The organism is Cellulomonas sp. P1_G12_2, assembly GCF_056405535.1.
Window position 1 is genome coordinate 343,300 of record NZ_JBFUBX010000004.1, and the last position, 103,579, is coordinate 446,878.

At 72.5% G+C, this 103,579-nt stretch carries 87 protein-coding genes and 1 riboswitch (1 of these 88 cut by a window edge); of the genes, 51 read left to right on the forward strand and 36 right to left on the reverse strand.

The features are described 5' to 3' along the window. Nucleotides 1-290, reverse strand: the beginning of a protein-coding gene (locus AC1DXT_RS15590; protein WP_477062203.1) for a formylglycine-generating enzyme family protein. The gene continues 640 nt to the left of window position 1, outside the view; only the first 290 of its 930 coding nucleotides appear in the window; its start codon is at nucleotides 288-290; the stop codon falls past the left edge of the window. A 362-nt stretch (nucleotides 291-652) separates the two neighbouring features. Between AC1DXT_RS15590 and AC1DXT_RS15595 the strand changes: the two genes are divergently transcribed. Continuing rightward, the gene (locus tag AC1DXT_RS15595) at nucleotides 653-3,088 is read left to right on the forward strand and encodes a flippase-like domain-containing protein (RefSeq protein ID WP_477062204.1); all 2,436 of its coding nucleotides are present in this window, start codon (nucleotides 653-655) and stop codon (nucleotides 3,086-3,088) included. 10 nt (nucleotides 3,089-3,098) lie between these two features. On the opposite strand, the gene AC1DXT_RS15600 is transcribed toward AC1DXT_RS15595, so the two are convergent. The 3 genes from AC1DXT_RS15600 to AC1DXT_RS15610 all read right to left on the reverse strand — a co-directional run bounded on the left by AC1DXT_RS15600 (nucleotide 3,099) and on the right by AC1DXT_RS15610 (nucleotide 8,090). Further along, nucleotides 3,099-5,465, reverse strand: a complete 2,367-nt coding sequence (locus AC1DXT_RS15600) for an arylsulfatase (protein WP_477062205.1) — start codon at nucleotides 5,463-5,465, stop codon at nucleotides 3,099-3,101. Nucleotides 5,466-5,529: 64 nt separating this feature from the next. Then, nucleotides 5,530-5,757 (reverse strand): hypothetical protein, encoded by a 228-nt coding sequence (locus tag AC1DXT_RS15605; RefSeq protein ID WP_477062206.1) that lies wholly within the window; start codon nucleotides 5,755-5,757, stop codon nucleotides 5,530-5,532. 50 nt (nucleotides 5,758-5,807) lie between these two features. Continuing rightward, nucleotides 5,808-8,090 (reverse strand): winged helix-turn-helix domain-containing protein, encoded by a 2,283-nt coding sequence (locus AC1DXT_RS15610; RefSeq protein ID WP_477062207.1) that lies wholly within the window; start codon nucleotides 8,088-8,090, stop codon nucleotides 5,808-5,810. A gap of 290 nt (nucleotides 8,091-8,380) precedes the next feature. On the opposite strand from AC1DXT_RS15610, the gene AC1DXT_RS15615 reads away from it, so the two are divergent. The 4 genes from AC1DXT_RS15615 (at nucleotide 8,381) to AC1DXT_RS15630 (ending at nucleotide 10,583) form a co-directional block, all read left to right on the forward strand. Beyond that, a complete protein-coding gene (locus tag AC1DXT_RS15615) occupies nucleotides 8,381-8,836 on the forward strand; it encodes a DUF6325 family protein (RefSeq protein ID WP_477062208.1) in 456 nt (151 codons plus the stop codon). 1 nt (nucleotide 8,837) lies between these two features. Then, nucleotides 8,838-9,002 (forward strand): hypothetical protein, encoded by a 165-nt coding sequence (locus AC1DXT_RS15620; protein WP_477062209.1) that lies wholly within the window; start codon nucleotides 8,838-8,840, stop codon nucleotides 9,000-9,002. Nucleotides 9,003-9,103: 101 nt separating this feature from the next. Continuing rightward, nucleotides 9,104-9,532, forward strand: coding sequence for a DUF1622 domain-containing protein (locus AC1DXT_RS15625; RefSeq protein ID WP_477062210.1), 429 nt, complete (start codon nucleotides 9,104-9,106; stop codon nucleotides 9,530-9,532). A gap of 178 nt (nucleotides 9,533-9,710) precedes the next feature. Continuing rightward, nucleotides 9,711-10,583, forward strand: coding sequence for a universal stress protein (locus tag AC1DXT_RS15630; protein ID WP_477062211.1), 873 nt, complete (start codon nucleotides 9,711-9,713; stop codon nucleotides 10,581-10,583). An 18-nt stretch (nucleotides 10,584-10,601) separates the two neighbouring features. On the opposite strand, the gene AC1DXT_RS15635 is transcribed toward AC1DXT_RS15630, so the two are convergent. Next, nucleotides 10,602-11,453, reverse strand: a complete 852-nt coding sequence (locus tag AC1DXT_RS15635; protein WP_477062212.1) for a universal stress protein — start codon at nucleotides 11,451-11,453, stop codon at nucleotides 10,602-10,604. 218 nt (nucleotides 11,454-11,671) lie between these two features. Between AC1DXT_RS15635 and AC1DXT_RS15640 the strand changes: the two genes are divergently transcribed. Together AC1DXT_RS15640 and AC1DXT_RS15645 are read left to right on the forward strand one after the other, a co-directional pair. Continuing rightward, the gene (locus AC1DXT_RS15640; RefSeq protein ID WP_477062213.1) at nucleotides 11,672-11,953 is read left to right on the forward strand and encodes a dsRBD fold-containing protein; all 282 of its coding nucleotides are present in this window, start codon (nucleotides 11,672-11,674) and stop codon (nucleotides 11,951-11,953) included. 88 nt (nucleotides 11,954-12,041) lie between these two features. Then, entirely contained in the window at nucleotides 12,042-12,662 is a 621-nt protein-coding gene (locus tag AC1DXT_RS15645; RefSeq protein WP_477062214.1) for a GNAT family N-acetyltransferase, read from the forward strand. 22 nt (nucleotides 12,663-12,684) lie between these two features. Here the strand turns inward: AC1DXT_RS15645 and AC1DXT_RS15650 are convergent, their stop codons facing one another. Next, entirely contained in the window at nucleotides 12,685-13,230 is a 546-nt protein-coding gene (locus AC1DXT_RS15650) for a pyridoxamine 5'-phosphate oxidase family protein (RefSeq protein WP_477062215.1), read from the reverse strand. A 123-nt stretch (nucleotides 13,231-13,353) separates the two neighbouring features. Between AC1DXT_RS15650 and AC1DXT_RS15655 the strand changes: the two genes are divergently transcribed. Beyond that, a complete protein-coding gene (locus tag AC1DXT_RS15655) occupies nucleotides 13,354-14,430 on the forward strand; it encodes a DNA polymerase IV (protein WP_477062216.1) in 1,077 nt (358 codons plus the stop codon). 25 nt (nucleotides 14,431-14,455) lie between these two features. Here AC1DXT_RS15655 and AC1DXT_RS15660 read toward each other — a convergent pair whose 3' ends face one another. Continuing rightward, nucleotides 14,456-17,155 (reverse strand): glycoside hydrolase family 3 C-terminal domain-containing protein, encoded by a 2,700-nt coding sequence (locus AC1DXT_RS15660; protein WP_477062217.1) that lies wholly within the window; start codon nucleotides 17,153-17,155, stop codon nucleotides 14,456-14,458. A gap of 187 nt (nucleotides 17,156-17,342) precedes the next feature. On the opposite strand from AC1DXT_RS15660, the gene AC1DXT_RS15665 reads away from it, so the two are divergent. After that, nucleotides 17,343-18,212, forward strand: a complete 870-nt coding sequence (locus AC1DXT_RS15665) for a helix-turn-helix domain-containing protein (RefSeq protein ID WP_477062218.1) — start codon at nucleotides 17,343-17,345, stop codon at nucleotides 18,210-18,212. A gap of 7 nt (nucleotides 18,213-18,219) precedes the next feature. Here AC1DXT_RS15665 and AC1DXT_RS15670 read toward each other — a convergent pair whose 3' ends face one another. Then, on the reverse strand, nucleotides 18,220-18,459 hold the full coding sequence (locus AC1DXT_RS15670) for a helix-turn-helix domain-containing protein (RefSeq protein WP_477062219.1): 240 nt from the start codon (nucleotides 18,457-18,459) through the stop codon (nucleotides 18,220-18,222). Nucleotides 18,460-18,763: 304 nt separating this feature from the next. Here AC1DXT_RS15670 and AC1DXT_RS15675 point away from each other — a divergent pair, with 304 nt between their 5' ends. From AC1DXT_RS15675 to AC1DXT_RS15725, 11 genes are all read left to right on the forward strand, one after another. Then, entirely contained in the window at nucleotides 18,764-19,696 is a 933-nt protein-coding gene (locus AC1DXT_RS15675; protein WP_477062220.1) for an ANTAR domain-containing protein, read from the forward strand. A gap of 53 nt (nucleotides 19,697-19,749) precedes the next feature. Then, nucleotides 19,750-20,139, forward strand: a complete 390-nt coding sequence (locus tag AC1DXT_RS15680) for an ArsR/SmtB family transcription factor (protein ID WP_477062221.1) — start codon at nucleotides 19,750-19,752, stop codon at nucleotides 20,137-20,139. Next, complete coding sequence (locus AC1DXT_RS15685) at nucleotides 20,136-21,848, forward strand: SulP family inorganic anion transporter (protein ID WP_477062297.1); 1,713 nt, start codon at nucleotides 20,136-20,138, stop codon at nucleotides 21,846-21,848. The genes AC1DXT_RS15680 and AC1DXT_RS15685 overlap by 4 nt, the downstream gene beginning before the upstream one ends. A 39-nt stretch (nucleotides 21,849-21,887) precedes the next feature. Beyond that, nucleotides 21,888-23,153 carry an RNA polymerase factor sigma-54 gene (locus AC1DXT_RS15690; RefSeq protein ID WP_477062222.1) on the forward strand — a complete coding sequence of 422 codons (1,266 nt, stop codon included), beginning with the start codon at nucleotides 21,888-21,890 and terminating at the stop codon, nucleotides 23,151-23,153. 203 nt (nucleotides 23,154-23,356) lie between these two features. After that, nucleotides 23,357-23,992, forward strand: a complete 636-nt coding sequence (locus tag AC1DXT_RS15695) for a hypothetical protein (protein WP_477062223.1) — start codon at nucleotides 23,357-23,359, stop codon at nucleotides 23,990-23,992. A gap of 10 nt (nucleotides 23,993-24,002) precedes the next feature. Then, nucleotides 24,003-25,001 carry a hypothetical protein gene (locus tag AC1DXT_RS15700; protein ID WP_477062224.1) on the forward strand — a complete coding sequence of 333 codons (999 nt, stop codon included), beginning with the start codon at nucleotides 24,003-24,005 and terminating at the stop codon, nucleotides 24,999-25,001. After that, nucleotides 24,998-26,362, forward strand: a complete 1,365-nt coding sequence (locus AC1DXT_RS15705; RefSeq protein WP_477062225.1) for a hypothetical protein — start codon at nucleotides 24,998-25,000, stop codon at nucleotides 26,360-26,362. Before AC1DXT_RS15700 ends, AC1DXT_RS15705 begins: the two co-directional genes overlap by 4 nt. 10 nt (nucleotides 26,363-26,372) lie before the next feature. Further along, nucleotides 26,373-27,899 (forward strand): hypothetical protein, encoded by a 1,527-nt coding sequence (locus AC1DXT_RS15710; protein WP_477062226.1) that lies wholly within the window; start codon nucleotides 26,373-26,375, stop codon nucleotides 27,897-27,899. Nucleotides 27,900-27,910: 11 nt separating this feature from the next. Continuing rightward, nucleotides 27,911-28,969 carry a hypothetical protein gene (locus tag AC1DXT_RS15715; protein ID WP_477062227.1) on the forward strand — a complete coding sequence of 353 codons (1,059 nt, stop codon included), beginning with the start codon at nucleotides 27,911-27,913 and terminating at the stop codon, nucleotides 28,967-28,969. Continuing rightward, a complete protein-coding gene (locus tag AC1DXT_RS15720) occupies nucleotides 28,966-29,724 on the forward strand; it encodes an amidohydrolase family protein (RefSeq protein ID WP_477062228.1) in 759 nt (252 codons plus the stop codon). The genes AC1DXT_RS15715 and AC1DXT_RS15720 overlap by 4 nt, the downstream gene beginning before the upstream one ends. Nucleotides 29,725-29,741: 17 nt before the next feature. Then, a complete protein-coding gene (locus tag AC1DXT_RS15725; protein WP_477062229.1) occupies nucleotides 29,742-30,377 on the forward strand; it encodes a hypothetical protein in 636 nt (211 codons plus the stop codon). On the opposite strand, the gene AC1DXT_RS15730 is transcribed toward AC1DXT_RS15725, so the two are convergent. The 3 genes from AC1DXT_RS15730 to AC1DXT_RS15740 form a co-directional block, all read right to left on the reverse strand. Next, the gene (locus AC1DXT_RS15730; protein WP_477062230.1) at nucleotides 30,332-31,708 is read right to left on the reverse strand and encodes a sigma 54-interacting transcriptional regulator; all 1,377 of its coding nucleotides are present in this window, start codon (nucleotides 31,706-31,708) and stop codon (nucleotides 30,332-30,334) included. The genes AC1DXT_RS15725 and AC1DXT_RS15730 overlap by 46 nt on opposite strands. A gap of 257 nt (nucleotides 31,709-31,965) precedes the next feature. Beyond that, nucleotides 31,966-33,528: a glycoside hydrolase family 32 protein gene (locus tag AC1DXT_RS15735; protein WP_477062231.1), complete on the reverse strand. Its 1,563-nt coding sequence runs from the start codon at nucleotides 33,526-33,528 to the stop codon at nucleotides 31,966-31,968. 23 nt (nucleotides 33,529-33,551) lie between these two features. Next, nucleotides 33,552-35,306, reverse strand: coding sequence for a glycoside hydrolase family 68 protein (locus AC1DXT_RS15740; protein WP_477062232.1), 1,755 nt, complete (start codon nucleotides 35,304-35,306; stop codon nucleotides 33,552-33,554). A 535-nt stretch (nucleotides 35,307-35,841) separates the two neighbouring features. Here AC1DXT_RS15740 and AC1DXT_RS15745 point away from each other — a divergent pair. The 7 genes from AC1DXT_RS15745 to AC1DXT_RS15775 all read left to right on the forward strand — a co-directional run bounded on the left by AC1DXT_RS15745 (nucleotide 35,842) and on the right by AC1DXT_RS15775 (nucleotide 44,423). Then, a complete protein-coding gene (locus AC1DXT_RS15745) occupies nucleotides 35,842-36,816 on the forward strand; it encodes a choice-of-anchor L domain-containing protein (RefSeq protein WP_477062233.1) in 975 nt (324 codons plus the stop codon). A 165-nt stretch (nucleotides 36,817-36,981) separates the two neighbouring features. After that, entirely contained in the window at nucleotides 36,982-38,034 is a 1,053-nt protein-coding gene (locus tag AC1DXT_RS15750; protein ID WP_477062234.1) for a LacI family DNA-binding transcriptional regulator, read from the forward strand. Between the two features lie 205 nt (nucleotides 38,035-38,239). Beyond that, on the forward strand, nucleotides 38,240-39,406 hold the full coding sequence (locus tag AC1DXT_RS15755) for a sugar ABC transporter substrate-binding protein (protein WP_477062235.1): 1,167 nt from the start codon (nucleotides 38,240-38,242) through the stop codon (nucleotides 39,404-39,406). Between the two features lie 58 nt (nucleotides 39,407-39,464). After that, entirely contained in the window at nucleotides 39,465-40,415 is a 951-nt protein-coding gene (locus tag AC1DXT_RS15760) for a carbohydrate ABC transporter permease (RefSeq protein WP_477062236.1), read from the forward strand. Nucleotides 40,416-40,418: 3 nt separating this feature from the next. Further along, nucleotides 40,419-41,333, forward strand: a complete 915-nt coding sequence (locus tag AC1DXT_RS15765; protein WP_477062237.1) for a carbohydrate ABC transporter permease — start codon at nucleotides 40,419-40,421, stop codon at nucleotides 41,331-41,333. Nucleotides 41,334-41,381: 48 nt separating this feature from the next. Next, nucleotides 41,382-42,353 carry a family 43 glycosylhydrolase gene (locus AC1DXT_RS15770; RefSeq protein WP_477062238.1) on the forward strand — a complete coding sequence of 324 codons (972 nt, stop codon included), beginning with the start codon at nucleotides 41,382-41,384 and terminating at the stop codon, nucleotides 42,351-42,353. Nucleotides 42,354-42,389: 36 nt separating this feature from the next. After that, entirely contained in the window at nucleotides 42,390-44,423 is a 2,034-nt protein-coding gene (locus AC1DXT_RS15775; protein WP_477062239.1) for a glycoside hydrolase family 32 protein, read from the forward strand. Between the two features lie 3 nt (nucleotides 44,424-44,426). On the opposite strand, the gene AC1DXT_RS15780 is transcribed toward AC1DXT_RS15775, so the two are convergent. The 5 genes from AC1DXT_RS15780 to AC1DXT_RS15800 form a co-directional block, all read right to left on the reverse strand. Continuing rightward, a complete protein-coding gene (locus tag AC1DXT_RS15780) occupies nucleotides 44,427-46,100 on the reverse strand; it encodes a cation:proton antiporter domain-containing protein (RefSeq protein WP_477062240.1) in 1,674 nt (557 codons plus the stop codon). Between the two features lie 78 nt (nucleotides 46,101-46,178). Beyond that, the gene (locus tag AC1DXT_RS15785; RefSeq protein ID WP_477062241.1) at nucleotides 46,179-48,212 is read right to left on the reverse strand and encodes a thioredoxin domain-containing protein; all 2,034 of its coding nucleotides are present in this window, start codon (nucleotides 48,210-48,212) and stop codon (nucleotides 46,179-46,181) included. Between the two features lie 15 nt (nucleotides 48,213-48,227). Further along, a complete protein-coding gene (locus AC1DXT_RS15790; RefSeq protein ID WP_477062242.1) occupies nucleotides 48,228-49,334 on the reverse strand; it encodes a hypothetical protein in 1,107 nt (368 codons plus the stop codon). A gap of 181 nt (nucleotides 49,335-49,515) precedes the next feature. Beyond that, complete coding sequence (locus tag AC1DXT_RS15795; RefSeq protein WP_477062243.1) at nucleotides 49,516-50,031, reverse strand: tetratricopeptide repeat protein; 516 nt, start codon at nucleotides 50,029-50,031, stop codon at nucleotides 49,516-49,518. Between the two features lie 20 nt (nucleotides 50,032-50,051). After that, nucleotides 50,052-50,630, reverse strand: coding sequence for a CGNR zinc finger domain-containing protein (locus tag AC1DXT_RS15800; protein ID WP_477062244.1), 579 nt, complete (start codon nucleotides 50,628-50,630; stop codon nucleotides 50,052-50,054). Nucleotides 50,631-50,711: 81 nt separating this feature from the next. Here AC1DXT_RS15800 and AC1DXT_RS15805 point away from each other — a divergent pair, with 81 nt between their 5' ends. The 9 genes from AC1DXT_RS15805 to AC1DXT_RS15845 all read left to right on the forward strand — a co-directional run bounded on the left by AC1DXT_RS15805 (nucleotide 50,712) and on the right by AC1DXT_RS15845 (nucleotide 60,933). Then, on the forward strand, nucleotides 50,712-51,680 hold the full coding sequence (locus AC1DXT_RS15805; RefSeq protein ID WP_477062245.1) for an EamA family transporter: 969 nt from the start codon (nucleotides 50,712-50,714) through the stop codon (nucleotides 51,678-51,680). A 294-nt stretch (nucleotides 51,681-51,974) separates the two neighbouring features. Beyond that, nucleotides 51,975-52,484, forward strand: a complete 510-nt coding sequence (locus AC1DXT_RS15810) for a cupin domain-containing protein (RefSeq protein ID WP_477062246.1) — start codon at nucleotides 51,975-51,977, stop codon at nucleotides 52,482-52,484. Next, on the forward strand, nucleotides 52,481-52,930 hold the full coding sequence (locus tag AC1DXT_RS15815; RefSeq protein WP_477062247.1) for a rhodanese-like domain-containing protein: 450 nt from the start codon (nucleotides 52,481-52,483) through the stop codon (nucleotides 52,928-52,930). Before AC1DXT_RS15810 ends, AC1DXT_RS15815 begins: the two co-directional genes overlap by 4 nt. Nucleotides 52,931-53,002: 72 nt before the next feature. Next, entirely contained in the window at nucleotides 53,003-54,784 is a 1,782-nt protein-coding gene (gene ggt, locus AC1DXT_RS15820) for a gamma-glutamyltransferase (protein ID WP_477062248.1), read from the forward strand. 391 nt (nucleotides 54,785-55,175) lie between these two features. Further along, nucleotides 55,176-56,699 carry a glycosyltransferase gene (locus tag AC1DXT_RS15825; RefSeq protein WP_477062249.1) on the forward strand — a complete coding sequence of 508 codons (1,524 nt, stop codon included), beginning with the start codon at nucleotides 55,176-55,178 and terminating at the stop codon, nucleotides 56,697-56,699. Further along, nucleotides 56,692-58,236, forward strand: coding sequence for a glycoside hydrolase family 26 protein (locus AC1DXT_RS15830; RefSeq protein WP_477062250.1), 1,545 nt, complete (start codon nucleotides 56,692-56,694; stop codon nucleotides 58,234-58,236). Before AC1DXT_RS15825 ends, AC1DXT_RS15830 begins: the two co-directional genes overlap by 8 nt. After that, nucleotides 58,236-59,624, forward strand: a complete 1,389-nt coding sequence (locus AC1DXT_RS15835) for a UDP-glucose dehydrogenase family protein (RefSeq protein ID WP_477062251.1) — start codon at nucleotides 58,236-58,238, stop codon at nucleotides 59,622-59,624. The genes AC1DXT_RS15830 and AC1DXT_RS15835 overlap by 1 nt, the downstream gene beginning before the upstream one ends. Before the next feature lie 200 nt (nucleotides 59,625-59,824). Further along, complete coding sequence (locus AC1DXT_RS15840; protein WP_477062252.1) at nucleotides 59,825-60,394, forward strand: NADPH-dependent FMN reductase; 570 nt, start codon at nucleotides 59,825-59,827, stop codon at nucleotides 60,392-60,394. Further along, on the forward strand, nucleotides 60,391-60,933 hold the full coding sequence (locus AC1DXT_RS15845) for a flavin reductase family protein (protein WP_477062253.1): 543 nt from the start codon (nucleotides 60,391-60,393) through the stop codon (nucleotides 60,931-60,933). Before AC1DXT_RS15840 ends, AC1DXT_RS15845 begins: the two co-directional genes overlap by 4 nt. Before the next feature lie 47 nt (nucleotides 60,934-60,980). On the opposite strand, the gene AC1DXT_RS15850 is transcribed toward AC1DXT_RS15845, so the two are convergent. From AC1DXT_RS15850 to AC1DXT_RS15915, 14 genes are all read right to left on the reverse strand, one after another. Beyond that, nucleotides 60,981-62,084, reverse strand: a complete 1,104-nt coding sequence (locus AC1DXT_RS15850) for an LLM class flavin-dependent oxidoreductase (RefSeq protein WP_477062254.1) — start codon at nucleotides 62,082-62,084, stop codon at nucleotides 60,981-60,983. A gap of 23 nt (nucleotides 62,085-62,107) precedes the next feature. Continuing rightward, nucleotides 62,108-63,274, reverse strand: coding sequence for an LLM class flavin-dependent oxidoreductase (locus AC1DXT_RS15855; RefSeq protein ID WP_477062255.1), 1,167 nt, complete (start codon nucleotides 63,272-63,274; stop codon nucleotides 62,108-62,110). A gap of 20 nt (nucleotides 63,275-63,294) precedes the next feature. After that, nucleotides 63,295-64,434 carry an FAD-dependent oxidoreductase gene (locus AC1DXT_RS15860; RefSeq protein WP_477062256.1) on the reverse strand — a complete coding sequence of 380 codons (1,140 nt, stop codon included), beginning with the start codon at nucleotides 64,432-64,434 and terminating at the stop codon, nucleotides 63,295-63,297. Between the two features lie 95 nt (nucleotides 64,435-64,529). Continuing rightward, nucleotides 64,530-65,534: an ABC transporter substrate-binding protein gene (locus AC1DXT_RS15865; protein WP_477062257.1), complete on the reverse strand. Its 1,005-nt coding sequence runs from the start codon at nucleotides 65,532-65,534 to the stop codon at nucleotides 64,530-64,532. Between the two features lie 26 nt (nucleotides 65,535-65,560). Continuing rightward, nucleotides 65,561-66,325: an amino acid ABC transporter ATP-binding protein gene (locus tag AC1DXT_RS15870; protein ID WP_477062258.1), complete on the reverse strand. Its 765-nt coding sequence runs from the start codon at nucleotides 66,323-66,325 to the stop codon at nucleotides 65,561-65,563. Then, on the reverse strand, nucleotides 66,322-67,365 hold the full coding sequence (locus AC1DXT_RS15875) for an amino acid ABC transporter permease (protein WP_477062259.1): 1,044 nt from the start codon (nucleotides 67,363-67,365) through the stop codon (nucleotides 66,322-66,324). The genes AC1DXT_RS15870 and AC1DXT_RS15875 overlap by 4 nt, the downstream gene beginning before the upstream one ends. Beyond that, nucleotides 67,362-67,931 (reverse strand): GNAT family N-acetyltransferase, encoded by a 570-nt coding sequence (locus AC1DXT_RS15880; protein ID WP_477062260.1) that lies wholly within the window; start codon nucleotides 67,929-67,931, stop codon nucleotides 67,362-67,364. The genes AC1DXT_RS15875 and AC1DXT_RS15880 overlap by 4 nt, the downstream gene beginning before the upstream one ends. After that, a complete protein-coding gene (locus AC1DXT_RS15885; RefSeq protein WP_477062261.1) occupies nucleotides 67,928-68,749 on the reverse strand; it encodes a DUF1684 domain-containing protein in 822 nt (273 codons plus the stop codon). Before AC1DXT_RS15885 ends, AC1DXT_RS15880 begins: the two co-directional genes overlap by 4 nt. Beyond that, nucleotides 68,746-70,371, reverse strand: a complete 1,626-nt coding sequence (locus AC1DXT_RS15890; RefSeq protein ID WP_477062262.1) for a dipeptide ABC transporter ATP-binding protein — start codon at nucleotides 70,369-70,371, stop codon at nucleotides 68,746-68,748. Before AC1DXT_RS15890 ends, AC1DXT_RS15885 begins: the two co-directional genes overlap by 4 nt. Further along, a complete protein-coding gene (locus AC1DXT_RS15895) occupies nucleotides 70,368-71,258 on the reverse strand; it encodes an ABC transporter permease (RefSeq protein WP_477062263.1) in 891 nt (296 codons plus the stop codon). Before AC1DXT_RS15895 ends, AC1DXT_RS15890 begins: the two co-directional genes overlap by 4 nt. 18 nt (nucleotides 71,259-71,276) lie before the next feature. After that, entirely contained in the window at nucleotides 71,277-72,224 is a 948-nt protein-coding gene (locus AC1DXT_RS15900; RefSeq protein ID WP_477062264.1) for an ABC transporter permease, read from the reverse strand. Next, nucleotides 72,221-73,861, reverse strand: coding sequence for an ABC transporter substrate-binding protein (locus AC1DXT_RS15905; protein ID WP_477062265.1), 1,641 nt, complete (start codon nucleotides 73,859-73,861; stop codon nucleotides 72,221-72,223). The genes AC1DXT_RS15900 and AC1DXT_RS15905 overlap by 4 nt, the downstream gene beginning before the upstream one ends. Nucleotides 73,862-73,895: 34 nt before the next feature. Beyond that, on the reverse strand, nucleotides 73,896-75,275 hold the full coding sequence (locus AC1DXT_RS15910) for an NtaA/DmoA family FMN-dependent monooxygenase (RefSeq protein ID WP_477062266.1): 1,380 nt from the start codon (nucleotides 75,273-75,275) through the stop codon (nucleotides 73,896-73,898). Further along, nucleotides 75,275-76,429, reverse strand: coding sequence for an LLM class flavin-dependent oxidoreductase (locus AC1DXT_RS15915; RefSeq protein ID WP_477062267.1), 1,155 nt, complete (start codon nucleotides 76,427-76,429; stop codon nucleotides 75,275-75,277). The genes AC1DXT_RS15910 and AC1DXT_RS15915 overlap by 1 nt, the downstream gene beginning before the upstream one ends. Before the next feature lie 261 nt (nucleotides 76,430-76,690). Continuing rightward, a riboswitch (SAM riboswitch) is annotated at nucleotides 76,691-76,811 on the reverse strand. 130 nt (nucleotides 76,812-76,941) lie between these two features. Here AC1DXT_RS15915 and AC1DXT_RS15920 point away from each other — a divergent pair. From AC1DXT_RS15920 to AC1DXT_RS15935, 4 genes are all read left to right on the forward strand, one after another. Then, nucleotides 76,942-77,433, forward strand: coding sequence for a GNAT family N-acetyltransferase (locus tag AC1DXT_RS15920; protein WP_477062268.1), 492 nt, complete (start codon nucleotides 76,942-76,944; stop codon nucleotides 77,431-77,433). Nucleotides 77,434-77,820: 387 nt separating this feature from the next. Next, nucleotides 77,821-78,936: an ABC transporter substrate-binding protein gene (locus AC1DXT_RS15925; RefSeq protein ID WP_477062269.1), complete on the forward strand. Its 1,116-nt coding sequence runs from the start codon at nucleotides 77,821-77,823 to the stop codon at nucleotides 78,934-78,936. 62 nt (nucleotides 78,937-78,998) lie between these two features. Continuing rightward, nucleotides 78,999-79,724: an ABC transporter ATP-binding protein gene (locus tag AC1DXT_RS15930; protein WP_477062298.1), complete on the forward strand. Its 726-nt coding sequence runs from the start codon at nucleotides 78,999-79,001 to the stop codon at nucleotides 79,722-79,724. Further along, the gene (locus tag AC1DXT_RS15935; protein WP_477062270.1) at nucleotides 79,714-80,613 is read left to right on the forward strand and encodes an ABC transporter permease; all 900 of its coding nucleotides are present in this window, start codon (nucleotides 79,714-79,716) and stop codon (nucleotides 80,611-80,613) included. The genes AC1DXT_RS15930 and AC1DXT_RS15935 overlap by 11 nt, the downstream gene beginning before the upstream one ends. On the opposite strand, the gene AC1DXT_RS15940 is transcribed toward AC1DXT_RS15935, so the two are convergent. The 4 genes from AC1DXT_RS15940 to AC1DXT_RS15955 form a co-directional block, all read right to left on the reverse strand. Further along, the gene (locus AC1DXT_RS15940; protein WP_477062271.1) at nucleotides 80,614-81,747 is read right to left on the reverse strand and encodes an alpha/beta hydrolase; all 1,134 of its coding nucleotides are present in this window, start codon (nucleotides 81,745-81,747) and stop codon (nucleotides 80,614-80,616) included. A 118-nt stretch (nucleotides 81,748-81,865) separates the two neighbouring features. Then, nucleotides 81,866-82,048 carry a hypothetical protein gene (locus AC1DXT_RS15945; protein WP_477062272.1) on the reverse strand — a complete coding sequence of 61 codons (183 nt, stop codon included), beginning with the start codon at nucleotides 82,046-82,048 and terminating at the stop codon, nucleotides 81,866-81,868. A 40-nt stretch (nucleotides 82,049-82,088) separates the two neighbouring features. Next, the gene (locus AC1DXT_RS15950) at nucleotides 82,089-82,889 is read right to left on the reverse strand and encodes an SDR family oxidoreductase (protein ID WP_477062299.1); all 801 of its coding nucleotides are present in this window, start codon (nucleotides 82,887-82,889) and stop codon (nucleotides 82,089-82,091) included. Nucleotides 82,890-83,086: 197 nt separating this feature from the next. Beyond that, nucleotides 83,087-83,350, reverse strand: a complete 264-nt coding sequence (locus AC1DXT_RS15955) for a GlsB/YeaQ/YmgE family stress response membrane protein (RefSeq protein ID WP_146845046.1) — start codon at nucleotides 83,348-83,350, stop codon at nucleotides 83,087-83,089. Between the two features lie 257 nt (nucleotides 83,351-83,607). Here AC1DXT_RS15955 and AC1DXT_RS15960 point away from each other — a divergent pair, with 257 nt between their 5' ends. The 7 genes from AC1DXT_RS15960 (at nucleotide 83,608) to AC1DXT_RS15990 (ending at nucleotide 90,053) form a co-directional block, all read left to right on the forward strand. Beyond that, nucleotides 83,608-83,748: a hypothetical protein gene (locus AC1DXT_RS15960; RefSeq protein WP_477062273.1), complete on the forward strand. Its 141-nt coding sequence runs from the start codon at nucleotides 83,608-83,610 to the stop codon at nucleotides 83,746-83,748. 93 nt (nucleotides 83,749-83,841) lie between these two features. Continuing rightward, the gene (locus tag AC1DXT_RS15965) at nucleotides 83,842-84,657 is read left to right on the forward strand and encodes a class I SAM-dependent methyltransferase (protein ID WP_477062274.1); all 816 of its coding nucleotides are present in this window, start codon (nucleotides 83,842-83,844) and stop codon (nucleotides 84,655-84,657) included. 59 nt (nucleotides 84,658-84,716) lie between these two features. Further along, entirely contained in the window at nucleotides 84,717-85,637 is a 921-nt protein-coding gene (locus AC1DXT_RS15970) for a S1C family serine protease (protein ID WP_477062275.1), read from the forward strand. 30 nt (nucleotides 85,638-85,667) lie between these two features. Continuing rightward, a complete protein-coding gene (locus AC1DXT_RS15975; RefSeq protein WP_477062276.1) occupies nucleotides 85,668-86,912 on the forward strand; it encodes a YibE/F family protein in 1,245 nt (414 codons plus the stop codon). An 86-nt stretch (nucleotides 86,913-86,998) separates the two neighbouring features. Next, nucleotides 86,999-87,739 carry an SDR family oxidoreductase gene (locus AC1DXT_RS15980; protein ID WP_477062277.1) on the forward strand — a complete coding sequence of 247 codons (741 nt, stop codon included), beginning with the start codon at nucleotides 86,999-87,001 and terminating at the stop codon, nucleotides 87,737-87,739. A 16-nt stretch (nucleotides 87,740-87,755) separates the two neighbouring features. Beyond that, nucleotides 87,756-88,682 (forward strand): RNA polymerase sigma-70 factor, encoded by a 927-nt coding sequence (locus AC1DXT_RS15985; protein WP_477062278.1) that lies wholly within the window; start codon nucleotides 87,756-87,758, stop codon nucleotides 88,680-88,682. 48 nt (nucleotides 88,683-88,730) lie between these two features. Further along, on the forward strand, nucleotides 88,731-90,053 hold the full coding sequence (locus AC1DXT_RS15990; protein ID WP_477062279.1) for an NAD(P)/FAD-dependent oxidoreductase: 1,323 nt from the start codon (nucleotides 88,731-88,733) through the stop codon (nucleotides 90,051-90,053). 93 nt (nucleotides 90,054-90,146) lie between these two features. On the opposite strand, the gene AC1DXT_RS15995 is transcribed toward AC1DXT_RS15990, so the two are convergent. Both AC1DXT_RS15995 and AC1DXT_RS16000 read right to left on the reverse strand, forming a co-directional pair. Beyond that, on the reverse strand, nucleotides 90,147-91,289 hold the full coding sequence (locus AC1DXT_RS15995) for a sensor histidine kinase (protein ID WP_477062280.1): 1,143 nt from the start codon (nucleotides 91,287-91,289) through the stop codon (nucleotides 90,147-90,149). Next, nucleotides 91,261-91,932, reverse strand: a complete 672-nt coding sequence (locus AC1DXT_RS16000; protein ID WP_477062281.1) for a response regulator transcription factor — start codon at nucleotides 91,930-91,932, stop codon at nucleotides 91,261-91,263. The genes AC1DXT_RS15995 and AC1DXT_RS16000 overlap by 29 nt, the downstream gene beginning before the upstream one ends. Before the next feature lie 254 nt (nucleotides 91,933-92,186). On the opposite strand from AC1DXT_RS16000, the gene AC1DXT_RS16005 reads away from it, so the two are divergent. The 4 genes from AC1DXT_RS16005 to AC1DXT_RS16020 form a co-directional block, all read left to right on the forward strand. Further along, a complete protein-coding gene (locus AC1DXT_RS16005; protein ID WP_477062282.1) occupies nucleotides 92,187-98,792 on the forward strand; it encodes an SdrD B-like domain-containing protein in 6,606 nt (2,201 codons plus the stop codon). A gap of 31 nt (nucleotides 98,793-98,823) precedes the next feature. After that, the gene (locus AC1DXT_RS16010; protein ID WP_477062283.1) at nucleotides 98,824-100,137 is read left to right on the forward strand and encodes a multicopper oxidase domain-containing protein; all 1,314 of its coding nucleotides are present in this window, start codon (nucleotides 98,824-98,826) and stop codon (nucleotides 100,135-100,137) included. 5 nt (nucleotides 100,138-100,142) lie between these two features. Then, nucleotides 100,143-101,456 (forward strand): multicopper oxidase domain-containing protein, encoded by a 1,314-nt coding sequence (locus tag AC1DXT_RS16015; RefSeq protein WP_477062284.1) that lies wholly within the window; start codon nucleotides 100,143-100,145, stop codon nucleotides 101,454-101,456. A 23-nt stretch (nucleotides 101,457-101,479) separates the two neighbouring features. Then, the coding region (locus AC1DXT_RS16020; RefSeq protein ID WP_477062285.1) for a multicopper oxidase domain-containing protein at nucleotides 101,480-103,579 on the forward strand (2,100 nt) is incomplete at its 3' end.

Consider the following 103,579-nt stretch of genomic DNA (forward strand, 5'->3'; position numbering starts at 1 on the left):
GTCCACCAGCTGTAGGGGTCGTCCAGGCTGACCGGCTGCGACGGCTGCACGAACACGCTCGAGGCCGGGACGAGCAGCTCAGGCAGCGCGCCGGGATAGTCCGCGGGGTCGGGTCTCCGCTCGGCGACGGTCACGTGGCCGGTGTGCTTCACGAACCGTGCGAAGTCACCGTTGGTGACGGTGTGCTGGTCCATCCAGAAGCCGTCGACCGTGACGCGGTGGGTCGGCGCCTCCTCCGGATAGTGGTCGTCGGAGCCCATGAGGAACGTCCCGCCCGGGATCCAGACCATCCCGGGCGACGGCGCGGTCCCCGGCGCACTGGTCTGGTCGGTCCGACGTGCGATCGTGCGAATGGTGCGACCACCGTCGGCCACGGCGCCTCCCGCGCTGTCGGATCGGGTCGATCTCCTCGGCGCTCGCGATGCGCTCCTCCATGCTGGCCACGCACGTCGGCGCCGGGCTCACCCATCCAGGTGCTCACCCGGGTGATCGGTCCGCACCTCCGTCGTCGGCCGTCCTCGGACCACGAACATCCGCGCCCGCGTGTCCGGCGAAGACTCGACTGCCACGCCGCGGGCGCCAGTAGCCTCGTGGAAGACCTGCCGGGCATCGGCCGCGCCGACTCAGGTCAGTCGTCACGCCAGGAGGCTCGATGGCCGTCAGCACGGACCAGGCTCGCGAAGGCGGGTTGGTCCGCATCTGGTCGTCCGCGGCCGACGCCCCACGGTTACGTCGTCCGACGGACGTCATCCTGCTCGTCGCCTCGGTCCTCGCCCTCGGGTTGCTCGCCCTGGCGGCGCCGGGGCCGACCGGAGCCGACGACGCGCTCGACACGGTGCTCGCTCGTCTGGAACCACTGTTCGGCTGGCTGTGGAGCATCGTCTACGCCGTCCTCACCCTCTGGGCCATGGGCGTCGTCCTGCTCGCCGCCGTGAGCCGAGGACGGCGCCGGCTGTTGCTCGACCAGGTGACCGCCGCTGCGCTGGCCTTCGGTGCTGCGCTCGGGGTCGGTGCACTCGCCGGGACGGACGCGTTCACGATCGTCCAGGGTCTGGTGTCGTCCGGCCCCCCGGTCGTCTACGTCGCCACCCGGGTCGCGATGGTCACCGCCGTCGTCGTCACCGCCTCGCCGCACCTCGCCCGACCCTGGAGGTACGCGAGCCGTGTCGTCCTCGGCCTGGGTGCCGTGGCCGCGATCGGCCTGGGTGCGACCAACCTCATCGGGGCGAGCGCCGCCATCGCGGTCGGGATCGCCGCGGCCGCCGTCGCGCACCTGGTCATGGGGTCTCCCCAGGGACGGCTGACCGACGCCCAGGTCCTGGTCGCGCTGGCAGACGTCGGCGTGCCCGCCTCCGAGGTGATGGCGGCCCCTGGACGGGTCGCCGCGGAGAACCTGCTCGTCGCGCGCACCGCTCCCGGCGCGAACCTCCTGGTCAAGGTCTACGGGCGGGACGCCTGGGACAGCCAGGTCGTGGGATCGCTGTGGGCCGCCATGACGCGTCGGGGGGAACGCGCACACGTGTGGGGCACGCGCAGGTCCCGCGTCGAGCACGAAGCCCTGTACACGATGCTGGCCGCGCAGGCGGGTGTGCCGACGCTCGACATCGTCGCGGTCGGCCTGGCGGACCAGGGCGACGCCTTGCTGGTGACGAGCACCCCCCGCGCCCCCCTGAGCCTCCTCGACGCCGACGAGGTGGACGACCAGCTGCTCGGCAGCATGTGGCGTGCGGTGGCGGCGCTGAACGACGCCGGGATCGCCCATCGACGGATCGAGAGAAGCAGCGTCGTCCTCCGCGCCGACGGCTCGGTCGCCCTCGCGGACTTCGACGCCRCTGCCCACACCTCCGACGAGGGCGACCTCCACAGCGACCAGGCCCGGCTCCTGGTCGTCACGGCGATCACGGTCGGCCCCGCCCGAGCCCTCGCCGCGGCGGTCGAGGCCCTGGGCTCCGAGGGCCTCGCAGCGGTGCTGCCCTACGTGCAGCCCGCGGCTCTCGGCAGCCGGACACGGGCCGACGTGCGTGCAGCGACCTGGACGCTCGACGAGCTGCGTGCGGCGGCGGTCGCCGCCACGGGTGTCGAGGAGCCGCCGCTGCAACAGCTGCGCCGGGTGACGCCGAGGTCGATCGGGACACTTCTCCTCGTCGGGCTCGTGGTCTACGTGCTCGTCACGCTGCTCGCCGGCGTCGACCTCGCCAGCGTCGCGGCAGCGCTCGCCTCGGCGGACTGGGCCTGGCTGGTCGCCGCTCTGGTCCTCTCCCCGTGCATCCAGATGGCGCTCGCCGGCGCGACCCTGGGAGCGGCGAACGCGCGGCTGCGCTACGTCCCGGTGCTCATGCTGCAGTACGCCATCCAGTTCATCTCCCTCGTGCTGCCCGCGACCGCCGCCCGGTTGACCCTCGAGGTCCGCTTCTTCCAGAAGTTCGGGATCCCCGCAGCGACCGCCCTCGCGTTCGGCCTCATCGACAGCGTCAGCGGGTTCGTCGTGCAGGTCGCGCTGATCCTGTTGATCCTCGTCAGCGGCCTGCCCGGCTTCACGTCAGCCCTCTCGTCGGGGTCGAGCGCGGCGAGCTCCGACTCGAGCAGTCCCTCGCTGATCGTCGCGATGGTGGTCCTGATCCTGGCCGGCGTCGTGGTCACCCTGGCCGTCCCCCGGCTGCGTCACAGCCTCACCGCGATGGTCCCCCGCGCCCGCGCCGCGCTCGTCGGCCAGGCGCGTTCGGCGCGCTCCGCGCTCGGGGTGCTCCGCAAGCCCGCGAACGTGTCCGCGATGCTCGGAGGCAACCTCGTCGCGCAGCTCCTGCAGGCCGGGGTCCTCGCCCTGTGCCTGCAGGCGTTCGGCAAGACGGCGTCGTTCTCACAGCTGATCCTCGTCATCACCGCCGTGGCCCTGTTCTCCGGCCTCATGCCCGTCCCCGGAGGCATGGGGGTCGCCGAGCTCGGCCTGACGGTCGGGCTGCAGGCCGTCGGGATCCCCAGCGACATCGCCGTCTCGACGGCCATCACCTACCGGCTCGTGACGTTCTACCTGCCACCGATCTGGGGGGCGGCCGCGATGCGGTGGCTGCACCGGAACGACTACGCGTGAACGGCGATGGCTACTGGCGCGCCATGGCGATCCGCAGCCGCTCCTCCGGGTCGATGAAGTGGTCGTGGTCGTCGTCGCCGAGGTCGATCTGGACCCAGCGGATCTTGCCGGTGAACCGGCTGGTGGCGGCGGTGTAGTCAGGACTCACGGTGGTCCCCGACTCGTAGCCGATGTCGGTCGTCTCGTCGGCCGAGAAGATCATGGGCTGCGTCATCGCGACCCGGCCCCTGCCGACGACCGCGCCGTCGTGGAACAGGGTGACCTCGCCGCCCTTGGCCAGCCCGCCGCCGTCGTAGGCGAACTCCGCGCGGACCTGGTGCGTGCCGGCCGGGATGGGGACGTCGGCACCGACCGAGAACGCGTGGATGCCCAGGACGTTGTAGAAGAACGTCAGACGGCCGTCCTTGGCGTAGACGCTCCAGCCGCCGAAGCGACCGCCCTGGGCGATGATGACGCCGCGCGCTCCGACCGCCGGCACATCGATCTCGGCGGTCACGGCGAACGACTTGTTCTTGATGCTGACGACGCTGTTCTCCGACAGACGTCCCATGCCGGCGAAGAACTGCTGCGAGGTGCCGTGGATCAGGGTCGGTCGCCCCGCCATGGAGGGGTCGAGGCGCTCACCGGTGCGGTCGTCCAGCGGGAGCACGCCGTACTTGGTGGCCTCGATCAGCCACAGTCGCTGCAGCGTGGCAAGCATGTCTGGGTGCTCCGCGACCAGGTCATGGGTCTGGCTGAAGTCGGTGCTGCCGTCGTACAGCTCCCAGACGTCGTCGTCGAAGGCCGCGAGGTTCCCGCCGACCAGGACCCACGGGGTCTTGTGCTTGGTGACGGCGCTCCAGCCACGGTGGTAGATGCCGCGGTTGCCGAACATCTCGAAGTACTGGAGGTCGTGCCGCTCCGGGGCGTCGGGCGCGTTGAACGTGTAGAGCATCGAGGTGCCCTCGATCGGGGACTGCTGCACGCCGTTCACCATCGTCGGCTCCGGCAGGCCCGCGGCCTGCAGGACGGTCGGCGCGATGTCGATGACGTGCGTGAACTGCGACCGCAGGCCGCCCGCCTCGGTGATCCCCTTCGGCCAGTGCACCACGGTCCCGTTGCGCGTGCCGCCCCAGTGCGAGGCGACCTGCTTGGTCCACTGCAGCGGTGAGTTCATCGCCCATGCCCACCCCACCGCGTAGTGGTTGTAGGAGGTGGGCGAGCCGAGCTCGTCGATCTTGCTCACCAGGAACTCGGGGGTCTCGATCGCCGCCATGCCGTTGAAGTTGGCCATCTCGTTGAACGCGCCGTTGAGGGTGCCCTCAGCCGATGCCCCGTTGTCGCCGACGATGTAGTAGACGAGCGTCTCGTCGAGCACCCCCAGGTCCTCGATCGCGTCGATGAGCCGGCCGACGTGGTGGTCCACGTGCTCGAGGAACCCGGCGTACACCTCCATCTGACGGGCGAGCACCGGCTTGAGCTCGTCAGGCATGTCGTCCCAGGCGGGGATCTCCGCGTGCCGTGCCGTGAGCTCGGTGCCCTCGGGGATGATGCCGAGCTCCAGCTGGCGGGCGAAGGTCCGCTCGCGTTGCACGTCCCACCCGTCGTCGAACCGGCCGCGATACTTCTCGATCCACTCCGGTGGGACGTGGTGCGGTGCGTGCGTCGCGCCCGGGGCGAAGTAGACGAAGAACGGACGGTCCGGCATGAGGGCCTTCTGCTGCCGCACCCAGCCGATCGCGTGGTCCGCCAGGTCCTCGGTGAGGTGATACCCCTCCTCCGGGGTGGCCGGAGGCTCGACCGGCGTGGTGCCGGAGTACAGCGCGGGGTCCCACTGGTTGTTCTCCCCACCGATGAACCCGTAGAACGTCTCGAACCCGCCGCCCCCGGAGGGCCAGGCGTCGAACGGCCCCATCGGGGAGGATTGCCACACGGGCACCTCGTGGCACTTGCCGAACTGCGCGGTCGAGTAGCCGTTGAGCTTCAACGTCATGGCGAGCGGCGCCTTGGTGTTCGGCCGCAGCGAGCTGTTCCCCGGCGCTGACGTGGCGGTCTCGGTGATGCTGCCCATCCCGACCGAGTGGTGGTTCCGTCCCGTGAGCATGGCCTGCCGGGTGGGGGCGCACAGCGCCGTGGTGTGGAACCGGTTGTACCTCAGCCCGCCCGCAGCCAGGCGCTCGGCCGTCGGCGTCGCGCACGGGCCGCCGAACGCGCTCGACGCGCCGAAGCCGACGTCGTCGAGCAGCACGATCAGGACGTTGGGGGCGCCCTCGGGTGGCAGCAGCGGCTCGATGGGGGGGAACGACGTGTCCGGGTCCTTCGCGTCGTAGGTGGTCAGCCCTGGCGCGGGCCTGTCAGGGATGGGCAGCATGGTCCGCGCGTGGCGATCAGCACTCATGACGCTCCTCCTGCTCCGTCGGCCGAGCCCCACCCATGCTGTGCGGGACCCGGCGGGGCGTGCCTCACCCGGGTGACCAGTCACCCGGGTGATCCGCCGGCGTCGTGGTGAACGAGAGCACCTCGAGGCCGAGGTCGAAGAGCTGGTGCAGGACGCCCTGCAGCTGGGCCTGGTCGGTCAGCTCTCCGACGAGCGTCGTCCGGCCGTCCGCGGCCCTCAGGCTCATGCCGTCGAGAGCATCGCTGAAGCGTCCGTCGAGCTCCCCCGCCAGGACGATCGTGCACTGGACCATCCGCGGATTCTTCGCGCACCCTCCGCCGGTGTGATCACCCAGCCCCTGGCTCACCCGGGTGGTACGGCGAGCTGCTCCGTCTCCAGCTGGTGGTCGAGCTCGTCCAGGCGCGCGATCGCCGCATCGCGCGACGTGACACCAAGCTTGCGGTAGGCCGCCTTGAGATGGGTCTTGACGGTGTTGTAGGAGATGTAGAGCTGATCGGCGATCTCCCGTTGCCGGAGACCCTCGCCGGCGAGCCTCAGTACGACGACCTCGCGATCGGAGAGCTCCTCCCCGAAGTCGGCGGCGTGATGCACCGGTGTGGCCATGTGGTCGCGCAACGTCGCCGCGCGCGACACGAGCCCGCCCGGGTCCGGCAGCCGATCGAGGATCTCCTGTGCCTTCTGCACGGACTCGCGGGCCTCCGGGCCATGACCCAAGGACCATTGCGACGTGGCCAGCAGAAGGTGGGCGTTCGCCAGCCAGGCGTTGCGTGGCATCGCGTCGAGGATGTCGATGGCCGCGCGGATGTGGACCGAGGCACCCCGGGGGTCGCCCTCGCGGCGTGCGCGCTCGCCTCTGGCCAGCAGCAGGGTCGCGCCGGGCGGCGAGCGATCGGCTCCAGCAGCCTGCAGGACTGCGACCATCCGGTCGAGCAGCGGGTCCGCGTGGCTCTCGGTCCCCAGCATCGACTCCGCCAGCCCGAGGTTGCCGACCGCGAACGCCAGCATGATGGGGTTCGCGTCCGAGATCTCGCTGAGGGCGAGGCGCAACATGTCCACCGCCTCCGACGTCCTGCCCTGCAGGTACAGCGCCTGCCCGACGCAGGACACCGCGATGCCGTGCCAACCAGGGTTCGGCGCACCGGCGACCGCGCGCCGCCCTGCCGCCTCCGCCTTGCCGGCGTCGTTCACGCCCACGGTGCTCTCGAGGAAGTCGACGCGGAAGCCGAGCGGCAGGCCCCCGGCGTCCAGCTTCTCGAGGGCACCCGTCCGGGCGACGCTGAGCCACTCCATGGCATCGTCGATGTTGTTCGACAAGCTCGCGACGAGCGCCCGGACGAAGGCGAGCTCGGGGTCCTGCCGTGCCTCGGGCCACGACAGCGCGGCGAGCCACCGCCGCATGTGCGCACTGCGCCCGGTGGCCGACATCGGCTGGGTCTGGTCCGCGACGAGGCGGGAGGCCAAGGGAACGTCACGGGCTGCGATGGCGTGGTCCGTGGCCGACTCGAGGTCTCCCGCGGCCTCAAGCCACGCGGCCGCGCGGGCGTGCAGCTCCGGGACGAGGGGCCCGGACGTCCGCGTGAGCTCCACCCGGAGCGCCTCGCTGAACAGCTGGTGCGTCTGGTACCACTCCCCGGCGCTGTCGACGGAGATGAACAGGTTGGCACGTTCGAGCTCCGCCAGCAGCGCCCCCGAGCCGGACCTGAGCGTCACCGCGTCGCACAGCGGACCGCAGAGCCGTCCGAGGATCGATACCTGGAGCAAGAACTCGCGCGTGGACGGGTCGACCCGTTCGAGCACGTCGCGCGCCAGGTAGTCGACGACGTGCCGGCTCGCGCCGGTGAAGTGCTCGATGAACGACGAGCGGTCATGCTCGGGCATCAGCAGCGAGGCGAGCCGGACCGGGGCCGGCCACCCCCCGGTCCGTTCCGCGAGCCGACGCTCATCGTCTGCGGTCAGTCCGGTGACCCCGATCCCGTCGAAGAACTGCGAGAGCTCGGCGTCGTCGAAGCGCAGATCGTCCGCCCTCAGCTCGACCAGGTCCCCCGACGCGCGCAGCGTCGGCACCCCGAGCGCAGGGTCCGACCGGGTCGACACGACGAGCTGGACGCGGCCCGGACGGTACCTGAGGAACTCCCCGAGCTGCGCGCTGATCTCCGGCGTCTCGGCGCGGTGATAGTCGTCCAGCACGAGGACCAGGTCGGGCCCGGCGTCCGCGAGCTCGTCGAACAGCAGCGGAAGCGCGACGTCGACGATCTCACCCGGGCGCGGCCCGACGCCGGCCAGCGACGCGCGCCCGACCCGCGGCTCCACGGTGGCCAGGGCAGCGACGACGTGGCTCCAGAACCGGGCCGGATCGCTGTCGCCACCGTCGAGCGTCACCCACGCGAACATGCCCGGCGGCCCCGCGGACACCCACTCGGTCAGCAAGGTGGTCTTGCCGTACCCGGCCGGCGCGGAGACCAGGGTCAGGCTCCCGTGACGTCCGGCGCGCAGGGCCTCGAGCAGCTGCGGCCGGCTCACCGAGCCGTGCGGCGGGCGAGGCGGGGCGAGCTTGGCCCGGACGAGACCGCCGCCCGGAGACCGCTGCGCGCTCACCGTCCGGTCGGGACCGTGTCGCTGCTCCATCGCCTCCCCCGAGTCGCCTGATTCGCACCCTAGCGTCCTGTCTGGGTGCCTTTGGGGTTCGTGGCCCGAATGATGCTCACCCGGGTGATTGGCGCCGGGGGTGATCCCCGCGCCCGCTCGGGGGCACGACGATCACGACGAGCCTCACCGCCATCTGTGGGACCTGTTCCGCGACCCCGACATCGGCGGGGCGTCAAGGCCCTCTGGGACGTGCGGTCAGGCCTGGTCCACCCAGCTCACGACGCCGGCACTCGCGTCCTGAGCACCCCGCGAGAAGGAAGTCGATCCACATGACCGAGCCATCGCTGGACACGCTGGGACCCGTCGACTACATCGTCGTGGAGTTCCCGGCCGGAGCAAGCAACTTCACCGGAGAGATGGTTGACGAGCTCGTCACCCTCGTCGACGCCGGCACGATCCGCGTGATCGACGTGCTCATCCTCACCAAGAACGAGGACGGCTCGGTCGACGCGATGGAGCTGTCCGACGTCCCCCAGCTCGGAGAGCTCCAGAAGATCGAGGCCGAGCTGGCCGAGCTCCTCGCAGCAGACGACGTCGAGAACCTGGCCGCGGCCATGGATCCCGGGAGCACGGCCGGCGTGCTCATCTGGGAGAACCTCTGGGCCGCACCGTTCGCGTCCGCGGCCCGTCGCTCGGGCGGTCAGCTCATCGCTGACGGCCGCATCCCGATCCAAGCGATCATCGCCTCGATCGAGGCCGACGACGCGCTCGCCCAGGAGGTCTGACATGCCGCTCCGTCCCGCTCGCATCGGCAGGGTCGGCGTCATCGGCCACCCCGTCGCCAAGACTGCCGTCGTCGCCAAGGCCGTCACGCCCGGACCCGCACCCGTCGCGAAGACCGCCGTGGTCGCCGCAGCCGTCACGCCCGGACGCCGGCGCCGCCGCATCTAGCCCGCCCGATCGCCGTGACCCGTCGAGAGGAGTGACGCGCGTGAGCGATCACCGCGGGTTGTGGCGACCCACGTCGATGTCCTGCACCAGGCGATGACGGCATGACGTTCTCCGAAGTGATGGAGCAGGTGGCTCGGGCCTTCGAGGGTCTCGGTGCGGTGATCCTCGTGCTCGGGTTCGTGTGGTCGCTGTGGCTGGCCGTCTCGGCCTGGCGCCGGACGACCAGCGGTCAGACCGGGTTCGTCACGCTGCGACAGTCCTTCGGTGCCGCGCTCCTGCTCGCTCTCGAGGTGCTGGTGGCTGCCGACCTCATCCGCACGGTCGCCGTCGCGCCCACGCTGGAGAACGTCGTGGTCCTGGGCCTGATCGTCCTGATCCGCACCGTCCTCAGCTTCTCGCTGGAGGTCGAGATCGACGGCGTCCTGCCCTGGCGACGAGCGCTCGTCTCGGGTCCCACCCGCATGGCCGAGGCCGCTCGGCGCTCCCGCAACACCCCCGACCTCACCGCGCCGGACGCCGCTCGAGAGTGAACCGCCGCACCCGCGCCACCGAGTCCGGGTGGTCGTGCTCGCGCCGCGGGACGAAGACGGCCGCGGGGCCGGTCGTCGCCTCGCAGCACCACCCGTAGTCGGGACCTCGGACCCTACGAGCGGGACGCGCGACCGTCGCAGGGTGAGGGAGAAGGCACCGATCTGTCGGAGGTGCGCGATGAGCCGAGCGATCGTGGTGGGGTACGACGGGTCCGCGCACGCCGCGGACGCGGTGGAGTGGGCTGCACGGCAAGCCGCACGTGAACGGCTGCCGCTGCGGATCGTCTTCGTCGCACGGACCGTCGTGGACGGGTACGTCGTGAGCGACCGCCCGCTGGACCTGTCCGCCCAGGTAGGCGGTCAGGTGCTCGCGGACGCGACAGAGCGGGCCCACGCGGTCGCCCCGGACCTCGAGGTGACCACGCAGGTCGACGAGCGCGAGAGCGTGGCCGCCGCGCTCACGGAGGAGAGCGAGCGCGCGCACCTGCTGGTCGTCGGGTCACGAGGCCGCGGGGGCCTCGCGGGACTGCTGCTCGGGTCCGTGAGCGTCACCGTCGTGGCCCATGCGCACTGCCCCGTCGTCGTGGTCCGCCGCCATGCCGAGGCGGCCACCCCCTCGACGCCCCGGCCGGTCGTGGTCGGCGTGGACGGCTCCTCCACGAGCGCGCAGGCCGTGGACGTCGCGTTCGACCAGGCGTCCCGTCGCGGCGCGCAGCTCGTCGCCGTGCACGCGTGGGAGCTGCCCTCGGTCATCGGGCCTGTCCCACCCTGGATGCCGGAGGAGGTCGAGGAGCTCCGTGTCGCGGAGAGGGTCGTCCTCTCCGAGAGCCTCGCGGGACACGCGGAGCGGTATCCGGACGTGGAGGTCCGCGCGGTGGTGCGCCGCGGCGCACCCGCCTCCGTCGTCCTCACCGCGGCCGACGACGCCGAGCTGCTCGTCGTCGGGTCCCGGGGGCGGGGCGGGTTCCGCGGCCTGCTGCTCGGCTCCGTCAGCCAGACGGTGCTGCACCACGCGACGTGCCCCGTGATGGTCGTCCACCCGACCGGCTGAACGCGTGGGGCTCGGTGGTCACCGGCCGAGCTGCAGCCGTCCCGCGTCTCGCGGCAGCACGGCGACCGGACAGTCGGCGTGATGCAGCACGGCCTGGCTCACGGAGCCGAGCAGCAGCCCGGCGAACCCTCCGCGGCCGCGGGAGCCGACGACGACGAGACGCGCCGAGTGGCTCTCGGCGATCAGCGCCTGGCGAGCGTCACCCTCCTGCACCACGCGTTCGACTGTCACGCCGTGGGCGTCGGGACGCCGCAGGGCTGCGTCGACCAGGTCCATGTCGGCCGCAGGAGCTCCGTCCGACGGCACGACCGTGACCACCCGCAGCGTGGCTCCGTGCGCGGCCGCGTAGGCGAGCGCGAGCTCCGCCGCGGGCATGGCGCCGCCGCTGCCGTCGACCCCGACGACGACGGGCCCGGCCGGCGCGGTCCGCCCACGAAGGACGAGGACCGGGCAGCGTCCGTGCGTGACGAGGGCGACCGCGACCGAGCCGACGAGCAGCCCGGTGAACCCGCCGAGCCCCCGGTCCCCGACGACCACGAGGGCTGCGTCCACGCTCGCGCGCAGGAGGACAGGTGCAGGCGCTCCCGTCACCACGCGGCCGGTGACAGCGACGTCGGGTGCGGCGCGCCGAGCCAGCTCCACCGCCTCCGCCACGATGCGGTCGGCCTCGTGTCGGAGCCCGGAGCCACCCGACCCACCGACGAGCGCCCCCTCGGGCACCCGCAGCTCGGGCCAGACGAACGCGTGGACGACCTCGAGCCGGCACCCGAGGACGTGCGCCTCGGCGGCAGCCGTCCCGACCGCCCTCAGTGCGCAGTCCGATCCGTCCACGCCCACGACGATCGTCGGCGTCGGGTCTGGTGCTGCCACGGCCGCCACCACCTCTCGAGGCGTTCCCGCACGCCAGGCGTGCGCGCTGTCGCACCGATCGTCGACCCGGGACCGCGGCGGGCGGTAGAGCCGTTCGGCCCTGGGCGCGCCGAGCGGGGACCTTGTGCCCTACGCCCCGGGCGGCGTGCCGACGGACGCTGAGAGGGAGGACGCCCGCCGCACGGGTGGGCCACCCACGGGCGGAAGGGAGCAGTGCGATGACACGCACCTGGAAGGTTCGGATCGACCTGTTCGAGACCGACGACCTGCGGGGGGACGGCGACGTCACGAAGGCGCACGCCGAGCTCACCACCTCCAGCGGCACCCGTCTCCAAGGTCAAGGACGCGCTCGCCGGGCACCTCAGGACCGCGACGTCCCGGAGATCGGTGACGAGCTGGCCGCGGCCCGGGCGCTGCGCGACCTGGCCGACCGACTGCTGCGCGCCACGTCGGAGGACATCTCGGCGATCGAGCACGAGGACGTGCAGATCGTGCGGTGACCGCGGAGGGGTGACGGGCCCCGACCCGGCACGCGACGATGGTCCCGTCGCCGGCTCGTCGGGTCACCGGCGCCGGTGAGGAGTCGCGATGGTGGGGCACGACGCGAACGAGCCCCACATCCGGCGCGCCATGCCGGCGGACCTGCCGGTGATCCGTGCCGTGCTGGCACGCGCGCTCGCGCCCGATCCGCTCATGGACTGGATCTTCGGTCCGCACCGCCGTCGCGAGGCGGCCGTCGCCGCGTTCCTGTGGGGACCCGTCGAGGCGTACACCGCGGCCGGCACGGTGTGGCTGGCCGTGGCCGGGGAGCAGGCCGTCGGGGCCGCCGCGTGGTCGGTGCCCGGCACGCAGCCGTCAGCGCCCAGCGGTCCCGCTGACCTGCCGGGACGCTCGATGCTGGACCTGCTGCTCCCCGAGGAGCACGTCGCCCTGGTCCGCGCAGGCTTCGAGTCGATGCACGGGCAGCTGCCCGACGAACCGCACGCCCTGCTGCACCTCCTGGGCGTCGACGCCGACCGGCGCGGCCAGGGCATCGGGGGCGCGCTCATCGACGCCGGCCTCGCCGCGATCCCCGCGGACGTGCCCGCGCACGTCAACACCACCGTGGAGGCGAACGTGCGCCTGTACGAGTCGCACGGGTTCGTCCGCGTCAACTCGGTGCGGCTCGGCGACACCGGCCCGCACATGCACGCCCTCCGGCACCCGTGAGGAGAGATCCCGCGCGACCTGGTCAGAACCGGTAGGCCGTCTGGCCGTGCCCGCCGCCGAAGGCGAGCACCTTCGCGGGGACCACCCGGTACACCCACGCACCGTCCGAGCCTCCCCCGGTGTCGCCGGCCTCGACGAACCCCTGCCCGCGGACCACGAACCTCCAGTCGTCGCCGTACTTCCCGAACCAGGCGTCCGCCAGCCTGTGCAGGTCGTCCGGCTCGGTCACCCTCGTCGCGGTGCCCTCGACCACCAGCTCCGTGCCGCTGTCCCAGCCGCCCGCGCCCGTGCTGCCGGTGGTCACCGCGACGCGCGCGTTGCCGTCGAGGTTGCGCGTCTTCTGCTCCTCGGGCCCGGTGCAGAACGCGAACGCGCCGTCCACCCAGACACCCACGAGGGGGACGGCGTGCGGACGGCCGTCCGTCCGGACCGTGACGATCCAGTAGAGCTGCGCGTCCGCCAGCCGCCGTTCGATGGCCTCCCACGTGGGTGGCGTGGCCGACGGGTCCCCGTAGCGCGGGTCGATCTCGCCGGTCGTCACACCCTGATCGAGCTGCTCGTTCACCATGGTGGCCCCTCCGCTCGGCGACACTGCGCGACGGACGTTGTTCCGACCGGGCACGGCCTCCCGACCGGTCGTTCGCGACGATACCCGGCGACGCGGACCCCGAACACCGGGCAGACTCGGCGGATGGGCACGCATGAGGCGTGGGTGCTGCACGTCGACCTCGACCAGTTCGTCGCGGCGGTCGAGGTGCTGCGCCGCCCGGAGCTGGCGGGCCTGCCCGTGGTCGTCGGGGGCCGCGGGGATCCGACCGAGCGAGGCGTCGTCTCGACCGCGTCGTACGAGGCGCGCGCGTTCGGGGTGCACTCCGGGATGCCCCTGCGGATCGCGGCCCGCAAGCTCCCCGACGGTGTGTTCCTGCCGGTGGACGCCGCCGAGTACGAGGCCGTGTCGGAGCGGGTGATGGCGACGCTGCGGTCGCTGGGGGTCGTCGTCGAGGTGCTCGGCTGGGACGAGGCCTTCCTCGGTGCACGGACCGACGACCCCGAGGCGCTGGCCCGGCGGGCACAGGCGGCGGTCCTGGCCGAGACCCGGCTGCACTGCTCGGTGGGGATCGGCGACAACAAGGTCCGCGCGAAGATCGCCACGGAGTTCGGCAAGCCCGCCGGGACGTTCCGGCTCACCGCCGTGAACTGGTTCGAGGTGATGGGCGACCGCCCGACGATCGACCTGTGGGGCATCGGGACCAAGGTGTCGCGCCGGCTCGCCGGCCTCGGGGTCACGACGGTGCACGAGCTCGCCGCCGCGCCCGTCGACGCTCTGACGGCGGAGTTCGGACCGAAGATGGGCGTCTGGTACCACGAGCTCGGAGCGGGGATCGGCCCGACCACGGTGGACGACAGCCCGTGGATCCCGCGCGGCCACAGCCGGGAGACGACGTTCCAGCAGAACCTGACCACCCCGGACCAGGCGCGCGAGGCCGTCCGCACGCTGGCGCGCGACGTCGTCGAGGACGTCGCCCAGGACGGCCGGTCGGTCGTGCGCGTCGCGCTGAAGGTGCGCTACGCGCCGTTCGTCACGACGAGCATGAGCCGCAAGCTCGGGGCACCCACCCGGGACGGGGAGACCATCGTCGCTGCGGTTATGGCGCTCACGGACAAGCTCGAGGACCGGGAGGTCCGCCTGCTCGGGGTGCGCGCAGAGATGACGATGCCCCAGGACGCCGATCCCGCCGACCGGACGCCGGTCCGCGGCAGGATCTGATGCGGACCGGCGTGCTCGAGCTACCTCAGGGACGGACGCGCACCGCTCCCGCCAGGTCCACGTCGACGGCCGAGCGCCCGATGTACACCGGGACCTGGCCGATCGGGGTCACCCACTGGTCGGCGTCGGCGTCCCAGTACGAGAAGTCGCGCCGGTCCAGCTCGATCCGCACCTGCTGGCGGTCGCCGGCGCCGAGCTCGACCTTGGCGAACCCCGCGAGCTTGAGCGGCGGCGAGTCGACGCCGGGGAGCGGGCCCAGGTAGACCTGTACGACCTCGGTGCCGTCGCGGTCACCGACGTTGCTCAGACGCACCCGCGCGTCGACGGTGTCCTGGCCGCCCGTGGCGCGGATGTTGTTGCCGACCCGGAGCCGGTCGATGACGAACTCGGTGTAGGACAGGCCGTGCCCGAAGGCGAACCGTGGCTGGACACCGGACGCGAGGTAGCCCCGGTAGCCGACGTTCAGCCCCTCGGTGAACTCCACGTTCGGGTCGTCGAGCCAGGGGTTCTGCACGCCGACAGGCAGTGCGTCCTCGCTGACCGGGTAGGAGACCGGCAGGTGACCCGACGGGTCCTCGTCACCGAACAGGATGGAGGCCAGCGCGTGACCCTCCTCCTGCCCGCCGAAGTAGTTCAGCAGCACCGCCGGGACGGCGTCGGCCCACGGCATGATGACGCCCGAGCCCGCGGAGACCACCACGACCGTGTTCGGGTTGGCGGCCGCCACCGCGCGGACGAGCTGGTCGGCGTTCTGCGGCAGCTTGAGCGAGACCATGTCCCGCTCCTCGCTCTCGTAGGTGCGCACGTAGACCACCGCGACGTCGCTCGCAGCCGCCGCCTCGACGGCATCCGCCACGGACGGCGGTACCGCGTCGGCCGGCGTGGACCACTGCAGCAGGAAGGTCCCCGGCTGCAGGCCCACGAGCGGGTGGTTCTGGGAGTACTCGACGCGAAGGTCGTACTCCTGCCCCGCGGTGAGCTGCAGGGGCGCGGAACGGACGTCGCGGCGGCCGTCGGTGCCCGTCATGTCGACGACCAGGGTGCCGTCGAGGTAGACGCGAGCATCCCCCCACCCGGTGGCGCCGAGCACGTACGCGCCGGTGCTCGGTGCGACGAGCTCGCCGGTGTAGCGCACGGACTGGTCGCCGTTGCCGGCCGGTCCCGCGCCGGACAGGGTCGGGGTCGGCTGCACCTGCGAGCCGTACAGGCTGGCGAAGGCGGGCTGACCACCGATGAAGCCGACGTCGTAGGCGACCTGCCGCTCGGTGCGGGTCAGGCCCGGCGCTCCGGTCCAGTCCGCGTTCGGGTAGTAGCGCGCGGTGAGCCCGTCGCCGATCCCGCGCTCGGGGCGCAGCACCGAGGACGGCACGGCCGTCATGTCGAGCGTCTCGATCATGTTCGCGCCGTTGACCGGGTCGTTGCCCTGGGCGTAGCGCACCTGTGCACCGGTCTCCCGACCCCGTTCCCGCATGGCGTCGAGCAGCGACACCTCGTACGTCGGCTGGACGTACGCCGAGCCGCCGAGCGCGGACGGGATGGTGGCGTCGGCACCGACGACCGCGATGGAGTCGATGGCCGTGCCGTCGAGTGGCAGCGCCTGCCCGTCGTTCTTGAGCAGCGTGATCGCGTCCTCCTGCACCTCACGCGCTACGGCGCCGTGCTCCTCGACCGGGATGGCGGACGGGGTGTAGTCGTTGTCGAAGACGCCGATCGCGAACATGGTGCGCAGGATGCGCAGCACCGCGCGGTCCACGAGCGCGACGCTCACCCAGCCTTCGTTCACCGCCGCGAGGAGCGCGTCGCCGTAGAAGGCGCGCGTGCCCGTCTCCAGGTCCGTCCCGGCGACGATCGACGCCTCGGTGGAGTGGATCGCTCCGAAGTCCGTGAGCACGAACCCCTGGAACCCCAGCTGCTCGCGCAGGATGTCGTTCAACGTGGCCTCGTTCTCGCAGGAGTACACCCCGTTGATCTTGTTGAACGAGCACATCACCGAGCCGAGTCCGGCGTCCGCGATCGCGGCCTCGTAGGCGGCGGTGTGCACCTCGCGCAAGGTGCGCTCGTCGACGACGGCGTTCTGGTCGCCACCGCGGTAGGTCTCCTGCGTGTAGGCGGTGTAGTGCTTGAGGTCGGCGATGACATTGCGGGCCTGCACCTCCTGGACGTACGGGACGACCATCGCGGAGTTGAGCTGCGGGTCCTCGCTCGCCGACTCGGCCTGCCGGCCCCAGAACGGGTTGCGCGTCGGGTCGGAGTTGGGGCCGAGCAGGACCTCGTGCCCGGTCTGCCGCGCCTCGTCGGCGACGACCCCCGCGTAGTCGCGCGCCCGAGCGGGGTCCCAGGTCGCGGCCAGCGCCAGGTTGGCCGGCATCGCCGTCGCGGTGTCGGCGGTGTCGGGCAGGACCCAGCCGCGGGACGCGATGCCCGGGGTCGCGTCCGCCATGCTCAGCTCGGGGATCCCGAGCCGCTCGATCGGCGCGTTGTAGAACGCTGCCGGGGCGGCGCCCTGGTCGCCGGACATCAGCTCGACCTTCTCCTCCAGCGTCATCGCCTGCAGCAGCAGGACCGCACGCTGGTCGGGCGACAGGGCGGTGTTCATCCACGGGTCGCCGGGGGCTGCCGCGGCCGGCGACACGGTCTGCACCCCGACGACCACCGCCGCTACCGCCACGCCCGCCGCGATGCGTCGTCCCTTGCGTCCCACCCGAGCACTGAGCACCGCGGTCATCACTGGCCCCCCTCGAGAACGGTCCGCGTCCCTCCGGACCCGGGCGGGTCCGTCGGTCACGGTCCGGATAACTGCCGATGACACTCCGGTCACTGCGCGGGCGTCGACCCCGGAGGGGGAACCAACTGTGGTCCCCCTCCGCACCGCCCCGGCTGGCCCGTCGCACGGGCGTGGTTAGCATCGAGGAGTGCGCAACGAAGCGCTGCGCCAGTTCCTCATGGTGCGTCGGGCTCGCATCACCCCGGAACGAGCTGGCCTCCCGTCGCCCCGCGGTCCGCGGCGTGTCACGGGCCTGCGCCGCGACGAGGTGGCCTCCCTGGCCGGGATCAGCGCCGGCTACTACAAGCGGGTCGAGCGCGGGGTCGTCACCGGAGTCTCCGCATCGGTGCTGGCCAACCTCGCCCAGGCGCTGCAGCTCAACGACGCCGAGAGCGACTACCTGGCCGACCTCCTGCGTGCTGGTCCCACGTCGAGCCACCCGGCACACCCGCTGCCGCCCGCCCGATCGGTGCGCCCCTTCGTCCTGCAGCTGCTCGCGGCCACCAACCTGCCCTGCTGCGTGCTCGACGACCGGCTCGACGTCCTCGCCGCCAACGACCTGGCCCGGGCCCTCTACCTGCCGCTGTACGAGAGTCCCGCCCGGCCCGTGAACCAGGCACGCTTCACGTTCTGCGACGCGGCGTCCCACGACTACTGGGGCGACTGGGACGCGATGGCCGACCTCGTCGTCTCCCTGCTGCGGGCGAGCTCGGGCCGTGGGCCCGTCGACCCCGGCCTGGCCTGCCTCATCACCGAGCTGCGGACCGGCTGTGCCGACTTCCGCAGCCGGTGGGCGGCGTTCGACGTCGCCTCGGACACCTACGGCGTGCGGGAGATCAACCATCCGCTCGTCGGTCGCCTCACGCTCGAGACGCACTCGATCCCCCTGCCCGAGGACCCCGGCCAGCGCGTCGTGGTGCACACTCCGCAACCGGCGGCGTGCACCGAGCGACAGCTGGCGCGGCTCGCGGCGTGCGGCGCGGACGTGGACGCACCGGCCCAGGCGAGCAGCCGCTGACGCCGCCTCACTCGTCGGGGAGGTGCTGCGATCCCCAGGGAGCGGCGCTCGTCCGGTCCGCGACCCCGATCCTGCGGAAGACGTGCCCCACGTGCACCTTCACCGTCCGCTCGCTGATCCCGAGCGCGCGTCCGATCTGCTTGCCGTCGGCGGCCTGGCCCGCGACCCGCATGCCCTCGGCACCGTCGACCAGCCCCGCCAGCCCCGGCCGGTCGCTCCTCCGTCGGCGCCGAGGATCGCCACGCACGCCGTACACAGCCGGGCCGCGAGCGGCTGGTCGCGCGGTGCGGCGGCGACCAGGCCGGCGAGACGGGCCAGGACCGCGTTGCGGTTGGTCACGGCTCCTCCTCGTTCTCGTCCATGTGTCTGGCCTCCACTTACCCTCCCCCGTCGATGCCCCGCGCCCGGCGCATACTGAACAGGAGTACGCACGCCAGGAGCCCGTCCCTGGCCCTAGTCTCGAAGCACCGTCCTTGGCGGTCAGGCGAGCGTGCCCAGGGCTCAGAAGGAGCCCTCGGAGGAGTTCGCCCGACACCAGTCTGGGGGTCCCGATGCCCGCGACGACCACCCTCGTCGGGCGTTTCCGGATCGCGCCGGCCACCGGCCGTTGGTGGTGGTCCGACCACATGTTCGTCATCCACGGGATGCGACCGGGCGACGTGGTCCCGACCCGCGAGCTCCTGCTCACCCACGCCCGGCACGACGACCGCCCCGCGGTCGCCGCTGCGCTCGACCATGCCGTCGAAGGACCCGACCCCCAAGGGTGCGAGTACTCGCTGCTCGACCTGTCCGGCAAGTGCCACCGCGTCGCGCTCGCTGTCGCCGGCGAGGGCGGCGGGGAGGTGACCGGGTTCCTGGTCGACGTGACCGCCGCCCGGGACGCCCTGCTCGCCGAGCGCGTCAACGCGGACCTGGCGCTCGCCCTGGAGTCTCACGCGGCGATCGACCAGGCCAAGGGCATCCTCATGCTCATCTACGGGGTCGACGACGACGCGGCGTTCGCCCTGCTCAAGCAGAGCTCCCAACGGCACAACGTGCGCCTGCGCACGCTCGCCGATCGCGTGGTCGACGCCGCGCGCGACGGGCTGGACGCCCGTGCGCGCGAGCGCCTCGACGAGGCGCTGTGCGAGGTGTTCGCCGAGGACTCCTCGCCGACGCAGCCGCGCCGCTGCCCGCAGCTCGAGCTCCACGCCGAGACCGTGGACGACCGGTCGATCCTTCGCGTGTGCGGCCGGGTCGACCTGTCCAACCGGGAGGACCTGTCGTCGGCGATCACGCTGGCGATGCTGCGCGCCACCGGAGGCGGCACCGTCACCGTCGACCTGCGTGGTGTGGTCCGCATCGGCGCCGCCGCGTCGGACGTCCTGACGACCGCGCTGCGCCAGAGCGCCGCCCACGGCATCACGATGACGATCATCGGCGGCGGCGTCCCGGTCTACTCGCCGGCGTCCGCGGACCGCTCCCCGGTCAGCTCCCCCGGCTGACGTGGTGGGGAGTGGGTTGAGGATTTGCTAAACTCCTCAACCGAGGAGGTCCCGTGCCCACCACTGCAACGACCGCGCCCCTGTACGCCATCAAGGCGGAGCTGTTCCGCTCGCTCGCGCACCCCACCCGTATCCAGGTCCTCGAGGTGCTCAGCGCCGACGCGAGCCACGCGGCGTCGGTGAGCAGGCTCCTGGCCGCCACGGGCGCGGAGGCCTCGGCCCTCTCGCAGCACCTCGCCGTCCTCAAGCGCGCGGGGGTCGTGGCGTCCACGCGGACCGGGAACACCGTCGTCTACCGCCTGAGCCGACCGTTGGTCGCGGAGCTGCTGGTCGTGGCGCGCGCCTTCCTGCGCGAGATGCTCAGCGCGTCCGGTGCTCAGCTGGCCGCGACGGACGACCTTCCGCCGCTCTCGGAAGGTCGTCCGGGGGGTGGCGGATCCTGAGCGCGTCACTGCGCGGGCTGCTCCCCGGCCGCGCCGACGTCGACCTGCGCCCGCGGACGATCCGCGCCGACGTCGTCGCCGGGCTCACCGTGGGCATCGTCGCCCTGCCGCTGGCCCTCGCGTTCGGCGTGAGCGCCGGCGTGGGTCCTGCCCCCGGGCTGGTCACCGCCGTGGTCGCCGGCATCGTGGCGGCCGTCTTCGGGGGCTCGCGCGTCCAGGTCTCCGGACCCACCGGTGCGATGGCGGTGGTGCTCGCACCGATCGTCGCGACGCACGGACCGACCGCCGTCCCGCTGGTCGCGATCCTGGCGGGGGTGATCGTCCTGCTGGCGGGCGTGACCCGGCTGGGACGCGTGGTGACGTTCATCCCGTGGCCGGTGGTCGAGGGGTTCACCCTCGGCATCGCGACGATCATCTTCCTGCAGCAGGTTCCCGCCGCCGTCGGCGTCGGCGCGACCGTCGGGGGCAACCCCCTCGTCGTCGCGGCGGATGCGGTCACCCACGCAGGTCCGACGGTCTGGTGGGCCCTCGGGACGGTCGCGGTCGTCGCCGCGATCATGCTCGTGCTCCCCCGGTTCGCCCCCGGCCTCCCGGCGTCGCTCGTCGCGGTCGTGGTGGTGACGACCGTCGCCCAGCTCACGCAGGCGCCGCTCGCCCGGATCGGCGCCCTGCCCGACTCGCTGCCCCTTCCGGTCCTCCCGACCGTCGACCTGGGGTTGATCCGCTCGCTCGTCGGCCCCGCCGTGGCCGTGGCCGCGCTCGCCGCCATCGAGTCGCTGCTCTCGGCCCGGGTGGCCGCCGCGATGCCGGCGTCCACCCCTGGACGCGCCGGCACACCGGCGACCTCGGACGACGACGCCCGCCGGTACGACCCCGACCGTGAGCTCGTGGGCCAGGGTCTCGCGTCGATCGCGTCCGGCGCGTTCGGGGGCATGCCCGCGACCGGCGCCATCGCCCGGACCGCGGTGAACGTGCGCGCCGGCGCCCAGACGCGACTGGCCTCGATCACCCACTCCGCGGTGATCCTGGGGGTCATCTACCTCGGAACCGGAGCGGTCTCGGCGATCCCGCTCGCGGCCCTGGCCGGCGTCCTGATGGTCACCGCGACGCGGATGGTCTCGGTTGCGGCCGTCAAGGTCGTCCTGACCTCCACCCGGTCCGACGCGCTCGTGCTCGTGGTCACCGCGGTGATCACCATCGCGGTCGACCTCATCGAGGCCGTGCAGATCGGCCTGCTGGTGGCGGCGTTCTTCGCGCTGCGGGCGGTCTCGCGCGCGACCTCGGTCCGCCGTGAGCCGCTGCCCGGTCCGGCGCACCCCGGCGACGAGCACATCGCCCTGTACCGGCTGGACGGCGCGATGTTCTTCGGTGCCGCCGACCGGATCGGCGCCCAGATCCGCTCGAGCACCGACGCACTGGTCGTCGTCCTGCGCCTCTCGCAGCTCCGGCTGGTCGACGCCACCGGCGCGCACGCCCTGGCCGAGCTGGTCGCCGCCCTCGAGCGCGCCGGTGTCACGGTGCTGGTCAAGGGCGTCCAGCCCCAGCACCTGCAGCTCCTCACCCGCGTCGGCGTCCTCGACGAGCTGCGGCACGAGAACCATCTGTTCGACGACCTCGGGCCCGCGCTCGAGCACGCCAGGTCGCACGTCGCCCGCGCCGCCGCCGAGCACGTCCCCTCCAGCTCCACGGAGGCCCCCGCCGGTCGGTGATCCCTGTCGGCCGCCACCGTCCGGGTCCAGACTGGACCGATGGAGGGGGGCCACGGCGCGGAGCCTGCCCTGCAGGTGGAGCTCGGCCAGCGGTTCCAGCTCACCGGCACGGCGCAGCAGCTCATCGCGATGCTGGCGTCGCGCCAGACGGACGTCGACGCGACGGTGGACACCCATGTCGAGGTCAACCCCGCACTCGTCCGGCGGACACCGCGACGGTGCCGCTGGTGCGCCGCTCCGCTGGAGCGCGGCCGGTGCCCGGCGTGCAGCGGGACCGGTGCGGACGTGCGCGACCTGGACCCGGCAGCACCCCTGGACGCGCGCGCTCAGGTGCTGCAGGACGCCCGCGCGCTCGTGCCCGCCGGGCACGAAGGCGATGTCGAGCTGGTCATGGCGCTGCTGGACGAGCGAGGGCTCCTGCCCGGCGGGATCGAGGCGGTCGGCGGTCACCCGGACGAGCGCCTCCGCGTGGCGCTCGACGCGGTGCGGGCCGTGGCGCCGCCGGGCACAGGAGAGCCCGACCTGCTCGCGTGCCTGCTCGCCCAGGCCCGGTGGCACGCTGAGCACGGCGGCCCCGCCCTCCTGGTGACCCTCGTGCAGGACCACCTGCAGGACCTCGGCGACGACGGTCTCGCCGGGCGGCTCGGGGTGACTCCCGCCGAGCTGAGCGATGCCCGGGCCGTCCTGCGGACGCGGCTGACCGTCGCCCCGCTGCCCCTCGGTGGCGACGACGCCGCTCTCGCGCCGCCGGACGTGGTGGTGCGCGAGGTGCACCGTCGCCTCGTGGTCGAGGCCCTGGACGCGGGCGACCTCGGGCTGGCCGTCGACGACGAGCTCGCCGCCCTCCCGCTCGGTGCCGAGGCGGCGCGGTGGCGCGACGCGCACGTCGCCGACGCCCGGCGGCTGCTCTACCTGCTCGACCACCGCGCGGACACCCTCCGTCGCGTGACCGCCACTGCCCTCGAGGTGCAGGAGGACTTCGTCCGGCACGGACGCGCGGCGCACCGCCCGCTCACGCGCGCCCAGGTGGCCGGGCGACTGGGCCTGCACCCGTCGACCGTGTCGCGGGTCGTCCACGGAGCGGTCGTGGCGCTGCCCGACCGGCGGGTGCTGCCGCTGGCGGCCTTCTTCGGCACGGCGGAGGCCCCGCGCGAGGCGGTCGCCCGGCTGTTCGCGTCGGACGACCCGCCGCACAGCGACGACGAGGCGCGCATCCGGCTGGCCGCGCAGGGCGTCCACCTGGCGCGCCGCACGGTTGCCAAGTACCGCGCATCCGAAGGCCGTCGCCGAGCCGCGGCCACCTGAGCCCGCGAAGCGCGCTTCTCGCCGACCCGTCCCGGCACGCGCCCGGACGAAGCGGGCTTCCACCGACTCCCCGGGCACCACCTCCCCGAGAAGCGCGCACCACCTGACCGGATGCACGGCGGACCGCTCGCGCGACGGTGTGGCACGGAACGTGCATGTGGTGGGGCACAGCGAGTTCACACGTCGGGGGAAGGGATCCGCCCATGCATGACATCGACCGAGCCCTGTTCGAGATGGGCCAGGAGACCGCCTGGGAAGGCGAGTCGGAGGACGAGTTCGCGGGACAGGCCGAGATGGAGCTGGCGACCGAGCTGCTCGAGATCACCAACGAGGAGGAGCTCGACCGGTTCCTCGGAGACGTGCTGCGTGGTGCCGTGCGTGCCGGGTCGGCCTTCGCGCGGTCGAGCGCGGGCCGGGCTGTCGGCGGCCTGCTGAAGTCCGCGGCGAAGCAGGCCCTCCCCCACGTCGGACGCGCGCTGGGCGGGCTGGTGCCCGGGGGCGGCGACATCGGAGGCAAGCTCGGCAGCTTCGTCGCCAGCCGGCTGGAGGCCGAGCTCGAGGGCCTGTCGCAGGAGGATCGCGAGCTCGAGATCAGCCGCGCCTTCGTGCGCTTCGCGGACGCGACGGCACGCGAGGCCGCCGCGGCGCCGCGTGGCGTGCCCCCGCAGGTCGCCGCGCAGCGCTCCGCCATGGCGGCCGCTCGCCGCTACCTGCCGGCCCTCACCCCGGTGATCAGCCGTCTTGCCCCGCCGTCGGGCGGGCCAGGACCGCGTCGGCCGCGGTCCACGTCGGGGCGCTGGGTGCGCCGCGGCCCGAACATCGTCCTGCTCAACGCGTAGGGAGACAGCCATGACGTACCAGACCGAGTGGGCCGCAGAGGGTCCGCTGCAGGAGTGGGAGATCACCGGTGAGGGCGAGTGGTCCGGCGAAGGTGAGGGCGAGTGGTCCGGCGAGGGCGAGGGCGAGTGGTCCGGCGAAGGTGAGGGCGAATGGTCCGGCGAGGGCGAGGGCGAGTGGTCCGGCGAAGGTGAGGGCGAGTGGTCCGGCGAGAGCGAGGACGAGCTGGTCCAGGAGCTGTTCGAGATCACGTCGGAGGACGAGCTCGACCAGTTCCTCGGCAAGCTGGTCAAGGGTGCCGGCAAGTTCCTCAAGTCCGGTGTGGGCAAGGCCGTGACGGGCGTCCTGAAGAAGGTGGCCAAGACCGCGCTGCCCATGGTGGGCGGCGCCCTGGGCAGCCTGGTGGCGCCCGGGATCGGCACCGCGATCGGCGGCAAGCTCGGCTCCATGGCCTCGAGCCTGCTCGAGGCGGAGGAGGCCGAGGTCCTCGGTGAGGAAGAGGCCGAGTACGAGGCCGCCCGGCGCTTCGTGCAGTTCGGGCGCGCGACCGCGAGGTACGCCGCGGCCGCGCCGTCGTCGCTGCCCCCGCAGGTCGTCGCGCGCAGCTCGGCCGTGAGCGCGGCGCGGCGTTACGCCCCGTCGCTCCTGCGTCCGTCGACACCCGGCTGGCGCACTCGGCGTCAGCAGCGCCTCGGCACCTCCGGAGGCCGTCCGAGCGCGGCCCGCTCCGGGTACGGCAGCGCCTACGGCGGCCGGACCCCGAGCTACGGCGGCACCTCACGCAGCCGCTACCGCTCCTCGGCCGGCGGCTACCGCACGCAGCCACGAGGTTCCTCCGGCTACGGCGGCTCGTCCTGGCCGTCCCGCCGCCGCCCCCGGGGTGGGGTCTGGGGCGGCGGCTACTGGCCCGCTTACGGCACGTGGGACTCCGGGTGGGACGAGCCGCAGGGCGGCGACTGGTTCGGCGACGACTCCGGACCCGACACGGAGCTGGGGTTCGAGTTCGCATGATCACGCACGTCGAGCAGCGCGGAGCGGTGCCCACCGTCCTGGACGGTGAGGCACTGGCTCCCGCGCTCATCGCCCAGGAAGCCCAGGCGCTGCTCGTGCGGCTCGGGAGCCTGCGCCCGTTCGTGATGACCGAGACGATGGTGCTGGCCGCCGCCCTGCCGTACGAGGCGCACCGGGCGATCGAGCACTTCCTGCACTCCGGCCGCACCACGCTCCGTCACCAGGTGGGGGCGTTCCTCGAATGGCTCGACGGCCCGGGCCGGGAGGCGCCCGCGTGGGAGCAGCAGCGCAGGTTCGTCGCCATCCGCATGCGGTTCAACGACGTGCTCTCGCAGCTCGACCTCTTCGCGGAGGTCGTCACGCAACGCAGCGAGCAGGGCACGGGCGTCTGGCTCTCGGGTCTCGACGGGCTCGCCCGCGACGCGGTCCAGGTGCCGGGGTCCCCGGTGCCCCCACCTCCGCTCGTGTGCTACCTGGCGCGCGGCCCCGGTGCGGCCATCCGCCGTGCACGGACCCGGCTCCCCGGGGGGCGGCTGTCGCCCGTCGCCATCATCCGGGTGCCCCGCGAGCGCATGGTCGGGCACGGCGTCGCGTCCTCGCTCGTGCACGAGGTGGGCCACCAGGTGGCTGCGCAGCTCGACCTCGTGCCGTCGCTGCAGGCCGAGATCGACCGGCGAGCGGCGCGCGGGGACAGCCGCGCGTGGGCCGGCTGGCGATCCACGGTCTCCGAGTGCATCGCGGACCTGTGGTCCGTCGGCAAGCTCGGCATCTCCTCGACCCTCGGGCTGCTCGCGGTGGTGAGCCTGCCGCGCGCGCTGACGTTCCGCCCACCGCGCGGAGACCCGCACCCGATGCCCTACGTGCGAGTCCTGCTGTCGGCGGCCGTCGGGATGACCCTGTACCCGCACCCCCAGTGGGCGGCTCTCGTCGCGGCGTGGAAGGCCTGCTACCCGGTCGGCGACGTCACGCCCGAGGTGCAGGAGGACATCGCCCGGCTCGAGCGCACCGCGCCGGCGATGGCGGAGCTCATGGCCGCCCACCGACCGCCCGCGCTCGGGGGACGCAGCATCGCCGACGTGCTGCCGCTCGGGTCGCGCACGCCCGAGAGCCTCGTGGCGCGGTTCCAGGCCTGGGGCGACGACCTCGGCGTCCTGGCCCGTCAGCCGCCGAGCCTCGTGTTCGCCGTCATGGGCCAGGCCCGTGCGGCCGGGCTCGTGGCCCCGCGCGCCGAGTCGGCCCTGCTCACCGACGTGCTGTCCGCCTGGGCGGTGCGCTCGAGCATCGACGTCATGCAACGTCCGCACTCCACCCTCGCACCCCTGCGCCCCGCGACGCCGGTCGCGGACAGCGCCCAGCCCTGAAGGGAACACCATGGTCCAGATCAGTAACCCGCAGCTGAAGTCCAAGGGCCGGGTCGTCATCGACGTCGCCGACCTCGACCCGAAGGCCGCCTACCACTTCGTCCTGCGCGGCCCGGCAGGGTTCGACCCGCTCGGTCGGGAACCGGACAAGGGCAAGACGTCGACGCAGCTGAGGTTCGAGCTCGCGAACGCGCCGACCGGGGCCTACCAGCTCATCGCGTTCGAGCGCGACGGTGAGGAGGAGATCGAGGTCGCCGAACGAGCCTTCCACCTGCTCGGCGCCTCGGACCCGGTGGTGAACGACCCGCCGGCCACCCGCGTGCAGCTCGACCGGACGCGGACGGTCCCCACCGAGGACCAGGTGCTCACCGACGAGATCCTGCGGGTGACGTCCGCGCGGAGCTTCCCGGAGTACCAGGACTTCGTGGACGCGGCGCTGCTGCGCGAGACGGGCGGGGCGTTCTCCCCGCAGGCCTACGACGTCATCATCCGGGCGACGCGGGAGTTCCTCGAGCTCGACACCACGGACATCATCGACGTCGGCGGACGCTTCCTCGTCAACGGTGCCCTGCCGTACCTGAACAACGTCGCCTCCCGGTTCCGGGACGTGCGCGGGGGTCTCGAGAGCACCGAACGCGTCTCCGACATCGACGAGACCCTCCTCACGGCACCCGCACCCGTGGAGCTCATCTGGTCCTACTGGAACGAGGAGGCCGGGGTGCCTCAAGCCCTGAACCACATCCTCGCCCGGTTCCAGAACCGCCGGCTGCCGGGGGGCATCGAGCCGCTGGCGCGGTTCTCGCTGAGCTACCTGCGACCGCTGCGCAACCTGCTCTTCACCTGGGGCGACCGGGAGATCGACCGTCTGACCGTCCGCCGGCGGGCCGCCGAGTACCAGTACGAGTACGGGCTCGACCTCATCGGACGCGCCGTCCCCGACTCGGCCCGCTACGTCGAGCGCCGCAGCCGGTTCCTCGAGTCGTTCCACACGCTGCTGCACGAGGCGCTCGTGTTCTACCGGCTCGACGACGACACGACGGTCGTGGCCAACGCGTTCCCCGTGCTCAACGCGCTGCGGGACACGCACCTGGTGCTCGCGGAGGGTGCGGAGAACCAGTTCGACGGCGTGCCCCTGCAGTCGCGCATCGAGATCCTGGCAATGCAGTACATCCTGGCGCAGTCCGAGATGCGGGACTTCCTGGGCGGGCGGCCGATGGTCCCGTACGAGGAGGCGTGGATGGACCGCGTCGACACCATGCGGTCCCTGTACGGCTGGGGCGACGCGAGCGTGACGCACTTCCACGAGCTGGCGGTGCACGGCGAGGCGCTCGTGATGAGCGTGCGCTGGGGCGACTGGAACGCCATCGGTCTGAAGGCCGACTCGGCCGCCAACTGGGCGCGGCTGATGCGCGACGCGGTCCAGCGCTACGTCCACGCGTACCGCTCGGTCACCGGGGTCGACCTGCAGCTGGGGGTCGACGCCACCATGCCGGCGTTGCTGCTCGCGCGGCGCAACCGGACCCGCGCCCGGGCCTGAGGCGGTGCGCGGTGCTCGACCTGACGTCGTCGCTGTTCCTCGGCCTGCGCCACGGGTCCGACGAGCTCGGCGGGTGGGCGACCCTCACCACCGGGCGCGCAGCGGCGCTCGGTGAGCCGGACCTCGCACGCCGGGTGGCGGCGCGGGTGGCGGCGAGCCAGGACGCGGCCGCGGGCGTCGTGCACCGCTCGGCCCTGCACGCGCTGGTCGACGTCGTGGACGTGCTCGCCCCCACGGCGGTCGTCGTCGACGCGCACGCGTACCCGCTCGTCGGGCTCGCCGCCGGGTCGGCGGCGGCTCGTCGGGGCGCCACCGTCCGGACGTTCGCCCACCACGACGTCGGAGACGCCCGTCGCGTCCTGGCGGGATCCGGCGCGCGACGTCCCGTCCTGGTGACCGACGGGTGGTGCGTCGGCTGCAACCGGCCCGCGCCCCTGGCCGACCTGGAGAGGGCCATCCTCGCGCACGGGGGCACGCTCGTCGTCGACGACACGCAGGCGTACGGCGTGCTCGGCCACCGCTCCGGGCACGGCGGCTTCGGGCTCGACGGGGGTGGCACCTGGCGCTGGTCGGGCGGCCGTCCGGTGTCCGCCGTGCAGGTGGTGTCCCTCGCCAAGGGGCTCGGCGCGCCGGTCGCGGTGACCACCGGGCCACGACCGCTCGTCGAGGAGCTGAGGACGCACGGGACGCGGTGGCACTCCAGCGCGCCCACCTCGGTGGACCTCCTTGCCGCCGACCGGGCGACGGCCCCGCGACTGCGCGACGAGCTGGCTGGCCGGCGGCGACGCCTGTGGAGCGTGGTGCTCGCGCTGCGCGACGGGCTGCGGCGGCTCGGGCTCATGGTGGCGGGACTGCCCTTCCCGCTCGTGCACGTGCGTGCTCCGTCGGCCGACCCGGTGCGGCTGGTGCACGGCCTGGGCGCTCGGGGGATCCGCGGGCTGGCCCTCGCGCCCGGTTGCCATCCGGCACCGACACTCACCTTCGCGCTCCGGTCGGACCTCACCGACCGCGACGTGCGCACCGTGCTCGCAGCGCTGCGCGAGGTGCTGGCGCAGGAGGTGGCGGCGTGATCATCGACGCGCACTGCCACGCAGGTCTGGGGGACGTCATGCCCGACCCGCTCGGGCGGTCCGCAGACGCACCGTTGCGTCGCTACGCCACCAGGGCCGCACGCGCAGGCATCACCCACACGCTCCTGATGGCGCCGCCGTCGGAGGACTACACGGTGGCGAACCGGGCCGTGGCACGCCTGGTCCGCGGTGCACCGCACCGGTGGACCGGGATCGCGTTCGTCGGCACGCGGGCGGACGCGGGCCGGGTCGCGACGATGGTCGGGACGGCCGTCGACCGGTGGGGCTTCCGTGCGATCAAGGTGCACTGGCGCGACGGCGACATGACCGACGAGGTGGCCCGCGTCGCGCAGGCCCGCCGCCTGCCCGTGGTCCACGACCCCGGCGGCGACGTGCAGCAGGTCGACCACTTCTCGGCCCGCTACCCCGACGTCGCCTGGGTCATCCCCCACCTGTCGTCGTTCGCGGACGACTGGCGCGCGCAGGTCCGGCTGACCGACCTGCTGGAGACCCGACCCAACGTGTTCACCGACACGTCGGGCGTCCGATACATCGACGTCCTGGTCGACGCCCTGCGTCGCGCCGGCGCGCACAAGGTCCTGTTCGGCACCGACGGGCCCTACCTGCACCCGGCCGTCGAGCTGGCGAAGGTGCAGGTCATGCGCCTCACGCCCCCGGCGCGCCACCTCGTGCTCGCCGGCAACGTCCAGCGCCTGGTCGCCCGGGTGCGCCGCAGCACTCCCATCCCGCACTGAGCACCCCGGAGGAACCGATGTCCACCGTCGCCGCTTGGACCGTCCCCACCTCGCCGTCGCCGTCGACCGCGCACCAGATGCTCCCCCACCCGGCCATCCCCGCTGGCGGCCCGCAGCACGCGTACTCCGGGCCGGGCATCGCCGAGATCAAGCCGCACAACCCGACCGGCATCCGCGACGGCCTGCGGCAGCTGCACTCCCGGCGCAGGACGTTCCGGCGGGCGCACGGCAAGGACCCGGACATGTACCTGATCACCTACTGGCACCGTCCCGGCGCGGCCCCCACCCGAGTCACGTTCTTCCTGCTCAAGCCGCTGAAGAAGCACCTGCCGGACGCCCCGCGCCGGACCGGTGACGCGCGGTCGTGGCTGGCGTCGCTCGGCGTGTGGAACCGGCTCGGCAGCCCGGTGGACCTGCCCGGTCACTCGGCCCGGTCGTGGGCACGCGCGATCGGGCCGGCCGCGCGCGGTCTGCTGGTGGAACCGCTCGCCCGCCGGGCGTTCTTCGCCCACCCGGGGTTCCGCGGACGCGCGACCGACCTGGCCCCGGCCAAGCAGTCGCAGATGCAGGGTCCGGACGTCTACTGGCGTGAGCTCGCCGAGTACCTCTACGAGCTCGCCTCGGAGCTCGGGTCGGTCGACCGGGCGGCCTGACCGCGATCGAGCGCCGCGGTGCGGTAGTCGAGCGCGCGACGGCTGACCCCGAGGAGGTGCGCCGCGGCACTGCTGCCGCCCGCGAGGTCGAGCGCAGCACGCGTCGCGACGTCGGCGGTGCGCGCCTTGAGCTCCTTGAGCCCGACCCCGGCACGCAGGGCGTCGCGCACGGCCCCCTCGAGCCCCTGCTCCCACCGAGCGGCGGGGTAAGGCGAGCCGTCGGTCGACCCGACCGGCCTGTCCTCGGGGGGCAGGTCACCGGGCGTCACCGGTCCCTCGCCCACGTGGCGCGCGGCTACCCGTGCGGCGACCTGGCGCAGCTCGCGGACGTTCCCCGGGAACTCCCGCTCCTCGAGCGCCGCCGCCACCTCGGGAACGACGTCGGGTACACGGCCGTCGGCGCACTGCTCCGCGAGGAAGTGCCGGAACAGTGGCACCACGTCCTCGCGCCGGGCGCGCAGCGGGGGGACGTGCAGGTGGGAGGCCGCGAGGCGGTGGTACAGGTCGGCCCGGAAGCCGTCCGCCTGCAGGTCCCGGTGCGTCGCGGCGACGAGACGGAAGTCCGTGCGGCGCCGGTGCGTGCCGCCGACCGTCTGGTACGTCCCCTCCTGGACCACCCGGAGCAGCGCGGCCTGCAGACCCGTGGGCAGCTCGCCGACCTCGTCGAGGAACAGGGTCCCCCCGTCCGCGCGGGCGAACGCGCCCTCGTGCGCGGCCGTCGCGCCGGTGAACGCACCCCGCTCGTGCCCGAAGAACTCGCTGCCCGCCAGCGTCGGGACCACGGTCGTGCAGTCGATGAGCACGAGGTCACCGCCGGACCGGTGAGGGTCGAGCCGGTGCACCAGCCGCGCGGCGACCTCCTTGCCGACCCCGGTCTCGCCGGTGAGCAGGACCGGCGAGCGGGAGAACCGCGCGACCTCCACCAGCTCGCGCAGGAAGTCGCGCCAGCAGGACGACGAGCCGACGGAGGTCGCCGTCACCTCGCCGGAGGTCACCAGCCGGTCGACGGCCTCCCACCGGGTGAGACGCTCCAGGACGGGGACCAGGTCGTCGTCGCCGTCGAGGTGCACCACGTCCGCCGCGCCGCGGGCGAGCAACGTCCAGGGATCGACCCGGACCCCGGGCAGTGCAGCCACGAGCACCCGACCCGACGCCGTGTCCGGCCAGACCGTTCCCCCCGACGAGGTCGTCTCCGAGAGGACCACGACGCCGGGCGCACCGTCGGGCCACGCGTCCGGCGCGCGCGCGTCCGCGTCGCGGAGGCCGGCCGCGAGCAGCCGGGCGCGCAACCGTGCAGATCGCGGCGACGAGGCGAGCCGGAACCATGCCATGGTGCCCCCCGGTCTGCACCCACGGGCACATGCCGTGCCGCGGGCACCGCGCCGGACCAGCCCCCGGACAACACCACGACACCGTGGCCACGGCGATCGCGCACCTGCCCGGCCCACGGCCCGCGACGCCCACTGCGCCGGACCCGCCCGCGATGCCGACCGTCTGCAGCACCACCGAGCCGGGTCCGAATTGTCCCGCTCGACGAGTCTGTTTGCCCGGCACACCACCGTCAAGGATCCGCGGTCCAGAGGTCCGCTCAGCGCCAGATCGAGTCGAGGGGCCAGTAGGTGAGGCTGCGCAGCCGGGGTCGGCCGTGCTCGGAGACCAGCGACAGTCCCTGCCCGTCCCCCGCGGGGAACGCCAGCATCGTGCCGGTCAGCGCGCCGTCGTCGACGAACACCTCCACCGAGGACGCGTCGACCAGGAGGTGCAACCGGACGGTCCCGTCTCTCGGACGGTAGGCCGCCGAGCGCCGCACGGCGAAGTCGGCAAGCACGCCACCCGTGCGCTCCAGGTAGATCTGGCCACCGTCGGCGGTGGTGTAACCGACCTCGACAGACTCCTCGACGAGCCCGTCCGCCCCCCGGCTCTCGAGCACGCGCAGCCCCACGCGCCCCGCGTCACCCGTCTCGATCTCGGCCTCGAGCTCGTAGGGCGGACCTCCCAGCGGGAGCGGTGTGTCGCGCTCGATCGCTCGGGAACCGATCCGCACGGGCTGCCCGCGAAGGGACGCGAGCTCCGCCGCGGGAGACTGCACGAGGCGGACCTGCCCGCCGACGGTGCGCAGACCGAGGTCACGCGGCACGCTCATCGCATTCGTCCACGGTCGGGTCGGGGCCTCGTACGGATACCGCCAGTTCCCCATCCACCCGATCCACACGCGGCGGCCGTCGGGCGCCTGCTCGTAGGACTGCGCGGCGTAGAAGTCCTGACCCAGGTCGGTCAGCTGAACAGAGTCGTGAGGCACGGACGGGTCCCGGGTGAAGGTGGTCCCGTCGAAGTCGCCGACGAAGTACTGCGCGGTGGACCCGCCTGTGGCGTCGCTCGCTCCCACGGACACCGTCAGCACCCACCGCACCCGATCGGGGTCCCCGTCGACCTGCAACGGGAAGAGGTCGGGGCACTCCCAGACCGCCGAGTGCAGGCCCTGGCCGCGGCCGAAGCGGCTGAGCTCCACCCATCGCAGGAGGTCGGGCGACGCCAACAGCGTGACCTCGTCACCGGTGCTCACCACCATCACCCAGCGCCCGGTCGGCTCGTGCCAGAACACCTTCGGGTCACGGAAGTCCACCCGGCCACCGTTGGCGACCACCGGGTTGTCCGCGTACCGCTGCCAGGTCAGTCCGCCGTCCGACGAGTACGCCAGGCTCTGCGACTCGCCGCCCACCGTGCTCGTGTACACGGCGACCAGTCCTCCCGGCGGGCCACCGAACAGGCCGCTCGTATCCGCGGCGTCGACCACGACGCTGCCCGAGAGCGCCTGCCCGAGCTCATCGTGCTGCAGCGCGGTCGGCAGCGTCGTCCAGTGCACGGCGTCGGGGCTCACCGCGTGCGCCCACGTGCCGTCCTGCTGGTGGAACAAGTGCCACCGCCCATCGTCGTGGACGAGCCCGTCCGGGTCCGCCAGGCGCCCCTCCGGCGGGGAGTAGTGGAACTGCGGACGCCAGCGCTCGGTGTACGGGGTCGACGGTGACGGGGCGGGGCGGCCGTCGTCGTCGCCACCGGTGCACGCGCACAGCCCGAGACCGAGCGCGACCATCGCCGCCACGACGCGTCGCGCGCGTGCACGCCAGGTGACCCCCGCCGGGGCGGGGGTCACCTGCGAGCTCGACTCCGGTCGGTTCAGGGGACCGGCCTGGGGTCGGGCGCCGGATCGACCGGCTGTGCCTTGTTCGCCGGGATGTCCCCGTACGCACCCAGCCCACCGTCGCCGTAGCTCTGGTCGACCACCGCGGACGTCCCCGCGATCGACAGGTGCACGGTCGGGGCCAGCGTCCCGCCACGCCGCACGTCGGGGTTGCCGATGGCGTCGATGAACGACTCCACGAGCCCGTTCGGCATGACGTAGTGCGAGTAGGCCTGGAACGTGTACGGCGACTGGCCCTCAGCCGGCATGGCCGAGGTGCCGATCCCGTAGTTCAGGTTGGTCGGGTTGCCGAGCGCGAGCCCGCTGCCCTCGTTGAGCGGCTGGAAGTCCGACCGGATCCCGTTGCCGACGAACCCGTAGACACCGTCCGGACCGTCCATGTACCAGAACCGCGGATCGGTCGAGTCCACCCCGGGCCCCCGAGCGAAGGTGCTGCGGTGGCTGATGGTGAACAGGTAGTACTTCCCGTTCTGCAGGTAGATCTGCGGCCGTTCGGTCTGGTCGTTGACGCAGTTGCCGGACAGGATCGGCGGGAGGAACCGCCACTGGGTCAGCGCCCTGTTCTCGGCGACCGCCAGCCCCACGTTGGCCATCTGGAAGTTGGCGCCGTTCGCGGTGACCGTCGCCGGGTCCTCGGCGTACGGGTCACCCTCGCGGTACCCCAGATCCTCGGCGGTGCAGGTCACGGAACCGCGCTGCCCTCCGGTGTTGCCCTCGAAGACCATGTACGTCTTGCCCGGGTGGGCGGGGTCTTCGAAGGTGAACGGGTCGCGGAAGTTGACGAACGGGTTCTGCTCCTTGGTCTGGTAGTACGTGCCGTCGGGGACGAGGAGCTGGTGCTGGTCGCGGAAGCCCGTCATCCAGACGCCGTTCTCGTCGGCGAACAGACGGCCCTCCGTCTGCACGATCCGCGGGTCCGCCGGCTTGATGTCCTGGTCGTTGGCGTCCCGGTAGAACGCGACCGCGGTGTAGAAGAGCCGCAGCTTGTTGCCCTCCATCAGCCGCGTCGATCCCGACCACTCGGTCACCGTGGTGAACGACTGGTCCTCGAAGATGGCACCGGCAGCACCGTCCGGGAAGACGTACCCGCCGTAGATCCAGCCACCGTTCTCGGGCCGCTGCTCCTTGGGCACGTCCGCCTTGCGGTAGAAGAAACCCAGGCGCGCGTGGGTGTGCCGGGCGTCGAAGGTGTAGCCCGCGGCCGGGTCGGCGGTCAGCGAGAAGATGACCTCCCAGCCCTTGAAGCTGATCTGGTTCGCCGCACCGTCAGTCAGCGTCCAGGTGTCCCACACCCAGACCTGCGTACCGTCCGGCTCGGTGAGGATCGGGAAGTCCTGCGGGATCGGCGGCATGGAGTACTCCGCAGGCATCGAGTTCTCCCCCGCGGGAGCCTCGGGGTCGGACATCGCGCGCAGCTGGAGCGCGTCGGCGCGCGTCCACCTGGCGGTGAAGCTCTCCTCGGGGTCGTAGGCCCGCTGACTGTGGATGGAGGGCGCCGGGTACCCCGGCAGCCGCAGCACGGAGACGTCACCGTCGTCCGGGGCGGGCGCCGCCACCTCGGGGGCAGGCGTCGTGGGCTCCGCGGTCGTCGCAGGCGTCGACGTCGACGTCGGCGTCGGGTCCTGGCTCGTGGTCGGTGTGCTGGTCGGCGAGCTGGTGGCTGCCGGGTCGTCTGCGAGCGCAGCGGGTGCGCCCAGCAGACCTGTCGCGACGAGTACGGACGCGGTCACGACGGCAGTCGCCGTCCTGCCGGCCGCACGCCGCCGGGGTGTGCTGGTCGAAGCATTCACGTCGGTTCGCTTCCTCGAGTGGTCGTGCAGGTGCTCGAGTGACGGCCCGGTCCTCCCCCATCGGCGACAGGGTAGGCACCGCCGATTCGCGCTTGTCAAGGCTCCATCACAGTTTGCCGTGACAACCGTCACCTACCGGTTGACGACCTCTCCGACGAGGTGTACGCCTGAGGCTTATCGGTCCGCACGACGGCAGCGCAGCCGCCTCCCGGGCCCTCCGCGGCCGACACATCCCGGCCGCCACGAGCGTTCCGCGCTCCCCCTGCAGCGCGCACCGACGCGCCGGACCGCTGGAAGGAGAGCAGCGAACGCGCCGCCGACGGACGGTGGCACGAGCTCCGGGTGGGCGCCCCTGCGCGGCGCACACCACCTCGGGTTGACGACCGATGCACCCCCATCGCGACCTGGCGCGCTCAGCGCGCCCGCGCCGGCAAGGCACCGTCTGCCGACGCACCCGACGAGGACCTGGAGCATCATGAAGCCTCCGACGACAGGACGCGGTGCCCGAACGGGCGCACGCGCAGCGATCCTCGGGATCGCACTGACAGCACTGACCGCCGGCTCGCTCGCGAGCGCGGCTCAGGCGTCACCCGGGCAGAGCGTCACCACGTTGCGTGACACCAACGCGATCACGCTCGCCAGCACGTTGACCGGCCGCAACGTCACCGTCCGCGCGGCCTCCTTCACCGGTGCGGCCGTCCAGGCCGGAATCTTCGCCGACGCCGGGTTCGGCGCCTTTCCGACGACGGGAGTGGCGCTCACGTCGGGCTCGCTCATCGACGCGGACCCCGCCTCCGACGAGGACGTGGACTTCACGAGGTCCGCGATCCTCGGGCCGAACAGCTCGCTGACGACGACGGGCGATCTCGGCGGGAGCGGTGACGAGCCGCTCAGCGCCCTCGTCGGAGCCACGACGTACGACGCGGCGACCCTCTCGGTCGAGGTCGTTCCGCAGGGTCGCCGACTCCTGCTGACCTACGTGCTCGGTTCGGAGGAGTACGCCACCTGGGCCGCGACGGGGTACCGCGACGCGTTCGCCGTCTGGGTCGGCGGCACGCCGTGCTCGTTCGTCCCTGGCTCGGACACGCTGGTGGGCACGGACACGGTCAACGCCGCGACGAACAGCGCCTACTACGTGGCCAACTTCGAGCCGAACGATCCCGGCGCCGTCGGCCACGACACGGAGATGAACGCCTTCACCGTGCCGTTGACCTGCACCGCCGACGTGACGCCGCGACAGCCTGTCACGGTGCGCATCGCGGTCGCGGACACCCGTGACGGGCAGCTCGACACCACCACCCTGCTGCAGTCGTCCTCGTTGCGGTCCACGCAGCTGCCCAGCCAGCTCGGCACGTTCCTGTGCCGGCTGCTCCCCTGGCTGCCGTGGTGCTCGGGCGAGGAAGGCACCGTTCCGGGGATCGCCGGCCCTCGGGGTGGGATCCCGTTCTGATCCGGCACGAGCCCCTCCCGTGGAGCGATCCACGGGAGGGGCTCATCGCGGTTCGGCCACGGACACTTGACGTCGGGCGAATCTGGGGGCATCCTCACTCCAGGTGTTTAATCGATTTAGCACCCCGGCACTGATCGGGCAACTCACGAGGGAGTGAGGTGTGACATGGCGCGAGTGCGGATCTCGGACGTCGCCGCCGCGGCCGGCGTCTCCACCGCCACGGTCTCGTTGGTGCTCAACGACCAGAACGCGCGGATCCCCGAGAGCACCCGGGAGCGGGTCCGGCGTGCGGCGGCGGAGGTCGGCTACACCCCCAACTCGGTGGCGCGCGGCCTGCGGACCCAGCGCACCCGCACCATCGGCCTGATCTCGGACAGGATCGCCACCACGCCGTTCGCCGGTCGCATGCTCTCCGGTGCCCAGGACGTCGCCCGCGAGCACGGCTACCTGGTGTTCCTGGTGGACACCGACGCGGACCCGACGGTGGAGCGCGACGCCATCCGGGCCCTGGCCGACCAGCAGGTCGACGCGATGATCTACGCCTGCATGTGGCACCGGGTGGTGGACGTCCCCGCGTCACTGCCGCGCCGCAGCGTGTTCCTCGACTGCCGCCCGGCTCAGGGCGGCTACCCGGCCGTCGTGCCCGACGACCACGCCGGGGGTGTGGCGGCCGTGCGCGAGCTCGTCGCCGCCGGGCACCGCCGGATCGCGTACGTGGACGTCGACGAACCGCACCCGCCCGTCGCGTCCCGCCTGCGGCACGACGGGTACCTCGAGGTGCTCGCCGCCGCCGGGATCGAGCCCGACCCGGCGCTGCACGTCCGCGGTGACACCTCGTCCGCGGGCGGACGACGAGCCACGGACCAGCTGCTCGACCTACCCGAGGACCGCCGTCCCACGGCCCTGTTCTGCTTCAACGACCGCATCGCCGCCGGGGCCTACGTCGCGGCGCACCGCCGGGGACTGCGCATCCCGCAGGACCTGTCCATCGTCGGGTACGACGACCAGCAGCTCGTCGCGGCGGACCTCGACCCCCCGCTGACCACCGTCGCGCTGCCGCACTACGAGATGGGCCGGTGGGCGATGGAGGTCGCCCTCGGCATCAGGACGCCGGACGACCCCGGCGCCCCACACCTCATGCCCTGCCCGATCGTCGATCGGGACTCGGTGGGTCCGCCGCCGGCCACAGCTGCGAGCGACAGCCGGCGACGGACCTGACACGCAATCCCCAGCGACCACCGTCGGTGGTCGTGGAGCGGTGACCCGACTTGCCGGTCGGGCACCAAGAGAGGAACCCCCGATGAAGCGCAGGTCCCTTGTCACGATCGTATCGGTGTCGGCGGCATCAGCCCTGGCACTCTCCGCCTGCGGACAGGCAGGTCAGGGCGACGACGGCTCCGGTGACGGACCCCAGGAGCTCACGATGTGGACCCACTCGGCGGGCAACCCTGCCGAGCTGGAGGTCTACAGCAAGATCATCGACGACTTCAACGCGTCGCAGGACAAGTACACGGTGGTCGAGGAGTCCTTCCCCCAGGGGGCCTACAACGACGCCATCGTCGCCGCGGCCGCCGCCGGCGACCTGCCGTGCCTGCTCGACATGGACGGCCCGATCGTGCCCAACTGGGCCTGGGCGGAGTACATCCAGCCGCTCGACCTGCCCACCAGCATCACGGACAACCTGCTGCCGACCGCGGTGGGCACCTACCAGGACAAGATCTACGCGGCCGGCTACTGGGACGCGGCGCTGTCGATCTTCGCCCGCAAGTCGGTGCTCGACGCCAACGGCATCCGGATCCCGACAATCGAGGAGCCGTGGACCGTCGACGAGTTCGACGACGCGCTGGCCACGCTGAAGGCCGCGGGCTACGAGACGCCCCTGGACATCGGCGCAGAGGACAAGGGCGAGTGGTGGTCGTACGCCTACTCCCCCATGCTGCAGAGCGCCGGCGGCGACCTCATCGACCGCGACACCATGCTCACGGCGGACGGCGCCCTCAACGGGCCGGAGGCGGTCACCTTCTTCACGTGGTTCCAGGACGCCTTTGCCAACGGCTGGGCCAGCAACTCCGGCACCATCGGCAACCAGGAGTTCAACGACGACGTCGTCGCGCTCAGCTACACCGGCGTCTGGAACGCGATGGACTCCCTCGAGGCCGTCGGTGACGACCTGCTGATCCTCCCGCCGCCGGACTTCGGCGACGGCCCGAAGATCGGTGGCGGGTCCTGGCAGTGGGGCATCTCGTCCACCTGCGACGCCGCAGACGGTGCGCGCGAGTACCTGGAGTTCAGCTTCCAGGACAAGTACATCGCCGAGTTCAGCGACAAGCAGGTGGTCATCCCCGCGACCGCGGCCGCCGAGGAGCTCTCCGCCAACTTCGGTGAGGGCGACCCGCTGCGCCCCTTCGTCGAGCTCTCCCAGGCCTACGCCCTCGCCCGTCCCGCCACCCCGGCGTACCCCGTCATCTCGAGCACGTTCGAGAAGGCGGCGAAGGACATCATGAGCGGCTCCGACGTGCAGTCGACCCTCGACGGAGCGGTCCAGGAGATCGACACCAACATCAAGTCCAACGACGGCTACGGCTTCTGAGCCGTCCTGACCGGCGGGGGCAGCACCGCTGCTGCCCCCGCCCGATCGGACACGCGCCATGACCTCTTCCACCACGTCCGTCGCGCCTCCGCGACCACCGGACGCCCCCGTTCGGCGGCGTCGGACCTCCGCCGGCGCCCGCGGCGAACGCCGCTCCGGGCTCGCGATGGCCGCACCGGCTGCCGTCCTGCTCGGCTTGTTCCTCATCGTCCCCGTGCTGCTGGCGTTCGCCCTGTCGTTCACCAACGCACGGCTCATCTCCCCCAACCCGCCGCGGTTCGTCGGCCTCGACAACTTCGTCCGGGCGTTCACGCAGGACCCCGTGTTCCTGCGGTCGGTCCTCAACACGTTCCTGTTCGCGATCGTCGTCGTCCCCGTGCAGGCCGGCCTGGGCCTGCTCCTCGCGGTGCTGGTCAACCAGAAGCTGCGCGGCGTGACGTTCTTCCGGATCGTCTACTTCATCCCGGTGGTCACGTCGATCGTCGTGGTGTCGATCCTCTGGAAGTTCATGTACCAGCCGACCGGGCTGATCAACTCGTTCATCGACACGGTCACCTTCGGGGCGCTGCAGGGCGCGGACTGGCTGAACAACCCGAGCACCGCGCTGCCGGCGATCATCGTGCTGTCGATCTGGCAGGCCGTCGGCTTCCACATGCTCATCTGGCTGTCGGGGCTGCAGACCATCCCCGACGAGCTCTACGAGGCAGCCCGCATGGACGGCGCGGACGCCTGGGGTCAGTTCAAGAACGTCACCTGGCCGGGTCTGCGCTCGACCATGATCTTCGTCCTGGTCACCATCACGATCGCGGCCCTGGGCCTGTTCGTGCAGATCGACGTGATGACGCAGGGCGGCCCGCAGGACTCGACGACGACGATCGTCTACCACGCGGTCCGCAAGGGGTACCGGGAACAGGAGACCGGCTACGGCGCCGCGATCTCGCTCATCTTCTTCGTGCTGGTGCTCGTGATCGCCCTCGTGCAGCGCTTCGTCACCCGAGAGAAGGACTGAGCCATGACCACCGCCACCGTCTCCCGGCTGGACCGCACGGAGCACCAGCAGCGCCGCCGGCGCCGTGTCTTCTCGTACGTCGCGCTAGTGTTCTTCGCCGTCGTCTTCCTCTTCCCGCTCGTGTTCATGTTCGTGTCCAGCCTGAAGCCGGACGCGCAGATCCTGACCGACGCCCGCTCCCTGGACGCGTTCCTTCCCGTGGGTGACATCAGCCTGAACAACTACCGGGACGTGTTCGACCGGGTGCCAGTCGCCCGGTTCATGCTCAACTCCGTGCTGATCACCACGCTGATCGTGGTGCTCGGGCTGGTGGTGAACAGCATGTGCGGGTTCGCGCTGTCGCGGCTGGAGTGGAAGGGCCGCGGTGCGGTGCTCGCCGTCGTCATCGCGACGCTCATCGTGCCCTTCGAGACGATCGCGATCCCGATGGTCTACTGGGTGTCCAAGCTGCCCACCCTGGTGTTCGAGGGCGGCGTCCCGAAGTACGACTTCGGCTGGCTGAACACCTACCAGGTGCAGATCATCCCGTTCATCGCGAACGCGTTCTCGATCTTCCTGTTCACCCAGTACTTCTCGACGATCCCGAAGTCCCTCGACGAGGCCGCGCGGATCGACGGCGCCGGCTGGTTCACCATCTACCGCAAGATCGTCGTCCCCCTGGCCGGCCCGGCGTTCGCCACGGTCGCCATCCTCACGTTCCTTCCCGCCTGGAACTCCTACCTGTGGCCGCTCATGGTCGTGCAGGAGGAGAGCCTGCGCCCCGTGATGGTGGGGATGCAGTACTTCTTCCAGCTGAACCCCGCCTGGGGCGAGGTGATGGCCTATACGACCCTCATCACGCTGCCGGTGCTCATCGTGTTCCTCTCGTTCCAGCGGGCCTTCGTCAGCAGCGTCGCTGCCAGCGGCGTCAAGGGCTGACCCCTCGTACCCCTCGGACCCCCGCCGGAAACGGCGTGAAAGGCAGACATGTTCACCCTTCCCGAGTCCTGGGTGTGGGACTTCTGGCTCGCCGACGACGGCGACCAGTACCACCTCTTCTTCCTCTACGCGTCGCGTGCGCTGCACGAGCCGGACCGTCGTCACTACCGGGCCTCGATCGGGCATGCGGTGTCGTCGGACCTGCAGGACTGGACCCGCGTGACGGACGCGCTGGTGCGCAGCGACGCTCCGGCGTTCGACGACCTCGCCACGTGGACCGGCTCGGTCGTGCGGCACCCCGACGGCACGTGGTTCCTCTTCTACACCGGCTCGACACTCACGCCGGCGGGCAACGTGCAGACGATCGGGTACGCCACGTCGAACGACCTGATGACGTGGGACAAGTCCCCCGACAACCCCGTGCTGCGCGCCGACGGCGAGTGGTATGAGGTGCTGGCCGACGGGCAGTGGCACGACGAGGCGTTCCGCGACCCGTGGGTGTTCGCGGACCCGGACGGTAACGGCTGGCACATGCTCGTCACCGCCCGCGCACGGACAGGTCCGGCCGACGACCGCGGTGTCGTCGGCCACGCCTGGTCGCCGGACCTGCGCATCTGGGAGCTGCGACCACCGCTGTCCGAGCCCGGACAGGGCTTCGGCCAGCTCGAGGTGATGCAGGTCGAGATCGTCGACGGCGCCCCCGTGCTGCTCTTCTCGTGCCTGGCGACGGACATGTCTGCGGCCGCCGTCGCCACCGGGGCGACGGGAGGCGTGTGGGCCACGCCGGCGGCGAGCCTGCTCGGTCCGTACGACGTGGCCGACGCGCACCAGGCGACCGACGACACCCTCTACAGCGGGCGGCTGGTCCGCCGCCGTGCCGACGGCCAGTGGGTCCTGATGGCCTTCCACCACACCGGAGCCGGCGGCGGCTTCGTCGGCGGCGTCAGCGACCCCCTGCCCGTGAGGTGGGACGGCCGCCGGCTGGAGGTGCTGGACCCGGTGCCCACCGACGTGCGGTGACCAGCACCCCGACCCGGATCGAGGAGAGGCGAGTCGATGGCGACTCACGACCGAGCTCGACGGACCGACGGGGGCCTCACGCGGCGGCGGGCAGCGATCGCGCTGCTGACCGTCGTCGTGGCGGCGGCGGGTGCGGCCGGCCCCCGGCAGGCCGCACCCGCGCAGGCGGCCGACGTGGCTGACACGTACCGGGCTCGGTACCACTTCACGGTGCCGGACCACTGGAAGAACGACCCGCAGCGACCGGTGGTGATCGACGGCACCACGCACTACTACTACCTGTACAACGCCGACTATGACGACGCCGTCGGCACCGCCTGGCGCCTGGCGACGACCACCGACAACGTGGTGTTCCACGACCAGGGGGTCGCCGCGCCCAAGGCGACCAACGCCAACTACGACCTGTGGTCCGGGTCGGCCGTGGTGGACACCGCCGGGACGGCAGGGTTCGGCGCAGGCGCCGTGATCATGCTCGTCACGCAGATGGACCACCCGACGCCCGCGCAGATCCTCGACGCCTCCGGCCCACAGGCGCAGTTCCTCTGGTACTCCACCGACGGCGGCCGGAACTTCCGGCCGTACGGCGAGGCGCCGGTGATCCCGAACGGGGGTCGCCGGGACTTCCGCGACCCGAAGATCGTGTGGGACGCCGATCGCGGGCGGTGGGTGGCTCTGATCGCCGAGGGCCAGAGGATCGGCTTCTGGACGTCCCCGAACCTGCGGGACTGGACCCGGGTCTCGGAGTACGTGAACACCGGCCTGGGCATCCTCGAGTGCCCCGACCTCTTCCAGATCCGGGCGGACGACGGCACGCTCCGCTGGGTCATGGGCCTGAGCGGCAACGGCTACCTCACCGACTCCCCGAGCACCTACGCGTACTGGACCGGATCGTTCGACGGCACGACCTTCGTGCCCGACCAGCCCGATCCGCAGTGGCTCGACCACGGGTTCGACTGGTACGGCGCGGTCACCTGGCCCGACCCCGCGAGGCCCGAGCAGGACCGGCGGTTCGCCGTCGGCTGGATGAACAGCTGGTCCTACCCGTACACCACCCCGACGTGGGCGGCCGACGGGTTCAACGGCACCGACTCGATCGTCCGGGAGATCCGGCTGGCCCGGACCGGGAGCGGCTACTCCCTCCTCTCCCAGCCGGTCGAGACGCTGGACCGCCTGGCCACCTCCGTCACCGAGCTCGGCACGGTCCGCGTGGACGGGCACGTGCCGCTCGACTACCGGGGCGACGCGTACCAGCTGGAGACCGACATCAGCTGGACCGACCTGGAGAACGTCGGGCTGCAGCTGCGCCGGTCCGCCGACGGAAGCCGGCACGCCGACGTGGGCGTGTTCGGAGACACCACCTACCTGAACCGTGGCGGGACCGGGAACCCCGACCCGTCGGGCGAGAAGTGGGAGAGCCACGCGCCCTTCGACCCCGCCGCCGACCGCGTGCACCTGCGCATCCTCGTGGACCGCACGACCATCGAGGTGTTCGTCGACGACGGGCGCTACGTGCACTCCAGCCAGGTGTTCGCCGAGCCCGCGGACACGGGGATCGCCCTGTACTCCGCCGGGGGCGTCGCCATGTTCTCGAACCTCACGATCACCGAGCTCGGCGTCCCCGACCAACGGCCCGCGCGCGTGCTCGCCGGCTTCGAGGGGTCCGGCTGGGGGTCCGGCTGGACCGCGACCGGCAGCTTCGACGGCGCCGGACCGACCACCGGATCGCTCCCCGGCCAGGTCGGCCGGCAGGTGCTCGACACGTTCGTCGGTGGGGGCGACCCCGCGACGGGAACGATCACCTCTCCCCCGTTCACGATCGACCGGCGGTACCTGCACCTGCTGCTCGGGGGCGGGGACCACCCGCTGGGCGTAGAGCCGGCGACGTCGGTCAACCTGCTGGTCGACGGCCTGCCGGTGCGGACCGCGACAGGCCGCGACGAGGGGACCCTGCGACCTGTCCGCTGGGATCTGGGCGATCTCGCCGGCCGACAGGCCCAGGTGCAGGTGCTCGACGACGCCACGGGCCCCTGGGGGCACCTGATGGTGGACCAGATCGTGCTCAGCGACTAGCCGTCAGGCGGGCTCGGCCCGGCGGTCGAGCGGGTCGAGGACGTCCAGCTCGTCGCCCGGACGGGCGGGCGCGTGGTGCTCCGACGGTGCCCCTCCTCGGCCCGCCAGCAGCACCTCAGCCGCGTGGTCCGCCAGCGCGAAGCCGGCCGAGCCGTACAGGTGGAACACCGCGTCCGCACCGTGCCGCTGGAGCTCGGCGACGTCGTCGTCGTACCGCGCGACCGCGGCCACCTTGCCGGTGAAGCCGGCGGCCTGGAGCCGGGCCAGGGCGATGAGGTTGGCGTTGTGGAACGGCATGGCGAGGACGGCCATCTTGACCCGACCGGCGCGCTGCACGCGGTTCCAGAACTCGAGGTCGGTGGCGTCGGCGCGCACGACGTCGTAGCCCTCGTCCTCGAGGGCGAGCACCCGGGTCTGGTCGTGCTCGACGCCGACGACGGAGAGGCCGTACTCGTCGCGCAGCCGCGCATAGGTGGCGGCTCCGACGCGTCCGAGGCCGAGGACGAGGGCGTCGGCGTCGCCGACGTCCACCAGGCGGTCGTCCGGGTGGAGCCGGTCGCTGTCGCGCGCCGGGAGCAGGCGCGACAACCGGGAGGCCAGCTCGACGCCGCGCCGGTTGACGATCGCGGACAGGCCGAAGCTGAACGCCACCGCGAGCGAGAACACGACCACCCACTGGTCGTCGAGCAGGCCCGTGCTCGCTCCGACGGCGACGACGATGATCCCGAACTCGGAGTAGTTGGAGAGCACGAGGCCGGCCAGGAACGACGTGCGGCGCCGCAGCCGCATCAGCCACAGGACGCCTGCGTAGGCGGCCACCTGGAACGGCAGGAGCAGGAGCAGGAGCAGCCCCAGGCCGATCTCGAACAGGTGCGGCGTGCCGTGCAACCCGATCTGCACGAAGAACGCGACGAGCATGAGGTCCTTGAACGTCATGAGCGAACGCGACAGCTCGCCGGCCTGCGGGTGGGACGACAGGAGCACGCCGACCACGAGCGCCCCGACGTCGCCGGCGATGCCGACCAGCTCGAAGAGCCCGTAGCCGAGCACCACGGCCACCGCGACGCCGAACAGCGCCTGCAGCTCGCCGTGGCCCACACGGTCCCAGATCCGGTGCAGCACCCAGCGACCCGGGATCAGCAGGAAGAGCAGCAGGGCCCACGGGCTGGGCGGCTCACCGCTGGACAGCGACAGGAAGACCACGGCCGCGACGTCCTGCATGACGAGGACACCGACAGCGATGCGGCCGTACAGCGAGGTCGTGTCGGAGCGGTCGTCCAGGACCTTGACGACGAACACCGTCGAGGAGAACGACAGGGCGAACCCGACGAGGGCGAGCGCGCCGAACGACTCGTCGGCGATGTACCCGAACCCGATCACCGCGAGCAAGCCGAGGAAGCCGAGCGCCATCGCGACGCTGATCGCCAGGTGCACGACGGTGGTGAGCCAGATCTCGCGGCGCAGCAGCGTGCGGACGTCGAGCTTGAGACCGATGGCGAACAGCAGCAGGACGACCCCGAAGTTCGCGATCGGCTCCAGGTACGGCAGCGTGGGAGCTCCGCCGGCGCCCAGCGCGAAGCCGGCCGCGAGGAACCCGACCAGCGGCGGCAGGCGCAGCAGCACCGCGAGCAGCCCGCCGACCAGTGCGGCGCCGAGGTACAGGGCAGCAACTGCCATGAGGTCCCTCTCGCGCCGGCGGTGGGTGGTGACTCCCTATCTTGCCCGCTCGGCGGAGCGCCCTCGTCGGGTGTCCGCTCAGGCGAGCAGGTGCGCGAGGTCCTCCGGGTGAGTCGTCGGCCGGTCGCACACGAACCCCCGGCACACGTACGCCGCCGGGACGCCACCGACCATCGGCCGGTCGTGCAGGAGCGGCGGGACGTCGTCGCGCCCGCCGGGCTCACCCACCGCCACCACCAGGCCGGGGGCCGCGGACGCCAGCGCGCGGTGGTGCAGCGCCGCGGTGCGCGGGTCGTCGCGGGGGCCGACGACGGCGACCTCCCGGGGTCCGTCGAGGACGGCCTCCGCCACGGCCAGGCCGGAGCCCGCCGCGCGCGGGTACCGGGTGGCGAGCGACAGCGGACCCCGCAACGCGCTCGACGCGGCTTCCCGGTGCCGGGTGGATCCCGTGAGCGCGGCGTAGGTGAGCAGGGCGCCCGCCGCGCCGGACTGCCCCGAGGGCGTCGGGCCGTCGGCCGGGTCCTGCGGGCGACCGAGCCGGGCGACGACCTCGTCCGTCTCGTCCTGTGCGGTGTCGTGGAAGCCGCCGGCCGGCGCAGCGAAGTGGAGGAGCACGGTGTCCAGGAGGCCGCCGGCGACCGCGAACCAGCGGGGGTCACCGGTGACCGCCGAGAGGGCGAGCAGGCCCTCGGCGAGGTTGCCGTAGTCCTCCAGCACCCCGGGGGCGTCGCCCGGCACGCCGTCGCGCGACGCGCGCACCACCCGGGCCGAACCGTCCGCGGACCGCCGGACGTGCGTGGTGACGATCAGGTCGGCTGCTCGGACGGCAGCGTCGAGGAGCTCGGGACGCTCGAGCAGCACGGCCGACTCGGCGAGGGCCGCGACGGCCAGGCCGTTCCACCCGGTCACCACCTTGTCGTCCCGTGCAGGCCGCGGCCTGCGTCCTCGCGCCTCGCGCAGGCGCTCCCGCACGTCCACGAACCTGGCCTCGTCGCCCGGGGCGCTGCGCAGCTGGAGCACCGACGTCCCGTGCTCGAACGTGCCCGCCGCGGTCACGGCGAGCAGCCCGGCCGCCCACGCGCCGTCGTCAGGACCGAGCACCTCGTCCAGCTGGCCCGGCGTCCAGGCGTAGAACGCCCCCTCCCGACCCTCGCTGTCGGCATCGAGCGACGAGGCGAAGCCGCCCTCGGGGGTGGTCAGCTCGTCGAGCAGCCACGTCGCGGTCTCCAGGGCCACGCGGCGCATCAGCGGAGCACCCGTCACGCGCCACGCGTGCGCGTACACCCGCAGCAGGAGGGCGTTGTCGTAGAGCATCTTCTCGAAGTGCGGCACGGTCCAGGTCGGGTCCACCGCGTACCGCGCGAAGCCACCCGCGAGCTGGTCGTACATGCCCCCGCTCGCCATCGCCTCGAGCGTCCGGACCGCCATGTCGAGCGCTCCCGGATCACCGGTCCGCGCGTGATGACGCAGCAGCCACTCGAGCACCATCGACGGCGGGAACTTGGGCGCGCCACCGAAGCCTCCGCGCGCGGCGTCGAACGTCGTCGCGAGGCCGGCCAGCGCCGCCTCGACCACCTCGTCGTCGGGACCGTCCGACTCCCGGCCCGCCGTCGGCCGCTCCGCGAGCGCCGCGAGGACTGCTTCCGCGGTGGACAGCACCTCTGCCCGGCGCGCCGACCATGCCGCCGCGACGGCGGCGAGCACCTCCGAGAACGACGCCATCTGCTGGACGCGCCGCGGTGGGAAGTAGGTCCCGCAGAAGAACGGCTCTCCCGACGGCGTCGTGAACACGGTCATCGGCCAGCCGCCCGAGCCTGTCATCGCCTGCGTGGCCGCCATGTAGACGGCGTCGACGTCGGGCCGCTCCTCGCGGTCCACCTTGACGCAGACGAAGTGCTCGTTCAGGAAGGCCGCGACCCCCGGGTCCTCGAACGACTCGTGGGCCATGACGTGGCACCAGTGGCACGCGGCGTAACCGACGGAGACGAGCACCGGGACGTCCCGCGCGACCGCCTCCTCGAACGCCGCGTCACCCCACTCGTGCCAGTCCACCGGGTTGTCGGCGTGCTGCAGGAGGTACGGGCTCGTCGCGTTCACCAGACGGTTGGGCACGCCACCCAGGTTCCGTCACCGCGCGCGGCGGCGCGACCCCGGCTCGCCTGCCACAGCGCGCGGCGCGAGACTCGGGAGGTGGCGGTGGAGCGGAGCGAGCGACGGAGCTGGGTGCGGGCCGCACTCGCGCTCTGGCGCTCGCAGAGCGTCCGCGCACTGCGCTGGCGCCGCCACCGATGACGACCTCGTGCGCTGCCGCGCGCCCACCCGCAGCGCGTTGAGCGTCACCATCTGGTGCGCCACGTCGCCCCAGTCGACGGCCTCCACCCCGCTCCCCGTGGCCCCCGGCGGCCGCCACCATCGCCTGGCCGCCCGCCAGCGACCGTCCGGCCGACGTCGGTCGACCAGGAGCTGCCGGGCGCGGCCGGTGCGCGGGTCGCCGCCGACGCCGGCGCGTTCGAGGACGAGCAGCGCCTGGAGCAGGTCGTAGTGCCAGAACGGCGGGTAGTGCGGGAGCGCGAACGACTCGTGGACCGACTCGCCCGTGCTCCTCGAGAACAGGACCTCGCGCGAGAGGAGCAGCTCGGCGGCCGACGCGACGGCCGAGAGGCACGACGGGTCGCCCGTGGCCGTGGCGTACTCCGCGAGCCCCCACAGGGCGGGCAGGGTCTCGTGGAACGACGAGTGCGACGCCGTCGGCCGCCGGTCGCAGTTCCATCCGCCGTCCGGCCACTGCCACGACAGCAGGTGCTCGGCCAACGTGACGGCGCGCTCGTCGCGCGACAGCCCGAGACGGCACGCGATCGCCAACGCGTTGCCCTCCTGCGAGGCGCACCGCCGCGCTCGCCCGTCGATGACAGGCACCGCGGCCAGCCGCTCCGGCCGCGACCAGTAGCCGAGCAACGCGTCGGCGGCACGCGTGACCGCTGGGTCCTCGTCGCGGACCCCGAGCTCCACGAGGGAGACGAGTCGCCAGTGGGCGCCGGTCCACTTGACGTACGGGGCCCGCACGGAGTCGCCGAGCCCGGTCAGGAGGCCCTGGACGACGCGGCTCGAGGGCACGGCACCGACGGGCTCGCCGAGCAGGTCGCGGCGAGCCAGCCGGGCCACCGTCGGGTCGGCCCGCTCGACGAGCCAGGTGACAGCAGGATCTCGACTGATCTCCAGCAACCTGGCGACCATCGTGAGCCCTTTCTCCCGGGTGTCCTCTCCCCGACCGAAGCACATGCTCCCGCGCCGCAGGTAGGGCCCACCGGCCCTGTCCTCAGCGCCGGCCGAGGAGCACAAGGCGAGTACGACGTCCACAACCCCCGGCACGAACGGGACACCGCCGCCCTGATGGCCCGTCTCGTCTGAGCGGGACCTAGTCCGCGTCGGCCGGACGACCCGCCCCCAGCCACGTCCCCAGACCGCGGAGCCCCACGGCGTACCGGCCGAGGTCCGTGACGTCGGCGTGGTCCGTGATCACCGTGAGCAGCTGGGCCACGGCGGCGTCGGTGCTGCCCGCCTCGGCGAGCGAGAGAGCGAGGAACACCCGGACGGCGTCGGACTGCGGGAACTGCGCACGGGCCCGCTCCAGCACCGCGACCGACTCCTCGAGCCGGCCGAGCCACCGCAGCGTGCTGCCGTACTGGCACAGGCACCGGCGCAGCTCGTCCCCGTCGAGACCGAGGTCGAGGGCGTGCTCGTACCGGACGGCGGCGTCGGCCTCCCGACCCGCGGTGTCGTACGCGCCGGCCACCTCGAGGACGAGGACGGGGTGGTCGGGGTGCTCGCCCAGGAGTCGTTCGAAGTAGGCGATCGTCGGGCCCATGTCGTCGCGGTCGCGCCGGGCGTACCCCGTCGCGATGGCGTCCTTGAGGTCATCCGTGAGCTCCACGCGGCGATCCTGCCACGGGCTCAGCGCGCGACGTCTCGTTCCTGGAGAGCCGGCGACCCGGCCCGTCGAGCCCGGTAGGCGGCGACGTGGGCCCGGTTGGCGCAGCCGTTCACGTCGCAAAACCGGCGCGAGCGGTTGCGGGAGAGGTCGACGAGCAGCGCGTCGCAGTCGTCCGCCTCGCAGCGCTGCAGCCGGTCCCATTCGTCGGAGCGCACCACGTCGGCCATCGCCATCGCGGTCTCGACGAGCACGACCGTGCCCAACGGAGCGTCCGGTGCGGTGCCGTGCAGGTGCCAGTCGACGTCGCCGTGCCGGACGAGGAACGGGACGGCTCCCCCGCGAGCGAGGAGCTCGTTGAGCACGGCGGCTGCGGTGTCCCGGTCGACGTCCCAGAGCGCGGCGATCTGGTCGCGCGCGTCGCGCACCGCGGCGAGCTCGTCGGCGTCCCCGTCGTGCCGGACCGTGTAGCCCCATCGCGTGTAGAACTCGTCGACGTCCGCGATCGTCGCCATGGCGTCGTGCCCGTCCCGGCGACGAGCGGTGTTCACCAGCTCGACGGCCGCGGCGATGCTCATCTCGGTGTCAGGTGCGAAAACCACTTTGACTCCTGTCGGCGCGATGGACTAGCGTCACGAGCGTAACGCCATTTCACCCATGACATCCCTGGCAGGGGCTCCCCTATGTCCACGACCGCCGCGCCGAGTCGCACCGCCGGCATCGTCGCCGGCCTCGTCGGCGCCGTCGCCTTCGCGACCAGCGGTCCCGTGGTCAAGCCGCTGCTGGTGGCCGGCTGGTCCCCGGGGTCGGCGATCCTCGTGCGGCTGTCGGTCGCAGCGCTGCTGCTGGCCGGTCCGGCAGCCTGGGCCCTGCGTGGTCGCTGGCACGTGCTCCGCGACGAGTGGCCCACCGTCCTCGGTTTCGGGGTGCTGGGCGTCGCCACCGCCTCGACCATGTACTTCCTCGCGGTCGACCGGCTGCCCGTGGCCGTCGCCCTGCTGATCGAGTACACCGGCCCGCTCCTGCTGGTCGCCTGGAGGTGGGCGCGCGAACGACGGGCACCCAGCGGCGCGACGCTCGCCGGGGCAGCACTGGCCACCGGCGGCCTCGTCCTGGTCCTCGACCTCACGGGCACGCTCGAGCTCGACCCGGTCGGGCTGGTGTTCGCACTGCTCTCCGCGGTGGGCAACGCCTCCTACTTCGCGCTCACGGGCCGCCGCACGGAGCTGCCGGCGATCAGCCTGGCGGGCGCCGGGATGGTTGTCGGAGCACTCACGGTCGCTCTCGTCGCAGCCGTGGGAGTCCTCCCGCTGGCCGCCCCGGACGTCCGCGTCGACCTGCTCGGTGCGCAGGTGCACTGGATCGTCCCGCTGCTCGTCGTCGCCGCGGTGCCGACCGCCTTCGCCTACGGCGTCAGCGCGTTGTCGGTGCGGCTGCTCGGCGAGCGCCTCGCGTCCTTCCTCGCCCTGTCGGAGGTGCTCGTCGCCGTCCTGCTCGCCTGGGTGCTGGTCGCCGAGGTGCCCGTGCCGCTGCAGCTCGCCGGGATGGTGCTCGTCGTCGCCGGGATCGCCCTGGTCCGCCGCGGCACCGACGCGCCGGAGCCCGTCGTCGTGCAGCCCGAAACCCGGATCGTCGTCGAGACCCGCGCCTGACCCGAGCGCGACGTCCAGCATCCGAGAGTTCGCCGTCGAACCCTTGACCGGCCCCGCGGCTGCATGCTGCTCTGTGCCCGGCCACGACCCGACCGAGAGGAGCACCCGATGACCGCCACCCGCGTCACCGCGCTCCCGTCGCGCCGTGGATCCCTCCTCTCGCTGCGCTCCTGTACGGCCTGCTGTCAGCACTGACGCACCCACCCGGCTCACGCCGGACGCAGGCCCCGCCGACCCACGCCCTCCGGGAAGCCGTGGAGATCGGCCCGCAGACGCACCCCGAGAGGCACCTCCGTGAGCATCGACCTGTCCCCGCGCCCCACCCTCGCCTCGCCCGCCCGGCTGAACGTCGACGAGCTCAGCGCGCTGACCCGCTCCATCGCCGCGCGTCCCGAGCTCTGGCGACCGCTGGTCCGCTTCCAGGAGAGCGGGCGCTGGTGGACCCGCCTCGACGGACCGCCCGACGTCGACGTGTGGCTCCTCACGTGGTTGCCGTCGCAGGGCACCGAGCTGCACGACCACGGCGCCTCCGCGGCCGCGTTCACCATCGCGGCGGGCACACTCACCGAGATCCGCCCGCACAGCGACGGACGCCTCGTGCCGCAGGACTTCACCTCCGGGCAGACCCAGACCGTGGACCCGGGCGACCTCCACGACGTGCTGAACACCGGCACCGAGCCCGCGGTGAGCATCCACGCGTACTCCACCCGGCTCACCCGCATGACGTACTGGGCGACCACCCCCGACGGCCGGCTCGCTCCCACCCGCACGGTCGAGACCGACGAGCCGGAGACGGACAAGTGAGCGTCGTCCGCCGCCGCACCATCGACGACGTCCTGGCCGACGCCCGCGCCCGGCTGCACCGCCTCGCACCGCTGGACGCGTGGGAGGCCGTGCGCCGCGGGGCCCTGCTGGTCGACATCCGCCCCGCAGCGCAACGCGCCACCGAGGGCGAGGTTCCGCAGGCGGTCGTCATCGAGCGGAACGTCCTCGAGTGGCGGCTGGACCCGGCCAGCGACCACCGCATTCCCGCGGCCACGGGCTACGACCTGCGGGTCGTGGTCCTGTGCTCGGAGGGGTACACGTCCAGCCTGGCCGCGGCCGCGCTGGCCGACCTGGGCCTGCACCGCGCGACCGACGTGGTGGGCGGGTTCCACGCGTGGGCGGCGGCAGGTCTCCCGACGACCGGGCCCGCGGACGGGGCACGGGGTGCCCTGGTCGGTGCGGGAGCGCACGCCCCGCGGACGTAGTCACAGGCCTGGGCGCGGGCGTCGTGGAGTGGTAGACCGGGACTCACCCACCCACTCGCCCGAGGAGATCCCATGCGATCGTCCAGGCACCCCGGACCCGTCCTCGTCGTCGTCGTCGCGGCGGTCCTCGCGCTCACCGCCGGGATCGCGCCCGCGGCCGCCCACCCCCGCCCGGGGGACAAGGTGCCGGTCGCCGTCGGCACCGGCGGGGCGGTCGCCACGGTGGATGCCGACGCCACCCGCGTCGGGATCGAGGTGCTCCGCAAGGGCGGGAACGCGGTCGACGCCGCCGTGGCGGCCGCCGCGACGCTCGGGGTGACCGAGCCGTTCTCGTCCGGCATCGGCGGCGGCGGGTTCTTCGTCTACTACGACGCCGCGACCGGTGCGGTGCACACCATCGACGGGCGCGAGACCGCCCCGATGGCGATGCGCAGCGACTCGTTCGTGGAGGGCGGGGTGCCGATCCCGTTCGCCGACGCGGTGACCTCCGGGCTGTCCGTGGGAGTGCCCGGGACCCCGGCGACGTGGCAGACGGCGCTGGACCGGTGGGGGTCGATGAGCCTGCGCACGGCGCTGAGCGGAGCGACCGAGGTGGCACGGCGCGGCTTCCTGGTGGACCAGACGTTCGTGGACCAGACGACCGCCAACGTGGCCCGGTTCTCGGCCTTCCGCTCGTCGGCCGACCTGTTCCTGCGCCGAGGCGCGCCGCCGGCGGTCGGGTCGGTGTTCCGCAACCGGGACCTGGCCGACACCTACGACCTGCTCGGCCGCAAGGGGGTCGGCGAGCTCTACACGGGACGCCTCGCCCGGGAGATCGTCGAGACGGTCCAGCGCCCACCGGTGCGTCGGCACAGCACGCTCGTCGTCCGCCCGGGCCTGCTGGAGCGCACGGACCTGGCGTCCTACGTGGCACCCCTGCGCGAGCCGACGCTGGTCTCGTACCGCGGGCTCGACGTGTACGGGATGGCTCCGCCGTCGTCGGGAGGCTCGACCGTGGGCGAGGCCCTCAACATCCTCGAGGCGCTCCCCGCGACCACCGACCAGACGCAGACGCTGCACCGCTACCTCGAGGCGAGCGCCCTGGCCTTCGCGGACCGCAACCGGTACGTCGGGGATCCCGCCGTCGTCCAGGTGCCCCTGCAGGAGCTGCTCTCGGACGGGTTCGCCGGCGAGCGCGCCTGCCGGATCAACGCCGCGACCGCGCTGACCAAGCCCGTGGCACCGGGTGTGCCGGACGGGGTCTACGGTCCGTGCCCCGTGCCGGCCACGGTCGGCACCGAGGGCTCCGACGGCCAGTCCACGACGCACGTGACCACGGCCGACCGCTGGGGGAACGTGGTGGCGTACACGCTCACCATCGAGTCGCTCGGCGGCAACGGCATCGTCGTGCCGGGTCGCGGCTTCCTGCTGAACAACGAGCTGACCGACTTCAACTTCACCGACACCCAGGGTGGGAACGACCCCAACCTGCCCGGCCCCGGGAAGCGCCCGCGCAGCTCCATGGCGCCGACCGTCGTCCTGGCCGACGACGCGCCGCTCCTCGCGCTGGGCTCGCCGGGCGGGTCGACGATCATCACCACCGTCCTGCAGATCCTCGTCAACCGTCTCGACCTCGGGATGACGCTCGACGCGGCCGTCGCCGCACCGCGTGCCACCCAGCGCAACACCCCCGCCGTGCAGGCCGAGCCCGGGTTCGACCGGGCGCCCCTCCAGGCGCTGGGGCACACCTTCGCCGACAACCCGGAGATCGGCGCCGCCACGGCGATCGAGCTCCTCGACGACGGCTCCTTGCTCGCGGTCGCGGAGCCGACGCGGCGCGGCGGAGGCAGCGCCGCGGTCGTGAGACAGCCCTGAGGACGCGCCCGGGGCGCTCACGGATCCACGTAAAATCCCCGTAAACTTGCCCCGGTCAATTCGGGCAATATCTGGTCATTGTGGCAACAATGTCGGTGACACCAGTCACATCTGGACGAGCGTCCGTCTGATTCCTCCGTTACCGCCTGGTACGTTCGATTCATCGAGTTCGCCCGTGGCCTCCTGACGAGGTCGGCACGCGGTCGTTGCTCGTCCAGTGCACCTCCGGGGGAGGGGCAGACGCCCACGTCACGCGGTGCCCTGAGGGCACAGCCGTGACCTTCGATGCGGGGAAAGCGCCTACCTAGGGCACTCCCCGTCGTCCTCGCTGCATCGCCGACGGCGCCGGTCAGCTACACAGTTCCGTTGACCGAATGAGCGGGGTACCGCCATGTTCGTCTTTGTCTTGCAGCTACGGCAAATGTTCGAAGGCCAGTCCGAGTTCTACCTGTTCGCATTCTTCTCCACGATCATCTGGGCGTTGTGGCTGCTCAAGGTGCTGTTGTCACGGCGCTACAAGCCCTACACCGGTGAATTCCACGGCACGACGAGCGTGGTCATTCCCGTCGTCGACGAGCCCCTCGACCTGTTCCGTGACGTGCTCACCCGCATCGTCGACCAGCGCCCCGACGAGGTGATCGTCGTCATCAACGGCGCCGTCAACGTCCCGCTCCAGGAGATCAGCGACGAGTTCGCTCCCCTGGTCCGCTGGGTGCACACCCCGATCCCCGGCAAGCGCAACGCCGTGAAGATCGGCACCGAGATGTCGCGCGGCGAGATCACCGTGCTCGTCGACTCCGACACGGTCTGGACCGATGGCACGCTCTCCGAGCTGGTGAAGCCGTTCGCCGACCCCTCCGTGGGTGGTGCGACCACCCGCCAGCGCATCCTCGACCCCGAGCGGTCCTGGATCACCCGCTGGGCGGACTGGCTGGAGAACACCCGGGCGCTGTACTCGATGCCCGCGCAGTCCGCGCTCGGTCAGGTCRGCTGCCTGCCCGGACGCACCATCGCGTTCCGCCGGCACATCCTCGTCTCCGTCATGGACGACTTCATGCACCAGAAGTTCATGGGCGTCTTCCTCGAGGTCTCCGACGACCGCACGCTGACCAACCTCACGCTCAAGGCCGGCTACCGGTCCGTGTACCAGTACACGAGCCTCGTCTACACCGATGCTCCGCTGCAGGTGAAGAAGCTGGCCAAGCAGCAGCTGCGCTGGGCCCGCGGGAGCCAGTACAACACCCTGCGGATGCTGCCCTGGATGGTCGGGCACGCCCCCGTCCTGGCGATCTTCTTCGTCGCCGACATCGTCTTGCCGTTCCTGCTGTTCGGGACCATCGCCGGGTGGGTCTACCGGGCCGCCTCCGGCACCGGGGTCAACCTCTACCAGGCGATCCTTGAGACCTACACGGGACTGAGCGGCTGGGCGTGGGTCGTCGCGACCATGGTCGTCTCGTCCGTCCTGTCGATGGCCATCCGGCAGATCCGGCACCTGCACGAGAAGCCGTCCGACTTCCTGCGGCTGCCCGTGTTCATCATCGTCTCGACGCTCTTCCTCATGCCCATCCGGCTGCTCGGGTTCCTGCGCATGGCGCACGCGAGCGGCTGGGGGACGCGCGCCGGCGCCTACGCGGGCGGCGGCGACGACCTGATCGCCGAGCTCGAGAAGGCACCCGCCGGACCGGCCGACCTCGTCGACCGCACTCCCCCGGGCACGCTGCCGACGCAGCGCTCGGCAGCCGACGGCCACACGCTCCTCACCGACGCCCCGGCCACGGCCCCCGTCCGCGCCCGCCGCGCGGTGGCCACGGCACCCGTGGCGCCCTCGCGGCGCCGCCGGCTCAACCCGCTGGCCGCGATCCCGTACCTGATCGCGCTGGCCATCTTCGCTCTGGAGGCCCTTGTCTATGTCTGAGCACATCGAGCCCGCAGGCTGGTGGTCCCGCGCCATCCGCCCCTCACCCCGTAAGCGGATCGCCGCCGCCGGCGTCGCCATCGCCCTCGTCGCCGTGACGGCCGGCGTGTGGCTGTCCCCGTCGGTCGCCACGACCACCGCCTCGAAGGCCAGCGCCACAGAGATCCGGCTGGCCGCGGAGAACGAGAAGCTCCGCAACTCCCTCGACGCGCGCGAGGACGAGGTCGCCTCGCTGGAACGGTCGCAGGCCAAGGCCGCGGCCGAGCGCAAGGCCGCCGCCGAGAGCGGCAAGGCCAAGGCTGCCGCCGAGCAGGAGGCGGCCGCAGCCGAAGGGGCGCAGAAGGCCGCGGCCGAACAAGCCGAGGCCGCGGCCCGCACCCAGGCCAAGGTGGCGGCCGAGAAGACCGCCGCCGCCGCCCGTGGCAAGGCGCGTGACGCCGCGACCCGGGCGGACCAGGCCGAGGCCGACGCAGCACGGGCACGGGCGACCTCCCAGGGCACCGCCCCGCAGCCCGTGAGCCCCGCTCCCGCGGTCAAGCCCACCGCGCCGGCGCTGTCCGAGCTGCTCGCCCCCGAGCGGCGTCAGTTCGGCCTGTACACGCCGCAGTCGCCCTTCAACTGGGCGGAGCTCGACAGCGTCGCCGCAAAGGTGGGAGCCACTCCGACCGTCGCGGGCTACTTCCAGGGCTGGGACGGACCGTTCCGACCCGACGCGGTCACGCGCTCCTGGGAGAAGGGCATGCTCCCGCTCCTGACGTGGGAGTCGCGTCCGCTCACGGCCGCGAACAACGAGTCCGTGGACCCGGCGTACTCGCTGCCGACCATCATCGGCGGCGCGTACGACGACTACCTGCGGCAGTACGCCAAGGACATCACCGCCCTGGGCCTGCCGATGGCGATCCGGCTCGACCACGAGATGAACGGCGACTGGTACCCGTGGGGTGAGCGCACCTGGGGCGGTGACTCGCTCAACGGGAACAACGAGGGCGACTACGTGACGATGTGGCGCCACGTGCACGACATCTTCGAGGCCGAGGGCGCCAACCAGTACGTCCTGTGGGTCTGGGCCCCGAACATCGTCAACTCGCTGGCGGACTACGCCAAGACCGACGCGACGTACATGCGGAGCCTGTACCCGGGCGACGAGTACGTGGACTGGGTCGGCCTGTCGGGCTACTACCGGCCGCCGTTCAAGGCGGACCAGACGCCGACGTTCTCGTACACCTACGACCGCTCGCTCGACCAGCTGCGGTCGATCACCTCCAAGCCCATCTTCCTCGCAGAGATCGGGGCCTCGGAGGTCGGCGGCAACAAGCCGGCCTGGATCGCCGACCTGTTCGACTCCCTGGCCAAGCCGGAGAACGCGGACGTCGTCGGGTTCGCCTGGTTCAACCACACCGTCACCAGCAGCACCGGCGGGCAGCTCGTCACCAACGACTGGCGCATCGAGTCCCGCGCGGACTCGCTCCAGGCCTTCGTCGACGGCGTGCAGGACCCCGCAGCCGGATTCGCCCCCACCACCACCCAGGAGCCGTGATGACCGACCACCAGATCGACCTGACCGACCTGTTCCCCCGCTCGACGTTCGACCCCGAGGCACCGGCTCCGCGGATCGCGGTGCTCGGCACCGGCTACCTCGGCGCCACCCACGCGGTCGCCATGGCCCAGCTGGGCATGGAGGTCGTGGGCGTCGACACGGACCCCCACAAGGTCGAGATGCTCACCGCCGGCAAGGTGCCGTTCTACGAGCCCGGCCTGCCCGAGCTGCTCACCGAGCAGCTGGCCACCGGCCGGCTGCGGTTCACCACCGACGTGGCCGAGGCGGTGGGCTGGGCGGACGTGCACTTCGTGTGCGTCGGCACCCCGCAGTCCAAGACCAGCCACGCCGCCGACCTGCGGTTCGTCGAGGCGGCGACCACGTCGATCGCCAAGAACCTCACGCACGACGCGCTGATCGTCGGCAAGTCGACGGTGCCCGTCGGGACGGGAGCCCGCCTGCGCAAGCTCATCGCGAAGGCGGCCCCCGCCGGCGTCCGCGCCGAGCTGGTGTGGAACCCGGAGTTCCTGCGCGAGGGCAAGGCGGTGCAGGACACGCTGCACCCGGACCGCATCGTCCTGGGCGGCACCACCGCCGAGTCCGAGGCGCTGCTGCGCCGCGTGTACGCCGGCCCGATCGCCGAGGGCTCTCCGGTCGTCGTGTGCGACCTGCCGACCGCCGAGCTGGTCAAGGTCAGCGCCAACGCGTTCCTCGCCACCAAGATCTCGTTCATCAACGCGATCTCCGGTGTGTGCGAGGCGGCGGGAGCCGACGTCAAGGTCCTGGCCGACGCGCTCGGGCACGACGTCCGGATCGGCCGGCAGTTCCTCGACGCCGGTCTCGGGTTCGGGGGCGGATGCCTGCCCAAGGACATCCGCGCCCTCATGCACCGGGCCAACGAGCTCGGCGCGTACCCGGCGTCGGCCCTGCTCCAGCAGGTCGACGAGATCAACATGGGCCAGCGGTCGCGCGTGATCGACCTCGCGATCGAGGCCTGCGGCGGGTCCGTGCTCAACCGGCGGATCGGGGTGCTCGGGGCGGCGTTCAAGCCGCACACCGACGACGTCCGGGACTCCCCGGCGCTCAACGTCGCGGCGGCCCTGCACCTGCGCGGCGCACAGGTCACCGTGTACGACCCCCAGGCCGGCGACACCGCGCGGTCGAGCTTCCCGACCCTCGGCTACGCCACCGGCGTGGACGAGGCCGTCGAGGGCAGCGACGTGGTGCTCGTCCTGACCGAGTGGGACGAGTTCACCGACGCGGAGCCGGCCCGGTTGGCCGCGCTCACGCACCAGCCGGCCGTGATCGACGCTCGCGGGAAGCTCGACGCCGCCCGCTGGCGCGAGGCCGGGTGGACGTTCCGGGGGCTCGGCCGCGCCGCCGCCTGATCCCTGTCCCACCTGCACGAACGGACGGCCCCGACGCCTCGCGTCGGGGCCGTCCGGCCGTTCGCGGGCCGAACCAGGTCCGCCATGCAAGAAAGTCGACCAAACCCTCTGGTCAAGTCGGGATTGTTGCTATACCCGGTCCAGCGAACCCGCACGGACCGTGCGGCGGGTTCACCGGAGCCGAGATCGAGGGACCAGCCATGACCCGTCTGACGTCGTCGCAGCACACCGGAGCGCGTGTGGTGGTGCTGTCCGGCAACCCCCGGAGCGGGTCGCGCACCACCGCGGCAGCCGTCAACGTCGGCGAGGAGGTCGCACGCCTGCTCGGTTCGGCCGAGGCGGTCCGGACCGTCGAGCTCGCCACGTTCGCCGCGGAGATCCTGGCCGACTCCCATCCGACCGCGGACGCGGCCCTGCGCACGGTCGCGGACGGCACGGTCCTCGTCGTCGCGACGCCCGTGTACAAGGCGTCCTACACGGGCCTGCTCAAGGCCTTCCTCGACCTCTACGGCCCCGGCGCGCTCAGCGGCGTGATCGCCGTGCCGGTGGTCGTCTCGGGGAACCCCGCGCACGCGCTCGTCGGCGAGGTGCACCTGCGACCGCTGCTCGTCGAGCTCGGCGCCGTGGTGCCCACCCGGGCGCTCACCCTGGTGGAGCACCAGCTGGCCGACCSGCAGCCCGTCGTCGACCGGTGGTGGTCGGACGGCGGTGCCGCGGTGCGGTCGCTCGTCGCCGGCGCCCCGGTGACGCTCGAGGCGGCCCGCGCATGACCGCCGAGACGCTGCACGCGCTGGACCGCCTGCTGCGCGACCAGGACGAGCCCCAGCTCTCCCCGCAGCAGTACAAGGAGGTGTTCCGGCAGCACCCCGCGGGCGTCGCCGTGGTGGCGCTCCGCGACGGTGACCGGCGCGTGGGCTTCACCGCGACCTCGGTGATCTCGGTGTCGGCCGCTCCCCCGCTGCTGGCGTTCTCGCTCGCGTCGACGTCGTCGTCGTGGGAGGCCCTGTCCCGCGCACGCACGCTCACGGTGAGCTTCCTGTCCGCGGACCAGGACGACGTGTCCGCGCGCTTCGCGACCAGCGGCATCGACCGGTTCGCCGCCGGCGGCTGGTACGACCTGGGCAGCGGTGAGCCCGTGATCGAGGGCGCCGTGTCCTGGGTCCGCGGGCGCGTGCTCCAGCGCACCCCGGTGGGCGACAGCTACCTGATCTCTCTGCGGGCGCTCGAGCACGGCACGTCCGACGACACGACGCCGCTGGTCTACCACGACCGCAGCTACCACCGGATCGGCCCGCACACGACGATCTGACGGCACGCAGAAGCCCCCGCCGGTGACCGGCGGGGGCTTCCGTGTGCTCAGGCGGCGGCGCGCTCGGCGTCCCGGGCCGCGACCTCCGCGCGGACCAGCGGGATCACGTACCGGCCGAAGTCGACCGCGTCGTCCAGCAGGTCGTACCCCCGGGCGGAGATCACGCTCACGCCCAGGTCGTAGTACGCGAGCAGCGCCTCGGCCACCTGCTCGGGCGTGCCGACCAGGGCGTTCGAGTTGCCGGCGCCACCGGTCGCCTTCGCGGTGGCCGTCCAGAGCACGGAGTCGAACCGGTCTCCCTCCGCGGCGATCTCGAGCAGGCGCTGCGACCCGGCGTTCTCCGGCTTGCCGGTCGAGTACCGGCTCAGCAGACCACCACCGGCGGCCTTGCGAGCCTCGATGGCCCCGAGGATCCGGTGGGCCCTCTCCCAGGCCAGGTCCTCGGTGGGCGCGATGATCGGCCGGAACGCGGCGTGGATACGCGGCGGGGTCGTCCGTCCTGCGGCCGCGGCCTCCCGGCGGATCCGGGCGATCTGCTCGGCGGTGCGGTCCAGCGGCTCACCCCACACGGCGTAGATGTCCGCCTCGGCAGCACCCACCCGGTACGCGGCGTCGGACGACCCGCCGAACGAGATCGTCGGCGAGCGGCCCTCGAACGCCTTGGCGTCCAGGACGAAGTCGCGGAACTGGTAGAACTCGCCGTCGTGGTCGAACGGCTCGGCGCTGGTCCACGCCCGCTTGACGATCTGGATGTACTCCTGCGTGCGCGCGTACCGCTGGTCCTTGGTGAGGGTGTCGCCCTCGCGCTGCTGCTCGTGGTCGTTCCCACCGGTGATGAAGTGCACCGAGAGGCGGCCGCCGGAGAGCTGGTCGAGGGTCGCGAACGACTTCGCCGCGAACGTCGGGTACGAGACGTTCGGCCGGTGCGCCAGGAGCAGCTCGATCGAGTCCAGGCGCGCGGCGGCGTGGGCGGCGAGCACCGACGGCTCCGGACCGCTCGAGCCGTACGCGAACAGCACGCGGGTCCAGCCGTTGTCCTCGTGGGCGCGGACGATCCGCTCGAGGTAGCGCAGGTCGAACGGCGCGGTGGTCGGGGCCTGCGTCTCGGAGGCGTTGCTGGTGGCGGCGATGCCGAGGAAGTCGACGGGCACGGTGGGCTCCTTCTCGTGGGGTGTCAGGCGCCCGCGGGCACCAGGACGGACGCGTCGCGCGACACGTCCGCGGTCAGTCCCCACGCGTCGGCGAGCAGCTCGAAGGAGCGCACGCGGTCGCGCGGGTCGTGGGTCTCGGTGGTGACCAGCAGCTCGTCGGCTCCGGTCACGCGCTGCAGCGTGGAGAGTGCGGCGGCGACCTCGTCGGGCGTGCCGACGATCCGGGTGTCGATCCGGTCGCGCAGCACGTCCTGCTCCTCCGCGCTGCGCTGGTCCCACGGCGTCGTCGTGCCCGGCTCGGGGTAGGCGATCGCGCCCTGCGCTCCCCGGCGGATCGAGAGCACCCACTCCGCGAACGGGTCGGCCAGGTGCTGCGCGCGCTCGGCTGTCTCGGCCGCGAGCACGTCGGCGGACACCACCACGTAGGGGTCCGCCAACAACCCAGGCCTGAACGCCGCGCGGTACGCCTCGACCGTGCCGAGGACGGTCGACGGGCTGACGTGGTAGTTCGCGGCGAGCGGGAGGCCGAGGGCGCCGGCCACGCGGGCGCTCTCGCCGCCGCTGGACGCCAGCACCCACAGGTCGAACGCCGCCCCGGCCACCGGTGGGCTCACGTACGCGTGCCCGGCGCTGTCGACGTAGGAGTCCGCGAGCAGTCCGAGCACCAGCTCGAGCTCGGCGCGGAAGTCCTGCCCGGAGCGGCTGGCGCCGATCACCTCCTTCTGCGCCAGCAGGCGCGCGCGCAGGTCGGAGTCGGTGAAGTCGATCGGCGGGGTGCCGGGCACGTGCAGCCCGTCCACGTCGCGGGCCCCGGTGCGCGGCGGGGCGACGAAGCCCTCGGGCGGCGGCGAGAACGCGCGGCCGAGTCCCAGGTCGACACGCCCAGGGTGCAGCGCCGCGATGGTGCCGAACTGCTCGGCGGCGACCAGCGGGCTGGTGGTGCCCAGCAGGACCGCTCCGGAGCCCACGCGCAGGCGGCGGGTGCGCTCCGCGGCGAGCGCGGCGAGCACCGCCGGGGCGGCCGAGGCGACGCCCGGTGCGAGGTGGTGCTCGGCGAACCAGAGGCGGCGGTAGCCCAGGGCGTCGGCGGCGACGGCGAGGTCGAGCGTCGCGCGCAGGGCGTCCGCACCGGTCTGGCCGACGCCGACGGTGGCGAGCTCGAGGATGGACAGCGGCACGTTCGTGGTCATGTGAGGTCCTCCGTGGGGGGTCAGGGGGCGAGCCGGGCGGCCGCGAATGCGGGGTGCGCCGCGCGGACGGGGGCGTCCGGAGGCTCCAGCGCCAGGTCGGCGAGCACACGTCCGAGCGCCGGGGCGAACTTGAAGCCGTGGCCGGAGAACCCGGCGGCGACCACCACCCGTCCGCGCCGGTCGAGCACGAAGTCGTGGTCGGGGGTGGTGGTGTACGTGCAGGAGATGGGGACCAGGTGGTCGGGGTCGGCGCCGGGCACCCACCGGGCCACGTACTCGCGCAGGAGGCTCAGCTGCTCCGGTTCCGGGGTGAAGGTCCGGTGGTCGGGATCCGTGCGCGGGCCGACCCCGTGGAAGCCGACCTTGATCCCCTCGCCCGGGGTGGCCAGGCCGTAGACCCCGCTGGGCCAGGGGTGCGGGGCGACCGGGTCGTGCGTGAACGACGGCCACAGGTGCGCGTCGGGGGCGTCGGGCCGCAGGGCGAAGTGCGCCGGCTGCTCCTGCGTGACGACGAGCTTCTCGGCCAGGTCGAGCTCGCGCCCGAGCAGCCCGGACGTCCACGCGCCGACGGCCACCACGACGTCCTCGGCGTGCCAGGTGCCGGTGTCCGTGACCACGCGCACCCCGTCACCGCGCTGCTCGATCGCCCGGACCGGGGTCTCGTGCAGCACCCGCGCGCCGGCCGCGGTCGCGGCCTGCAGGAACGCCTCGACCGCGCGATCCGCGTGCAGCCGGCCGGCCGTGCTCGTCTCGTGCAGCACGTCGCCCTCGAACGCCAGCCCGGGCCAGCGCTCGTGCGCCTCGTCGGCGGTGAGCCACTCGTGCGGGATCCCGCGCGCCGTGAACGCCTGCGCGATCTCCCGCGACGCGAGCGACCCCTGGCTCACGCCGCCCGTGAGCTGCAGCAGCTCTCCGACCGCGGGTGCCTCGTCCTCGAGCGTGCGCCACAGCCCGAACGCCTCCTGCGCCAGGTCCAGGTACTCCGACCGGGCGTAGGTGTTCCGGTAGATCCGGGACGCTCCGTGCGAGGCACCCTGCGTGTGTCCTCGGCCGAACCGCTCGAGCAGGACGACCTGCGCGCCGCGCCTGGCCAGCTGCCACGCGGTCGCCGCGCCCATGACGCCGCCACCGACGACGACGTGGTCCACGTGCTCACTCATGTGCTCTCCCGTTCGTGTGGGTCGGCCGGCTGGGCGACCCCCGTCCACCCAGCCGGCCGTGTGAGGCGACTCCCCCAGCCACCTCGTCTGTGCGCTCAGTCTGTCTTCGGCAGACCGGGCGGGTTCGTCTCGGACTGCTCGATGGCCTCGTCCTGAAGGCCCCACCGCTCGAGCACCTCGGCGTAGGAGCCGTCCTCGAACGCGTGGTTGAGCGCCGCGGTCACGGCGGGGGCCAGCCCGTTGCCCTTGAGGGTTCCGACCGCGATCTGCGCGGTCGCGGGCCAGCCGCCGTTGAGCGTGCCGACGACCTTGAAGTCCTCCGGCGAGACGGCGGCCTTGTAGGCAGCGGTGGCGTTGGGGCCGAACGCGGTGTCGATCCGGCCCGACTGCAGCGCGAGGATCGTGTCGCCGTCGTTCTCGAAGTACTCGACCGTGGCGGGCTCGAGCCCCGCAGCCTGGTTCTCCCCGTCCCACGCGAGCAGGATCTTCTCCTGGTTGGTGCCCGAGCCGACGGCGACGGTGAGGCCTGCGATGTCCTTCGGCTCGGTGATCTCGGTGACGTCCTCGTTGTCGGCGCGCACCAGCCAGCCCAGCTGGTCGTTGCGGTACGACGAGAAGTCGTAGAGCTCCTTGCGCTCCTCGGTGACCGTGACGTTGGAGATCACCGCGTCGACGGCCCCGGACTGCACGGCGAGCGGCCAGTCGGCCCACGCCTTGACCTCGTGCTCGAGCTCCAGCCCGAGCGCGTCGGCGACCAGCTGCGCGATGTCGGTCTCGTTGCCGATCGGGGTCTTCTCGTCGTCGGCCAGGAACGCCAGCGGGGCGACGTACGCGCTCACGGCGACCGTCAGCGTGCCCTTGTCCTTGATCGACTCCGGCAGCAGCGCGATCGCCTCGGCCGACTCGGTGGTGTGGATGCGGTCCTGGTCCGCGGTGGTGTTGACGGTCAGACCCGCGGCCTGGGCGGCCTCCTGCAGGTCACCGTCACCGGGCTCCTCCGCGGCGCTCGAGGAGCAGGCCGCGAGCCCCGCGATCAGGGGGGTCAGGACGAGCGCGGCGAGCAGCCGGGTGCGGGACGGGCGGGCAGACGTGGTGGACATCATCTTCTCTCTTCGGGGTGGGATGGTCAGAGGACCTTGTCGAGGAACGCCCGGGTCCGGGCGTGCTGGGGGTGGTCGAGCACCTGCGCGGGAGGGCCCTGCTCGACGATCCGGCCCGCGTCCATGAACACGACGGTGTCGGCGAGCTCACGGGCGAACCCGATCTCGTGCGTGACGACGACGAGCGTCGTGCCGCTGTGCGCGAGGGTCTTGATGACGTCGAGGACCTCGCCGACCAGCTCCGGATCGAGCGCGGACGTCGGCTCGTCGAACAGGAGGACCTCGGGCTTGGTGGCCAGCGCCCGGGCGATCGCGACGCGCTGCTGCTGACCGCCGGACAGCTGCCGAGGACGCGCGTCGGCCTTGTCGGACAGACCCACGCGCTCCAGGAGCACGCGCGCCTCGGCCTCGACCTCCCGGCGCGGTCGGCCCTGGGCGTGCACGGGTGCCTCGACCAGGTTCTCCAGCACGGTGAGGTGCGGGAACAGGTTGAAGCTCTGGAACACGAAGCCGATCCGGGTGCGCTGGCGCAGGACGTCCCTCTCCCACAGCTCGCGCAGGGTGTCGCCGCGCCGCTCGTAGCCGACGACCTCTCCCCCGACGGCGACGAAGCCGCTGTCCACGCGCTCGAGGTGGTTGATGACGCGCAGCAGGGTCGACTTGCCCGACCCGGAGGGGCCGATGACGACGGTGACCTCGCCCGGCTGCACGACGAGGTCGATGCCCGCGAGCACCTCGAGCGTGCCGTAGCTCTTGTGCACGCCGTGCACCTCGACGAGTCCGGCGGTCATCGGTCGTCCCCCGTCCGGAACAGGTGGCCGGCGCGCGGGGCGTAGGCGGGCGGGACGCTCGCGGGCAGCCGGCGCCCGGTCAGCCGGCTCGTCGTGCCCAGGACCGACCACCGCAGCCGCTGCAACGGCGTCGGGGGCAGCGTGCGCAGGGCGCCCTTCGCGTAGTTCCGCTCCAGGTAGTACTGCGCCAACGTGAGCACCGTGGTCACGACGAGGTACCAGATCGCCGCGACCAGGAGCAGCGGGACGACCTTGAGGTTGCGGCCGTAGATGACACCGACCGTGTAGAACAGCTCGCCGTAGGCCAGCACGTAGACCACCGACGTGCCCTTGACCAGGCCGATGATCTCATTGATCGACGTCGGCACGATGGTCCGCATGGCCTGCGGGAGCACGATCCGCAGCTGCTGGCGGGCCCGCGGGATGCCGAGCGCGGCAGCCGCCTCGTGCTGGCCCTGGTCCACGCCGAGGATGCCGGCGCGGACGATCTCGGCCGAGTACGCCGCCTGCGAGAGCCCGAGCCCGAGCACCGCGGCACCGAACTTGCCGACGATCGACAGGGTGTCCACCTCGGTGAAGGCGGGTCCGAACGGGATCCCGAACGAGAGCACCGGGTACAAGTACGCGAGGTTGTACCAGAGCAGCAGCTGCAGGATCAGCGGCACCGACCGGAACACCCACGTGTAGCCCCAGGCCACGGAGCGCAGGAGGGGCGACCGCGACAGGCGCATGAGCGCGAGCACGGTGCCCAGCCCGAAGCCGATGACCGCCGCGACGAACGTCAGCCGCAGGGTCCCCCAGAGGCCGGAGAGCACGGATGGCCACGTCAGGTACTGCGCGACCACCGACCACTGCCACCGGTCGTTGGTGACCAGCGAGCTGACCACCATGGCCAGCAGCACCGCGACGGCAGCCGTGGCGACCCAGCGGCCCGGGTGGCGGGCGGGCACCACGCGCAGCCCGGCGAGCGCCGAGGCCTCCCGTGCGGGCAGCACCGGCGGGGGCGCGAGCAGCCGGGACTCGTCCTGGAACACGCTCACGGGGTCACCTCCAGCCACTTCTCGAACGGGAGCGGTCCGGTCGCCTCGGCGTCCGGGTCGAACAGGGGCGTGTAGCCGGCGCGCAGGTAGAGGCCCACGGCCTCCGGCTGGCGCGGTCCCGTCGTCAGGTAGAGCCGCGGGTAGCCGAGGGCGGCGGCGCGCTGCTCCAGCTCGACGACGACGCGTGTGGCGAGGCCGCGGCGGCGGTGCGCGTGATGCGTCCAGATGCGCTTGAGCTCGGCGGTGGGCACCGTCGGCACCCCGGCCTCGTCGCGCCCCTCGGAGCGCGGTCGACGGTCGACGTCACCGAGCTCCGGCTCGACGCGGCGCCGGAACGCCCCACCCGCCACCGGGACGCCGTCCTCGAGCAGCAGGACCAGCCCGCCGTCGGGCGAGGCGAACTCGTGCGCCGGGTAGTGCTCCAGCTCGGCGCGGATGTCGTCGACGGCCAGGATGCCCTGGTAACGCCTGGCGTACTCGTACGCCAGCTCGTCCAGCAGGGGGCGCACCAGCGGATCGGACAGGGCCGTCCACCGCACCGTCAGCGTGGGGCTCGGCGCGGTCACGAGACGCCTCCTCGGGGGTCGCGCTCGCCGGCCCGCACCGCGAACGGCAGGTGGTTGCCCTGCACGGGAGCGGGGCACGTGCCGTGGTCGCTGAACGCGTACGGGAGGTTGATCGTGCGGTTGAGGTCGATCCGCAGGGTGTGCGCCTCCGGGTCCGCGTCCACGCTGAGCACGCGCCACGGCGCCAGGTCGTCGGCCTCGTCGCTGAACAGCACACCGGCCGAGCCGGGCTCGTGACCGGCGGTGAGTCGCAGGGTGTGCAGGACGCCGTCGCGCTCGAGGTCGATCTCCCCCACCAGCCGCACGTGGTGCACGAGCCCGTGCTGCGCCGCGCCGACCGTGGCCGCAACCGGCTCGTCGTACCAGCGGACGGGGACGTCGAGCACCCATGCGGGGTCGTACGAGAACGCGGGCACACCGACGAACTCCTGCCGGGCGGTGGCCAACGGATCCCGGACCCGCAGGTGGAGACGGCCGGTGCGGCGGACGAGCTCGACCACCACACGGTCCTCGTCCGACCGGCCCGCGGGCACGAAGGTCGCCACCAGGGTCGACAGGCCCTCACCGACCGTGCGCCGCCAGCTGCCGTCGAGGGGAGCTCGCGTCTCCGGGTCCTGCAGGCCGGCGCCCGACCGGACGAACGCGTCGTCGCCGTCGGTCCACCACTCGCCGGGCAGTCCCGGGACGCTCCGGGGCGCCGCGGTCAGCGCGTGCAGGCCGACGAGGCTGAGCCAGCCGTGGGGCTGCCGCAGCGCCGTCTCGCGTGCGGTGCGCCACCGCTGGAGATCGGTGGTCGGGTCCGTGGTCAGGGCAGTCATCGGGTGCTCCTCTCGGCGCGGCCGCCGGGGATCGCCCCGACCAGCTCGGCGGTGTACGGGTCCTGCGGGTGGTCGAACACGTCGGCGGTGGGACCCACCTCGACCAGGCGGCCGTCGTGCAGCACGCCGACCCGGTCCACCACCTGACGCACGACGGCCAGGTCGTGCGAGATGAACAGGTAGGTCAGGCCACGCTCGCGGCGGAGCCGGTCCAGGAGCGCCAGGATCTGCGCCTGCACCGAGACGTCGAGGGCACTGGTCGGCTCGTCGAGCACGAGGAGGTCCGGCTCGAGCGCGAGGGCCCTGGCGATCGCGACGCGCTGCCGCTGCCCGCCGGACAGCTCGCCCGGGCGCCGGTCGGCGTACGCGGCGCCCAGGGCGACCTGGTCGAGGAGCTCGACGACGCGGTCCCGCCGCTGTGCGCGAGTGCCCACGCGGTGCGACCGCAGGGGTTCGTCCACGATCTTGGCCACCGTGAACCGCGGGTCGAGCGAGGCGAACGGGTTCTGGTGCACCAGCTGCGACCTGCGTCGCAGGACCGCCCGGCCTGCGGCGTCGGACACCCGCGCACCATCGAGCAGCACGGTCCCCGAGTCCGGCGCCGTCAGCTGCAGGACCAGCCGCGCGACCGTCGACTTTCCCGACCCCGACTCCCCCACCAGGCCGAACGCTCCCCCGCGCGGGATGGACAGGCTCACGTCGTCGACCGCCTGCACCGTGCGGCCCGCGTGCCCGGGAAGCCGGAACGTCTTGCTCACCGAGAGCACCTCGAGGAGCGGGGCCGGGCCGACGTCGGGCACGGGCGCTCGCGGGGTCGTCACCGTCAGCTGCGGCGCCGCCGCCAGCAGCGACCGCGTGTACGCGTGCGCGGGAGAACCGAGCACCTGCGCGGTCCGTCCCTGCTCCACGATCTCGCCGTCCTTCATCACCACCACCCGGTCGGCGCGGTCGGCCGCCACCGCCAGGTCGTGGGTGATGAACAGGACAGCGGAGCCGGCGCGCGTGGTGACGTCGTCGAGCAGGTCGAGCACGCGGCGCTGGACCGTGACGTCGAGGGCGCTCGTCGGCTCGTCGGCGATGACCAGGGCCGGCTCGAGCGCGAGCGCGATGCCGATGAGCACGCGCTGGCGCATGCCCCCGGACAGCTCGTGCGGGTACTGCCGGGCGCGGGCCTCGGGGTCGCTCAACCCGACCGACCGGAGGATCTCCACCGCCTGCTGAGCCGCCGCGGCACGGCGGAGCCGCCCATGGATCCGGAGCACCTCGGCCACCTGGTCGCCCACGCGGGTCACCGGGTTGAGCGCGATGCCCGGGTCCTGCGGCACCAGCCCGATGCGCGCGCCACGGACCTGCCGCCACGCCTTCGAGGGCAGTCCGACGAGCTCGCCCTCGTGCAGCCGGACGCTCCCCCCGACCACGCGACCTCCGGTCGGCAGCAGCCCGACCACGGCGTGCGCGGTCGTGGACTTGCCCGAGCCCGACTCGCCCACCAGCGCCACGACCTCGCCCGCGTGGACGTCGAAGCTCACGCCGCGGACAGCAGGAACGCGCACGCTGGTTCTGCGATGGACCTCGTACTCGACCACCAGGTCGCGCACACGCAGGACGGGGGTCGCGTTCATCGGTGCGTCCTTCCCTCGAGCACGCGTCCCAGGCGGTTGGCGGCCAGGACGAGCGCCGCGATCACCAGCCCGGGAAGCGTGGTGAACCACCACGCGACCGCGAGGTAGTTGCGGCCCTCCGCCACGAGCGAGCCCCACTCCGGGGTCGGCGGCACGGCCCCGAACCCGAGGAAGCTCAGCGAGGAGACCGCCAGCACGATGACGCCCAGCTGCACGGTGGCCAGCACGAGGATCGGGCCGGCGGCGTTGGGCAGCACGTGCCGCAGGAGTACGGCCGGGCGGCGCGCCCCGGCCAGCACGGCCGCCTCGACGTAGGTGGTGGTCCGCACGCGGAGGACCTCGGCCCGCATGACCCGGGCGAACGTGGCCACCTCGGCGACGCCGACGGCGATCGCGACCTTGAGCGTGCCGAACCCGAGCGCGGTCACCACCGCGAGCGAGAGCAACAGGCCGGGGATGGCCAGCAGCACGTCCGTCGTCCGCATGAGCACCGCGTCGACGACCCCGCCGAGGTAGCCGGCGACCAGCCCCACGAACGCGCCCACGACGAGCCCGAGACCGAGGGCGAGCAGCGCCGCCTGCAGCGAGAGGCCGGTGCCGTGCACGGTGCGGGCGTACAGGTCGCGGCCCAGGTTGTCGGTGCCGAACCAGTGCGCCGCGCTCGGCGGGCTGAGCTTCTCGGCCGGCACACCGACCAGCGGGTCCGCGGCCGTGAAGAGTCCGGGCACGAGCGCCCAGCCCAGCACCACGAGGACGACCGCGAGCGAGGCGAGCACGCCGGGACGGGCGAGCGGGTGCCGGACCGGGCGAGCGCGCCGGACCGGGACCGCGGGCGCGGGGACGAGGGTCGGCGCCGCGACGGCCGGTGCGTGCGAGACGAGGGTCATGACGTGTCCTTCCGTGCGTCAGGCCGTGGAGGGGGTGCGGGAGATCCGCGGGTCGAGTGCGGGATAGGCGAGGTCGACCACGAGGTTGACGACCACGAACACGAGCGCGCCGACCACGACGACCCCCTGCACCACGGGGATGTCCTGGGCGCGGACGGCCTTCTCGACGAGTCCGCCGAACCCCGCGCGGGAGAACACCGTCTCCACCACCACGGCACCGGCCAGCAGGTTGCCGACCGCGATCCCGAGCAGGGTCAGCGCGGGCAGTGCGGCGTTGCGCGTGACGTGCCGCCACTGCACCCGGCCCCGGGACGCACCCTTGGCCAGCGCCGTCTCGACGTAGGGCGCGTCCCACGCGGTCCGCATCGAGCGGGCGAGCACCTGGGCGACCACCGCGGAGAGCGGGATGGCGAGGGTGACCGCCGGCAGGACGATGCTCGCGATCCCCTGGTTGCCGACCGCCGGGAACACCGGCAGCCGGAACGAGAACAGCTGGAGCAGCAGCAGCCCGATCCAGAACGTCGGCATGGACACCCCCAGCGGCGGCAGCGCCAGCAGCGCGCCCCGCAGCCGGGTCGACCGGGTCCACGACGACGTCGCCGCGATCGTTCCGCCGAGAAGCAGGGCGATCCCCAGGGCCACGCTGGTGAGCGCGAGCGTCTGCGGGAACGCGTCCGCGAGCAGCTGCGAGACCGGAGCGCCCGAGGTCACCGAGACCCCCAGGTCGCCCGTCACGGCCCGCCCGAGCAGCACGACGTACTGCTCGAGCGGCGGCCGGTCGAACCCGTAGCGGGCGCTCAGCTCGGCCACCTGCGCCGGGTCCACGGTGCCGCCGGGGTTGGCCGCGTCGAGCATGATGCTCACCGGGTCGCTCGGCAGCAGGTAGAGCACCGCGAACGAGACCGTGAACGCCGCCCAGAGCACGAGCACCGCCGCACCGAGCCGCCGCAGGACGTAGGCCGTCACTGGTCGGCGCCGATCCAGGTGTCGTGGAAGAGCAGTCGGGACGAGGCGTCGAACGTGAGGTCGTGCACGTCGGACGCGACACCGATGGACTGCGCGAGCTCGAACAGCGGGATCGCGAGGCCCTCGTCGAGGATCGTCTCCTGCGCGGTGCCGAGGTCGGCGGCGCGCGTGGCGGGGTCGGCCTGGGCCAGCTGCGCATCGAGCAGGGGGTCGAGCACCGTGTCCGCGGGCCGCTTGTTGATGTTGCGGAACTTCGAGGAGAACTGGGTGCGCAGGATGTCGCCGTCGGCGCGCGTGACGTTGTAGTAGTACGTGTCGTAGTCACCGGCGGTCAGCGCCGCCTGCTGCTCCGCCGGGGTCTGCTGCCGCACCTGGAGGTCGACGCCCACCGCCTTGAGCTGCTGCTGCGTGAGCTCGAGCACGGCCTGGCTGCCCGTGAACAGCGGCGCGAACACCACGTCGAACGAGAGCTTCTCGCCGCCCTTCTCGCGGATGCCGTCCGCACCGAGCCTCCACCCGGCGTCCTCGAGCGCGTCGGCCGCGCCGTCCTGGTCGAACGCCAGCTCGTCGGACAGGTCCACGTATCCGGGTGTCGTGCTGGCCAGCACGCTGGTCGCGGGCTTGAACGCGTCGCTCAGCACCGTGTCCACGAGCTCCTGGCGGTTGATCGCCACCTGGACGGCGGCGCGCACGGCGGGGTCGGCGAGCGGGCCGGCGCTCACGTTCGGCTGGAGCACGAACGCCACCCCGGGGTTGGTGCGCGTCAGCACCGAGCCACCGGAGCCCTCGACCTGCGGCACGTCCTGCGGCAGCACGTCGCCGACGGCGTCGAACTGGTCGGAGGCCAGCCCGCCGGACCGGACGCCCGACTCGGGGACGATCGTGAAGTCGATCTGGTCGAGGTACGCCTCGCCGGGGTTCTCGGAGACCTCGGACGGCCACGCGTACCCGTCCCGCCGGACGATCGTCGCGCCCTGGTCCTGGGTGTACTCCTCCAGCGTGAACGGGCCGGAGCCCACCACCGCGCCCTGGAGCCGCGCTGCCGGGTCGGCTGCCGCCGTGGCGTCGGACAGGATCGCCAGCGACACCGTGGACGTGGCCTGCAGGAACTGGGCGTTGGGCCCGGAGAACACCACGGTGACCGTGTGCTCGTCGTCGACGGTGGTCTCCTGGTAGCCCGCGAGGTAGGAGCCGGCGAGCGGCGCGGACGCCGCGAGGGGGCCGACGAGGGCGTCGAAGTTGGCCTTCACGGTGGTCGCGGTCAGGGGCGTCCCGTCCGAGAACGTGACGTCGTCGCGCAGGTGGAACGTGACGTGGGTGAGGTCGTCGCTGACGTCCCAGCTCTCCGCCAGCCACGGCACGATCTCGCCGGTCTGCGGGTCCTGGTCGGTCAGCGAGTCGGCCAGCTGACGGGCGATGTAGATGCTCACGTTCGAGCCGACCTGCTGCGGGTCGACGCCGCTCGGTGAGGCGCCGAGGGCGAACCGCAGGGTGCCGCCCGGGGTCGCGGCCTCGGTGCTGGCAGAGGTGGACGGGTCCGACGCCGCGGGCGTGCCCGAGCCGCAGGCGGTCAGGAACAGCGCGGGGACGACGAGGGTGGCCAGGGCGGCCGAACGGGCACGGGTCGAGCGGAGCATGGCGGGGTCCTTCGTTCGGGGTGGAGAGGTGGGGTCAGCCGACGAGGGCGCGGTCGGCGGTGGAGCGGGTGGCGCGGGGCGCCGGGCGGGAGAGGCCGAGGTGGTCGCGCAGGGTGGTGCCCGCGTAGTCGGTGCGGAACGAGCCGCGCTCCTGGAGCAGCGGCACCACCTGGTCGAGCACGTCGTCCAGGCCGCCGGGGGTCAGGTGCGGCACGAGGATGAAGCCGTCCGACGCGTCCTCCTGCACGTACCGGTCGATCGCGTCCGCGACCTCGGTGGCCGTGCCGACGAACCCGCCGCGCGACGTCACCTCGATGACGAGCTGCCGGATCGACCAGCCGTTCGCGTCGGCCAGCTCCCGCCACGCGGCCGCGATGCTCCGCGGGTCCTTGACGTGCCGGACGCGACCGCGGGTGATGTCGAGGTTCTCGATGTCCGGCTCGATCCGCGGCAGAGGCCCCTCGGGGTCGTGGTCGGTGAGGTCGCGTCCCCACACCTGCTCGAGGAACGCGATGGCCGTCGGCCCCGGCACCTGCTGCAGCCGGATCTCGTGGGACCGCTCGGCGGCGTCCTGCGCGCTGTCGCCGAGCACGACGGTCGTCGCCGGCAGGATCAGCAGCTCCACCGGCCGCCGACCGTGCGCAGCGAGGCGACCCTTGACGTCGGTGAAGAACGCCTGACCGGACTCGAACGTGGAGTGCGCGGAGAACACGACGTCCGCGGTGGCCGCCGCGAAGTCACGGCCGTCCGAGGAGTCGCCGGCCTGGAACAGCACGGGGTGCCCCTGCGTGCCGCGCGGGGTGGTGAACTCGCCGCGCACCTGGAAGTGCCGGCCCTCGTGGCGCACCTCGTGGACCGAGCCGGGCCGGACGAACTGCCCGGAGCCGGCGTGGGCGATCACCGCGTCGTCGTCCCACGAGTCCCACAGCGCCCGTGCGACCGCGACCAGCTCGGCCGCACGCTCGTACCGCTCGTCGTACGGGAGAAACCCGCCGCGCCGGAAGTTCTCGCCGGTGAAGGCGTCGCTGCTGGTCACGAGGTTCCACGCGGCACGCCCGCCGCTGAGGATGTCCAGGGTCGCGAACTGGCGGGCCAGCTCCCACGGCTCGTTGAAGGTCGTGTTGATCGTCCCGGCGAGCCCGATGCGGTCGGTGACCGCGGCGAGCGCCGCCAGCACGGGCAGGGTGTCGGGCCGACCCACCACGTCCAGGTCGTGGATCTGGCCCTTGTGCTCGCGCAGCCGCAGTCCCTCGGCGAGGAAGAAGAAGTCGAGCTTCGCCTCCTCGGCGCGCCGGGCCAGGTGCTCGAACGACGCGAAGTCGATCTGGCTGCCGGACCGTGGGTCGCTCCACACGGTGGTGTTGTTGACCCCGGGGAAGTGGACGCCGAGGTGGACCTGCTTGCGGGCGCCCATCAGGCGATCGCCGCGTAGCGGTTGACCGGGCGGGCAAGGCCCAGCTGGTCACGCAGCGTCGGACCCGCGTAGCTGTCGCGGAACGCGCGGGCCTCGCGCAGGAGCGGCACGACGCCGTCGACGAGGACGTCGAGGTCGGTGTGCAGCGAGGCCGGCCGGACGACGAACCCGTCGGCGGCACCGACGGCGGACCAGTCGAGGAACGTGTCGGCGAGGTCCCGGGCCGTCCCGACGTGCGTGAGGGAGTCGGTGTCCCACTCGACTCCTTCGAGCTCGGTGAGCAGGTCGAGCCGGGCGCGAGCGCTCGCGCGGTCCGGGCCGAGGACCACGAAGGCGTCGACGAGCACGCGCAGGTCGCCCGGCTCGCGGCCCGCCGCCGCCGCCGCGGCCCGCAGCCGGAGCCGCAGGTCGAGGGCCTGGTCGCGGTCCGTCGCGCTGACCCGGACCACGTCGGCGTGCCGCGCGGCCAGGCCGAACGAGGCGTCCGAGCCGACGCGCACCACGATCGGCGGCTGCCCCTGTGGCGGACGCGGCGTGATCGACGGCCCCTTGACGGCGAAGTGCACGCCGTCGTGCTCGACGTAGTGCAGCTTGGCGCGGTCGACGAACCGGTGCGTGCCCTGGTCGCGGATCTCCGCGTCGTCCTCCCAGCTGTCCCAGAGCGCGGTGACCACCTCGACGGCCTCCTCGGCCTCCGCGACGGCCCCCGCCTCGGTGAGCGCCGGGCCTCGGCCCACGTGCGCCGCATCCTGCTCGTCGTCGGTCCAGCTGACCTGCCACGCCGCCCGGCCGCCGCTGACGTGGTCGATCGTCGCGATCGCCTTGGACACGTGGAACGGCTCGGTGTGCGTCGTCGCGACGGTCGGGACCAGTCCGATCCCCCGCGACCGCGGGGCGAGCCGGGCGGCGACCAGCGCCGCGTCGAGCCGACCGCGCAGCGTGGTGGAGCGCGACGGCTGCAGCGAGAACGAGTCGTCGAGCACGACCAGGTCGAGGGTGCCGCGCTGGGCGACCTCGACGAGGTGCTGGAGCCGCTCGGCGTCGAACAGCCGCTGCGCCTGCGAGCCGTGCGTCCGCCAGGCGGCGGGGTGCGCGCCGGCGTCGCTGAGGTCGACGCCGAGGTGCAGCTGTCGGGGAGTGGTCGGGAAGGCCATGGCGAGGGTTCCGTTCTGAGGCGTCAGGGCGCGCCCGGCGCAGCCGTGTGCGGCGCAGGGGTGCGGGCGTACGTGGAGGGCGAGCGCGGACACCACGGCTCAGCCGTGGGCCAGGCGCTCAGGTGCCGGTCGGAGCCGGTCGGTCGGGGGGTGTCGTCAGCGACAACAGGCGCCGGGACAGCACGGGCGCAGGATCCAGAGAGCCGTCGTCGGCCGTCCGTCCGAGCTCATCGTGCGTCCCTTCGTGCCCGCCTGGCGGGCGCTGCGTCGTTGTCGGGCACGAGCAGGACGCTCGCGCAGGACCAGGTCGTCACCCGGGGCACCCCACACGCAGGAGGGTTGCCACCCAGCAAGCCGGGGCTTGTCGCTGGAATTCATGACCTAACAGGTCGGAAAAGTAGGCATAGGTTCCGGACGTGTCAATGGTCCGCGCCGAAAGTCCAGATGGTGGGACGGATCCGTCCGGTGCGACGATGGCGTCCCGACCACCCAGCAAGGGAGCACGCTCGCGCATGGGCCCGACGACCACCGGCGTGACCGTCGCCGCCGACGACCCGACCCGCCCCGACGTCCTCGAGCTGCTCGGGGAGCACCTCGCGGACATGTACGCGACCTCGCCGGCCGAGTCGGTGCACGCGCTCGACCCGTTGGCGCTCGCCGCCCCCGGCATGACGTTCTGGACCGCCCGCGCCGCCGACGGCGCCCTGCTCGGCTGCGCCGCGCTCAAGCAGCTCGGCCCGACGGACGCCGAGCTCAAGTCCATGCGGACCACCGCCGCAGCACGCGGCCGAGGGGTCGGGGCGACCGTGCTCGCGCACGTCCTGGGCGCGGCGGCGGCGCGCGGCATCCGGACCGTGCACCTGGAGACCGGGACGCAGGACTACTTCGCACCCGCACGCCGGCTCTACGAACGCGCCGGGTTCGTCGAGTGCCCGCCGTTCGCGGACTACCTGCCCGACCCGCACAGTGCCTTCTACCGGCTCGCGCTCGACGGGCGCCGCTGAAACATCTCGTATTCCGACCTGCCGTGTCCACAATAAGAGACGGTCCTGTTGCCCGAGCGGCAAGGCGGTCATCCTCGTCCCATGCAGACCCGCCGCGCCGCCTCGACGTGCTGTCACGTCGTCGTCATGGCTTCCGCGCGCCCCTGCTGTCCGCGGAACGTCTGAACGCGGCCCCCGTCCTCGGCCGAGCGTTCGACGCCCGGCCCCCGTCGATCTGCGACGGCCCACGGCGTGACGCGCGTGCCACCACTCCCGTCCCCCGCGGAGGAAACGCCCTCATGGCGTCCACCCAGCTCTCCGTCGCCCGGTCCTCGCGCACCGAGCCCGCGCAGCGATGTCGTCGATGACGACCGCCCGCCCGCCCTTCGCGACCCCCAAGGACCTGACATGACCGCCCGTCCCGCACGCCGCACCGCCTCCGCCCTCCGTGTCCTGCTCGCCGCCGGCCTCGTCGCCACGCTCGCGGCCTGCTCCTCCTCCGCTGCGCAGGACGCGAGCGCCGACACCGGCACGGACCCGTCCACCTCGACCGCCGAGGCACCGGAGCTGCGCCTCGGCTACTTCGCCAACCTCACTCACGCGGTTGCCCTCGTGGGGGTCGACGACGGCACCTACCAGGGGGCGCTCGGCGACACGAAGCTCACCACCTCGATCTTCAACGCCGGCCCGGCCGCCGTCGAGGCACTCTTCGGAGGGGCCATCGACGCCACGTTCATCGGCCCGAACCCCGCGATCAACGCGTTCGCGAAGTCGAACGGCGAGGCGATCCGGATCGTCTCGGGCGCGACGTCGGGCGGTGCGCAGCTGGTCGTCCGCGACGGCATCGACTCCCCCGACGACCTCGTCGGCACCACGCTCGCCACGCCGCAGCTGGGCAACACCCAGGACGTCGCGCTGCGCGCCTGGCTCGCCGAGGAGGGTCTCGAGACCTCGCTGACCGGCGGTGCGAGCGACGTGACGATCGCGCCGCAGGAGAACTCGCAGACGCTCGACCTGTTCAAGGCCGGACAGCTCGACGGCGCGTGGCTGCCCGAGCCGTGGGCGTCCCGGCTGGTCGTCGACGCCGGCGCGCACGTCCTGCTGGACGAGAAGGACCTGTGGCCCGACGGCGACTTCGTCACCACGCACCTGATCGTCGCCACCGAGTACCTCTCGAAGTACCCCGGCACCGTGAAGAAGCTCATCGAGGCCGAGTACGCGACGTCCGAGTGGATCGCCGCCAACCCCGACGAGGCCAAGACCCTGTCGAACACGGTGATCGAGAAGCTGAGCGGAAAGCCGTTGTCCGCCGACGTGCTGGACCGAGCCTGGGCGAACCTGCGGATCACGCTCGACCCGATCGCCTCGAGCCTGCAGACCTCCGCCGACCACGCGGTGGCCGCAGGGACGTCCGACGAGACGGACCTGACCGGGATCTACGACCTGACCCTGCTCAACGAGGTGCTCGCCGAGAACGACCAGGAGCCGGTCTCCGACGGCGGCCTCGGGGCGTCGGGCAAGTGACGGCCACCGTGACGGCGGTCGGCGGCCAGGGCACCACTGCCCCGGCCGCCGTCGCGGCGCGCCTGACGGGGGTCACGCAGCACTTCGGCGAGGCGTCGCGGCCGCCGGTGCTCGACCGCATCGACCTCACCGTCGCGCCCGGCGAGTTCGTCTGCCTGCTCGGCGCGTCCGGCTGCGGCAAGTCGACCCTGCTCTCGTTGGTGGCAGGTCTGGACAAGCCCGTCTCCGGCACCGTCGAGGTGCCTGGCGGCCGACCGGCGCTGATGTTCCAGGAGCCGGCCCTCTACCCGTGGCTGACCGCCGCCGGGAACGTCGAGCTGGCCCTGCGCCTGCGCGGCATCCCCCGTGCGGAGCGCCGCATGGAGGCCCAGCGGCTCCTCTCTCTCGTCCGGCTCGACGGCGCCGGCCCCAAGCGGGTGCACGAGCTGTCCGGCGGCATGCGGCAGCGCGTCGCCCTGGCCCGTGCGCTCGCCCAGGAGGGCGACCTGCTGCTCATGGACGAGCCGTTCGCCGCGCTCGACGCCATCACGCGCGACGTGCTGCACGAGGAGCTCACGCGCATCTGGAGAGAGACTGGGCGTGCGGTCATCTTCGTCACGCACAACGTCCGGGAGGCGGTCCGGCTCGGGCAGCGGGTCGTCCTGCTCTCGTCGCGGCCCGGACGCGTCGCCCGCGAGTGGTCGGTGGACATCCCCCAGCCGCGCCGCATCGAAGACCCCGACGTGTCCCGGCTCAGCGCCGAGATCACCGAGGACCTGCGACAGGAGATCGCCCGCCATGGCCACTGAGACGACGGCACCCCCGACCCGCAGGACCACGGACGACGACCTCGCCGCGGGGCTCGACGCCCTCGAGACCCCGATCGAGACGGCCCACGACTCTGCGTGGGCTGCCGCGTGGCGGGCCGTCTGGCCGGTGCTGGCCGCGCTCGGCGCGATCCTCGTCGTGTGGCAGGTGGCCTACCAGCTAGAGCTCAAGCCCCCGTACGCGCTGCCCAGCCCCGCGGACACCTGGCAGACGCTCCTCGGCACGATCCAGGACGGCTCCGCGTGGCGTGCGGTCAGCCTGAGCGTCCAGCGCGCCGCGGTCGGCTTCGCGATGTCGGTCGTCGTCGGCGTGGCGATCGGGGTGTCGCTGGCCGCCTCCCCGCTGCTGCGGCGCGCGTTCGGCCCGATCATCACCGGCCTGCAGTCGCTGCCGTCGGTGGCCTGGGTGCCGGCGGCGATCATCTGGTTCCAGCTCACCGACGCGACCATGTACGCGGTCATCCTGCTCGGCGCCGTGCCGTCCATCGTCAACGGGCTGCTCGCCGGCACCGACCAGGTGCCGCCGCTGTACCTGCGCGTCGGGCAGGTGCTCGGCGCCACCGGCTGGACGCGGATCCGCTTCGTGCTCCTGCCGGCCGCGCTGCCCGGGTTCCTCGGCGGGCTGAAGCAGGGCTGGGCCTTCGCGTGGCGCTCGCTCATGGCCGCCGAGCTCATCGTGCAGACCGGCCTCGGCACCGGACTCGGTCAGATCCTCGACCTCGGCCGGGTGACCAGCGACATGTCCCTGGTCATCGCGTCGATCGGGCTCATCTTCCTGGTGGGCATCGTCATCGAGCTCGTGGTCTTCGCTCCCCTCGAGCGGCACGTGCTGCACTCCCGCGGTCTCACGGGCCAGGCGTCGTCGCGCTAGCTAGCCGTCGGCGCGGCTCGGGAAGCACATGTCGCACCAGTGGTAGCCGGCAGGTCGGGCGCCCACCGGCCACCGGTTGCGCGCCGCGATCTTCGACACCCACGCGCACGGGTGGTCCAGCGAGTGTGTCTCGCGGGTGCGCCGGTTGGCGAGCAGCCGCTCGCTGTCCGACGAGACCGTCACCCCGCACTCCGGGTGGTTGCCGAGCCGGTGGAAGCCGCCGAGGAAACCTCCCGCGAAGAACTCCTGCTCCGGCGTGAGGTCCAGGTCGGGGGGCACCAGGGACGACGGCACGTCGACGGCGAGGTTCGTCGCGAGCTCCGGCGGCAGGTACCGGGCGAAGAACATGGTCAGCAGGTCCGCGGTCGCCGCGGCGATCTCCGAGCACGAGCCGCTCCCCGGACGGCACGGGATGTCGATCTGTCTGCTCAGGTAGTCCCAGTGCTCACCCTCGTCGAACACGACCCGGTGCCGCGGCCGGTGCATCGCCTGCCACTGCGCCTCGGTGAGCTGGCTGAACAGGTCGAAGCCGAGGCCCCACATCAGCAGCGTCGGCATGTCGAGCAACGGCAGAGGGAACGGCTCAGCCCCGAACCAGTCCTGCCACCCGCCGCTCAGCCCGGCGTAGGCACTGACCGGACGGCCGACGGCGAAGCGGGCACCCAGCATCGCGCCGAAGCTGTGCCCGATGACGCCGGTGGCGGGCGGCGGCAGGAGGACGTCGGCGTGCTCCCACCCGGAACGCGCCCACGCGAGCACGGCGTCGAGCGTCGCCTCGTCCGGGTGCCCCGGCACGGACGGGTTGTTGCCGCCCTCGTTCCCGGCCAGCCGCGGCACCACGACCACGTAGCCGCTGCGCGCCAGGAACGCCGGGATCAGGAACCAGCGCAGGAAGTGGTCGGCGTCCTGCTGGCAGTGCCCGTGAGCGAACAGGATCAGCGGGTACCGGCCGCACCCCTCGAGCAGCGGCGCCGACTCCACGGCACCGTCGAGGCTCGGGAAGAAGATCCGCAGGTCCACCGGCGCGCCGTCGGCCGGCCCGAGCGAGCGCACGCCCCAGAACACAGGCGCGAGCGCCTGGGGCTGCCACCCGATCGGGCAGCTGGCCGGCGGTGGCACRGGACTGTCGACCACCCGCCCAGTGTCGTGCCACGGCGGAGCCGGGGGGAAGGGCGCGGGCCGCGCCGCGCCGACGTCAGTCGGGCGGCTCGATCGAACCGAGGTCGCCGGGGGCGCACACCTCCAGCTCGTGTCAGGACAGGATCGACCGGGCCCTCCGGGCCGTCCCCTCGATCGCGTGCAGGCCGCGAGAGCCCATGGTCGGCCCGTCCTTCTCGAGCCGCTCCGCCAGCCGGCGGGCGAGCGACGCGACCACCGGAAGCAGGATCGCGGCGACGACGAACAGGCGGACGCGCCGGAACAGGAATGCCCACATGGTGACCTCCGGTCATCGGGGTGGAGTGCGGATCGTGTACTCAGAAGACGGGCTTGCCACCGGTGACACCGAGCACGGTCCCGGACACGTACGAGGCGGTCGAGTCGGCTGCGAGGAACACGAACGCAGGGGCCACCTCGGCCGGTTGGCCGGCACGCCCGAGCGGGGTGTCCGCGCCGAACTTCTCGACCTTCTCCGGGAACTGCGTGGCGGGCTGCAGCGGCGTCCAGATCGGGCCCGGCGCCACCGCGTTCACCCGGATCCCGCGCGCGCCCACCTCGGCGGCCAGGTTGACCGTGAAGTTGTTGATCGCGGCCTTGGTCGACGCGTAGTCCAGCAGCGTCTCCGACGGCTGGTACGCCTGGATGGACGAGTTGTTGAGGATCACCGCGCCCTCCCCCAGGTGCTCCAGCGCGGTCTGCGTGACCCAGAACAATGCGTAGAGGTTCGTCTTGAACGTCCGGTCGAGATCGTCCGACGTGATGTCCGCGATCGACTCGCGGCGCGCCATCTGGAAACCGGCGTTGTTCACCAGGATGTCGAGGCCCCCGAGCTCGGTGACCGCCGTGGTCACGGCTCCGCGCGCGGACGACTCGTCGGTCAGGTCGGTCGGGACGAGCACGCACGTCCGCCCGGCCTGCTCCACCCATCTCCGGGTCTCGTCGGCGTCCGCCTGCTCCTCCGGGAGGTAGACCACGGCGACGTCGGCCCCTTCGCGGGCGAAGGCGAGAGCGACCGCACGGCCGATGCCCGAGTCACCACCGGTGATGAGCGCGCGGCGACCCGTGAGCAGGCCGTGCCCTTCGTAGCTCGACTCCCCGTGGTCCGGGGTGGGGTTCATCGGTTCGGTGAGGCCGGGAGGCTCCTGCTGCTGGGCCGGGAACTGCTGGTCGTGCTCCGTCACGTCTGCTCCTGCGTGTCGGTCGCCCGTGCGCCGGCTGCTTCGGCGCAGTCCATCGTCATCCAGGGCCCGAGAGCGCGCACCCCGGGAACGCGAGAGCGGCCCGCCGGACGGCGGGCCGCTCTGCTGCCGCTGCGTCAGCGACGCCGGCCGGAACCGGCGACGATCGCCACGCCGATCGCGGCGAGGACGACCTGGAAGAGCAGCTCGATCCAGTCGATGCCGTCGGTGGTCTGCACGCCGACCAGGCCGGCGAGCCAGGTGCCCAGGAGGGCCGCGACGATGCCGACGATGATGGTGACGAGGATCGAGATGTTCTGCTTGCCTCGCACCAGCAGTCGGCCGAGGACGCCGATGATGGCGCCGATGATGATGGCGGAGATGATTCCTGCGGGGGTCATGGGGTGATCTCCTCGGTGTGTAAAAGGCGTCGGATCCGGCGCCGAGTGAATCTAGGGGCATTTCCACCGGTTCGCGCGTTGAAACGAAAGGCACCCGCTGCGAGAGCTTCCGGGTCGGCACCTCCGGCCGGTCGTACGACGCCCCGACCCCGTGCTGGACCCTCGGCGCCTGACCTGGCACTCCGCCCGCCGACGCGCGCCGACGCCGCACCCGTCCTACGCTCGCCTCTCGCAGAAGCCGCGACGAGGAGGTCGATATGCACAGCGACGACAGGATCGTCCACGACACCGGTGACGACCGCCCGGTGATCCACGAGGTGGAGGTCGAGGTCGAGGAGACCGACGCCGAGAAGATCAAGGCCGACGGCATCGACGAGGAGAACGTCGAGCGCCGCTAGGCCTTCACGAGCGAGGCGCCGCGCCCACGTGGGCTCGGCGCCTCGTTCTGTGCCCGGTGGTGGCCGCGCCCCCGCCGCTGGCACGCTGGCTCCATGGGCTCACCGGACGGCATCGTCGGCGTCTTCGACCGCGCTGCGGACACCTACGAGGCCGTCGGTGTCCCCTGGGCCGGGCCGATCGCGGCACGGCTCGTCGCCGAGCTCGACGTCCGTCCCGGCGAGCGGGTGCTCGACGTCGGCTGCGGACGCGGGGCAGCCCTCGGTCCTCTGGCCGAGGCGGTCGGAGCAGGCGGGTACGCGCTGGGCATCGACCTGGCCCCGCGCATGGTCGAGCTCGCTGCGCGCGACCTGGCCGGCCTTCCCCAGGCCGAGGTGCGGATCGGGGACGCCGGTGCGCCGGGCCTACCCCTGTCCTCGTTGGACGTCGTCGCGGCGAGCCTGGTCATCTTCTTCCTGCCCGACCCGGCCGCCGCGCTCCGGTCGTGGACCGAGCTCCTGGTCAGCGGCGGACGGCTGGGCGTGACGACGCTCGGCGAGAAGGACCCCGGGTGGACCGTCGTCGACCGGCTCTTCGAGCCGCACCTCCCGGCCGAGCTGGTGGCGGCGCGCGCCCGCGGGCTCCACGGCCCGTACTCCTCGGACGCCGGTATGGAGCGGCTGTTCTCCGAGGCGGGCATGGCACAGATCAGGACGGTCCCGGACCAGGTCAGCGCGGTCTTCCACGACCCCGAGCAGTTCCTGGCGTTCTCGTGGTCGCACGGCCAGCGGTCGATGTGGGAGGCCGTGCCGCAGGACGTGCACGCCCGGCTGCGCGAGGAGGTGCTCGCCGAGATCGACCGGCAGCGTGACGCGACGGGCACGGTGACGTTCGTGCAGGAGGTGCGGCACACGCTCGGCGTGCGGCCGTGACGCGTACGCCCGCAGTGAACCGCGGGACTATCGCGGCCGTCCCGGTCGCTGTGCAGGAGATGGACGAGGAGCCCCTGGACGCGTACTCCCGCACGGTCGTCGCCGTGGCGGAGTCGGTGCTGCCGAGCGTCGCCAGCCTGAGTGTGCGAACACCGCGCGGCACCGGCGCGGGCAGCGCCAGCGTCATCACCACCGACGGCTACCTGCTCACGAGCGCCCACGTCGTCGCGGGCGCGACGGGTGCCGAGGCGGCGTTCACCGACGGGACCACGGTGCGTGCCGACGTCGTCGGGCGCGACCCCCTGTCGGACCTCGCGGTGCTCCTGACCCGCGGAGACGTCCCGGCGCCGGTGGTGCTGGGCGACGCGGCCACGCTGCGGGTCGGGCAGCTGGTGATCGCGCTCGGCAACCCGCTCGGACTGGCCGGGAGCGTCACGGCCGGCATCGTGTCCGCGCTGGGCCGGTCGCTGCCGACGGCGGCCGGCCGGGTGGTCGACGAGGTCGTGCAGACCGACGCCGCGCTCAACCCCGGCAACAGCGGCGGCGTCCTCGCCGACAGTGCGGGGCGCATGGTGGGGGTCAACACGGCGCTGGCCGGCATCGGGGTCGGCCTCGCGGTGCCGATCAACGCCACGACGCGGGAGATCATCACGACCCTGATGACGCACGGCCGCGTCCGTCGCGCGTGGCTGGGCATCGCCGGCACGCAGGTGCCCCTGCCGCCGCACCTCGCCGAGCGCCTCGGCTCGCCCACCGGGTTGCAGATCTCCGGAGTCTCCCCCGGCAGCCCCGCATCGCAGGCCGACCTGCACCGCGGGGACATCGTGGTCGAGCTCGACGGCAGCCGGGTGGTGACGGCGACGGCCGTGCAGAAGCTCATGGTCGAGCACGCGATCGACCGGCGCATCGAGGTCACGGTCTGGCGCAACGGCGCGCTGGTCGACGTGCTGGTCTTCCCACGGGAGCTCGCGCTGCCCTGACGGAGTCGTCCGGTACCGCACAATCGTCGCGTGAGCGCACCCGAGCACCGGCGTCCCCGTGACCGACCCCGCGCGACCCGCGCTCTCGCCCTGGTCCTGGGACCGCTGCTCCTGGCCGCGGTCGTCGCCATGGCGCTCACGTGGCCTCACGACACCGAACCCACGGGTCAGCGCGCCGGGCTGGTCGACGTGGCCGTGGAGCACGTGACCGCCACGGTCACCGGCACGCGGACCGAGCAGTGCGAGTCCACCATCGAGGACCGCCTGCCCGACGGCACACAGCCGGACCGTGTGCAGTGCCTCCGGGTGCTCGCCACGGTCACGTCCGGCGCGCAGGCGGGGACGGACATCGAGGTGTGGGCGACCTCCACCGTGACCGCGGGCGACGTGCCGGACGGGACGCGGATCGTCGTCCAGCACTACCCCGCGGCCGACGGCGCCCCGGAGGCGTGGGCGTGGTCGGACTTCGCGCGCGGCGTGCCCCTGGCCACCCTCGCGCTCGCGTTCGTGCTCGTGACGGCGCTGGTCGCGGGGTGGCGCGGGCTGCGCGCCATCGCGGGCCTGGTCATCGCCTTCGTGGTGATCTGGCAGTACGTGCTGCCCGGGCTGATTGCCGGCGAGGACGCCGTCGTCCTGGCCCTGAGCGCCTCTGCCGTGATCATGGCGATCGTGCTCTACCTCGCGCACGGGTTCTCGCTGCGCACGAGCACCGCGCTCCTGGGCACCCTCACCGGGCTGGTCCTCGTCGGCGCCCTCGGCGCGCTCGGCGCGCACGCGGCCCACCTGTCGGGAGCCACCTCCGAGGAGGACTTCCGACTGGCCGCCCTGCTCGGCGACAACGGCGCCGCCGGCCTGCGCGGGGTGTTCCTCTGCGGGGTCGTCCTGGCGGGCCTGGGCGTGCTCAACGACGTCACGATCACCCAGGCGTCGGCGGTCTGGGAGCTGCGCGCGGCCGACCCCGGTGCCAGCTGGCGCGGGCTGTTCACCGGGGGGATGCGGATCGGCCGGGACCACATCGCCTCGACGATCTACACCATCGCGTTCGCCTACGCGGGTGCGTCGCTGCCCGTGCTGCTCCTGCTCCAGATCTACGGCCTGCCGCTGGCCCAGACGCTCACCGGCGGGGAGTTCGCGCAGGAGATCGTACGGACCCTGGCCGGCGCGATGGGGCTCATCCTCGCCATCCCGTTCACCACGGCCATCGCCGCGCGCGTCGCGCTCGGGCAGCCCGCCGACACCTTGCGCTCCTCGCCCGAGCACAGCCACGCGCACTAGCGGGCGGGCGTGTCACGTCTCGGCGGGCTGTCCGGTCGAACGTGTGGCCGGCGCGTCGCCGGTCATCGGAACCGGGAGGTCACGTCATGAAGGTCGTCGTCATCGGAGGGACCGGGCTCATCGGCTCGAAGCTCGTCGCACTGCTCTCCGCCCAGGGCCACGAGGCCGTGGCAGCGTCGCCCGGGACGGGCGTGAACACGCTCACCGGCGAGGGCCTGTCCGCGGTGCTGGTCGGCGCCGAGGTCGTGGTCGACGTGTCGAACTCGCCGTCGTTCGAGGCGGCGGCCGTCCTGGAGTTCTTCGAGACGTCCACGCGGAACCTGCTCGCGGCCGAGGCCGTCGCCGGCGTGCGGCACCACGTCGCACTGTCGGTGGTGGGCACCGAGCGGCTGCCCGACAGCGGGTACTTCCGCGCCAAGATCGCGCAGGAGAAGCTCATCGAGAGCTCCCCGGTGCCCTACTCGCTGGTGCACGCCACCCAGTTCTTCGAGTTCCTCACCGGGATCCTGGACTCCGCGACCGACAGCTCGATCGTGCGGCTGGCGCACGTGCTCATCCAGCCGATGGCCGCCGACGACGTCGCCGCCGGGCTGCTCGACGTCACGCTGGGTGCGCCGAGGAACGGGCGGGTCGAGATCGCCGGACCGGAGCGGTTCCGGCTCGACGAGCTCGGTCGTCGCGTCCTCGCAGCGCGCAGCGACCCGCGCGCCGTGGTCACCGACCCCGCGGCGACGTACTTCGGCGCGGTCCTGCAGGAGGACACGCTGGTCCCGCTGGGCGATGCCGGCCTCGGTGCCACGCGGCTCGAGGACTGGATGGCTCGGTGACCCCTAGCCTGTGACGGTGGCCAGCGACACCGCCGACAACACTGCCGCACCCACAGCGCGGTGGAACGCGAACGTCCCCGACACGGACGTGAGCGCCTTCGAGGACGTGCGCCCGCGACTGTTCGGCATCGCCTACCGGATGCTGGGCAGCGTCGTGGAGGCCGAGGACGTGGTGCAGGACGCCTGGCTGCGCTGGCAGGGCACGGACCGCCGCGAGGTGCGCAACCCTGCGGCCTTCCTCACCACCACGACCACGCGTCTCGCCATCAACGCGACGACCTCGGCGCACGCCCGCCGCGAGACGTACATCGGCCCGTGGCTGCCCGAGCCGGTGGACACCAGCGCGGACCCCGCCCTGGGGGCCGAGCGGGCCGAGGCGCTCGAGACGGCCGTCCTGCTGCTCCTCGAGAAGCTCGGCCCCACCGAGCGCGCGGCGTACGTGCTGCGCGAGGCGTTCGGGTACTCCTACCGGGAGATCGCCGACGTGCTGGACGTCTCGGAGGCGAACGCGCGGCAGATCGCCCGGCGGGCGCGCGAGCACCTGGAGTCCGAGCGGTCTGCGCCGGCGTCACCGGCTCAGCAGCGCAGGCTCCTCGAGTCGTTCGTGGCGGCCGCGCGGGTCGGGGATCTCGACGGGCTGGAGCGCCTGCTGGTCGACGACGTCGTGGTCCGTCCCGACGGGGGTGGGGAGGTGCACGCCTCGCGCGTCGAGCTGGTCGGTGCCGCACGCACGGTGACGTTCCTCGACAACATCCTGCGCAAGTACTGGCAGGACTCCACCCTGCGGATCGTCGAGGCCAACGGCGGCACCGCGCTGCTGGTGACGGAGGCAGACGGCCGTCCGCAGGCGATCGTCACGCTCGACGCCTCCGCGCGCGGGATCGAGCGGGTGTTCATCCAGGTCAGCCCGAGCAAGATGCGTCGGTTCGCGCCGGGCGCCTGACGTCTGTCACGTTCCGGCGCGCTGCGTGGTCGAGAAGGTGTGACACACATGCAGAGGATCGTGATCGTAGGCGGTGGCTATGCGGGCTTCTACGCCGCCTGGAACCTGGAGAAGAAGCTGCGCCCGGACGAGGCGGAGATCACCGTCATCGACCCGCGCCCGTACATGACGTACCAGCCGTTCCTCCCCGAGGTGATGGCGGGGTCGGTCGAGGCGCGGCACGCCGCCGTCTCGCTGCGCAGGCACCTGCGCCGCTCGAAGGTGATCGCCGGCCAGGTGACCCGGGTGGAGCACGCGCGGCGCACGCTGCGGTTCCGCCCCGCCGACGGGGACGACGTCGAGCTGGGCTACGACGTCATCGTGATCACCGCCGGCGCGGTCACGCGGAAGTTCCCCGTGCCGGGGATCGCCGAGCAGGCCATCGGCATGAAGCACGTCGAGGAGGCCGTCGCCATCCGCGACAAGCTGCTCACCGCCTTCGACCGCGCCTCCGTCCTGCCGCCCGGACCGGAGCGGCAGCGACTGCTGACCGTGACGTTCGTCGGCGGCGGCTTCTCGGGCGTGGAGGGGTTCGGCGAGCTGTTGTCGCTGGCCACCGCACTGCTCGACTCCTACCCGGAGCTCACGCTCGCCGACCTGAGCTTCCACCTGGTCGAGGCCGCGGGCCGGATCCTGCCCGAGGTCACCGACGGTCCCGGACGCTGGGTGGTGCGGTCGCTCGAGGAGCGCGGCGCCCACGTGCACCTGAACACGCAGCTCGTCTCGGCCGTCGACGGGCACGTGGTGCTCTCCACCGGCCAGGAGTTCGACTCCGAGCTCATCGTCTGGAGCGCGGGCAACGCCGCCAACCCCGTGGTCGCCCAGCACACCGACCTTCCCGTCGACGAGCGCGGCTTCCTGCGGGTCCGGGCGGACCTCCGGATCGGCACCGAGGCCACAGCCGTCCCGGACGCGTGGGCGGCCGGGGACGACGCCGCCGTGCCGGACGTCGCCGCGGGGACACCCGGCGCGCGCACCGTCCCGAACGCGCAGCACGCCGTGCGCCAGGGCAAGCACCTCGCCGCCAACATCACGGCGGTCCTGCGCGGGAGGCCACCGAAGGACTACGTGCACCAGAGCCTCGGGGTGGTCGCGACGCTCGGTCTCGGTCGCGGGGTGTTCCAGTACCGCCGGATCGTGATCACGGGCTTCCCCGCCTGGCTCCTGCACCGGGGCTATCACGTGCTCGCCGTCCCGACGTGGGAACGCAAGGTCCGGGTGCTGGCGGTCTGGGTGGCGTCGCTCGTCTTCGGGCGCGACATCGTCTCGCTGGCGAGCGTGCAGCGACCGCGCGAGGCGTTCGTCACCGGCGGGGTCCCTCGCCCACGATAGCTCGACGGTCGCACCTCGGCACGGACTCTCTCGAGGCTGGGACTGCCTGGGCGTACGGGACGCCGGTCGTCCCTGGGCTCGACTCCGTCACCGTCACACCGTGACGTCGGGCGACAACCCCTCGAGAGCCGCCCGGCGCACCGTCGGCTCGTCGGGCCATGGGACGGACGGCCGTCCCGGGTGGGCCGGGAGCTGCATCACGACGAGGGCGCCGCGCTCAGGTGCGACGCCGGCGCGGACCCGCCCGCCTCGGGCGGCGACCATGTCGCGCACCAACCCGAGCCCGAGGCCGGTCTGCGAGAGCTCGTCGCGCGGAGCCCGCGCCTCATCCTGACCGTTGATCGCCGCCCGCAGGTCGGCGCTCAGCCCCGGTCCCGAGTCGGCTACGACGATCTCGACCCATCGCGCGCCGCGCGACCCGCTCAGCCGGACCGTGTCCCCGTCCTTCGTATAGCGCAGTGCGTTCTCGATCAGCGTGTCCAAGCAGGCGCGGAGCCGCTCGCCGGACCCGAGGATGGCGCCCGCGCGGGTATCCACCACCCAGACCCGGTCAGCCACCTGCCCCCACCTGTCGACCGTCTCCCGCAGCAGCTCGTCGACGTCCACGCGCCCGAGGTCCGCACCGCCCTGGAAGCGGATCGCCCGCACCAGTCGCTCGGTCGCGCGAGTGAGCCGGCTGAGCTCGTCGTCGATGACCGACAGGTCGTGCCGCTCACCCGCGTCGACCACCCGGGCCAGGAGCAGCTCGACGTACCCGCGCGCGATGGTCAACGGTGTGCGCATCTCGTGCGATGTCAGGCGCGTGAGCCGCTCTCGGTCGGCCGCCTCCCGGTGCTCCCGCTGCGCCATGGCGGTGACTGTGCGCAGGGCAAGCTGGCGCCGCCGCACGTGCCACACCCCGAGCACCACGAGCAAGGTCATCAGCGGGATCTCGGTCGTCTCCTGCCACGGGATGTAGCCGGTCGCCGCCCTGAGCAGCAGCACAGCACCCGTGGCCGCAGCGCACAGGGAGAGCCCGACCACGGCCCACCGCAGCGGCCAGTTGCCGAGGGCGTACAGCAGCGCGAAGGCCGCCCACGCGAGGTGGTACGGGATCGTCTCGTTGCCGGGCCAGACCCACATCAACGCCGTGCACAGGCCCGCGAAGACGAGCCACGCGAGGTAGAGGCCCGCCCGTGCGTGCCCGTCCCCGGGGGCCGGTGGGGGCTCAGTCGCCGTCGAAGCAGTATCCGACACGGCGCACCGTCTCGATCGTGGCGTGGGTCCCGAGCTTGCCGCGCAGCCTTCGTACGCACACCTCGACCACGTTGCTGCCGGGATCGAAGTCGAGACCCCACACGGCCTGCAACAGCTCGTCGCGTCGGCAGACCTCACCTCGCCTGCGCATGAGATGGGCGAGGAGGGAGAACTCCCGCTCCGTCAGGGAGACCTCGCCGTCGGGCAGGTGCACGCGTCGGCGGTCGAGGTCGAGACGGATCCGCCCCGCGCTCAGGTACCGCGACTCGGCGGGCGGCGTCCGCTGGGTGCCCAGGTGGCGGCGGGTCCGGGCGAGGAGCTCGACCAAGGAGAACGGCTTGGCGACGACGTCCACGGCCCCGCGCTCGAGGGCCTGCACGCGCGCGGCGACGTCGGTGACCGCGGAGAGCACGATCACCGGCGTCGCGTCCTGGCGCTGCCCGAGAGACGAGAGCACCGACAGACCGTTGCCGTGCGGCATGAGCAGGTCGAGGAGGACGAGGTCGATGCCTCCCGATGCGAGACGGTCCAAGGCGCTCTGACCGTCGGCGACAGTCACCACCTGGTGCCCCTCGGCGGACAGCGACCGTCCCACGAGCGCGCGGATGCGCTCCTCGTCGTCGACCACCATCACCGTGCTCATCGAGCCGCCCCCGCAGACATCGATCAGCCGCCGCGTCGTTGCAGCGGAACTACGGCCTTGCCGCGTGATCCCTTGGCAGCATCCTGCGGACCGGCGCCGAATGCACGCAAAACGGGTGAACTTCACCCCGTCCGAGATCCGTCCGAGTCACATGACGTCCAGATGACGGACTCATGACGGCTTCGCCATGAACACGAACCGGGGCGGGTCGACGGACGACCTTGGGGGGCAGGGCGTCCGGGAAGGTGCAGCGCATGCATGGACAGGCGGCAGTGACGGCAAGGATCCCTGCGTGGCGGAAGGCCTGCTCGGGCGTCGCCGCGCTCGCGCTGTCGGTGGCGATGCTCGTCGCGCTGCCGGCCGTCGCGGCCCACGCGGCATCGAACGAGCTGCACCTGCGGGTGATCAGCGCACGTACCGAACCCCGTGCGTTCGGCGGTGCCGGTGTCGACAAGGGCGCCGTCGTGACCGACTTCCAGTTCCTGGTCAGCGTCGACAACACGGGGACCACCGAGCATCGCTCCCCCGACCCGGGCACCGGGTGCGCGCCGAGCGACGCCGGCTACCCGCAGTCCTGCTCGTGGCCGTCGATCCGCGACGTCCCCCGCTCGAGCACCATCTACACGCACGGGGACCAGGGCGACGTCACCGGGGCGAGCTCGGTGAGCCTGCCCGACGGGCGCTACCTCGTCTCCGTGCTGGCGGACGGCTACAAGATCGACGGCGCCCACGTGACGATGCCGTTGACCGACCCGACCGAGATCGTGGTCGAGCTGCAGCCCAACCCCCTGCCGGACTCGACCCTGCGCGGCCAGGTGTTCGCGGACACCGCCCCGACCAACGGCACCCTCGACCCCGGCGACGTCGGCCTGGCCGGCTTCGTCGGCCAGATCACCGACTACCTCGGCGAGATCAGCACCGACGTCTACGGCAACCCCCTGTGCACCACCTACGTGGGCGAGGACCCGGTCACGCACCAGATCCCCCTGGCGGACCTGGACGCCGACATGGCACCCGTCGTCGCCACCGTGGGCGGCCAGTGCGTGAGCGACGCCGACGGCATGCTGACCATCCCCCACCTGGGCACCAACCGGTACGCGTTCTCGGCCATCCCGCCCGACGGGCAGTCCTGGATCCAGACCACCACCCTCGAGGGCAACCACGACTGGGACGCCTGGGTGATGGAGGGCATGACGGGGTACGACACCGAGTTCGTCCATGGTGGCGAGCAGGTGCCGCAGCCCCTGTTCGGGTTCGCCCCGCCGACCCACGACGGGCAGCCGCTGTCGCCGACGGCCGCCGGGCACGTCACCGGCACCGTCGTCGGGATCAAGACCTACACCCCCCCGAAGGGCGGAGCCTTCGACTTCTGGGGCGGCAACACCGGGACCAAGGTGGACAAGCCCATCGTGCGCCCGTGGCTCTCGCTGGCTGACCTGCAGAACGGCGACCAGGCCGTCTGGGTGGGACGCGGCGACGCGAACGGGCACTTCGACATCTCCGGCGTGCCCGACGGCAACTACATGCTCAGCTGGTGGGACGAGCCGCAGGACTACAACCTCAACATGCTGAACGTGACGGTCAGCAACGGCGGGACCGAGGACCTGGGCACGGTCGGCCTCAACGGCTGGTGGACCACCTACGACGGGTACGTCTTCAACGACACCAACCGCAACGGGAAGAAGGAGGCGGGCGAGTCCGGGGTCTCGAACTTCACGCTCACCCTGCGGCGCCAGGAGAACTCGCTCATGGACCGCGGCCAGACCTCCGCGACCACCGACGCCACCGGGCACTACTACTTCGAGTCCGCCTACCCGCTCGGCGAGTGGCTGGTCATGGAGGCGTACAGCGACTCGTTCTACACGACCGGCGTGACGTACCAAGCCGACAACCAGCCGACCCCGACCACGGTCAAGGGCGCCGGCGTCGACGTCGGCGTGCTCAACATCATCGGCCTCGGCGGCCGGATGGACTGGGGCGTGCACGCGTACGACCCGACCGGTGCCAACCACGTCGACCCACGCAACGGCGGCATCGTCGGCACGGTCAGCTACGACACCACGCGCAACGAGCTCGACCCGCAGTACGCCGTGTCCGAGGACTGGCAGCCAGGCGTGTCCGGCATCCCGGTCGAGCTCTGGACGCCCGTGCCCTGCGGCACGACGAGTGCGCCCTGCGACGCGAACGAGCAGTACGAGCTCGCCGCGGACGGCTCGTACGCCACCGGCACGCTGATCAACGAGTTCGTGACCGAGCACTGGAGCCGACCCACGGGCTGCACCGCGCGGGACGTCGACGGCAACCCCCTGGTCCACGGCACGGACGAGAACGTGCTGGCACCGAACCAGGAGACGGACGGCGAGTGCCTGTCGAGCTTCATGCAGGAGATCCAGTTCGGTCCCTACCCGACCGACCAGGGGACGCCTGACGCCAACTTCGGCGCCTCCGTCGACGGCAACTACGGCTTCGGCGACGGCTGCCTCGACGGGTCTCTCGTCGTGCCCGACCCCGCGGTCGAACCGTTCGAGCCGACGTGCCCCGGCGGGTTCACCCCGCTGGGCGCCGGCGACTACCTGGTGCGGCTCGACGTCCCCGACGACGCCACCGGCGAGCCGACGTACAAGGTCACCGGCGAGGAGGACATCAACATCGGCAACGGCGACCAGATCGTCCCGCAGGTCCCGCCACCGGCGTGCGCCGGCGCCCTGCACACCGTGGACGTCGAGGGCGACGGGACGGACGGGTACGGCCAGGTCGTGGGCGACGGCGGCGTCACCAACGACGTCCCCGTGGGCGTGACCGTGCCCGCCTCGACCGCCACGCACAACACCACGTTCGTGGACATCGGAGGGTCGCCGTACGAGGGCACCCCCCGCCCGCGGTGCGACACCAAGCTGGTGCGCGTCAACAACGGCAAGTCGATCGTGCCCATGTTCAACGTCTTCACCGACGTCCCGATCCCCGCGCGCCTGCGAGGGCTCGTGGTCGACGACATCAACTTCTCGACCGACAAGCGCTCGACGATGTACGGCGAGAAGGCCGGTGTCCCGTTCGCCCCCGTCGGGATCTACGACTTCAGCGACCGGCTCGTCTACACCGCCGAGTCCGACTTCAACGGCATCTACGACGTCCTGCTGCCCTCGACCAACCACATCAGCTGCCCCACGCCGTCCGGGGTGTGCGCGAACATGTACCGGTTCGTGGCCAACGACCCGGGCGTCCCGGGGCACCTGAACCCGAACTACAACCCGCGCTACCGCACGATCGCCACGGAGTTCGAGGCGTTCCCCGGGCTGATCATCCCCACCGACCTCGCACCCACCCAGGTGGGCATGACCATCGAGTCCCCTGGGACCGGGCTCCCCCAGGTGGTGACGTGCAGTCTGGACGCGGCCACCCCGCAGCTGCTCGCGGTGTCGCAGCCGTACGTCCGTGACACGGGTGCGTTCACCATCACGGGAACCGGGTTCGGCGCCGCCCAGGGCACGGGCCGGGTCACCCTCGACGGCACGACGGTTCTGCCCACGACGTCCTGGACCGACCAGCAGATCGCCGTGACGGTCCCCGCCTCGACCGCACCCGGACCGCACCAGCTGGCAGTGACAGCAGGCAACGGCCAGAGCACCGTCAACGGCCTGACCTTCCACGTGCTGCGCAGCGGCTTTGGCGCCTTCCCCGCGGGCGGCGTGCTCGACGACTTCAACCGCAGCACCGCGAGCACCACCCAGACGCTCGGGGGCAGCTGGGGCGGCCTGGCGAGCCTCCTCGCGGCCCTGTACCGGATCACACCGACCACGCCGGCCGGCGACGCCAACCAGGCGCAGGTCCGCGGCATCGGCGGGAGTGTCTACCGCAGCGCGGGCAGCGCGTTCGGTGCGAACCAGGACGCGTACGTCACCTTCACCAAGACCGTCGTCGGGAGCGGAAACCGCCAGGCGGGCGTCCTGCTCAAGGTCGGCACGAGCGTGCTCGGCACCCTCAACAGCTTCATCTCCGTGACGTACAACGCCACCGTGGGCGCGGTGATCGTCTCGACTGCAGCCACGCCGACGCAGAGCGTGAACCCGGTGGTCCAGGCGACACTGCCCGGCATCACGTTCGCGAACGGCGACCAGCTGGGCGCCCGCGCACTCGCGGACGGCACCGTCGCCGTGTACAAGAACGGCGCACTCGTGGGCACCACCAACGTCACCAGCGGTGTCAGCCCGTGGCCGGCGGCGCTCGCCTCGGGCGGCGGCCGGATCGGGATCAGGTCGGTGGGCAGCCTCGCCGCCAGCCTGAACGCCCCCAACGACGTCCGCCTCGACAACTTCGGCGGTGGCACCGTCGTCGTCCAGCCCGGTGGCTACCTGCCGAACGTGTACGAGGTCGGCCCGGGCAAGGCGTACTCAAAGATCCAGCCTGCGCTCGACGCCGCGTTCTCCAGCGCGGGCGACGACCTGGTGGTCGTCTACCCCGGTCTGCCCGACCTGACCGACCCGCGGAACAACCCCCGCGGCGCGTACTACGAGAACCTCATCGTCGCCTCCCCGGTCAAGCTGCAAGGCGTCGGGCCCGGCGGGTTCCAGGGCAGCACGTTCGTCCCCGGCTCGATCATCGACGCGAGCGCGTTCGGCGGCGACAGCGTCCTGGCCACCGACTGGTACACCAAGCTCGGCACGCTCACGTGGGACGGAAACCAGGACGTGAACGACGGCGAGGCGATCTATGTGCTGGCCTCGCAGAACGCCACCACCGCCGCGGGGCAGGCGCGTCAGTTCACGGCCGCCTTCAAGGCCGCCATCGACGGCTTCGACATCCGTGGCGGCGACCAGACGGGCTTCCCGGGGAACATCAACGACCTCACCGGTGGACCCACCGGGCTTCCCCCGAACATCGTCACGCAGGGCGGCGCGATCATGGCCAACGCGTACGCGCGGCACCTGCAGATCACCAACAACGTGGTGCAGAACAACGGCGGCGGATACGGGACCATCCGTCTCGGCACGCCCGACCTGCCGGTGCCCGACACGAGCCAGCACAACGAGGACGTCCGGATCGCCAACAACCGGATCATCTCGAACGCCGGCACCAACCTGGCGGGTGGCATCGGCATCTTCGCCGGGGCGGACCGGTACGAGGTGGCGCGCAACGACATCTGCGGCAACTTCTCGCTCGAGTACGGCGGCGGCGTGAGCGCCTACGGCCTGAGCCCGAACGGGAAGATCCACCACAACCGCATCTACTTCAACAACTCGAACGACGAGGGCGGCGCCATCATGATCGCCGGCGAGCTGCCGGCGACGCCCGGGACGCTCTCACCCGGCTCCGGCCCGGTCGACATCTACGCCAACCAGATCCAGGCCAACCTGGCCAACGACGACGGCGGCGGCGTGCGCTTCCTGATGGCGGGCAACTACCCGATGCACGTGGTCGACAACATGATCGTCAACAACGTGTCCACTCACGAGGGCGGCGGCATCGCCATCGACGACGCCCCGAACGTGCGGGTCTACCACAACACGATCATGAAGAACCTGACGACGGCCACGGCCGTGACGTCCGACGGTCAGCCGATGCCCGCAGGTCTGTCCAGCACGGGCAACAGCGACGAGCTGCAGGCGACCCTGCCCGCCGGCTCACCACTGTTCAGCAACCCCCTGCTGTTCAACAACATCTTCTGGGACAACCGGGCCGGCACCCGCGCCGGGACCACCGTGGCCGGCATCGGCCTCGAGGGGGACGCGACGCCGATCGACCACTGGGACCTCGGCACCGGCGACGGCAGCGGTCTCCTGGCCCCGACCACCTCACTGCTGCAGCAGCCGGCGAGCCCGCACCCGTACACGACGAGCGCGACCAACTGGGTCGGCGTGTCCCCCGCCGTCGTCCAGGAGTACGACGTCTCCGTCGCGTTCGCGACGTGGCGCCAGAACCCGGCATTCGTGGATGCCACCCTGGTGACGCTCGAAGCCCCGCCGAACCTGCTGGGCAACTACCACCTGTCCGCCTGCCCGGGCTCTCCCGCGTGCAACTTGGGAGCTGCAGCCACGGCCGTGCCGTCGTACCAGCAGCCGCCCGCCGCGCTCGGCGCGCCGCTCCTCGACATCGACGGTCAGACACGCCCGGCACTGGGCGGCTTCGACAGCGGCGCCGACGAGGTCGGCGGCGGTCAGGCGCCGGCTCCACTCACCTTCTCGACGCTCGGCACCACGAACCCGACCGAGCTGACGGAAACGGCCGACGACGCCGACGTCTACCGCTGGACCGGCACCGAGTTCACCCGGTCGGTCGACGTCTCGGCGATCACGAACCCGCTGCCCACGAGCGCGAACGTCGACGGCCTCGACCGGATCGACGACTCGCACTTCTACCTGTCCTTCAACGACGCGGTCACGATCGCGCTCCCCGGACCTGACCTGGCCGTGCAGGACGAGGACGTCGTGCTCTACGACGCGGGTACCTGGTCGATGTTCTACGACGGCAGCGCGAACGGGCTGGCCGCCACCGATCTCGACGCGATCAGCGTCGTCGGCGGCACGCTGTACTTCTCGACCGACAGCACGACAGTCCCACCGGGCGCCGGTGGCACGGGCGACGACGCCGACATCTACCGGTGGAACGGCGGCAGCTCGTACACCCGGATGCTCGACGCCTCGGCCGTCGGCTGGTCGACGGCCAACGTCGACGGGCTCGTCTGGGTCGACCCCACGCACGTCTTCCTGTCCTACAGCACCGACACCACGGCGCCCGGCGCCCTGGCGGCCCAGGACGAGGACGTCGTCCGCAACGACGGTGGCACGTGGTCCACCTACTTCGACGGCACCGTCCTGCGGCTCACCGCGGACGCCCAGGACCTGGACGCCTTCGATGTCCCCTGACCTGTTCCGCCACCCGAGGGGAGACAGCGGGATGACTGCCAGTGAAGGCCTCAGCCGACGCCAGTTCCTCCAGGTCGCCGGCGGGATGGCAGCCGTGGCCGGCGTGGCGTGGACGGGCAGGGTGCTCATGCCCGAGCCCGCCATGGCCGCGGGTGGCGCTGCCGACCTGGCCCTGGGCGGGACCGACGGGTGGATCTACCTGCCGCCCACCCCGGCGATCCCGCCGTTCCACCCCGACAGCTACGCCCCGGCTCCCTTCACCACGTACGCGTTCGGCTTCCGGAACGTCACGGGGCTCACCCCCACCCAGAGGGCGAACCAGAAGAACAAGGCGCAGCACTCCGCGCCCCTGTTCTGGGTCAGCCAGTACGACCCGGCCCACCCGGTCGACTTCCTCGTGCAGCTGGTCAACCTCGGCCTGGCGCAGCGGCCCGACCTGTTCGACGCGCACACGCTGCACTGGCACGGGTTCCGCAACGTGATCCCGTTCTTCGACGGTGAGCCGACCGGATCGGTGTCCGTGCCCATGGGGCGCGAGTTCACGTATGCCTACCGTCCGCGCCACCCGGGCACGTACATGTACCACTGCCACGTCGAGGACGTGGAGCACGTGCACATGGGCATGACCGGCCTCGTCTTCGTCCGCCCGCTGCAGGACGGGAACACGTCCCTGTTCCCGAGCGGCAAGTACATGTACAACGACGGCGACGGCTCGACGGGCTTCGACCGTGAGTTCGCGATGTTCCTGTCCGAGGTCTGGGCGGAGTCGCACTGGGCGGACGCCCACATCCAGCTGCCGGAGTGGAGCGACTACCGCGCCGACTTCGCCCTGCTGAACGGGCGCGTGTACCCCGACACCGTCGCGCCGAACGGCTCGATCGACCCGTTCCACCCCGTGAGCGACGCCACCGGGGACCTGATCGCGCCGGCCGGGTTCCCGAACTTGAAGTACCAGCCGCACTCGTCCCTGGTGACCTGCAACACCGGCGAACGCGTGGCGCTGCGCTTCGCGAACCTCGGGTTCCGCGAGCAGGCGATGACGCTCTCCGGTCTGCGCATGCGGGTGGTCGGCCGGGACGCCACCCCGATGCGCGGGCGCGACGGCACCGACACGTCCTACGAGACCGACACGCTCAACATCGGACCGGGCGAGAGCTACGACGTGGTGTTCACGGCACCTGCCAAGCAGGGTGCCGGCGCGTACGACACCTACATGCTCTACAACCGCGCGTACGCCCGCTCCGGAAACCGTGCACCGGGCGGGTTCGGGGGTCAGGCCACCGAGGTCCGGGTGTACGCCGGCGGCGTCGCCCCGCAGGCCTATCCGAACGACTGGGGAGTCTGAGCGCCGTGACCACCAACCGACCCCGTCGGGCCCTGCGCGGACCTGCGCTGGCCGCCCTGCTGGCGCTGGCGTGGGCCACGACCTCCGCGCTCACCGGCGCCGCACCCGCCGTCGCCGAGACACCGCCCCGGGTCGGCATCGTCTGCACCACCGGCGCGGGCGGCGCGGCGGGGAGCCCGATCTTCGACCTCACCACGCGGACCGGGTACATCAGCCTGCCCGACGGCAACACCGCGTTCATGTGGGGGTACTCCAGCGGGTTCGACGCCTTCCAGCACCCCGGCCCGGTGCTGTGCGTGAACGAGGGCGACGAGGTGACCGTGATCCTGCACAACACGCTCCCGGAGGCGGCGTCGATCGTGTTCCCCGGCCAGGAGGACGTGCGCGCTGACGGGGCCCCTGTGAGCCCCGTGCTCAGCGCCGGGCGGGTGACCTCGTTGGCGCCCACGGCCGCGGCAGTCGACGGCACGGTCAGCTACACGTTCACGGCCGGCCACCCCGGCACGTACCTCTACGAGTCCGGCACCAACCCCGAGAAGCAGGTGCGGATGGGGCTGTTCGGGGCGCTGATCGTACGGCCCGAGATGGGACCCGCATTCGCCTACGACCGTGCGGACAGCCAGTTCACGCCGTCCGAGGAGTTCATGGTGCTCCTCTCGGAGATCGACCCGTACCAGCACGCGGCGGTCGAGGCGGGGACGCCCTTCAACATGAACAGCTACCACCCGCGGTACTGGCTGATCAACGGACGCGGCTTCCCCGACAGCATCGCTGACAACGGTGCGTCCTGGCTGCCCACGCAGCCGTACGGAGCGCTGGCGTCCGTGAACCCCTACGACGCCTCGACGCACCCCCAGCCGGGCCTCGCCCGCTACCTCAACGTCGGCACGGAGGACTTCCCGTTCCACCCGCACGGCAACAACGGGCTCGTGATCGGCCGCGATGGCCGACCGCTCGAGGGACCGACCGGCCAGGACCTCTCGTTCGAGAAGTTCGCCATCAACATCGGACCCGAGCAGACCTGGGACGTGCTGTTCCGCTGGTACGACGCCGAGGGCTACGACCCCGTCACCAATCCCGTGCCGGTGACGGTGCCGAGCCTTGCCAACCAGGTGATCGGCGTCTTCTACAGCGGCAGCCCGTACCTCGGGAGCTCGCAGACGCTCCCTCCGGGCACCCCGACCCTGAACCAGTGCGGCGAGTTCTACATCATCAGCCACAACCACGCCCTGTTCCAGATCACCTCGTGGGGCGCGATCATGACCGGTCCCATCACCTACATGCGGATCAACCCGCCTCCGCCCAACGACTGCGGATGAGCGGAGAGGTGGGGAGAACGATGATGCGCGCAACGAGCCTGCGGAGGACCGTCTCCGTCGTCGCTGCCGGCGGAGCGCTGGCCCTCGTGCTGGCCCTCGTCTCGCCCGCGGGGCCTGCCGCCGCGGCGACCGTGCCGATCGACCTGTGGGCGACGACCGGGACGACGACCCTGCCCGCGGGCGGCCAGTCCGTCACCGTCTGGGGCTACAGCCTCACGAACACTGCGGCCACCCGCCCAGGCGGACCGACCCTCGTCGTCGACGTCGGCGACACCGTGGACATCACGCTGCACAACATGCTCGGGGAGACCTCTGCCCTGCTCGTGCAGGGGCAGGGCATGGTCCCGGACCGCACCGGTGTGGCTCCGGGCGGCACGGCGCTGTACTCCTTCACCGCGAGCCGGCCGGGCACCTACCTCTACGAGGCGGGCCTGCTCCCGAACGCCCAGCACCAGGTCGCCATGGGCCTCTACGGAGCTCTCGTCGTGCGGTCCGGCACCCCGGGCCAGGCCTACGGCACCGCGGCCACGGCGTACGACGACGAGGCCGTGCTGGTGCTCAGCGAGATCGACCCCGCGCTGAACAACGCCGCCTCCCCGGCGAGCTTCGACATGCGCAAGTACGCACCCCGTTACTTCCTCGTCAACGGGAAGGCCTATCCCGACACCGACGCCGTCACCACGGCGGTCGGTCGCACGACCCTGCTGCGCTACGTCAACGCCGGCAGCCAGTACCACTCGATGTCCGTGCTCGGCGCGCACCAGACGGTCGTCGCGCTGGGCGGCAGCCCACTCAACCTCGCGCGGCAGTACGTCGCCGAGACGTTCGGCCCCGGCCAGACCGCGGACGCCCTGGTGACGCCCTCGGCTTCGGGGATCGACCGCGCCCTGGCGGTCCACGACGGCAACCTGCTGCTGCACAACAGCAACACCGCGGGGATCGGCGGGATGCTCACCCTCCTCGACGTCACCGGCACGGGTGCGGTCGACGACTCCGGTCCGGCGACGACGGAGGCGCGCAGCGCCGCCGACGTCACGGCGACCGTCAGCGACGCCGCCACGGGCGGGTCCGTCGTCACCGCAGCGGAGTACCACGTCGACTCCGTGACCGGCACCGGGACCGCGATGGAGGCGGTCGACGGGACGTTCGACGCCGCCACCGAGGACGTGGTCGGAGTCGGAGCCCCCGCGCTCGCGGGCCAGCACATCATCTACGTGCGCGGCCGGGACTCCCTCGGTCAGTGGGGACCGTTCAGCTCCGTGCTGGTCAGCGGCGGCGACGCCGTCGGGCCGGTGACGACGGCCGTGACCGTGGCCCCGGACGCCACGAACGGCACGGCTGCGGTGACCGTCTCCGCGACCGCGGACGACACAGCGAGCGGCGGCAGCGACATCGCCGCCGCGGAGCTCTTCCTCGACACCGTCGGCGCGGACGGCACCGGGACTCCCCTGGTGGTCGGCACGGCGGCGACCGTCTCCAGCATCGACGCGACGCTCGCCGCGGGGACCGTCAACGCCCTGACCGAGGGCGAGCACGTCATCTCGATCCACGCGCAGGACTCGTCCGGCAACTGGGGCGAGCACGCCACGGCGAGCCTCGTCGTCGACAAGACCGGACCGACGACGACCGCACCTGTGTCCGTCGCCGTCACGCCCAACAACGGCACGCTCCCGTACAACCCGAGCACGGCGGCCGTGCGCATCGCGACGACGGTGACCGACCCGTCGTCCGGCGGGGTCAACACGAGGATCGCGCGGGCCGAGGGCTTCATCGACTCCGTCGGTGCGGCCGGCTCGGGCTTCGTCGTGGCCGCCGCCGACGGCGCGTTCTCCGACCCGACCGAAGGCGTCTACGCCGACATCCCCCTGGCGACCGTCGCCGCGCTGAGCAACGGGTCGCACGTGGTGTCGGTGCGGGGTCGGGATGCGGCGGGCAACTGGGGGCCGGTCGCGACCGGGACCCTGGTGGTCGACAAGGTCCGACCGGTGATCTCGGCCCTGACCGCCACACCCAACCCGACCCTGGGCGCGACCACGATCACCCTGACCGGGACCGCCACCGACACCTCTGCCCTGAGCCGCGCCGAGTGGTTCCGGGGCACCGACCCCGGCCTGGGCCTGGCC

Bases quoted from the DNA above. Each gene is read 5' to 3' on its own strand.
- AC1DXT_RS15755 (WP_477062235.1), top strand. From the start codon at position 38,240: ATGTGGACCCACTCGGCGGGCAACCCTGCCGAGCTGGAGGTCTACAGC.
- AC1DXT_RS15835 (WP_477062251.1), top strand. From the start codon at position 58,236: ATGACCGACCACCAGATCGACCTGACCGACCTGTTCCCCCGCTCGACG.
- AC1DXT_RS15960 (WP_477062273.1), top strand. From the start codon at position 83,608: ATGCACAGCGACGACAGGATCGTCCACGACACCGGTGACGACCGCCCG.
- AC1DXT_RS15605 (WP_477062206.1), bottom strand. From the start codon at position 5,757: ATGGTCCAGTGCACGATCGTCCTGGCGGGGGAGCTCGACGGACGCTTC.
- AC1DXT_RS15970 (WP_477062275.1), top strand. From the start codon at position 84,717: ATGGACGAGGAGCCCCTGGACGCGTACTCCCGCACGGTCGTCGCCGTG.
- AC1DXT_RS15675 (WP_477062220.1), top strand. From the start codon at position 18,764: ATGCCCGCGACGACCACCCTCGTCGGGCGTTTCCGGATCGCGCCGGCC.
- AC1DXT_RS15655 (WP_477062216.1), top strand. From the start codon at position 13,354: ATGGGCACGCATGAGGCGTGGGTGCTGCACGTCGACCTCGACCAGTTC.
- AC1DXT_RS15615 (WP_477062208.1), top strand. From the start codon at position 8,381: ATGACCGAGCCATCGCTGGACACGCTGGGACCCGTCGACTACATCGTC.
- ggt (WP_477062248.1), top strand. From the start codon at position 53,003: ATGCGATCGTCCAGGCACCCCGGACCCGTCCTCGTCGTCGTCGTCGCG.
- AC1DXT_RS15915 (WP_477062267.1), bottom strand. From the start codon at position 76,429: ATGGCCTTCCCGACCACTCCCCGACAGCTGCACCTCGGCGTCGACCTC.
- AC1DXT_RS15890 (WP_477062262.1), bottom strand. From the start codon at position 70,371: ATGAACGCGACCCCCGTCCTGCGTGTGCGCGACCTGGTGGTCGAGTAC.
- AC1DXT_RS15990 (WP_477062279.1), top strand. From the start codon at position 88,731: ATGCAGAGGATCGTGATCGTAGGCGGTGGCTATGCGGGCTTCTACGCC.
- AC1DXT_RS15695 (WP_477062223.1), top strand. From the start codon at position 23,357: ATGCATGACATCGACCGAGCCCTGTTCGAGATGGGCCAGGAGACCGCC.
- AC1DXT_RS15700 (WP_477062224.1), top strand. From the start codon at position 24,003: ATGACGTACCAGACCGAGTGGGCCGCAGAGGGTCCGCTGCAGGAGTGG.
- AC1DXT_RS15860 (WP_477062256.1), bottom strand. From the start codon at position 64,434: ATGAGTGAGCACGTGGACCACGTCGTCGTCGGTGGCGGCGTCATGGGC.
- AC1DXT_RS15790 (WP_477062242.1), bottom strand. From the start codon at position 49,334: ATGGTCGCCAGGTTGCTGGAGATCAGTCGAGATCCTGCTGTCACCTGG.
- AC1DXT_RS15620 (WP_477062209.1), top strand. From the start codon at position 8,838: ATGCCGCTCCGTCCCGCTCGCATCGGCAGGGTCGGCGTCATCGGCCAC.
- AC1DXT_RS15780 (WP_477062240.1), bottom strand. From the start codon at position 46,100: ATGGCAGTTGCTGCCCTGTACCTCGGCGCCGCACTGGTCGGCGGGCTG.
- AC1DXT_RS15935 (WP_477062270.1), top strand. From the start codon at position 79,714: ATGGCCACTGAGACGACGGCACCCCCGACCCGCAGGACCACGGACGAC.
- AC1DXT_RS15645 (WP_477062214.1), top strand. From the start codon at position 12,042: ATGGTGGGGCACGACGCGAACGAGCCCCACATCCGGCGCGCCATGCCG.
- AC1DXT_RS15885 (WP_477062261.1), bottom strand. From the start codon at position 68,749: ATGACTGCCCTGACCACGGACCCGACCACCGATCTCCAGCGGTGGCGC.
- AC1DXT_RS15640 (WP_477062213.1), top strand. From the start codon at position 11,672: ATGACACGCACCTGGAAGGTTCGGATCGACCTGTTCGAGACCGACGAC.
- AC1DXT_RS15920 (WP_477062268.1), top strand. From the start codon at position 76,942: ATGGGCCCGACGACCACCGGCGTGACCGTCGCCGCCGACGACCCGACC.
- AC1DXT_RS15725 (WP_477062229.1), top strand. From the start codon at position 29,742: ATGTCCACCGTCGCCGCTTGGACCGTCCCCACCTCGCCGTCGCCGTCG.
- AC1DXT_RS15945 (WP_477062272.1), bottom strand. From the start codon at position 82,048: ATGTGGGCATTCCTGTTCCGGCGCGTCCGCCTGTTCGTCGTCGCCGCG.
- AC1DXT_RS15925 (WP_477062269.1), top strand. From the start codon at position 77,821: ATGACCGCCCGTCCCGCACGCCGCACCGCCTCCGCCCTCCGTGTCCTG.
- AC1DXT_RS15895 (WP_477062263.1), bottom strand. From the start codon at position 71,258: ATGACCCTCGTCTCGCACGCACCGGCCGTCGCGGCGCCGACCCTCGTC.
- AC1DXT_RS15950 (WP_477062299.1), bottom strand. From the start codon at position 82,889: ATGAACCCCACCCCGGACCACGGGGAGTCGAGCTACGAAGGGCACGGC.
- AC1DXT_RS15765 (WP_477062237.1), top strand. From the start codon at position 40,419: ATGACCACCGCCACCGTCTCCCGGCTGGACCGCACGGAGCACCAGCAG.
- AC1DXT_RS15965 (WP_477062274.1), top strand. From the start codon at position 83,842: ATGGGCTCACCGGACGGCATCGTCGGCGTCTTCGACCGCGCTGCGGAC.
- AC1DXT_RS15690 (WP_477062222.1), top strand. From the start codon at position 21,888: ATGGAGGGGGGCCACGGCGCGGAGCCTGCCCTGCAGGTGGAGCTCGGC.
- AC1DXT_RS15610 (WP_477062207.1), bottom strand. From the start codon at position 8,090: ATGGAGCAGCGACACGGTCCCGACCGGACGGTGAGCGCGCAGCGGTCT.
- AC1DXT_RS15660 (WP_477062217.1), bottom strand. From the start codon at position 17,155: ATGACCGCGGTGCTCAGTGCTCGGGTGGGACGCAAGGGACGACGCATC.
- AC1DXT_RS15710 (WP_477062226.1), top strand. From the start codon at position 26,373: ATGGTCCAGATCAGTAACCCGCAGCTGAAGTCCAAGGGCCGGGTCGTC.
- AC1DXT_RS15745 (WP_477062233.1), top strand. From the start codon at position 35,842: ATGAAGCCTCCGACGACAGGACGCGGTGCCCGAACGGGCGCACGCGCA.
- AC1DXT_RS15630 (WP_477062211.1), top strand. From the start codon at position 9,711: ATGAGCCGAGCGATCGTGGTGGGGTACGACGGGTCCGCGCACGCCGCG.
- AC1DXT_RS16010 (WP_477062283.1), top strand. From the start codon at position 98,824: ATGACTGCCAGTGAAGGCCTCAGCCGACGCCAGTTCCTCCAGGTCGCC.
- AC1DXT_RS15845 (WP_477062253.1), top strand. From the start codon at position 60,391: ATGACCGCCGAGACGCTGCACGCGCTGGACCGCCTGCTGCGCGACCAG.
- AC1DXT_RS15775 (WP_477062239.1), top strand. From the start codon at position 42,390: ATGGCGACTCACGACCGAGCTCGACGGACCGACGGGGGCCTCACGCGG.
- AC1DXT_RS15905 (WP_477062265.1), bottom strand. From the start codon at position 73,861: ATGCTCCGCTCGACCCGTGCCCGTTCGGCCGCCCTGGCCACCCTCGTC.
- AC1DXT_RS15760 (WP_477062236.1), top strand. From the start codon at position 39,465: ATGACCTCTTCCACCACGTCCGTCGCGCCTCCGCGACCACCGGACGCC.
- AC1DXT_RS15855 (WP_477062255.1), bottom strand. From the start codon at position 63,274: ATGACCACGAACGTGCCGCTGTCCATCCTCGAGCTCGCCACCGTCGGC.
- AC1DXT_RS15770 (WP_477062238.1), top strand. From the start codon at position 41,382: ATGTTCACCCTTCCCGAGTCCTGGGTGTGGGACTTCTGGCTCGCCGAC.
- AC1DXT_RS15980 (WP_477062277.1), top strand. From the start codon at position 86,999: ATGAAGGTCGTCGTCATCGGAGGGACCGGGCTCATCGGCTCGAAGCTC.
- AC1DXT_RS15865 (WP_477062257.1), bottom strand. From the start codon at position 65,534: ATGTCCACCACGTCTGCCCGCCCGTCCCGCACCCGGCTGCTCGCCGCG.
- AC1DXT_RS15750 (WP_477062234.1), top strand. From the start codon at position 36,982: ATGGCGCGAGTGCGGATCTCGGACGTCGCCGCCGCGGCCGGCGTCTCC.
- AC1DXT_RS15600 (WP_477062205.1), bottom strand. From the start codon at position 5,465: ATGAGTGCTGATCGCCACGCGCGGACCATGCTGCCCATCCCTGACAGG.
- AC1DXT_RS15805 (WP_477062245.1), top strand. From the start codon at position 50,712: ATGTCCACGACCGCCGCGCCGAGTCGCACCGCCGGCATCGTCGCCGGC.
- AC1DXT_RS15650 (WP_477062215.1), bottom strand. From the start codon at position 13,230: ATGGTGAACGAGCAGCTCGATCAGGGTGTGACGACCGGCGAGATCGAC.
- AC1DXT_RS15955 (WP_146845046.1), bottom strand. From the start codon at position 83,350: ATGACCCCCGCAGGAATCATCTCCGCCATCATCATCGGCGCCATCATC.
- AC1DXT_RS15730 (WP_477062230.1), bottom strand. From the start codon at position 31,708: ATGGCATGGTTCCGGCTCGCCTCGTCGCCGCGATCTGCACGGTTGCGC.
- AC1DXT_RS15870 (WP_477062258.1), bottom strand. From the start codon at position 66,325: ATGACCGCCGGACTCGTCGAGGTGCACGGCGTGCACAAGAGCTACGGC.
- AC1DXT_RS15625 (WP_477062210.1), top strand. From the start codon at position 9,104: ATGACGTTCTCCGAAGTGATGGAGCAGGTGGCTCGGGCCTTCGAGGGT.
- AC1DXT_RS16000 (WP_477062281.1), bottom strand. From the start codon at position 91,932: ATGAGCACGGTGATGGTGGTCGACGACGAGGAGCGCATCCGCGCGCTC.
- AC1DXT_RS16005 (WP_477062282.1), top strand. From the start codon at position 92,187: ATGCATGGACAGGCGGCAGTGACGGCAAGGATCCCTGCGTGGCGGAAG.
- AC1DXT_RS15705 (WP_477062225.1), top strand. From the start codon at position 24,998: ATGATCACGCACGTCGAGCAGCGCGGAGCGGTGCCCACCGTCCTGGAC.
- AC1DXT_RS15830 (WP_477062250.1), top strand. From the start codon at position 56,692: ATGTCTGAGCACATCGAGCCCGCAGGCTGGTGGTCCCGCGCCATCCGC.
- AC1DXT_RS15910 (WP_477062266.1), bottom strand. From the start codon at position 75,275: ATGGGCGCCCGCAAGCAGGTCCACCTCGGCGTCCACTTCCCCGGGGTC.